This is a genomic window from Actinoplanes sp. NPDC026670, assembly GCF_040638175.1.
Lineage (GTDB): Bacteria > Actinomycetota > Actinomycetes > Mycobacteriales > Micromonosporaceae > Actinoplanes.
Genome location: NZ_JBEZXU010000030.1, coordinates 1 through 115343 on the forward strand (window position 1 = coordinate 1; position 115343 = coordinate 115343).

Genomic DNA, 115343 nt, shown 5'->3' on the forward strand with positions numbered 1-115343 from the left:
AACCGCCCCCGCGAAACCCTCAACTGGCGCACCCCCACCGAAAAACTCAACGAGTTCCTCACCAGCACCGATGCAACCACCCCTTGACTCCAAGCGGGCATGACTAAGAGTGCAAGATCCATTTAGCCGTGGCGATCTTGCAGCTCTTGTCACGGCGGGGCATGAAATGGACGGCAAGATCGGCTCTGAGCTGCAGAATCGTGCAAGATCTCCCGGTAGTCGAGGCCCGGAAAGTGGAGCAGACACGGGCGGGAGCCCAGATGCGAAGCAGACGCGGGTACAGCGCAAGATGCGAGGCAGACGCGGGACACGAACGCGGGGCAGGCACGAACGCGACGCAGACACGAACGCGACGCAGACACGAACGCGGCGCGGACACGAACGCGGGGCAGGCACGAACGCGGCGCGGACACGGGCGTTGGGTCGGAAGGCGGGTGGCGGGGTGGCTGCGAGGGGCCTTCGGGGGCGGGTTTCTTGGGGCCTACTCGTAGGGCAGGGCGCCTAGCAGGTCGGCCATCCAGGGCTGGGTGGGCACCGCGTCGGGGCCCAGCACCCGCATCGCCCCGAGGACGGTGATCAGCATGCCGGCGGCGAAGAAGTCCCGGGCCTCCTCGGCGGAAGCGCCGGTCAAGTCGCGGACCAGGGTGAACAAGTCTCCGTAGCACTGGCGGACGGCGTCGCCCAGGCCCGGGTCGGCGGCCGCGGCGAAACCGTGCAGCAGGACCACCAGCAGGTCGCGCTCGGCGAGCAACTGCTTGTAGGCCATGCCCAGGCCGCGCAAGCTCGGATCCTCGGCAGCTGCGGTGCGCCACATCTGCTGCACCCGGTCGCCGGCGTGGCGCATGGTGGCCAGGAACAGCTCCTGCTTCGAACCGAAGATGCGGATCACATACGGCTGGGACACGCCGGCGATCCGGGCCACCTGGTCGGTCGTCGTGCCTGCATAACCGCCCTGCGCGAACGCGGTGACGGCGGCCGCCACGAGTTGCGTGTGACGTTCCTGGGCGGTGAGACGCGTCCGAACCATGTTGACAGGTTATCAGTCGATGCATACCGTCGTTAGTTATCAGTCGATTACAACTACGGGGAGCATCGTGACCACCCTCGCCGCGAAACCCACGAGAACGCGCCCGTTCGGGCTGGTGATCGCCGCCGTCGGCATCCCGGCCTTCATGGGCGCACTGGACAACCTGGTCGTCAGTACCGCGCTGCCGGTCATCCGCACCGAGCTCGGGGCGTCGATCGCCGATCTTCAGTGGTTCGTCAACGCGTACACGCTGCCGTTTGCCGCTTTTCTTCTCACCGCAGCCGCGCTCGGTGACCGGATCGGCCGCCGCCGGATGTATCTGTTCGGCATCGCCGTGTTCACCGCGGCCTCGGCCGCGGCCGCCCTGGCCACCGAGCCGTGGCAGCTCACCGCGGCCCGCGCCGTGCAGGGCCTCGGCGGCGCGGCCATCGCCCCGCTGTCGCTGACGCTGCTGGCGGCCGCCGTCCCGGACCGGTTGCGCAACGCGGCGGTCGGCATCTGGGGTGGCATCACCGGCCTCGGCGTCGCGCTCGGCCCGGTGATCGGCGGCGCGGTCGTCGACGGCCTCACCTGGAACTGGATCTTCTGGGTCAACGTGCCGATCGGCGTCGGCGCGCTGATCCTGGCCGCGGTCGTGCTCGACGAGTCCCGCGGTGGGGCGCGCCGCCTCGACCCGCTGGGCCTGCTGCTGTCGTCGAGCGGAATGCTGCTGCTGATCTGGGGCATCGTCGACGGCCCGGACCGCGGGTGGACCTCCGGCCGGGTGCCGGTCATGCTCGCCGCCGGCGCCGGGCTGATCATCGCGTTCCTGGTCTGGCAGTCGCGCAACCGCACGCCGATGCTGCCGCTGACGCTGTTCCGGTCGCGGTCGTTCAGCCTGGTCAACGTGGTGACGCTGACCTTCTCGGCGGGCGCGTTCGGGTCGGTGTTCCTGCTCGCCCAGTTCTTCCAGGTGGTGCAGGGGCTGACCCCGCTGGAGTCGGGGCTGCGGACCCTGCCGTGGACGGCGGCGCCGATGGTCGTCGCCCCGCTGGCCGGCATCTTCGGCGCCCGGCTCGGGCTGCGCAACCTGGTCGTGGCCGGGCAGGTGTTCCTGGCCGCCGGCATCCTGTGGATCGGGCTGGCCACCTCGACCGACGCGACCTACGGCGACTTCGTGGGCGCGTTCCTGCTGGCCGGCGTCGGCATGGGGCTGACCTTCGCGCCGATCAGCACGATCACCCTGGCCAGCGTGGACGAGCAGCAGCGTGGGGTGGCGTCCGGCGCGAACAACACGATCCGGGAGTTCGGGGTGGCGGCCGGGGTGGCCGTGCTCTCCTCGATCTTCAGCAGCCACGGCGGGTTCACGAGCGGGCAGGACTTCGTGGACGGCGTGGTGCCCGCGGTGCTGACCGGGGCGGCGGTTCTCGCGGCCGGAGCTCTGGTGGCCACCAGGTTGCCCCGCAAGATTTGAAACATCCTGTTGCGCGTACGCAACATGGCTGCAACGATGACCTTCAATTCTGCGTCGCCCGGTCATCGCGTGATCCCCGGCACCGTCCTCGCCGGATCCGGTCACGCCTCGCTCTCCCCGGACCGGACGGGCAGGACCCGTGAAAGTGAGCAGCGTGTGCCGGCCCTCCGACCGGCACACGCCTCCCGCCCCGGCGGTCTGTCTGCCGTCCACAAACGACCGCCGGGGCTTACAAATGGCCGTCAAGCGATCTTCTTGACGGCCATTTGTAGCTTTTGCCGTTTAACTTAAATAAGCGCGGCCTCTACCCGATCTGCACCCACACGTCGTCGAGCGTGCCGTGGAACTGGTCGTTGTTCTGGCCGACGCCCTTGCCGCCGACGGTGAACGGATCGTGCGACTCCACCGACAGCCCGACCGGCACGGCGGTCACCGATTCGAGCCGGTCGTCGACCAGGATGGCCAGGCTGGGACCGGTGCGCCGGCACTCCAGGGAATGCCACTCACCGTCCGCCACCGAAGTACGGCTACGCGCCACGTACACCATGGTCCCGGTCTTGTCGCTCATCCCGCAGCTGGGCTTGCCGGAGAGCCCGTCGACCTGGAGCTTGTACTGCCCGCCACCCTTCGAGTAGCCCTTCTGCAGGATGTTCTCGCCCCGGCCGGTCTCCGCCGGTGACAACAGCACGCCTGCCCCGTACCGGATGGGCTTGTCCTTGGGGTTGAGGTCGTCGGTGTCGCCGGTCTGCAGGATGAGCCGGGGGCAGTCGCCGCCGGCGCAGGTGGCCGGGAAGGCCAGGGCCTGGCCGTTGCCGTTCGGGACCATCCGCGGCGCAGCGCCGTGCCGGGTGACCGTCCGCAGCAGGTGGCCGTGCCCCGATCCGTCGTCGAAGGTCCCGTCGGCGATCGTGGTGTCGAAGTTGTACGCGGCGACATGATCGGGCGCGAGGGTGGCCGACTCGGTGCGCGGCGCGACGCCGGAGAACTCGACGTAGCGTTTCCGGCTCACGCCGCCGACCAGGGTGAAGTCGCCGACCGCGCTGATCGAGCCGAGCCGCGGGCTGGCCGCCAGCTGCCGGGTGCCGGCGACGCCGTTGGCCTGTGGCGCCCATTCGAGCAGGTTGCCCTCGGGGTCGACGGCGGCCAGTTTGCCCCGGGTCACCGAACCGTCGGTGCAGATGCCGCGGGCGCCGTTGTTCGTGGTGGTGCAGGCCTTGTCGAAGTGCCCGCCCACGTAGACGGTGTCGTCGAGCAGGGTCACCGCCTGCGCGTCGCCGTCGAACACGCGGGTCCAGCGGGTCTCGCCGTCCCGGGTGTACGACACCGCCCGCCCACCCTGGCCGCCGAGCGCCGCGTACACCCCGTCGGTGTGTGCGGCCAGCGCGAACACCTGCGAGACCGGCTTCGGCAGGAACGACCTGTCGACCTCGCCGGTGGCCGGGTCGACGGCGGCGAGGCGCAGTGTCGAGCGCACGTCGTTGGTCTTGTGGAAGCTTCCCCCGAGGTAGACCCGGTCGTCGGTGACGGCGAGCGCGTTCACGGTGTCGTCGGTGGTCGGCGCCCACGCGTCGAGTTCCCCGGACTCGGCGGTGAACGCGGCCAGGTTGGCTCGTGGCCGCCCGTCCACCGCGGTGATCCGCCCGCCCAGGTAGATGCGCCCGTGGCCGGCGGCGATCGCGTTCGGCTGCCCGGCCACGCTGTGCTTCAGCGGTGTCACCCCGCCGTCGGACGCGTCGATGCCGGCGACCGCGTCGCGGGTCTCGCCGTTCACCGTGTCGAAGTCACCCGCCGCATAGACGACACCCTGGTCGATCGCGAGCGCCCGGACGTTGGCGTCGGCGACGGGGTTCCAGTCGCGCAGTTCGCCGGTGCGCGCGTCGAAGGCGGCCAGCCGGGTCCGGGACTGGGCCTTGCCGCCGGCCGAGGCGGTGGTGAAGTCGCCACCCACGTAGACGGTGTCCTCGGCGTAGGCGACGGCGTAGACGGGACCGTTGAACGACGGGGTGACGGAGGGCTGTGAGGAGACGATCTCCGCGAAGGCCGTGCCACCGGCTGCCACGAGAACCGTCGCGACGCCGATGACGAGTGCCCTTTTGCCACTTTTGGGGATATTTACCACGTAGGTAGCTAACTTCCGAGATCGGCAAAAGTCGCGGTGGGCACTATGCTCCGGCGTACGTCATCGAAGGAGGGGAATGCCGTGCCGCATCGTCGCCGCACCGCCGTCACCGCCGCCCTGGTCATGGCCTCGGCCGCGCTCGCGGCCGGATGTGACGGGATCGAGATCGAGATCCCGGCCGGATCCCTGCCGGCCCCGGTGAGCATCGCCCCGATCCCCTCGGCGTCGGCCGGCCAGCCGGAGTACGTGTGCACCGCCGTCTACAAGGTCCTCACCGAGGGCGCCGTCCGGCTCGCCGAGCACACCGTGAACGATGACGCCGAGGGCCTCAAGCGCACCTTCGCCGACATGGCCGCCGAGATCTCGGCGGCCGGCGGCCGCAGCGTCGACGCCGCCCAGCGTGCCGCCGCCGGCGAGATCGCCGACGCGCTCGCCGGCGCCTCCCGGCAGGGCGACCCGAAAGCTTTCCTGAACGGCGACTTCGCCACGATCGGACAAAAAATCGACGGCACCTGTACGTAGGGACGCGCGCAACCCGGTGATGGTGGCGAATGTTGCGGATCCGCCACCATCACGCTCGCGTTACTCGGTGTTGCAGCGCATCGTTACTTGGTGTTGCAGCGCATCCAGGAGAAGTGGTAGATCGTCTCGATGCTTCCGTCGGTCGAGTCCATCGTCAGGTAGCTGACGTCGGTCGACGTGCCCTTGGTGACCCGCAGCTCGGTGTTGATGTTGAGGTTGCGCTGCTCACCACAGGGCCGGAAGACCTGCGACGCGATCGGCACCGAGTCGGAGGCGATCCAGTTGTCGTCCAGCGGCGCGGCGATCGCGTGGTTGGCGTAGCTGCCGACCGTCATGCCCTGGAAGTAGTAGTTCGCCCGCTGCTGCGCGACGGCGCCGCGCTGGAGGTATCCGTAACCGCGGTAGTCCACCTTGGCGATCGCGAAGGTGAACCCGGCCGGCGCGTGGACCAGCACGTTGAGCTGGCAGTTCTTGCGGTTCTCGGTGACCGCGATGTTCGGGCCCGCCTGCGCCAGGTAGTTGCTGTAGATCGCGGTGAAGGCGGAGTTGTCAGGCGAGATGGCGACGTCGGCGGTGCCCGGCGCGCAGCCCGAGCCGGCCATCGCGACCAGTTCGATGGACATCTCACCGGCCGGCGGCGGGTCGACGATGACGATGATCGCCGACGCCGGCGTGGCGCCGAGCAGCGTGGACGCGAGAAGCGCCAGCGCCACCACGCCACGGGTTAACAATCTTTTCATTTTCACCCCTTCGGGGACGGGAACGGACGGGCCCAAGCTATTGATGCATGTCAATAGAAGTCAACAGCCGTACACCTCGCGGGAGCACCTATTGATGTCCATCGATAAAGAGGAGGGCAAGGCATCAACCTGGCAAAACCGCGCAAACTAGAACACGCTTTAAGCGAAATAAGCAGATTTGCCCGGCGACGAGCCCGGGGCCATTGCAACTTGCACGGTTTGCTGGAGATCAATAAGTAATTCATCCTTGTAAATGCGATAGGGCCACCACTACGGTGGTCGCGGATGCGATGACCGCCGTTCTGGAATGATTCCAGGTTTTCCATACTGTGGCACCCACCCGTTCCCCGGAAGGAAGTCCATGAAGAACAGCAATCGCGTGATGGCGGCCGTGCTGACCACGGCCCTCGCCATCCCGCTCGCCGCCGCCCCCGCACAGGCCGCCGCGGCCGCGCCGGCCATCACCGTCGAGGTGATCGCCAGCAACGGCTCGGGCTGCGCCCCCGGCACCGCCTCGGTCGTCAGCAACGGCGACAACACCGGATTCCGCGTCAGATACCGCGACTTCGTCGCCGAAGCCGGGGGCGGCGCCGCCGTCATCGACAGGCGCAAGAACTGCCAGCTCGGCGTCCTGGTGACCATCCCGGACGGCTGGACCATCGCGATCGCGTCGGCCAACTACCGCGGCAAGGCCTTCCTCCGCTCCGGCGCGAGCGCCCTCCAGCGCACCAGCTACTACTGGCAGGGCACGACCACGACCGAGCGCAAGGACGTGACGTTCACCGGCCCCCTGAACGGTCTCTGGACCACGTGGGACGTCGCGCCCGTGCTCACCTACGCCGAATGCGGCTCGCAGAGCGTGCTCAACGTCAACACCGAGCTGCGGGTCGACGCCGGCGCCTCCACCGGCACCAGCAGCATGTCGATGAACGTCACCGAGGGCGACGTCGACACGCTCTTCAACTTCAGCCTGGCCTCCTGCTGACCGCTGGCCACTCCGCCCGGCTGGCCGTCGACGCCAGCCGGGACCGGCTCCCGTACCGGAAAGCTGTCGTTTGAATGAATGCGGAGGCATGGGGGCGCGGGCACGTAGGCTCGGAAGCATGATCGATAGGCCGGTTCGCATCGGGCTGCAATTGCAGCCGCAACACATGGACTACGCCACCATCCGCCGCACCGCCTCCGAGGCCGAGGACCTCGGCCTCGACGTGCTGTTCAACTGGGACCACTTCTATCCGTTGAGTGGCGAACCGGACGGATTGCACTTCGAGTGCTGGACGATGCTGGCCGCCTGGGCCGAATCCACGTCGCGGGTGGAGATCGGCGCGCTGGTCGCCTGCAACAGTTACCGCAATCCGGAACTGCTCGCCGACATGGCCCGCACGGTCGACCACATCTCTTCCGGCCGCCTCATCCTCGGTATCGGCTCGGGCTGGTTCGAACGTGACTACACCGAATACGGCTACGAATTCGGCACCGCCGGCAGCCGCCTCGACGACCTGGCTGAGGCGCTCCCCCGCATCGAATCCCGCTGGGGTCGTTTGAATCCGCCGCCCACCCGCGACATCCCCGTCCTGATCGGCGGCGGCGGCGAGAAGAAGACCCTGCGCCTCACCGCGAAACACGCGAACATCTGGCACAGCTTCTCCGACACCGAAACCCTCGAACGCAAACTCGGCATCCTCGGACAACACTGCGCCGACATCGGCCGCGACCCCTCCGAGATCGAGATCTCGGTCATGGGCAAAACCGCCGACCGCGACAAAATGTACGAATTGGGCGCCCGCCTCTTCACCATCCACACCGGCGGCCCCAAACCCGACCTCACCGAACTCCGCGAGTTCCTCACCTGGCGCGACAAGCTGAACGCCTGATGATCGCGGGAGAGCGCGGCGATGGCTGGGCGGGTGCCATCGCCGCGTGATGCGGGGGCGTCGATGGATACGGCGAGTCGTCCTGTTCAGCGGTGCAGGCTTCCTATTGCTGGGCGGGTACTGGCTGTTCGGCATGACCCGCGCGCAAGCCAACGGGCAGGCGGGATGGACCGGCGGGTTCATCGCGGTGGCCGGGCTAGCGTTCGGCCTGGCTCAGGTTCTTCTCGGCGCCCTGGCTCTACGTAGAAAAGAGCCGGCCCGCCCTGCCGCACCATCGATGACGATGTCGCCCCCCGACCGGCAGGAACGAGGACCGCGACAAGCTCACCGGGTAACGCTCATGGCAGGGGCTGGATCGCCGCCATTTCCGCTGTTCAGCCCCTCTACACACGGATCATCGGCGCTCGTGTTCCGCTGCGCGCCGGCGCCGCGGTCGTTTGGCATGGACCGCTCGGCACGAGAGCAGGAATCAGAGCTGGCCGAGGTCGATCTCGACGGAGAAAGGTGCGGTCAACTTCACGATGCCGGTGAAGACATCGCCATCGCGGTAACGTCCCGTCGCCGGGTCGAGGATGTAGGTGTAGACCAGAGGCACACCGGTCACGGCCTGCTCGACGCGCCAATAGAACTGGATACCGGCTTTCGCGTACTGATCGGTCTTGACGATCCGGTCGGTCGTCTCCGAACCGGGCGAGACCACCTCGACCACGAGGAGCACGTGCTCGGGCCGGGTCGGGGTGACGTCGATGGTGTCCGCCCGGTAGACCGTCACGTCGGGTCGGCGGTTGTTCAACGGCACGTCCTGAAGCCGTACGTCGAAATCGGTGTCCGCGTTCCAATCCGGGCCGGCAGCAGCGTCCAGTGCGTTGGCCAGAAGTCTGGCCAGACGGTTGTGCCGCTTGGAGGCGCTCGGGATCACGAGGACCATCCCATCAACGATCTCGATACCGGCGCACTGCTCGTCTGACCACGTCGCATATCTCTCAGCCGTTACCTGCTCGTGCATCCAGGCCGGCGCGACCATCTCGGCAGTCATGAACACCTCCCGAAGGCTGCTCGGCTGTCGGCCCAAAGATACCGTGGCTCCATCCTCGCGTTGGCATGACGGCCGTCGGCGGGAGTGTCACCGGGTGGGTGCCGGCGGTTGTCTCCGGAGGTTTCGCCGCCTTCGTCGGCTGATTCCTCGTCACTCTGTTGCGCCTGGCTCCGGGCACCATCGCGCTGACGCCTTCCGGGCGCCTCCATTCCTTCGAGGGCGGTCTCCTGCCCTTCCTGGTGGCCCGTACCTCATGGCTCGGCGCCAATGCGGTACCGGCCTACAAGGCGATCAGGTTCTATTTCGACCACCCCGATCAGAGACCCCATCTCCGATCTCCTCGCTGAACTCCTCAGCGAGTTCCCCAAGACACAGAGGCTCAGACTGGTTCGAGCGCGGTGGGCACCGGTCAGCCGTGATGCTGGTTGTGTTCCCCAGCGGGAACGGAGTGGGACGGTCTGGGTTCGGGTGTGCCGTTCCCGGTACCGCCACGCAGCGCCGGGCCGATGACCAGTGTCGACCCGGCGAACACGGCCGCGAACAGCAGGATTGCGATGCCGGGCGCCCGCCAGGTGCCGAACCGGCGGCGCAGGCGCAGCGCCATCGGGATCATCATCGCCAGGCCCAGGACGGCGAACAGCACGGTACCGGTGAGGCCGGCCAGTAGAGCCGTGCCGGCGAGAATGCCGGCGTGGTGCAGCAGATGCGGAGCCAGGCCGGTCACCGCGCCGAGCACAGCGCCGGCGGTCCATCGCCCGGCCCGGCGGCGCTCGGCTCCCGGACCTGCCGGGTCCACGGTCACCTCGGACCAGCTCGGCCGGGTGCCGCCCCACTCACCTCGGCGGCCGGCTGCCCACCGGCCGCGTCGACCAGGGTGGTCAACGCGGCGATGACCGACGGCCGCTGATCAGCGGGAATGCTGCGAAGCAACTCGGCGAACCGGGTCGCACGAGCAACCGCGAGTTCCCCGGCGGCGCGGCGGCCGTCCGGGGTCAGCTCCAGCCACACCAGCCGGCCGTCACCACCACGGTCGGCCCGCTGGACCCAGCCCCGGGAGGTCAACTGCGACACCAGGCGGCTGACCGTGCTCTTCTCCAACCGCAGACGCTCGCCCAGCGCGCTCTGCGTCAACGGGCCGTCCCGATCCAGCTCGCCCACGGCGTGCGCCTCGGAGGCCGGCACCGGCGCCCCACACGGGGTGCGATCCGGCTGGTGCAGGCCGAATGCGCGTACGAAAGCGGTGATCCTGCTTTGCAGGGCGAGTGCCTGGTCGAGGTCATCGTCCGACATGGTTCGACCATACAACCAATTAGTTCGACGATACAACCATCGGATCCCGGCCGGGTCAGGCGGCCGTCCCGGCTTTCGGCCGTGCGCCGAACGCGACGAAGGGGATCACCGCGAGGGCCAGCACACCGCCGATGATCGAGAGCGCGGCGTAACTGGTGGCGGCCATGACCATGCCGCTGGCGATGCCGCCCCCGGCGCCGGCGAGCGCGACGCACACGTCGACGACGCCCTGGGTCTTCGCACGGGTGTCGGCAGCCACGTTGTCGGTGATCATGGCGGTGCCCGCGACGAGACCGAGGTTCCAGCCGAGCCCGAGGAGGGCGAGCGCGAGGGTGAGCAGGACGACGGAGTCCTCGGGTGAGGTGGCTGCCACGGTCCCGGCCGCCAGCAGCGTGCCGCCGGCCGCGATGGCGACGGGGATGCGCCCGATACGGTCGACGAGGATGCCGGTGATCGGTGACGGCAGGTACATGGCGCCGATGTGGACGGCGATGACCAGGCCGGTGGCGTGCAGGTCGTGGCCGTGGGCCTGCATGTGGACCGGGGTCATGGTCATCACCGCGACCATGACGAGCTGGGTGAGGACCATGGTGGCCGCGCCGGACACCCGGCTGTATGAACTCGACCGTCCCGAGCTGCTGGCCCTCAAGGACGAGCAACTGCAGGTGGCCGGCGCTACACCGAGGTGTGCCCGCATCGCGGTGAGCGTCGACTTGACCGCGGCGTGGTCGTCCTCGCTGCGCGACGCCGGATTCCGCCCTCAGTCGCCGACGCTCTGGCTCGTCGAGGGTCTTCTGTACTTCCTCGACGGCGACCAGCTCCACGCTCTGTTGCAGGAGATCAGCGACCTCTCCACCCCCGGCAGCTGGATCCTCGCCGACTTCGTCACCGCCTCGTCCCTCGCCAGTCCCAGCATGCGACCGTGGCTGGACCGGAATGGCCAGCAGCGGCCATGCCTGGCACTCGGGCAGCGACCAGCCGGAAGCCCTGTTCGGGAGTTTCGGCTGGCGGATGACCTGCACGGACTATGGTTCGTCGCGAGCTGACTTCGGACGCTGGGCGGCGAGCGATGTCGCCCCGGGCGTCTCGGGGACCCGGGGCCGCTACATCGTGATGGGTGACCGCATCAGCGGGTGAACCGCCGGTGCAGACGGACCACCGCCCCGGCCAGCGCGGCGCCCGTCACCCCGAGCAGCAGCACGACCAGCAGCCAGAACTGTCCGGCGCCGGCCTCCCACAGGCCGTCCTGGTACAACGGCGCCTGCCGGAACCTGTTGAAGTCGGCGTAGGAGGCTACCGCCCCCAGTCCCAGCCGGGCCGGGAACACCGCCGACACCACCCCGAAGGCGCCCTTCAGCTGGAACAGCGTGCCGCTCAGCGCCACCTGGAGGACCGCCAGCAGCGTGCTCCAGGTGACCGCCCGTTCCAAGCTCGGGGCGCGGGCCGAGATGAGCAGGCCCAGACCCATCGACGCGAGCATCGTCAGCAGCACGATCAGGTAGAGCATCGGCGCCGGCGGCAGTCCGTACGCGGCCGGCGGCAACTCACGCAAGCCGGCGAAGACCCCGGTGACCAGGGCGGCCAGGACCCCGCACAGCCCGGAGTAGACGATCGCCTTGGACAGCACCATCGGCGCCGCCTCGGTGCCGACCCGGAAGTCCCGGTGCAGCTTGTCGGCGTCGTTGACGATGTCCGGGTAGGTCAGCGCGGCGCCGGCCAGCGCCGCCACGGTGACCAGGATCGACAGCACCGGGCCCATCTCGGCGCCGGGCCGCAGGCCCTGCGCGGACGCGATGACGGCGAGCAGCGTGCACACCACCGGCATCGCCAGCAGCACGGCCAGTGACCCGGCGCCGCGCCGCGCGGTGAGGACGGCCTGCCGCCGGACCAGGGTGCCCAGTCCGGACGCCGTCCATCCGAGCGGCAGCACCGGGCGCGCCCGCCGTTCGCCCGCGGCCCGCTGCGCCGGCTGGGCGCCCGGTTCCCGGTCGAGATCGATCATCAGGTCGGCCCAGCTCGGCTGGCCGAGCTGGGCCAGCACACGATCGGGCGGCCCGGCGTCGTGGACCCGGCCGCCACGCCGCACCGTGAGGATCTTGTCCACGTAGCCGAGATGTTCGGTGGCATGCGTGACGATGACGACCGTGCACCGGTAGGTCTCGGCGATCTCCCGCAGCTCCTTCATGATCGCCCGGTCCTTGCCCGGGTCGAGGCCGCTGGTCGGCTCGTCCAGCAGGAGCAACTGCGGGTCGCCGACCAGCTCCGTCCCGATGGAGACCCGCCGTTTCTGGCCGCCCGAGGTGCCCTCGATCCGGTTGCCCTCCACGTATTCCAGACCGAGCCGGGTCAGCACCTGGTCGACTCGCTGGTCGAGTTCCCGCTGTGGAGTGCCGGCGGCGGCCCGCAACTTCGCCGCGTAGGTCAGCGTCTCGCGTACGGTCAAAGTCTTGAAGAGTCCGTCGTCGCCCTGCGGGACGTACCGGACCTGCCGGCGCCGCAGCTGAGGGTCGGTGGGTTTCCCGGTGTCCAGGCCGATCAGCACGGTTCCGGAATCCTCGAGGAGCTCACCGAGCAACACGTTGATCAGCGACGACTTACCGGCCCCGGAGGGTCCCACGACGGCGACCACCTCCATCGGCTTGATCTCCAGGGTGACGTCGTCGAGGCGCTTGTTGCCGTGGTCGCCGTACACGGTCACGTGGTCGAGGCGCACACCCAGGCCGGTCTCGGCGGAGGAGCGCCGGGCCGGGGCGATCACCCTACGGACACCGGGCCGTGTCCCGGTGGCCGCCGCCGCATCGGGCAACAGGGCGGCGCTGACGGTGAGCACGGTCTGCCCGATGATGAACGTGTCACCCTCCGTCAGCACCGCCGACATCCGCCGGGCGCCGTCCACCCACACCTCGCCGGAGATCCACCAGGCGCCCTGGCTGTCCAGCCGGACCGTGGCGTGCCCGGCCCGGACCAGCGGATCGTCGACCTCGATGTCGGCGTGGGTGCCGGTGCGCCCGATCGTGTAGCGGCGGGTGCCACGAGGCGGGCGCGGGCCGGGCCGCGACACGGTCGGCGGTTTGTTCCCCGGCGGGCCCGGCGGCCGGGGCCGGAGCGGGCCGGTGGACACGCCGCCGACGAGGTGGACCCGGACCGGGTCGGTCGCGGAGAGCCGCTGCCGGGCGTTGCGGACCGGGTGGCCGTCGATGCGCAGGACCCGCGCCGCCGGCACGTTCGCGGCGTGGAAGAACCAGTTGCCGAGCAGCTTGATGAAGTAGCCGAGCTGCCGGTCGCCGTCCTCGCCGGGGCTGACGTCGACCGTCAGCCGGTCCCCGTCGCGCCGCAGGTAGTGGACGTCGTCGGCGGGCAGGGTGCGCAGATCACCGCCGAGGTCCACGACCAGCGGCGTCTCGTTGTCGTCGTTCATCTCAGTACGACCTCCGCGGTCTCGGCGGCCGTAACGCGGCTCGCAGGGCGTCGAGCCGGTTCTCGTGACGCAGCCGCGCGGGAAGCACCGGCGGGCACGGGTCCGGCTGGTAGGCGTAGTCGGCAGGCAGCCAGGAACGACGCCGGTACGGCACGGCGGGCGCCGCGGGCAGCATCGGCCGCGCGGTGACCGGCGCCGTCACGGCCGACCACTGCCGCGCCAGCCGGTCCCAGGCGACGGCGTCACCGGGGCTGCCGAGCAGGTGGATCAGCAGGCCCGCCGAATCCGGCGGCACGGCCGCGGCGAGCAGGGCCCGGTCGCTCGGGCCGAGGCCGACCTGGGTGGGTTCCTCCAGCAGCACACGCACCACCGTCCACATCAGTTTGTGCAGGTCGGTGGCGATGGTCGGGTGCTGGGCGGTCGGCTGCACCTCGTTCATCAGGTCGGGTGCGGCCGGCGCGGCGACCTGTCCCCAGTGCCGGCCGGAGACCATCGAGTCGCAGTCGACCAGGTAGACCCCGGGCGACGGCGGCTCCGGCGCGCACAGCACGTTGTCCGGTTGCAGGTCGTTGACGACCACACCACGCTCGTGCAGGTCACGGACCACGGTGATCAGGTGGCCGAGGACCGCGATCGTCCCGGAGGGCGCCGGGCTGCCGGGCGCGGCGCCGTCCAGTTCGGTCAGGCCACGGGGCGTCCGCAGGTGGGACCGCGACATGGCGAAGAAGCCGGGCGGCGCCGGTGGCACCAGCACACCATCGACGCGGGCGCCGAGGCGGACGAGATACCGGGGCCAGGCGGCGACCGCGTCGAGGCCGGCGCGCTCGTCCGGGGCCAGGCCGGCCCGCCAGCGGATCAGCCGCAGCAGCGCGTGCTCGTCGACCTGGGCACGGTGCTCCTGGGTGAACCTCTTGAACAGGTACGGCGTACCGCGGTAGGTGCAGAACGTCAGGACGGCGTTGCCCCCGGCGTCGATGCGGATCCCGCGGGAGTCGAAGAACCCGAGGTCGCGGGCGTCGATCTCGTCACGCATCGGCCGGTCCCTCCCCGATCCAGACGGCGACCGCGGAACGGTCGTCGGACCAGTAGTCGTCGACGAAACTGACGTGGTTGAGGAACTCGAGCCAGGTCGGCCGGCGTCGCCACAACCGGGCCAGGCCGCGCGACAGCGGCGACACGGACTCGTCGAGCGCCCCGGTGAAGCCGTCGCTGCCGAGGACCAGCACAGCGCCGGGCGACAGGTCGTACCGCTGGGTGTGCGGTCGGACGTGTCCCGGCAGCTCTCTGGTCGCGTTGTCGCCACCACCGCGTTCGTGGTGCAACGGAATCCACGCGCCGGCGTACAGGGCCCAGGCCTCGGAGTCGCCGACGCCGTGCACCGTGACGTACGCGCCGTCGAAACGTGGCGCGATCTCCGCGACGATCAGCGTGCTCGCGCCGTCGATCCGGGCGTCGTCGCCGCCGAGCGACCGGACCAGGCCAGCCGCCACCGCTTCGAACAGCCGGGCGCCGGTGGCGTCGAAGGCGATGTCGTCGGGCCTGGTCAGGCACAGGTGCAGCACCGCGGTGATCGCCTCCTGGGCCACCCGGCCGGACCGCGGGAGGGAGCCCACACCGTCAGCGACGGCCACGTAGAGCACGCCGCGGCGGTCGTCCCAGGCCGCGCCGATCACGTCCTGGCCCTCGAGGTCCTGTTCGGCGTGGCCGACGCCGCGCAGGGTGACACCACGGACGTTGAGCCGGGCCGTCGGATGTGGACCCGAGGTGGTGCCGCACCACCCGTGGAAGAACGAGCCGTGCCGGGCGCTGCCGGCCACCACCTGCGCGGGCAGGCGGGGTTCGCGCTCCTGCCCGTCGAGGACGAGCCGGTGCACAGCCGGGCCGGGCGCCGCCGGGCGAGCGGGCTGCTCGGCGACCGCCGTCCGCGGCTGGCCACCGGCGTCTGTCTCTCGCCGCCGGCCATCGGCGTCTGTCTCACGCCGCCGGCCATCGGCGTCCTTCTCCCGTCGCCGGCCACCGGCGTCCTTCTCTCGTCGCCCGCGACGGGTCGGTGCGCCGGGTCCGCGGCGCAGCACCGAACGCAGCAGGGCGGCCTGCCGGTCCTGGGACTCCTGGGACAGGATCGCCCGCCGGCGCAACGCCACGACCGCGAGCGCCAGCACACCGGCCATCACCAGGAACAGGCCCAGGATCAGCTGCGACTCAGCCATGGACCCGGCGCATTCCGTGCGGTTCGTCGATGATCAGCTCACCGGCGCGCACCGACAGCCGGATGCTGCGCTCGATCATGGTGATCACGCTGGCGGCCAGGCTGTCCCCCGCGGCCTGGTCGCCGGGGTCGGCCAGGAAGGCGTTGCGCTCGCCACCCGGCCGGCCGGTGGCCAGGGCCCGCAGAGTGCCGCCGTGGGCGCCCTCCAGGCCGATTGCCGCGATCCGGGCCTCGACGGGCGCCGCCACGAGACGGTCGCGGGCCGGCCGCCACTCCTCCGGAGCCTGGTAGCGGCCGTGCGCGTACGGCGCCCCGTCGGTGATGAAGAAGATCAGCGGCCGGGCCACCCGGGTCCGGTAGTCCTGCCCCGCGCCGGCCGCCTCGATCGTCTCGCGGTCCGGTCCCACCCTGTCGGCCAGGAAGCCGAGCGCGGCCGCGTAGTCGGTGTGCCGCCCCGAATGCGGGCTCCGCACATGCGGCGGCCTGGTCAGCGAGGTCATCGGGCACAGCAGCTCGGCGTGGTCGCCGAAGGCGATGACACTGATCCAGGCCGCCTTGGCCAGCGAACGCGAATCCGCCAGCGTCATGATCAGGTCCGGGATCAGCTGCTGGAACCCATCGTGCGGGCTGCGGCCGCCAGGGCCGGCCCGGCGCATCGAGGCGGACACGTCGAGCAGGATGTAGATCGGATAGCTCTTGCGCTCGGACAGCGTCAGGGTCATCGGGTACGGCTCCCGTCCGCGCCGTCGGCGGGCGTCACCGGCAGGGGCATCGTGGACGCCTCACCGAGCAGGTAGGCGGCACGGGCGTCGGTGAGCTCCTCGCGGAGCACCTCCACGTCGACGTGCCGCATCCGGGCGTCGAACTCGACCTTGCCGACCGCCGAGGCGTGCTCGGCGTTCATCTGGACCCGGGCCAGCTGCTCGTGGAACACGCCACGCCGCCGCTCGGTCTCGCTGACCATCGTCTGCACCCGCCGCTGCGAGGCGACCCGATCGGCGACCACCCGGTCGTACGATGTGAAGCCGCTGAAGAATTTGAGCAGCACCGGCAGCGCGTCGACGGTGATGAAGAACAGCCGCAGCGCCCACTGCGCGGCGTGCATGTTCGAGTCGGCCTCGACCAGCGCGCCGAGTGCGCCGAACCGTTCGAGCAGGCCGATCGCCCGCTGGTTGCCGGTGTAGTCGTCGACCCGGTCCTTGATCTGCTCGTTGATCAGACGGCCCTCGGTCTCCTGCGCGGCGCCGAGCTCCCGGGTGAGGGTGCCCACCCGCTTCTGGTACCCGGCCAGCTGGTCCTGGTTCTGCTTCATGTTCTGGTTCTTGAAGTACTGGTCGGCCTCCTTGCGCAACCGCTTGCAGTTCGGGCCCTCGCCGATCCGCCCGGTCGTCTGCTCGGTCTTGGTGCCGTTGCACTCCTTGCGGGCCATCTCCTGCAGCCGCTCGAACTCCTTGTCATCAGGGTCCGTGGTCTTCTTGAGCGCCTCGATGTCGGCGTTCACGCCGGTGATCTCCTGCTCGATCGCGGGCACCCGGGTCTGCACGGTGATCCGCTTGTCCGAGCAGTCCGGGGTCCGCTTGCCACCGTCCGGCGGGGCCGGCGCGGGCTTGCCCGGAATCGGATTGCAGTACTTGAGATCGGCGTCGAGCTCGCCGACCTCGACGATCCGGTCGTCACGGACCTGCCTGTCGACGGCGGTGTGGAAGACGCCGAGCAGCAACGGCTCGGCGATCACGATGCCGAAGATGATCGACAGGCCCAGCCGTGGCAGCAACTTGCGGATCCGGGCGCCGGCCCGGGGCGCCGCCGAGTTCGCCATCAGCCACCTGTCCAGGGACAGGACGAACAGGCCCCAGAAGGGTACGAAGAACAGGATGCTGACGTGGAAGCCGTCGAACACCGCGAGCAGTGCCACGGCCAGCGAGAACATCGCCATCAGGGCGGTGCCGAGCACGACGCCGCCCATCGCGGTGTAGCGCGGGCGCTCGGTGGGCACGGTGTCGAGCAGCCGCTCGTCGACGCCGGTGAGGGTGCGCAGCGCGGCGGTGATCACGATTCCTCGCTCCAGGTGTAGTGGTCAGGCATGAAGGCGGGGTTGCCGTCGTGCAGCGGGACCCCCTCGGGGCCTCCGTCGTCACCCGGCGCCGGCGGGGGCGGCGACGGAGGGGCGGACTCGTAGCTGTCCCGGGCCCGCGGCACGGACGCCATCCGCTGCAGCTCCAGGGCGACGCCGCTGAGCCGCACGACCAGGCCGGGAACGATGAGCGGATGCAGGTCGTGGTAGGCCAGCAGCCGCGCCATCGCGTTGCGCTGGAAGGCCGGCCAATGCCGCAACCGCTCCGGTTCCTGCGCCATGAAGGGCAGCTGCGGGTCGCGGTTGAGATGAGCGGTCAGGATCGGGTACGCGTCCCAGCACCCCGCGTCGAGCACCAGCTGTGGATCGGTGACCTGGCAGAAGAAGCCGGCCCGGACCGTCACGCAGGTCCGGGGATCGGCGGTGGGCAGCCAGGTCACCGCCTCCAACTGGACCTGGCGCAACGAGACCACGGCGACCGCGACAGCGTCGACCACGATCTGGTCGTCCAGGCGCAGCCGTCCCTCGGGCAGCACCTCGTAGCTGTCGCCGTGCTGGAAGACCAGGACACTGCCCGGCGGCTGGTGCGGGATCTCGTGCAGCTCGCGCCGGGTGCGACGCCACCGGCGCCGGGCCGGTGGGCTGAGCTCGGCGGAGTCGAGCACCGGGTAGCCGCGGCCGGCGCCGTCGGTCGGCGTGGTCATGGGTTCGTCTCTCCTGACGGGCCGGGTGCTCAGATGAATCCGCGGGCCGGAGCGCGGTCGAGGGCGCCCAGGGTGGCGGCTTTCACGACCACCGCCGCCGCGTTGTCGGCGGCCAGCTTGTGGTGGTCGTCGTTCTTGTCGAAGCCCCAGTCGCAGATCCCCTTGACGACGATCCAGTCGACCTTGGCGTGCGCGGCGGCGGCGTACACGCCCGCGCCCTCCATCTCGCCGCCGAGCGCCTCGAGCTGATTCCGCGCCAGCTTGTCCCGGAAAGTTCGCGAGTTGACCAGTTTGTTGGCGGTCAGCATCGGCCCGAAGTGGACTCGGAACGGTCCGTCGAGCCGGCGTGCCGCCGTGCGCAGCGCGCTGAGCAGCTTCATTGAGGGGGTGACGCGGTCGCCGCGTTCGATCTCGTAGGGTTCGGCTGCGGCGTCCGCCTCGGTGGCCGCCGGGGCCTTCTCCTCCATCGGCCCGCCGGGCGGGTCGGTCACCTTCACCAGGTCGATGGCCCGCAACTGGGTGCAGACCAGCACGTCCCCGAGGGCCTGCTTGCCCGGCCGCAGGCCGTAACAGATCCCGGCCAGGATCATGAAGTCCAGGTCGAGCTGGGTGACCAGCGCGGCGGCCGCGATCGCGGCCCGGCCAGGCCCCACGGTTCCGGGTTCCACCTGGGCGAGCGAGATCCGGGTCTGTTCGATCGGGCCGAGATAGGTGTAGGCCTGGTTCTCCAGGAACTTCTCCTCCGGCTCCCGCCCGTTGACGGCGTGGACCGCGGCGCTGACCGCCCGGTACTCCTCGTCGGTGGCGACCATGATCATGGTGTGGCTCGGCATCCGGCGTCTCCCTCCTCGGATGTAGGCGTCGTGCCGGGCGCGGCGCGCACGCAGGTACTGCTGAAGGGCGGCCACCGCCACGAACAGGCCGACCACCGACATCAGGCTGGTCAGCCAGCCGATCGTCCAGGCCTCGTGAGTGGCGGGGCTGATCCCGTACGGATCGGACAGAAGCAGCCGTTGCAGCAGCCACTTCAGAGCCGTCCAGTAGTCGTCCGGGCGCTGCGCGCAGTCGGCGGCACAGGCCTTGCGTTCCCAGTCGGCGACGAACCTGGCGACCATGGCGAGGACCGCGAGGCCGCCGCCGACGTACCAGGCCAGGAACCCGCCGGCCTCGAAGATGCGGGCCGGTGCGGCGTCCGGACGGTGGTGCGCCAGGTGCAGCGCGATCGGGGATCCGGACTGCTCCTCCTCGGCCCAGATGCGCAGAGCCTCGCGCGTCGTCTCGGTCGTGCCGGCGTCGCGCAGCACCACCAGGGTCTCGGTGACCACGGCATGCCGTACCTCGACGCCGTCCTCGGCGGCTCGCTGGTGCAGCGCGCCGACCAGAACCTCTTCGAGGCGCCGCTCGACCCTGCCGAGCAGGAGGTTCGCGCCACGCTCGTCCAGGTGGTGGCAGAGCGCGAGGGTCCACCGCCGGCCCGGCTCCAGTTCGGCGGCGACCTGCTCGGACGTCGGCATCGGCCGGAACAGGCCCACGACCATCTGCACCACCGCGGTCACCACCAGGGCGACCATCAGCACGGCCACGTGCAGCATCGCCGCGAGCGCGAACACCAGCCCGAACAGCACAGCCACCGGTCCGCCGCCACCGGCCACCACCAGCGCGGCGACCCCACCGGCGGCGAGCAGCCCCAGCGCGGGCCCGGCGAACAACACGGTGTCCCATTTGCGCTCCAGCTGGCGCAGCACGCTCAGCCACGTGCCCGGCGCGGTCCGCGGTGAACGGCCCTCGGCCGGCGGCCGCAGCAGGGCCAGCGAGTCCGGCTCACGCCAGATCAACAGCTCGTCACGGGCCGCCACGTAGAGTTGCAGCGCGATCGGGCCACGCCGGCGGATCACACCGAACGGGCCGCGCGGCCGGAGCAGTGCCACGGCCTCCCGCCCGTACTCCGACAGCTCGATCGATTCGGCCGCCGACCGGCACTGGGCCCAGGTCGGTTCGCCGGTCAGCTCCGGCATCCGGACCCGCCGGTGTCCTCGCCGTACTTGACCACCGTCAACTCGATGACCGTGGACGGCTCCGGGCGGCTGCCCGGTTTGACCGACTGGCCGACCACGATCCAGTTCCGGTCGACGAGAGCGACCCGGTTCTGCCCGAGCCCGTCCTTGGCGATGACCAGGAAGAAGCCGGCGCCGCGCAACGCGTCCTGTGCCGACTGCAGGTCCTGGCAGACGACCTTGGGAATGACGCCGTCGGCGGTCTCCGGGGTGGACTGGCCGTCGGTCGGTTTACTCACCCCGAGCACCACGGTGGCCTGCGCCGGCGCGGTGCTGCCGGCTCCCGGGTCCTGGCTCTCGACCACCCAGTTGTCCTTCTGCAGGACGGGCCGGCCGTCGCCGGTGGCGTCGACCGCCCGGACCGACTGGTAGCCGGCTGCGGCGAGGATCTGTTCGGCGTCGGTCAACCGCTTTCCGGTCACGTCCGGGATCTCCGCCGGTGCGGCTTCGGTTTGCGGTACGGACGACGGCGCGCTCGACGTCAGCGGCGTGGCCGGCGTTGCTGGCGCGACCGGGGTGGCCGGGGTGGCCGGTGTGGGCGAACTGCATGCGGCGACCGCTGCGACGATCCACATCGTCGCCGCAAGGCACAGACCGCGTGAGGGATGGGGCACTGCTCACCTCGCCGGGTAAGGACGACCGACCACACTGTGTGGTCGGTCGTTCGTGACAGAGAGTAGAAGTTGGAGGAATAGATCGAGATCAGCCGAGGCGACCATCGTGGGTGCATACCGGACAGGTGACTGACGACGTTCCGACGCCGATCCCGACCGGAACACCGAACGCTTTCGGATGAACGCGGTCCGATGTGGCCCGATTGATCTCGCGACCCGTCAAGGGAACCGGTGTCGCCTACCGGTTTTCTACCGCGTGTCACTCCACGGTGGACGCGTTCCGCCTACGGCCGCCGTCATGCGAGAGCCCGTTCATGTCAGTTCGACGATAAGCAGGCGCCGAGTTATTGTCAAGAAGACATAATCGAGGGGCCGAAAGCGGCGCCGAGGGCCCGGTCAGCCGTGCCCGCGCCCCTCGGATCAGGCCCGGAGCGCCTCGGCGTAGGTCATCTGGAGTGGACCGGGCGTCAGGTTGAGAAGGTGGAGCAACTCGTGGTGCCGGTCCTCGGCCCGGGCCTCACCGCTCAGCACCGCGCCGAGCGCGGCCAGGTCGATCTCACCGAGCCCGAGCGGGGCGAACGCCGACGGATCGGCACCGTACGGACCGTGGACGACGTCGCCGAAGTCCCGGTGGACACGGCCGAGCCGGTCGACGAGAAGCTCCTCGCCGTCCTCGTCGAAGTCCTCGATCACGTACCCCTGGTCGGAGTGGTACTCGTGCCGGGCCTGCCCGCCGGAGTAGATCTCAGCGGTGAGGAAGTCCGAGTCGAACACCTCGAACCGTGCCGTCCACACCCCGGCCCCCAGACTCAGCCGCCGGGCCAGGCCCGCGGTCTCCGCATACCCGTGACGGCCACGAGGCACCACCGCCCACCGGCGCTCCCCGACCGGGAGAACCACAGCCGGCCGGAGACCCCACCACAGACCGCGCCGAACCTGCGCCCGCTCCCCCGCGACCAGCACAGTCTGATAGCTGCTCCCCATAGACGGCGATCATAGGCCGCATCGGTCGCCCCGGCCGCCTCGATGCCTTCTGTCCTGGTGGTAGACCCAGCACCACCATGAAGAGCAATGCTGGCGGGATGTCGCCGGTCCCGCCGCCGGACGAGCATCAGGGCATGCGAAATTTCCGGGAAGCGCCCGCCACGGTGCGGGTGGCATTCGTGAGCTGGCTCGTCGCCGTGGCCGCGGGCGTGCTGGAGACGCTGCTGGTCCTGACCGGTGGCGAGGTGCAGTCCGGCCTGGTCGCCGGCGTCACGATCCGGGCGGTGGTGTTCGTGACCGCCGTCGTGGTGGCCTGCCGGATGCTGGCCGGCCGCCGATGGGCACGACTGGCCCTGGCCGTCGGCCTCGGCGTCGTCGGCCTGTCCTCACTGGTCGCCGATCCGCTCACCTGGCTCGCCGAGGGCAACTCCGTCGCGTCGCTGCTGGCCGACAGCACCATGACCGACCTGCTCTTCGGCGCGGTCCGGGCGATCCACATCCTCGCGGTCCTGGCCGCGACCGCCCTGATGTTCACCCCACCGTCGAACGCCTGGTTCCGCCCCGGCCCCGCGTTCGGTCTCCACCCGGTCGTCTAGCGTTCAGGGCGAACGCTTCCCCCGAGGAGGGCATCCATGAGTGACCGCCTGACCAGCCTGCTCGGCATCGAGCATCCGATCGTGCAGGGCCCGTTCGGCGGGGGCATGTCCGCGGTGCCGCTCGCCGCCGCGGTCAGCGCGGCCGGTGGGCTCGGCTCGTTCGGGGCCAACCATCTGACGCCCGGCGACATCACCGCCCTGGTCGGCGAGCTTCGCGCGGCCGTTCCCGGCGGGCTCCCGTTCAACGTCAACCTGTGGGTGCCGCACCCCGGCGAGCAGGAGCTGCGCCCCACAGACGCCGACTTCGAACGGCTGCGACCCCTCTACGACCGTCTCGGTCTGCCGGTCCCCGAGGGCTATGCTCCCCCACCGCTGTTCGACGACCAGATCGACGCGCTGCTGGCGGCCGGGCCACCGGTGATCAGCTTCGTGATGGGCGTCCCGCCGGCCCGGGTGATCGCCGAGGCCCGCCGCCGCGGCATCGTCACCCTGGGCACCGCCACGACAGTCGACGAGGCGGTGGCTCTGGAGCAGGCGGGTGTGGACGTGGTGATCGCCTCCGGCAGCGACGCCGGCGGCCACCGTGGCGCGTTCCTGCGCCCGCTGGCCGAGTCGCTGGTGGGCACGTTCTCCCTGGTCCCGCAGGTGGCCGACGCGGTGCGGATCCCGGTGCTGGCGGCCGGCGGCATAGCCGACCGGCGCGGCGTGACCGCGGCCCTGGCCCTGGGCGCCGACGGTGTCCAGATCGGCACCGGCTTCCTGGCTGCCACCGAGTCCGCGGCGAGCCCCGTGCACCGAGCCGCCCTGGCCGGACCTGAGGCCGGCACAACCGTCCTGACCAGGATCTTCTCCGGCCGCCACGCCCGCGCGATCATCAATCCCCTGATCCGCGAGCTGGCTGCCGAGGAGGACACCGTCCCCGCCTACCCGGTCCAGAACACGTTGATGCGCCCCCTGCGTGCCGCTGGCGCAGCCCGAAACGACGCCACCTACGTGAATCTGTGGGCCGGCCAGGCCGCCCCACTGACCCGCCCGCTCCCAGCCGCCGACTACCTGAAGTCCCTCCTTTAGCAACGGCTGCCGGCAACGCTCCGGGCCGGACCGGACATCGACGTGACGTGATCTCTCCTGAGTTCCCCGCCGCACGGCTGCTCTCCCCGCCGCACGGCCGCTCTCTTCGCCTCACGGCCGCTCTCCCCGCCGCACGGCCGCTCTCCCCACCGCACGGCCACTCTCCCCGCCGCACGGCCGCTCTCCCCGCCTCACGGCCGCTCTCGGCGACGATCGGTCGCGAAGGCTGGGTGTCCGCGGCCTCGCTGTCGTGGCAGGTAGGAGGTCGTGGCGGGGTAGGAGTCTGCGCCTGTGGATGGTGGTGCGGGGCGTTCAGGGGCGGCGGGCCAAGAGAGTGAAGGCGTTGGGTAGGCGGCCGTTCCAGGCGGCGGCGGTCACTCCGCCCATCCGCCAGAACGGGTCGGGGTGTTCGGCCAGGTGGATCAGGTGCAGGCCGGCGGCGGTCACGGCGGTGACGATCTCGGCCAGGGTTCGCTGCCACTGGACGGCTCCGCCCGCCGGGAACGAGTCGTTGACGTGACTCGGGGCGAAATAGCTGCGGTCCGGGCGGATTCCCGGCTCGTCGGGGTCCCAGGTCCACAGCGGTGCGGCCGGATGTTCCTCATAGATGAACAGGTGACCGGACGGGCGCAGCAGACGCACGATGTCGGCGGCCCACGCCTGGAGATCGGGCATCCAGATGAGGGCGCCCTTGCCGGTGTAGACGAGGTCCGCGCAGCCGTCGGCCAGTGGGGCTCCGGGCAGAGCGGCGACCACGTAGCGGCAGGCGGCGCCGAGTTCGGTGGCCCGGCGCTGGGCGGCCCCGGCGGCGACCTCGCTGTAGTCCACGCCGATCACCGAGCGGGCGCCCGCCTGGAGGAGTGCGATGTCGTCGGCGCCGTGGCCGCTCTGCCAGTGGACGACGTCCGGCGCGGTGTCCAGCACGTCGCGGAGCAGGTCGCGTTCGAGTGGGATGAGCGAGGTGCCGGAAGCCGCTTTGGCGAGCAGTTCCGCATATTCGCGGATGTGCTTCTCGGAGGCCGCCTCCCAGGCGTCCCGGTTGGCCAGGGTCGTCGTGTCCATCCCCCGACCATTCATCACAGCCACTGCCCTGTCCAACGGAATAGCCGCCTCCAGGCGACGACGGCCGGCGCACACATCCCGGCAACCCGAACCCCACCACCCGCGTGGACACCCGCGGCTCGAATCGGACCACAAGTCACCACGCTGCCTAGGCCTGTCGCCCTGCGTGGCTGTTCCGAGGCGCCTGGGCCAGAGCTCCCGATCGACCGGAAGACGGCGTTCAGGCAGTCCGGGCCGGCCAGAAAAGGGCAGCGCGGGACGGGTGGGGCGGTGACCAACGGCTTCAGCCCGGCGGTCGCGTTTCGGCCTGGACTGGCAGCCGCCTCGCGGGGACAGGCACGGGACTCTTTGTAGCCGTACCAAATTTATATGAACAAGGAGAGAAGCATCACGCAAGCAAAACCGACCACCGAGATTATCGTCTCCATTATCGACCAGGTCTTGATGGTTTGACCGACGGTCATGCCGAAGTATTCTTTGACCATCCAGAATCCGGCGTCGTTCACGTGCGAGAAGAACAGCGAACCCGCGCCGATCGCCAAAGCCAGCAAGGAGACCTCGGGGCGGTCCAGGGTGGTGGCGAGTGGGGCTACGATTCCGGCCGCGGTGATCGTGGCGACCGTTGCGGAGCCGGTGGCGACCCGGATTCCGACGGCTACCAGGAAGCCCAGGAGCAGCGCGTTGATGTTGGCGTCGCGGGCGGCGTCGGCGATCACATTGCCTACGCCGGCGTCCACGAGCACCTGTTTGAAACCGCCTCCGGCGGCGACGATCAGCAGAATTCCGGCGATCGGCGGGAGCGCGCCGCCCAGGACGGCGTTTGTTTCGCGGCGGTCGAAACCGGCTCGGTGGCCGAGTGCCCACATTGCTACGAATACGCCGGCCAGAAGGGCGACCACCGGTTCGCCGATCACTTCGAGAATGTCGCGGACGCGGTCACCTTCGGGGAGCAGCAATTCGGCGGCGCCGCGGGCCAGCATCAACGCGACCGGCAATAGAACGGTGAGCACGGCCGCCCAGAAACCGGGATCGCGGCGCGGGCCGAGCTGTTCGTCGACAGTCCGCCCGGGAGCGACCGGATCGGCGATGTCGTCGCGGTCGACGAAGTCCTGACCACCGACGGGCCCGGCAGCCGGCCGATCAGCGCCGGCCGAAGAGGCGCCGGCAGGTGCGGTACCAGCAGAAGAGCCACCGGCAGCGGATCCGAAAGGAGAAGCGGCGGGGGAAAGCAGCCCCGGCACCGGCAGCGGAACCCGGTTGGCGATGAAGTTGCCGAAGATCGGGCCGGCGACGATCACCGTCGGGATCGCGCAGATCAGGCCAAGCATCAGGGTGAGGCCGAGGTCGGCCTGGAGGCTTTCGATGGCGACCAGCGGCCCCGGATGCGGCGGCACCAGACCGTGCAACACCGACAATCCGGCCAGCGCCGGGATTCCGAGGCGGAGCAGTCCCACATCGGTACGCCGTGCGACGAGCAACACGATCGGCACCAGCAACACGACACCGACCTCGAAGAACAACGGCAACCCGATGAGCGCCGCAACCCCGGCCATCGCCCATGGCAGGGCAGCCCCGGACACCCCGTTGACGATGCGGTTGACGATGCCGTCGGCCCCGCCGGATTCGGCGAGCAGCGCGCCGACCATCGAGCCGAGCGCGATCAGGACGCCGACACCGCCGGCTGTGGTGCCGAGTCCTTTGGTGAACGAGTCGACGGTGTCGGCCGGCGCGGCGCCCGCGGTGAGACCGAGGACGCCGGCGCCGGTGATCAACGCCAGGAACGGATGCCATTTGGCCCATGCGATGAGCAGGACTACCGCCGCGATGCCGAGCACCGCCGCGAGCACGAGCTGGGCGGTGCCGGCATCGGTGATGGTCTCCGTCATGCGGCGCGTTTACCCCGCGGAAACAGTCCTCAATCCCGGGGTGAGCGGGTTGCCGGGCGCGGACTTGAGGGTGACCGGCGACTCGGGGAAGACGGCCGGGCAGTGGGTGCCCTTGGCGGGCAGGCGACGGTCGACGAGGTAGCTGTCGATCGCGGCCCGGGCACAGGGGCTCAGCCAGTACGTGCCGTGGCCGACCCCGTCGTAGGTGAGGAACGTGGCGCTCGGCAGCTGGCCGGCGAGCGAAGTGCCCCACTGATACGGGGTGGCGACGTCGTACCGGCTGTTGGCGAGCAGGATCGGCGGCAGTTTCGGTGACGCCTTGAGCCGGTGCGGCGGGTTGGTGACCGGGTACGGCCAGTTCTGGCAGGACGTCAGGTCGGTCCACGCGATCGGGCTGAGCCGGGTGTGCGGGGCGAGCCGGTTCTGCGCCTTCTCCAGTTTCCGCAGGTTCTGGTAGTTGCCGACGTCGAAGCGGAAGTCGGAGCACATCACCGGCAGGTAGCCGTAGGGCGTGGGCTCACCACGACGGCGCGCCTCCGATCCGCTGCCGCTGCCGAAGTAGATCAGGTCTTCGGCGAGGTAGAACCAGTCGGCGGGGTCGAACATGTAGCTGAAGACGACCGAGACCAGGAACTCCGGGAAGATCTGGATGCCCTCGACGACCAGGTCGCCCGCTTCGGCCCGTGCGTACAGCTCGTCGAAGTAGGCGAGCGCACCCTGTTCGTGCAGCGCGCACGCGGGTGTCCGGTCACACCAGGCGGTGAACTGGAGGAACGAGTCCTCCATGGCGAGCGTCTCCCATTTCTGGTAGTCGGGGATGCTCTGCGCGTGGTCCATGTTCGAGTCCAGGGTCATGGCCCGGATCCGGTCCGGGAACAGCTCGGCGTACTGCTGGCCGATCATGGTCCCGTAGGAGACGCCGTAGTAGCTGATCTTGCGTTCGCCGAGCGCAGCCCGGATCGCGTCCATGTCGCGGACCACGCTCGCCGTGTCGACATACTTCACGAGCGGCCCGGACAGGTCCCGGCAGGTCTGGACCAGCGCCCGGTTGGCGGCCCGCAGCGCCGCGTAGTCGGAGGCGCTGTGCGGGTACAGGTAGTTCGCCTGCTCGCCGACCGCGTCGCTGTCGCAGTTGATCACGCTGCTGCGGGCCTGACCGCGCGGGTCGAACCCGATGACGTCGAACCGGTCGGTGATCGTGTCCGAGAACGCATCCCCGGCGGCGTAAGCGAAGCTCACCCCCGACCCGCCGGGGCCACCCGGGTTGATCAGCAGCGGGCCGATCCGGCGGGACGGATCCGACGCCGGCAGCTTGGCCAACGCGAGGGTGACCGTCGCGCCACCGGGCCGCGACCAGTCGACCGGAACCTCCAGTTCCGCGCAGACGACCCGCTCCGGAGCCTCGTCCTCCGGATCGCACGGACCCCAGACGATCGATCCGCCGGGTTGCGCGGCGTGGGCGACTCCCGGCATTGCCGGGACGAGCAGGGCGAACACCATCAGCGGTACGGCCAAACGAACACTTGAGCGACGCATGGGCAGACCTCACGTGTCGACGACAGAGTCGCGGCCCATTCAAGTCTGCCGATGCAACACCCAGATTTCAGCGGCTGGACAGCTGCGCCTTCACCCCTCGGGTCAGGTCGTCACCGAGGATCTCGGCGTCACCACGGGCGATCGCGTCGAGGGCGAGCGCAGCGACCTTGGCCGGATCGCTCTTCTGGTCGGCCGGGACCGCCGCGGCCATGTCGGTGTCCATGTAGGCGACGTGCAGCCCGGTCACCGTGATCCCGCGCGGAGCGAGCAGCTCACGGCTGGCGTTGGTGAGCGCCCAGGCCGCCGCCTTCGCCGCCGAGTAGGAACCGTATCCACCCGGGTGCAGCCAGGACAGCACGGACAGCACGTTGAGCACTGCTCCCCCGCCGTTGCCCTCGATGACCGGCGCGAACGCACGGGTGGTGGAGAGTGAGCCGAAGTAGTTGGTCTCCATGTCGAGCCGGATGCCGTCCAGGTCCCCGTCGAGGACCGGCTCACCGGCGGACACCCCGGCGTTGTTGATCAGCAGGGTGGCGTCGGCCGCGGTGGCGGCCGCCCTGGTCACCGACTCCGGGTCGGTGACGTCGAGCTGGAGCGGGATCGCTCCGGGAAGGTCGACGGACTCGGGAGTACGGGCCGCGGCGTAGACCTTGGCGCCACGTTCGAGCAGCTGGAGGGCGAGCTGGCGGCCGAACCCGCGGTTGGCTCCGGTGACGACGGCGACTGCGTTGGTGAGTTCCATGAGAATTAGATTATGGCCATCATCTAACGACCGCCAGGGCCGCCGGGGTAATAGATGACACACATAATCTATAGTTGCGGTCATGGGACGGGTGTCGCAGGCGCAGGCCGCCGAAAACCGGGAACGCATCGTGGCCACGGCCGCACGCCTCTTCCGCGAGCACGGGATCGCCGGCGTGAGCGTCGCCGACGTGACAGCCGAGGCGGGCCTGACCCACGGCGGCTTCTACAAACACTTCGCCTCGAAGGACGCCCTGGTCGCCGAGGCGGTGGCCAGGGCTTTCGCCGACCAGGCCGCCACCCTCCGCCCACCGGCAACCGTCCTACCGGCCGACGCTCTCGCACCGGCCACCGTCCTGCCGGCCGACGCTCTGCCACCGGCCGAGGCCCACCCGTCGGCCGACGCTCTCCCGCCGGGCGGGGCCGACCAGAAGCCCGGATCCGGTGACGCCACGGTGTCCGATCGACGGCGGGCGATGATCGACGCCTACCTGTCGCCGGCGCACCGCGACGATCCAGGCAGTGGATGCCCCTCGGCGGGGTTCGGCGGCGACGTGGCCCGCTCGACAGGCGGCGACGCGACAAGGTCGGCCTACGCGGCGGGGGTCGAGGGTTTCGCCCGCTTTCTCGGCGACGGCCCGGAGCCGGACCTAGCTGCCCTCAGCACCATGGTCGGCGCCCTGATCCTGTCCCGCGCGACAGCCGGCACCGACCTCTCCGACCGAATCCTCACCGCCGTCCACGAAAGCCTGACCACCCCACCCGAGCCGTAGACCAGGAGCCCGAGCCGTAGGCCGACCCGAGCCGTAGGCCGACCCGAGCCGTAGGCCGACCCGAGCCGTAGGCCGACCCGAGCCGTAGGCCGACCGGAGCCCGAGCCACAGGCCGGAGCCGACGGCGCCGCCAGGCGCAACGGCCGCCATGCCCGGAAGCAACGACCTCGCGCCCGCACGCCCGGAAACGGTGGGTCAGCCGAGGGGCAGGCCCTTCTGGAGCAGGGTCAGGGCCTTCTCCAGCCGGTGATAGTCGTGCAGGGTCATGCCGTCGGTCAGCACGCGGCTCGACGGCAGGACCGCGAGCATGGCGCCGACAGCGGCCCCCGCGGTGACCCGGGCCGAGAAGTCGTCGGCGGGCAGGCCCGCCCGCTCGGCGATCGCCGCGGCGACCAGGTCGATCGCGTCGGTCATCTGGTGCATGATGCGCGCCCTCAACTCGGGGACGCCGAGGGCCAGCGCCTGCCGCCGGCGCTCGAACTCCCACGTCTCCGGGCTCATGTTCGAGAAGACCTCGTGCACCGCCCGCAGAATGGCCTCGACCGCCTGGAACTCGGCCGGCTGGGCGCGGATCGCGTGGACCAGCACCGCGTCGACGTCGTCGACCAGGATCGCGGCCTCCTTCGTCGGGAAGTAGCGGAAGAACGTGCTCGGCGAAATCTCCGACGCCTCCGCGATCTGCTCCACCGTCGTCGCGGCGTAGCCCTGCTCCTCGATCAGCCGCATCGCCTGCTCGCGAATGGTGGCGCGGGTCTTCGCCTTCTTGCGGGCGCGCAGGCTGTCCGAGGGGGCGCTCATACTCCCGATTCTGCCAGGGCCTCCGCTGGTCGCCCGGTGCGCGCGCCGCGCGGCAGGATCACCAGGGCCAGCACCACACCAGCCGCCGCGACGCCGCCGGAGACGATCAGTGACAGATCCATGCCGTGCACGAACGCGTCCTGCACCGCGGCGAGCAGGCCGTCGTCGCCGAGCCGCTGGGCGACCGCGACCCCGGCGGTAGCGCTGTCACTCACCTGCTCCCGCGCCGCCTCGGACAGGTGCCCGAAAGAACCGGGCAGGATGGCATCAGGCGGAGCAGAACCCGGTAGGACGGAACCAGGCATGCCGGAACCAGGCACGACGGAATCAGGCGAGGCGGAACCCGACAGGGAGGAACCCGGCAAAGAGGAATCGGACCGGACGGAATCGGAGAGGGCGGAGCGGTAGCCCGCGTTCAGGACCATGCCGAGCACGGCGACCCCGATGGCGCTGCCGACCTGGCGGATCGCCTGGATCAGGGCGTTGCCGACGCCGGTGCGCTCCGCGCCGAGGGTGCTGATCGTGACGTTCATCGAGGTGGGCATGGTGAGGCCGAGACCCACACCGGCCACGCCGATCCAAGCGCCGACCACCCCGTAGCCCGCCGCCGCATCGGTGGCCGCGCCGGTGAACAGGGCGGCGGCCATCAACGCGAGACCGCCGGCGATCACCGCGCGCGGACCGAACCGGATCGCCAGCTTCTCACCCACGCGGGCGCCGACCATCAGGCCACCGATCACCGGGAGCAGCCGGACTCCGGTGCCAAACGCGTCGGCGCCACCGACCGCCTGGAACAGCTGCGGCAGCGCGAACAGCAGGCCGAAGAAGGCGAACCCGGCGATCGTGGCGAGCAGCGTGCCCCCGGCGAACGACCGGTTACGGAAGAGGGCGAGATCGATCAGCGGCGCGGCGGCCCGCCGCTGCCACCACACCAGCGCGGCGAGCGCGAACACACCGACCGCGATGATCACCGAGGCGCGCACGTCGCCCCAGCCGCGCTCGCCGGCCTCGATGATGCCGAACGTCACGGCGACCAGCCCCGTGGTCGACAGCAGGATGCCCGGCAGGTCGAACCGGCGGCCACGGTCACCGTGCGACTCGGGGACGAGGACCGCGACCGCGATCAGCCCGAGCACCACGATCGGCAGGTTGATCAGGAAGACCGAGCCCCAGTGGAAGTGGTCGAGCAGCCAGCCGCCGAGCAGCGGGCCGAGCGGGATGCCGAGCGCGTTGGCGGTGATCCAGATGGTGAGGGCCCGTGGGCGCTCCCGCTCGTCGAAGAGGACGGTGAGGACCGCGCCGATCAGCGACATGATCACGGCGGAGCCGAGGCCCAGGACCGCGCGGGCGGCGATGAGCTGCCCTGTCGTGTCGGCCAGGGCACAGGCGGCAGAGGCGGCGCCGAAGGCCACCAGCGCGATCAGCAGGAGGCGCTTGCGGCCGAACCGGTCGCCGAGCATGCCGGCCGGCAGCAGCGCCGCGGCCAGGACCAGCAGATAGGACGTGGTGAACCACTGGAGGTCGGCGGTGGTGGCGCCGAGATCACGGGCCAGCGTGGGCAGCGCGACGCTGAGCACAGTGCTGTCCAGCCCGATGACGACGGTGCACAGGGCGAGGGCGGCCAGGGCTGACCACCGGTGAGCTGTTCTGAGAGCGACCATGAAATGAAGGTAGCTCTCAAAAGACAGTCACTGCCATATTCGTGACGTGCCGGATCCGGGTCGGCGTGCCTCCTGCGGGCCTTGCGAGGTTGTGTCACGATCTTGGATGGGGTCATCCGGTTTCCCCAGGCCAGCGAGTGTGCGGAGGATCGATTTCCGATGAAGAAGGTGCTGGGCTGGATCCTGGTGTTCCTGCTCGTCTTCTGGATCGGCACCAATCCGGGCCCGGCCGCCGAGGTGGCCCGCAGCATCGGCGACGGCATCGGCGACATCTTCAGCAACATCGGCACGTTCTTCGTCGAGCTCGCGAACGGCAACTGACACCGGCATGCGGCTCCTCTTCGCCGGGCTGGCGACCGTCGACCTGGTGCAGCGGGTCGAGCGGTTCCCCGGTCCCGACGAGAAGGTGCAGTCCGCGTCGGTGGACGTCGCCGCGGGCGGACCGGCGGCCAACGCGGCGGTCACCGCGGCTGCGCTCGGGGCCACGGTCACCCTGGTCAGCGCAGTGGGTTCGCACCCGCTGGGCAACCTGGTCCGGGCCGATCTGGCAGCGCACGGGGTCACCCTGATCGACGTCGCCGCGGACTCCCCGGAGCCGCCGCCGGTCTCGGCGGTGACGGTTCTCGCGTCGACCGGCGAACGCACCATAGTCAGCCGCAACGCCGGCAACCGTGCGGTCGCGGCACCCGCGGAGGGCCTGCCCGACGCCGACCTCACCCTGGTCGACGGCCACCATCCGGCGCTCGCGATGGCCGCGGCCCGCAGCGCCCGCCGCCTGCTCGTCGACGCCGGAAGCTGGCGCCCGGTCTTCGCCGACATCTTCCCGTACGCCGAGGTGGTGGCCTGCTCCGGCGATTTCCGCCACCCGGCCGGTGCCCACGAAGCGGACTCGACCGCCACGGCCGGGACCGACGAGGCGGTCGCGGCCGCCATCAGGTCGACCAGCAGCACCGACGTCGTGATCACCCACGGCCCGGAGCCGGTCCGCTGGTTCCGTGCCGCCGGGAGCACGACGGCCGGGACGGTGGCGGTGCCGAAGGTCGTCGCGGTGGACACCGCCGGCGCCGGCGACGCCTTCCACGGCGCCCTCGCGGTCGCGCTGGCGCGCGGCGACCTGGATCTGCCGGCCGCGATCGGCTACGCCTCCCGGATCGCCGCCATCCGGGTCATGCACGCCGGTCCCCGAGCCTGGCTGTCCCACCTGCCCTGACCACCGGGCCACGGAAAGCAGACCGCCGACCCCGGAGAACCGGGGCCGGCGGCCGGAAACAGCAGGTCAGACCGTCTGCGCGAGACGATCCGCGAGCAGTTTGGCGAACCGGGCCGGATCCTCCAGGTCGCCGCCCTCGGCGAGCAGCGCCGTCCCGTACAGCAGCTCGGCCGTGTCCGGCAGGGCCGCGTCGCCGGCGCTGCGCTCGTGCGCCGCCCGCAGACCGGAGACCAGCGGGTGGTTGGGGTTGAGCTCGAGGATGCGCTTGACCCGCGGCCCCTCCTGCCCCATCGCCCGGTACATCTTCTCCAGCGCCGGGGTGATGTCGTCGGCGTCGCTGACCAGGCACGCCGCCGAGGTGGTCAGCCGGTGCGACAGCCGCACCTCCTTGACCTGCTCGGTCAGCTTCTCGGTGAGGAAACCGAGCAGCGGGCCGAAGTCACCCTCGGGCTCCGGCTTCTCCTCGTCCTTCGGCAGGTCGACCGAGCCACGGGCGATCGACCGCAGCTTCTTTCCGTCGAACTCGGGCACCACGTCGACCCAGATCTCGTCGACCGGGTCGGTGAGGATCAGCACCTCGTAGCCCTGCGCCTGGAAGGCTTCCATGTGCGGCGAGTTCTCCACCTGGGAGCGGCTCTCGCCGGTCAGGAAGTAGATCTCCTCCTGGCCCTCCTTCATCCGCTCCACGTAGGCGGCGAGGGTGGTCGGCTCGGCGCCCTCGGTGCTGGCGAACGACGCGATCTCCAGGATCGGCTTGTGGTTGTCGGGCTCGGCGAGCAGGCCCTCCTTGACCGCCCGTCCGAACTCGCGCCAGAACGTCGCGTACTTCTCCGGATTGCTGGTCTGCAGGTCCTTGATCGTCGACAGCACCTTCTTGACCAGGCGGCGCCGGATCATCTGGATGTGCCGGTCCTGCTGGAGGATCTCGCGGGAGATGTTCAGCGAGAGGTCGGCCGCGTCCACCACACCCTTGACGAAGCGCAGGTAGTCGGGGATCAGCTCCTTGCTGTCGTCCATGATGAAGACGCGTTTGACGTAGAGCTGGAGACCCCGGCGGGCGTCCCGCTGGAACAGGTCGTGCGGCGCCCGGGACGGGATGAAGAGGAGCGCCTCGTACTCGAAGGTGCCCTCCGCCTTCATGTTGATGATCTCGAGCGGGTCGGTCCAGTCGTGGCTGATGTGCTTGTAGAACTCGTGGTACTCCTCGTCGGTGACCTCGCTGCGCGGGCGGGCCCACAGCGCCTTCATCGAGTTGAGGGTCTCGACCTCGTCACCGTCGACCTTGCGGATCGGGAACGAGATGAAGTCCGAGTACCGCTTGACGATCTCCTTGAGCTTCCACGCGTCGGTGTAGTCGTAGAGGGCGTCGTCCTCGTCCTTGGGGCGCAGGTGCAGCGTCACCGTGGTGCCGACCGGCGCGTCCGGCGCGTCGTCGATCGTGAAGGTGCCCTCGCCGGCCGACTCCCAGCGGGTGCCGTGGCCCTCGGTGCCGGCCTTGCGGGTCACCAGCTCGACCTTGTCGGCGACCATGAACGTCGAGTAGAACCCGACACCGAACTGGCCGATCAGCTCGGGGGTCTCCTTGGCCTCCTTGAGCTTGCCCAGCAGCTCCGCGGTGCCGGATTTGGCGATCGTGCCGATCAGCGCCACGACCTCCTCGCGGGTCATGCCGATGCCGTTGTCACGAACGACAAGCGTACGAGCCTCGGCGTCGACCGCGATCTCGATGTGCAGGTCGGAGGTGTCCGCCTCGAGGCCGTCCTGCAGCTTCGCCAGGCGCAGCTTGTCCAGCGCGTCCGACGCGTTCGAGATCAGCTCGCGCAGGAAGATGTCCTTGTTCGAATAGATCGAGTGGACCATCAGTTGCAGCAGCTGGCGCGCCTCTGCCTGGAACTCCAACGTCTCCATCGTCACCCGTTTCCGTCATGTCCGGTGGTACGACCCGATCGTAGAGCGCGCCCCGACCCCACCGGTCATCCGGCGTCGAACCACTCCTCGATGTGCTGGTCAGGACACACGCTGGATGGATCCGGGCGGGGGCGGCGGGACCGCATCCGGATGCAGGATCGCGGCGATCGCCTCCACTCCGGCCACGAGTCGCGGCCCCGGGCGTACCACCAGGCCGTCGCCGTCGATCGCCCACACCGACGCGGCGGGGAAATGCGGGACCACCGCATCGGCCTGCCGGATCGCGCCCTCCAGGTGGTAACCGCATGGGGTGACCAGCACGATCTCCGGCCGCGGAGCGGCCAGTCCGGCCCAGGAGACCGGTACCGAACGGCGGCCCGGAAGGGCCGCGACGGGTTCGCCGCCGGCCGCCGTGATCAGGTCCGGAACCCAGTGCCCCGCGGTGAACGGCGGATCCACCCATTCCACCACGGCCACCCGGGGGCGAGGCCTCCCGGCCACCGCGGCGCTCACCGCGGCCAGCCTCTCCCGCAGACCAGTCACAAGATCAACACCCCGCTGCGGTACGCCCACCGCGTTCGCAACCACAACGAAGGTCTCCAGGACGTCGTCCAGGGTGTGCGGGTCGAGGGAGAGCACCTCACTACGGCAGCCCAGGTGCCCGAGCGCCTGATCGACGTGCCCCGACGGCAGCGCGCACACCCGGCACAGGTCCTGGGTGAGGATGAGATCCGGATCGAGGCCGGCGAGCGCCCCGGCGTGCAACGTGTAGAGGTCCCCACCGGCCGACATCTGGGTGCGCACGTAGTCGTCGATCTCACCGGGGGTCATCCGGCTGGTGTCGCGGCCGCCGACCACCACCGTCTTCTCCGAGCGGGCCGCAGCCGGCTCGTCGCACTCGAACGTGACTCCGACCAGGTCATCGCCGAGCCCGAGGGCGTACACGATCTCGGTCGCGGACGGAAGCAGGGACACCAGGCGCATACCCCCATACTCCCGGACTAAGACCGGAGGATGATGCCGCGCCGCGCAGTTACCACCTTGGACCGATGCGGCGGCGACGGTCCGGCGGGAATGCTGGTCGGCACCCGGAGGAAGGAATCTGATGACGACCGCACCGCCGGCCCACGACGACGTTCTCGTCACCCGGAGGGAAGGACTCCCATGACGACCGCACCGCCGGCCCACGACGACGTTCTCGTTCTCGACTATCTGGCCTCGCTGTGGGCGGCCGCCGGCGACCTGTCGGCGGAGACCCGCGACGAGCTGATGAACACGGTTGCCGGCTACATCGCGATGCGCCGCGACCTGGCCGACGATCCGTCCCGGGTGCTGGGCCGGTTAGGGCCGCCCGACCAGTTGGTGGCCGCGGTCCGCCGCAGCGGCACACCCACCCACCTGCGCTTGCCGGCCGTGCCGTCCGCCGTTCCCGGTCCGTCGCCGGGCGGTTCCGAGCGGGTGGCGGTCGCGCTGCTCACCGGCGGTTCGGTGGTGCTGCCGGGGGTCGCGCAGGCGGCCGGGCTGATGATGGCGACCGTCTCCCCCCGGTGGACCCCGGTGCAGAAAACCGCGGCCTGGCTGCTGGCCGCCGGGCCGGTCGCCGGCACACTGCTGCTGCTCGCGATGCTGGCCGGCGTCGGCCTGCTCACCGGCCTGGGCTTCCTGATGATGTATACGGCGGCGTGCGCCGGCTCGATCACCGCGGGACTCGCTCTGCACGGCGCCACCCGACCATGACCAGCGCGTCCACCGGCCGGAAGTGATCTCATGATCGGGGGCCGGCCGGTGCGCACGCGCCCATCCCGGGCCCGGCCGTCATCGTGGGCCGCTCACCGCCGCCTGAGGCGGCTCAGGACACCGATGACCACCCACCAGAACGAGCCCCAAGCACCCGCGCATCCCCGAACCCGAGGCTGTCCGGCCCCCAGCTTCCGATCTTGCTCGGCTGGCTCCGACCGCCGGGTTCGCGGTCCCGAGACAGCGGTAACGGCCAGCCGGATCTACTCGGCTGGCTCCGACCGCCGGGTTCGCGGTCCCGAGACAGCGGTGACGGCCAGCCAGGCTTGACCCCACCGCAGCTCCTTCACCGGCTACGGGACGGGGTAACCGGGGGTCAGTGGCGTAGGCGGGCGACGATCGGGATGTGGTCGCTGCCGGTCCGGGGCAGGGTCCGGACCGCGGTCACCGTCAGCGAGCGTGCCAGGACGTGGTCGATCCGGGCGATCGGCAGGGCCGCCGGGAAGGTGAACGCGAAGTCGGAACCGTCGGTGCCCAGGTGGGCGGTGACGGGGTCGAGGCCGGGGTCGGTGGCGGTGGCGTTCAGGTCACCGAGCAGGATCACCCGCTCGTGCGGTTCGGCCGTCAGCGCCGCGCCCAGTTTCCGGGCGCTGTCGTCGCGGCGGGCCGTGTCGAGGCCGGTCAGTCCGGGGCGCACCGATGACAGGTGGGCGACGTAGACGGCGATGTCGCCCTGTGGGGTCCGGGCGACCGCGCGGAGGCCACGGTTCCAGTCGTCGCCGAGACCGGCCGGGCGGATGTCCAGGGGCGCGGCCTCGGTGAGCGGGTGCCGGGACCAGAGCGCCACGGTCCCGTGGATCGTGTGGTGGGCGTATTCGGCGGGGAACGCGGCCGTGTAGGCGGGCACCGCCTCCGGGGTGATCTCCTCCAGGGCGACCAGGTCGGGGTCGTCCGCGATCAGGGTGCGGACGGTGGCGGCCGGGTCCGGGTTCTCGTCGCTGACGTTGTGCTGCACCACGACCAGGTCGTGCGGGACGTCACCGTCCGGCAGCAGATGCCCGCCGAAGACGGCGGACCAGGCAGCGAGCGGCAGGAGCCCGGCGAGCAGCGCAGGCCGGGAGCGGCGCCAGAGCAGGATCAACAGCAGCGGCGGTACGGCCAGCCCGAGCCACGGCCGCACGGTCGGGAGCAGGCTGCCGCCGGGCAGCACCAGGAGAACCGCGACCAGCACCCCGATCGGCAGCGCCACGAACCAGCCGAACCGGTCCCGGCGGGAGCTTCCGGACATCCGCGCCGGCTCAGGTATCCGCACGCGGCGATGCTCGCACAGCCGATCAAGGCCCACGACGACAGAACTCCCGTCCCCGGCACTCACGCCACCCGCGACACTTCTCACTGCACCCCGCGACGCTTCTCACGCCACCCCCGCGACACTCCTCAAATCGCACCCCGCGCGCGATCTTGTGGAGTTCCACAAGTCAGGAAACCTTCTTCAAGACTTTCGCCGCATCCGAGGTCAATCCCTCTGCTGTGCGAGGCCATCCCGCCGAGCCTTCGGGCTATCGCACCGGTCGCCCAGGCGGCTGAGACACCGACCCGAGGCCTGGAATGTCGCATTCGCGGAAAATTCACCCGCGACCAGCCCTGTAGATCTTGCACGGTTCCCCATGTTTTCAGCGATCTTGCACGTTTCTTCACGTGTGGGCATGCTTTGCCGTGCAAGGTCTACTGCGCCGGGGAGACCTTGCAGCTTTCTTCCTGCTGGGACGTGGAAAGGGCTGCAAGATCGGCGCGGGCGCGGAAAGTCGTGCAAGATCCGCGGGCGACAAGCGGCGGGCAGCAGGTCACGGGTGGCCGGCATCGGGCCGCGGCAGCGGGTTGCAGACGGCAAGCGAGCAACCGGTCACGGACGGCAAGCGAGCAACCGGTCACGGACGGCGGGGCGCGGGGCGCGGCAGTGGGGGTGGCCTCGGGATGAGGATGGGCTGGGAGGTCAGGCGGCCAGGTCGAGGATCTCGGTGAGGACCTGGTTCCAGACGGCGCGGGGTGGTGACTCGTGGCCGACCCCGTCGAGCCACACGAGGCGGGCGCCCGGGATGCAGCGAGCCAGTTCCTCGGGATGGCCGGTGGTGATGTGCCGGTCCAGGGTGCCGTGCAGCACCAGGGTCGGCGCCTCGATGCCGCACAGCAGGTCGCGGACCGGTGGCCCGTAGCCGGCCAGGCGATGGTTGACGCGGGTCGCGGCCAGGTCGGCGGATCTGTCGAAGACGCGTTCGGCGAAGCGGCGCAGCTGCGGCTCCTCGGGGGTGAACGGGCCGCCGCGGGCGCGTACCTCGTCGATCATGCGGGACACCGCGGCCTTCCGGTTCGACCAGTCGGTCTCGTCAGTGGCGGGCGGCGCTTCGACCGTACGCACAACCGCTGTGACCGTGCCCGCGGAAACCGTGACCGGACCGCCGTGGGTGACCGGCGCGTTGTCGGGGGCCTCGCCGTCGACGCTCGTCGACATGAGGGTGAGGCTGAGCACCCGGGACGGATGGTGGACGGCGATCCGCTGAGCGAGCGCGCCGCCCAGCGAGAAGCCGACCAGGTGCGCCGCCGGGACGCGGAGCGCGTCGAGCACACCTATCGCGTCATACATCAGGTCGGCCCCGGAGTACGCGGGACAGCCTGGCGGGTAGGAGGTCGACCGGCCGGTGTCCCGGTGGTCGTAGCGGATGACGAACCGTCGGCCGGCCGCCAGACGCCGGCAGAACTCGTCGTCCCACCAGTCCATCGAACTGGCGTCCGCGGCCAGGAGCAGCAGCGGGGGATCGTTGGGCTCGCCGAACGTCTCCACGCACATCTGGATGCCGTTGACCGGCAACATCGTCTCGGTCACCACGTGTTCATTGTGGCCAGGCTCACTGACAGCGAGGTTACGCAGACATCACATCGGATGACCGGGTCGCTGAGAGGACCCGGTCATCCGTTCGACCCTTACCGGGTTTGTGATACAGCGGCGGCGGCCCGTGCCTGGCCGCGCACCACCCGCAGCGATACCGCGGTCAGGCCGAGCGCGATGGCGAACAGGGTGAGGTGCAGGTAGGGGTCGGCGATCGGCACGAACCCGATGATCGCGACCGGGATCTGGACGATCCCGATCAGTGCGGCGAGCTGCCGGCGACTGCCGCCGCCCCACAGCAGGGCCGTCCACACCGGAGCGGAGACGACCAGCAGGGTGAGCCCGTCCAGCAGCATGTGCATGGCCGGGTTGTGGACCGCGTTGTGGGCGAACGCGCTCGCGGGCGAGGCGATCCAGAGCCCGGCGAGGACGAGGGTGAGAACGACAGCGGCACGACGCATGGGATCCTCCTGCGTTATCAGACCGTTGCTCCGAGTAATCAAGGTAGCACCGTCGTCGTGAGTCATGTCGATTCATTCGCCCGCCAGGACCTGTTACACAGCGTTGCCCTTGAGGCTGATGATCTCGGCCGTTCGGCCAGCTGACCACCGTGAGTGATCATGACTAACCTGCCCCAGTGCGTTTGATCGAGATAGCAATGGCCAGTGCGATTACGATGAGTATTGGTGGCGTTTCTTACGTTGCGTTGAACCCGGCGAAGCTTCAGTCCCGTGCGCAGGTGGTCGCCGACCAGGCTTCCTGCCGGACTGTGGACACCGCGATCGTCGGCTACCTGATGAACAACGGGACCGCCCCGACCTCGATCCGGCAGCTCAAGGACTACGTGCGCGGCGACATCTCGAAGTACCGCATCGTCGATGGGGCGGCCGCCGGCCCGGGCTGCGCCAAGGCATAGAGCCCGGGCTGCGCCGAGGCATAGAAGAAGTTCACCGCGATGCAACGCTAGGACCTCTGCCGTAAACATGGCGTGCCGAGAATCCGCGGAACCATTTCCAATTGGAAGGTTCCGTCATGAGCCAAGTGGTCGGGAGCAAGCACCCGGTCGACCAGATGCTGCCGGTCGGCCGCCTGGCGGTCCTGGGCCTCCAGCATGTCCTCGTCATGTACGCCGGCTGCGTCGCCGTGCCGCTGATCGTCGGCGGCGCGCTCAAACTGGACGCGACAACGATCGCGATCCTGGTCAACGCCGACCTGTTCGTCGCCGGCGTCATCACGATCATCCAGAGCCTCGGCGTGGGGAAGATCCTCGGCGTGCGCCTGCCGGTCGTCGCCGGCGCCACGTTCGCCGCGCTCAACCCGATGATCCTGATCGGCGCGAAGTACGGCCTGCCCGCGATCTACGGCGCGTTCCTCGCCGCCGGGGTCTTCGGCCTGCTCGTCGCCAAGCCGTTCGCGAAGATCATCCACCTGTTCCCGCCGCTGGTCACCGGCACGGTGATCACCGTGATCGGCCTGTCGCTGATCGACGCCGGGGCCGGGCTGATCGCCGGCAACAACGAGGAGGCGCCGGGTTACGGCGCTCTCGACAAACTGGCCCTGGCGGCCGCCATCATCCTGCTGATCGTGCTGGTCAACCGGTTCGCACGCGGATTCGTCGCCTCGCTGTCGGTGCTGATCGGCCTGATCTTCGGGGTGATCGTGGCCGCGTTCATGGGCCTGGTCGACTTCTCCGGCGTCGGCGAGGCGAGCTGGTTCGGCCTGGCCCGCCCGTTCTACTTCGGCCCGCCCGAGTTCCAGGCCGCCGCGATCGTCTCGATGTGCACGGTCATGCTGATCATCTACGTCGAGTCGACGGCCGACATGCTCGCCGTCGGTGAGGCGGTCGGCCGCCGCCCGTCCGAGAACGACATCGCCCGCGGCCTCGCCGCCGACGGCCTGTCCGGCGTCCTGGCCGGTGTGTTCAACTCGTTCCTGGACACCGCGTTCGCCCAGAACGTCGGCCTGGTCCAGGTCACCCGGGTGCGCAGCCGCTTCGTGGTCACCGCAGCCGGCGTCATCCTGGTGCTGCTCGGCCTCATCCCGAAGCTCGGCGAGATCATCGCCGCCGTCCCGGGCCCGGTCATCGGCGCGGCCGCCCTGGTCATGTTCGCGACGGTCACCGCGGTCGGCATCCGAAGCCTGCGCCGCGTCGAATTCGACGGCACCAACAACCTGCTGATCATCGCCGTCTCGATCGGCGTCGGCATGATCCCGGTGGTGGCGCCGGCCTTCTACACCCGGATGCCCGACGAGCTGGAGATCATCTTCGGCAGCTCGATCACCACCACGGTGATCGTCGTCTTCCTCCTGAACCTCCTGTTCAACGGCTGGTCCCGCCCGAATCCGGCCCCCACCTCACCGGACACCACCGCCCCCGGCCCCGCCTCACCGGACACCACCTCACCGGCACCCGCCGAAACCACCGACCAGGCCGATCCCGTCCCGGACACCCCGGCGGCAACCGAGCCACCGGCCAAACCCTGACCCTTCAAAGATCAACGGCCCGCGGGGGTACGCTCCGCGGGCCCCGCCGTCACCTGAGGCCCGTTCCCGGCCCCGAGACGAAGCACAGGCACCGCCACCCACCCCGCGAGCCGTCGCTCACCTACCTTTCGGCGACCGGATTACCGCGCTAAGCGACGGCCGACGGTCCAGGCAGCCTTTCGAGGCCAGGGCGTGACGTCGTTCCGGGTGACCTCGCCGGCACCGGAAACCGCGGGCCGTCGCTCACCCGCCCTTCGGCAGCCGGATGATCACGCTCAACGACGGCCGACGGCCTCAGCCGTCGCTCAGCGTCCCTTCGGCGGCCGGAATACCGCGCTGGGCGACGGCTGGCGGTCTTGATAGGCAACTTGTTGCATAGGTGATTTGTTGTCTATGCTGCGGCGGAATGGTGGCTGCGAGGAGGCAGACGACATGGCCGGTGCGTTTCCGACGCTGCTCAGCCCGCTCGATCTCGGGCACACGACTCTGCGCAACCGGGTCGTCATGGGTTCGATGCACACCAAGCTCGAGGACCGGAAACGGGACCTGCCGAAGCTCGCCGCCTTCTTCGCGGAGCGGGCCAAGGGCGGCACCGCGCTGATCGTCACCGGTGGTTATGCGCCGACGTGGCGGGGGTGGCTGCTGCCGTTCGGGAGTCAGATGACCACCACCGGGCAGGCGAAGGCGCACCGGGTGGTAACCGACGCGGTGCACGAGCACGACGGCAAGATCCTGTTGCAGGTGCTGCACGCGGGGCGGTATGCCTACCACCCGTTCAGCACGGGGGCGTCCGGGCGGAAGTCGCCGATCACGCCGTTCAAGCCGAGGGCGATGAGCTCCCGGGAGGTGGACCGGACGGCGACGTCGTTCGCGCGGGCGGCGGCGCTGGCGAAGCGGGCCGGCTACGACGGCGTGGAGATCATGGGCTCCGAGGGCTACCTGATCAACCAGTTCCTGGCGGCGCGCACGAACACCCGTACCGATGCATGGGGTGGATCTGCCGCGAAGCGGATGCGGTTTCCGCTGGAGATCATGAAGCGGACCCGGGAGCTGACCGGCGACGGCTTCATCGTGCAGTACCGGATCAGCCTGCTGGATCTCGTCGACGACGCCCAGTCCTGGGAGGAGACCGTCGAGCTGGCGCGCGGCCTCCAGGAGCGCGGCGTGTCGATCCTGAACACCGGCATCGGCTGGCACGAGGCCCGGGTGCCGACGATCGTGACGTCGGTGCCGCCGGCCGCGTTCGCGTGGGTGACCGGCAAACTGCGCCGCGAGGTGGACGTGCCGGTGATCGCGTCGAACCGGATCAACCGCCCGGAGATCGCCGAGGAGATCCTGGCCGCCGGGGACGCCGACCTGGTGTCGATGGCGCGCCCGCTGCTGGCCGACGCCGAGTTCGTGAACAAGGCGGCGAGCGGCCGGGAAGCCGAGATCATCACGTGTATCGCGTGCAATCAGGCCTGCCTGGACCACACGTTCGGCAACAAGCGCGCGACGTGCATGCTGAACCCACGGGCCGCGTACGAGACCGAACTCGTGCTGCTGCCCACCCGTACCAGAAAGAGGATCGCGGTCGTCGGGGCAGGCCCGGCCGGCCTCGCGGCGGCCGTGGAGCTGGCCGGCCGCGGTCATGGGGTTGATCTGTTCGAGGCCGCCGACCGGATCGGCGGGCAGTTCAAGCTGGCGGCGCGGATCCCCGGCAAGGAGGATTTCGCGCACACGCTGGCCTACTACCAGCACATGATCGAGACACGCGGGGTCACGCTGCACCTCGGCAAGCGGGCGACAGCCGACGACCTGGCCGATTTCGATCACGTGATCGTGGCGACCGGCGTGGTCCCGCGGGTGCCGCCGATCCCTGGAATCGACCATCCGAAGGTGCTGACCTACCAGCAGGTCATCAACAAGACCGGCGAAATCGCGGAGAAGGTAGCGGTGATCGGGGCGGGCGGGATCGGCTTCGACGTCGCCGAGTTCCTGCTGCACGAGCCTGGTGAATCCGCCGAACACTGGATGCAGCGCTGGGGTGTGACCGACCCGGATCAGCAGCGTGGCGGCCTGTCGACCAAGGTGAAGGCGCCGCCGCGACGTGAGGTGCACCTGCTCCAGCGCAAGGCGAGCGCTCTCGGCAAGGGGCTCGGCAAGACGACCGGCTGGGTGCACCGGGCGACTCTCCAGGATTCCGGCGTGACCATGCTGGGCGGGGTGGAGTATGTCCGGGTCGACGACGAGGGCCTGCACATCACCGTGCCGGTGAACCCGAAGGACCCGAAGTCGCCACGCGAGGCCCGCGTGCTGGCCGTCGGCACGATCGTCGTGTGCGCCGGCCAGGAGTCGGTGAACGACCTGGTCGTGCCACTGACCGCGCGGGGTGTGGACGTGCACGTGATCGGCGGCGCCGACGTGGCCGCCGAACTCGACGCGAAACGAGCGATCAAACAGGCGACCGAGCTCGCCGCCAAGCTGTGAGGGAACCTCGAATGCCTCTTGTGACCACGCGGATCGAGGACGGGATCGCGCAGGTGCGCCTGGCCCGCCCGGAGAAACTGAACGCGCTCACCCTCGACACGCTCACCGAGCTGGTCGCCGCCGCCCGCACGCTGCGCCGGGACCGGTCCATCCGGGCCGTGGTGATCGCCGGGGACGGCCCGTCGTTCTGCTCCGGGCTGGACATCCCGGGCACGATGAAGAACCCGCGCAGGATCGTCGGCGCGTTCATCCCGGCGCCGTGGCGGGGCACCAACCTGTTCCAGGAGGCGTGCTGGGCGTGGCGGCGGGTGCCGGTCCCGGTGATCGCGGCCGTGCACGGGCACTGCTACGGCGGTGGCCTGCAGATCGCGCTGTCGGCTGACTTCCGGTTCGCCACCGCCGACTCCAAATGGTCGGTGCTGGAGGGCAAGTGGGGCATCATCCCGGACATGACCGGGGTGCGCAGTCTCATCGAGGTCGTCGGGCTGGACGTCGCGAAGCGGCTCACCATGACCGCCGAGCAGATCCCCGGCAGCGAGGCCGCCCGGATCGGCCTGGTCTCCGAGGTGCACGACGACCCGATCGAGGCGGCGACCGCTTTCGCCCAGCGGCTCGCGTCCCGTTCCCCGGACGCGGTGGCCGCCGCGAAGAAGCTGTTCGACGGCGCGGTCACGTCCAGCGCCCGCCGCACGTTCGCCCGCGAACGCCGGGAACAGCTGCGTCTGCTGCTTCTGCGCCGCAACACGAAGATCCTGCAGAAGGCCGCGATGACGAAGACGGCTCCCGAGTTCGCGCCGCGCGGCTCGTAACCTGGGTCCCGTGTCGCTACGCAACGCCGTCCTGGCCGCCCTGATCAACCGGGAGGCCTCCGGATACGAGCTCGCCAAGCAGTTCCACGTGTCGGTCGCCAACTTCTGGACCGCCACGTCGCAGCAGCTCTACCGCGAGCTGGACAAGATGGAGACCGATGGGCTGCTCGCCGCCCGGGTGGTGGCCCAGGAGAAACGGCCGGACAAGCGTCTCTTCTCGCTCACCGCGGCGGGACAGGCGGCCTTGACGGCCTTCACCAGGCAGGATCCAAAGCCCACGACGGTACGCGACGAGCTGCTCGTACAGATCGAGGCGCTGGCACACGCCGACGTGGCCAGCGTCAGGTCGTCGATCGAGTCACGTCTGGAGTCGAGCGCCCGCCGTCTCGGCTCCTACGAGCAGCGCCTGGCCGAGATCCTGGGCGGCCGCAGCGAGGACGAGTTCCTGGCCACCGGCAACCGGATCGGCCCCTATCTGACGTTGCAGCGGGGCATCATCTTCGAGCGGGAGAACCTGACGTGGGGCCGTCTCGCCCTCACCGTCCTGTCCCGGCGCTACCCGGCCGGCGCCTGAAGCTCCGGTCAGACCAGGGCGTGTTCGCGGTGCGGGGCGGACCAGCGGCTGCGGGCCGCCTCGCGGACCCGGGACGCCTGGTACAGGCAGGCGATGTCGCGCCCGAACGACCAGGTCAGCGAGCCCAGCGCGACGGCCAGGGCGAACACCGCGAGCCAGGTCGGCAGCAGGCCGCTGGCGACGACGGCGAGCATCACACCCTGCTGGGCGGCGACCACCTTGCGGCCGAACCGCGGCGGCAGCGGGGCGTTCAGCCAGGGCAGCGCCCACGACGCGGCGACGAACACGTAGCGGAAGGCGCCGATCGCGAGGGCCCACCAGCCGTACTCGGCGGCGGTGAAGATGCTCAGCACCAGGATCAGGAACGCGTCGACCTCCATGTCGAAGCGCGCGCCGAGCGCCGTGGTGGTGCCGGTGCGGCGGGCCACCTGGCCGTCGACGCCGTCCATGGCCAGGGCGACCGCGGCGACCGTGACGAGCAGGGCGGCCGGCGCACCAGGGGTGAACACCATCGCGGTGACCCCGCCGGTGAGGATCGCGCGGGCGAACGTGACCGAATTCGCCCATCCGAGCCGGGTCATCCCGGCACGCTGTAACGCGTAGCCGAGCAGACCGCACAAAACTGCTCCGTAGACGACTGCGGCGATCAGACCCCACGTGCCGACCCCCACGGTCGCGAGGAGCGCGGCGAGCAGGAGGAGCTGGGCGGCGAACCCGGCCAGCGGAGCCCGGAACGGACTCGTCGTGGTCGTGGCGGTACTGAAGGTCACCGTTCCTCCTGGACGTAGGGTTTAGCCGCTGTCCCCGATCAACACGCTCAACGGGGAGTTTTGGTTCAGTGTCGAAAGGAACCGCTTTGCAGGCGCGTGCTTTCTGGATGACTTGCCCAGGAACCGGGGAGATACGCCCCGAGCGGGTGCCGGATCCCGGTCCGGGTGACGTGGTGGTGCGCACACTGCACTCCGGGGTGAGCCGCGGCACCGAGACGCTGGTGTTCCAGGGCCGGGTGCCGGAGAGCCAGTGGGCGTCGATGCGCGCGCCGTTCCAGGACGGCGATTTCCCGGCGCCGGTGAAGTACGGCTACCTGAACGTGGGAGTCGTCGAGGCGGGTGTGCCGGAGCTGATCGGGAAGACGGTCTTCTGCCTGTACCCGCACCAGACCCGGTACACGGTTCCGGCCGAGGCGGTCACCGTGATCCCGGACGAGGTGCCGGCCGCCCGCGCGGTGCTGGCCGGGACGGTGGAGACCGCGGTGAACGCGGTGTGGGACGCGGCGCCGCAGATCGGCGACCGGATCACCGTGATCGGCGGCGGCATGGTCGGCGCGTCGGTGGCGGCGGTCCTGGCCGGCCTGCCGGCCACCGACGTCGAGCTGATCGACATCGACCCCGGCCGGGAGAATCTCGCCAAGTCACTGAACATCCGTTTTGCGCAGCCGGACGACGCGCGCGGGGAACGCGACATCGTCATCCACGCCAGCGCCACCGAGGCCGGCCTGCACCGGGGCCTGGAACTGCTCCGCACCGAGGGCACCCTCGTCGAGCTGAGCTGGTTCGGTGACCGGCGGATCTCGGTACCCCTCGGGGAGAACTTCCACAGCCGTCGCCTGACCATCCGCAGCAGCCAGGTCGGCGGCATCACCCCCACCCGCCATCGCGGTTACCCGGAACGGTTCCAGGTAGCGCTGGAACTGCTCAAGGACCCCAGGTTCGACGCGCTGATCACCGGGCACAGCGGCTTCGACGACCTCCCCCGGGTGCTCCCGCAGCTGGCCGACGGCACCCTCAAGGCGCTCTGCCACGTCATCGACCACCCGATTTGATCTTTCCGGATCGGGTACCCGTAGTACCGCACCGAACCACACCTGAGGAGCAGCCCTTGTTCAGCGTCACCGTCCGCGACCACATCATGATCGCGCACAGCTTCAGCGGCGAGGTCTTCGGACCGGCGCAGCGCCTGCACGGCGCCACCTTCGTGGTGGATGCGACGTTCCGCCGCCCCGAGCTGGACGACGACAACATCGTGGTCGACATCGGCCGGGCGAGCGAGCAGCTGCACACCATCTGCTCCGGGCTCTCCTACCGCAACCTCGACGACGACCCGGAGTTCACCGGCGTCAACACGTCCACCGAGTTCCTGGCCAAGGTCATCGCCGACCGCCTGGCCGTCCGCGCGCAGGCCGGCGAACTCGGCCCCGGCGCCACCGGCCTGACCGGCATCTCGGTCACCCTCCACGAGTCACACATCGCCTGGGCGACGTACGAGCGAGACCTGTGACCCTCCCGCTGTTCGCGGTGCTGCCGGCGTCGATCGACGACCCGGCAGCACCGAGCGGCGGAAATCGCTACGACCGGGAGGTCCTCCGGCGCCTCCGGAACCACCCCCCACCAGAGGTGTCCGAGCATCTGATCGGCGGAAGCTGGCCCCGGCCCGCCGAACCGGAGCGCCGCGCTCTGGCCGCGCTGCTCGGCGGGCTCCCCGACGGGGCGCTGGTGCTGCTCGACGGGCTGATCGCCTGCGGAGTGCCGGAGTTGCTCGAACCGCACGCCGGCCGACTTCGCCTGGCCGTCCTGGTGCACCTGCCGCTCGGTGACGAGACCGGCCTGACCGACCACGAAGCCGCCCAGCTGCGCGCCCTGGAGTCCCGGGCCCTGCGCCTGGCCACCACGGTGATCGCGACGAGCGCCCCGGCTGCCCGCCGGGTCGAGGAGCTGCACGGACTCACCGGCGTGCACGCGATCGCCCCGGGCGTGGATCCGGCCCCGCTCGCCGTCCCCTCCCCCACCGGCCACCGCCTGCTGAATGTGGCGTCGCTGACCCCGCGCAAGGGCCAGGACCTCCTGCTGACCGCCCTGCAGCAGCTACCGGACCTGCCCTGGACCTGCACCGTGGCCGGCGCCGGCCGGGTCCCGTCGCTGGACGTCCCACCCCCGGCAACCCTCGCCCTCGACAGGGCCGGACCGCTCACTCCCGCCTGGTCGACGCGCCCGGGTCCGGGATCGGACGAACACGCCGTCCGGTTCGTCGGCGCGTTGACCGGCGGGGCGCTCGACGACGCGTACGCGAACGCTGATCTGTTCGTGTTGCCCTCGCGGGCCGAGACGTACGGCATGGTGGTGACGGAGGCCCTGGCCCGCGGCCTGCCGGTGGTGGCCGCGGACGTCGGCGGGGTCCCGGAGGCGCTCGGCGCCGCGCCCGGCGGCGGGATTCCCGGCCGGCTGATCCCGCCGGACGACCGGGACGCCCTGGCCACCGCCCTCCGCGACTGGCTCACCGACGCCGAGCTGCGCGACGAGTGGCGCACGCACGCCCGGGCCCGCCGCGACACCCTGACCGGCTGGGACGAGACCGCCGGCCGCCTGGCCAAGGCGCTGACCAGCATCTGAACCGGTGAGAACGACGATGCCGAGGAGGCACCCATGACTGAAGTGCACGGCAAGATCGAAGGTGTGACTCCGCTGGTCACCGGCACCGGGCGGCTCGGCGCTCCGCTGGCCGGGGCCGGGCCGCAGGTGGGAACGTTCAGTGAGAGCGGGCCGGACCGGCACGCCGAAGCCGGTGGCGCCGAGGGCGGGACTCTCAGTGACTCCGACGGCGAGTTCAGCGCCGCCTGGCTGTCGCTGCGGGAACCCGCGGACGCCGCTGCACGCGCGCTCGACCTGGTGGATCTACTGCCCGGCGAGGTGCGGACGGTGCGGGACCTGGGCTGCGGGACGGGCTCGCTGGGCCGGTGGCTGTCGCCCCGGCTCGGCGCCGGCCAGCACTGGATCATGACGGACCGGGATCCGGCGCTTTTACTGCGCGCCGCCGCGGGCATGCCGGACGGAGTCACGGTCAGCACCCAGCGCCTGGACGTCGCCGATCTCACCCCGGCGGACCTGGCGGGCACCGACCTGGTGACCTGTTCGGCGCTGCTCGACCTGCTCACCGTGGCGGAGGTGGAACGGCTGGCCGCGGTGTGCGCCGAGGCGCGGGTGTCGGTGCTGTTCACTCTTTCGGTGACCGGGGAGGTGCAACTGGCCCCGCACGATCCGCTCGATGCCGAGATCGAGGCGGCGTTCAACGCGCACCAGCGGCGGGTGGTCGACGGCCGGCGGCTGCTCGGGCCGGACGCCCCGGAGGTGTCGGCGGACGCGTTCACCAAGGTGGGAGCGGCTGTCACGGTCCGGCCGAGTCCGTGGCGGCTGGGTCCGGCGATGCCCGCGCTGACCGCCGAATGGCTGCGCGGCTGGGTCGGCGCGGCCGCCGAGGAGCGCCCTGACCTGCCCGTCGGCGACTACCTGGAACGCCGTCTGGCAGCCCTTCCGCATGCTTCCGTGGGTCACAAGGATGTTTTAGCGATCTTCGAGTGAACCCTGGGGCGTAGGCCGGGCGTACTAGTCCTCGGAAGCTACGAGGGGACGATGGACGTGAACCGATCGATCTGGGCCTGGCTGCGCCTGATGGGTGGCGCCGGCATTCTGGCTCTGGTGATGTGGCGGCTCGGGACCGGCGCGTTCCTGGACGGGCTGCGGGTTCTCGACGTGGGCACGCTGCTGGCGGCGCTGGGGATCGGCGCCGCCACCACGCTGCTCAGCGCGTGGCGGTGGTGCCTGGTGGCCCGCGGCCTCGGGATGCGGCTGACGCTGAAGGACGCGACCGCCGACTACTACCAGGCGCTGTTCCTGAACGCCGCGCTGCCGGGCGGGATCCTCGGCGACGTCGGCCGGGCGGTGCGGCACGGCAAGGGCGAGGGCGACCTGGGCCGCGGGGTCCGGGCGGTGGTCCTGGAGCGTACGGCGGGACAGGTCGTGCTCCTCCTGGTGGGTGTGGCGGTGCTGGTCTCCGTACCGTCGCCGGTCTTTGATCTCCTGGCCACGCACGGGCCGCTGGTGGCCGCAGCCGCCGGTGCCGCCGCGATGGCCGCCGCTCTGATCGTTTTCGGTCTCCGTCGGCTGCGGGCCGGGCGTTCGAAGGCCGCCGGAGTGGCCCGGACCGGGATGAGCGAGATCCGCGCGGGTCTGCTGTCCCGCCGCAACGGGCCCGGTGTGCTGGTCGCTTCGGCGGCGGTGCTGGCCGGGCATCTGGCGACGTTCCTGGTCGCGGCGCGGGCCGCGGGCAGCGCCGCGTCGCTGCTGGAGCTGGCGCCGCTGCTGCTGCTGGCGCTGATCGCGATGGGCCTGCCGATCAACATCGGCGGCTGGGGCCCGCGCGAAGGCGTGATGGCCTGGGCGTTCGGCGCGGCCGGCCTGAGCGCGGCGCAGGGTCTGACGATCGCGGTGGCCTACGGCATCCTGGCCTTCGTGGCGGCCGCTCCGGGCGCCGCGGTGCTGGTGGTGCGGCTGCTCGCCCGCCGCGCCGAGCAGGCTGCTCCGCAGCCGTCCGCTCCGCAGACGCCGGCGCCGGCCATGGCGGCGGTCCCGGTGGTCGTGCCACTTCCGGTCACCCGCAAGATTCCCGCGATGGTACGTGTGGGCGCACGGCAGCCCGCCTACTCCGGTGGTGTCGCGGCTTGACCGAAGCGTCAGCAGTCATCGGGCCGGCCCGTACGTCAGGGCCGGCCCTCTGCACAGCCGTGTCAGCCGCGCCCGAACCGCTCGGAGAGCGCATACCGCAGCAGCACGACGTCACCGATCTGGCGGACCTCGGCGAGCGCCGCCCGGTTGTCCGGGCCCCAGGGGAACACGCCGTCGTGGACGAACCGTGGGGCCCGCGAGTCGCCGACGAAGAACGGGGCCACCACCAGCTGCAGCTCGTCGGCGAGCCCGGCGGTCAGGAACTGGGTGTGCATGTGGCCGCCGCCCTCGACCATGAGCCTGCGGATGCCGCGCTCGCCGAGGTCGGCGGCGACCACCCGGACGTCCACCGGGTCACCGCCGGCGATGACCGTGGCGTGCTCGCCGAGCAGCTTGCGAGCGTCGTCCACCGACGACGTCGCACAGTAGACCAGCTTGCCGGCATCGCCGGTGGTGAAGAACAACGCACCCGGATCGAGATCGCAGCTGCCGGTGACGGTGACCTTCACCGGGTCGGCGTCCTCGCCGCGGGCCACCCGGTCGGCACGGCGGGCCGCCGACCGGACCAGCAGGCGCGGATTGTCCTGACGGATCGTCCCGGCGCCGACCAGGATCGCGTCGCAGCCGGCCCGCTCCGCGTCGACCCGGTCGAAGTCGGCGTCGTTGGACAGCAGCAGCCGGGCGTCTGTCGCATCGTCCAGATAGCCGTCGATCGACATGCCACAACTCAGCAAGGTGTAAGGACGCTCAGCCACCGATGACGCCTCCAGGTATCGGCCCTCACCATAATCCCCGTGTGCGGAGGCCGGACTCTGGGCAGAGGATCACCGGTGTGCCGAGTTCGGCGGGAACCACACGAGGAGGACCGATGTTCGAAGCCACGACCATTACCAAGGCCAGCATCAGGCGGCAGGTGACCGTGCCGTTGCGGTTCCCCGACGGATACGCCACCACCGCCCGGGTGATGACCTTCGACGGGCTGGCCGACGGCAAGGAGCATCTCGCGCTCGGTCTCGGTGACTGGCAACGGGCCCTGACCAAGTCCGCGGCCGGCGGGCGGGCCCCACTGGTCCGGCCGCACAGCGAATGCCTGACCGGTGACGTGTTCGGCAGCCAGCGCTGCGACTGCGGGCCGCAGCTGCGTGAGGCGGTGGAACGGATCGCCGAGCAGGGCGGGTTCCTGCTCTACCTGCGGCAGGAAGGGCGCGGCATCGGCCTGTACGCGAAACTCGACGCCTACGCGCTCCAGGACGACGGCCTCGACACCTATCAGGCGAACGTGGCGCTGGGCCGGGGCGAGGACGAGCGGGACTACACGGCGGCCGCGCAGATGCTGCTCGGGCTGGGCGCCACCCGGATCCGGCTGCTCTCCAACAACCCGGACAAGGCCGGTCAGCTCGCCGACCTGGGCATCGACGTGACCCAGCGGATCCCGACCGGGGTGCACCTGTCGGCGGCCAACGTCCGCTACCTGTCGGTGAAGGCGTCGCACACCGCTCACACCATCGAGCTGCCCCTGGCCGAGTGACGTTCGGCGCCATCGGCCCGTAGGTCCGGCAGGATGGCAGGGTGACGGGCTTGGACATTCCGGAGGCGGGCGATCTCGGGGCGATGATCGCCGCCGTGGATCAGTTGCCGTTCATCGTCATCGTGGCCGAAGGGCCGGACCTGACGGTGGTCGGCAGCAACGCGGCGACCAGGGCTGTCCTGCCCGGACGGACGGTGGTCGGCCGGACCATCCGGGACGTGCTCAGCGACCTGTCCGGGCAGCAGTTCCTGGACGCGTTCTACGAGGTGTACCGGACCGGGCGGACGATCAGCGGCAAGCAGTGGCGGGTCCACCTGGACCAGCCGGACGGCTCGGTCGGCGAGATGTTCGCGACGTTCGCGCTGGTCCCGTGGCGGCACCCGGACGGCGCCATGCGCGGGGTGATCGGGGCCGCCTTCGACGTGACCGAGCTCGCCCGGGAACGGCAGGCCGCCGAGGCCGAGGCGGACCGGCAGCGCCGCCGCTACGAGCAGACCCGCGACGTGATCAACGCGCTCCAGCGGGAGCTGCTGCCGGCCGGGCTCCCGGTGCTGCCCGGGCTCCAGGTGGCGGCCGCCTATCTGCTCGCCGACGCCGACTCCCGGGCCGGCGGCGACTGGTTCGACGCGGTCACCACCCCCGACGGGCGGATCGCGCTGGTGGCCGGGGACGTCGTCGGGCACGGGGTGACCGCCTCCGGGGTGATGGGGCAGTTGCGGGCGGTGCTCCAGGAACGGCTCGACGCCGGGGCGAGCATCACCGAGGCGCTGGCCGCGGCGGACCGGCTGGCCGGGCGGGTGCGTGCGGCCTACGCGGCCACGGTCAGCCTGGTCGTCCTCGACCCGGGCAGCGGGGAGCTGTCGTACTGCACGGCCGGGCATCCGGCGCCGCTGGTCATCCCGGCCGCCGGGCCGGCCCGCTATCTGACCGGCACCCGGGGCGCCCCGCTCGGCACGGGTGGCTCCTTCCCGGTCCGCGGCGACCGGCTCGGGCCCGGGGAGACGCTGCTGCTCTACACCGACGGGGTCCTCGAACGGCCGGGCGCGGCGGCCGACCCGGACGGTGAGCTCGCCCACGTGGCCACCGACGCGGCGGCCGGGCGGGCCCTGCACGATCCGTCGGCGACCGCGGCCGAACGGGTCTGCACCCAGACGCTCGAACTGCTGGTCCGCTCGGGTGGGCACGCCGACGACATCACTCTGCTGGCGGCTCAGCGCGTTCCGCCCGTACCGGCGCTGGCTCTTGATCTGCCGGCGCAGCCGGAATCCCTCGGTGGATCCCGGCGGGGCATCGGCGCCTGGCTGGCCGCCGTGGGCGCCGCCGACGAGGACGTGTTCGTGTTGCAGCACGCGCTCGGTGAGCTGGCGACCAACGCGATCGAGCACGCGATCGGCGGTGACGCCGTCGAGATCAGCGCGCGGCTGCTGACCTCCGGGATGGTCGAGGCGACCGTCACCGATCACGGCGGGTGGCGTGCGCCGGAGCGGCAGCCGACCCGCGGGCGCGGCCTGGCGCTCACCGCGCAGCTGGTGCAGAGCCTGCGGGTGGAACCCGGCGTCGACGGGACGGTCGCCACCGTGCGGCATCCGCTGCTGCGCCCGGCCCGGCTGATGACCAGTTTCGACCATCGCTCGGAGAGCGCCTCCGCGGCGACCGTTCTCGCGATCACCGAGCTTCCCGGCGGCGACGAGGCGCGGGTCCGGATCGATGGGCCTCTCGATGCCTCAACCGCCTTCGAGGTACGGGCGGAGCTGTTCCGCCGCAGCCGTGGCGGAACCGTGCCGATGACCGTCGACCTGTCCGGCCTCAGCCTGCTGGCCAGTGCCGGGGTGTCGGCGCTGCACGAGATCGCCGCCCAGCACCTGGCCGAGAAGGCGCCACTGACCCTGGTGGCGGCGCCCGGCTGCCCGGCCCGGCGCATTCTCGAGCTGGTCGGGCTCGCGCCGTCCACAGGCTTCTAGTTCATCCACAGGGCGTACGGCGGTCGTCCGTTCGGCTCTCTAGACTTCGCGGGGTGACTGAGGCCCCTCTGCTCTCCGTGTCCAGTGCCACCGACGCTCTCAACCGTGTGTTCGGCTACCCATCGTTCCGTGGGGAGCAGGGCGACATCGTCGAGCACGTGATCGCCGGTGGCGACGCGCTGGTGCTGATGCCCACAGGTGGCGGCAAGTCGCTGTGCTACCAGATCCCGGCCCTGGTCCGGCCGGGCACCGGCGTGGTGATCTCGCCGCTGATCGCGCTCATGCAGGACCAGGTCGACGCGCTGCGCACCCTCGGCGTGCGGGCGAACTTCCTCAACTCCTCGCAGGATCTCGACGAGCGCCGCCTGGTCGAGGCCGAGTTCGTGGCCGGTGAGCTCGACCTGCTCTACGTCGCTCCGGAAGGCCTCGGCACCGCCGCCGTGCAGCGGCTGCTCGACCGGGGCAAGATCTCGCTGTTCGCCATCGACGAGGCGCACTGTGTGTCGCAGTGGGGGCACGACTTCCGGCCCGACTACCTCGCCCTGTCGATGCTGCACGAGCGTTGGCCCGACGTGCCGCGGATCGCGCTGACCGCCACCGCCACCCCGGCCACCCGCGACGAGATCGCCGCCCGGCTCCAGCTCACCGATGCCCGGCACTTCACGGCCAGCTTCGACCGGCCCAACATCCAGTACCGGATCGTGGCCAAGAGCAGCCCGGCCCGCCAGCTGCTCGACCTGCTGCGCACCGAGCACGCCGGCGACTCCGGGATCGTCTACTGCCTGTCCCGCGCCTCGGTGGAGAAACACGCGGAGTTCCTCTCGTCGAACGGGATTCCGGCTCTGCCGTACCACGCCGGGCTCGACTCGCGGACGCGCGCGGTCAATCAGGGGCGCTTCCTGCGGGAGGACGGGCTGGTCATGGTCGCGACCATCGCCTTCGGCATGGGCATCGACAAACCTGACGTGCGGTTCGTGGCCCATCTCGACCTGCCGAAATCCCTCGAGGGGTACTACCAGGAGACCGGGCGCGCCGGGCGGGACGGGCTGCCGTCGACGGCCTGGCTGGCGTACGGGCTACAGGACGTCATGCAGCAGCGCCGCATGATCGACAGCTCCGAGGGGGATGCGGCGTACCGTCGTAACGCCGCCCGCCACCTCGACGCCATGCTGGCCCTGTGCGAGAGCGTCACCTGCCGGCGGGCCCAGATCCTGCAGTACTTCGGGCAGGAGGCGCCGGCCGCCTGCGGCAACTGCGACTCGTGCCTCGCCCCGCCGGAGTCCTGGGACGCGACGGTGCCCGCGCAGAAACTGCTGTCCACCGTGTTCCGGCTGCACAAGGAGCGCAACCAGCGGTTCGGGTCGCAGCACTCGATCGACATCCTGCTCGGCAAGCGCACCGACAAGGTGAGCCGGTTCCGGCACGACGAGCTGTCGGTCTTCGGGATCGGCAGCGACCTCAGCGAGGTCGAGTGGCGCAACGTGGTCCGGCAGCTGCTCGCCGGCGACTTCCTGGCGGTCGAGCCCAACCATCAGACGCTGGCGCTGACCGCCCGCAGTGGTGAGGTGCTGCGCGGGGAGCGGAAACTGTTGATGCGGCGGGAGGCGCCGCGGAGCTCTCGCAGTTCGTCGCGTTCCGCCGCCTCTTCCGGATCATCCGGCTCGGCTTCCGGGAAGGCGGCTCCGGTGGAACTGACCGGGGAGGCGGCAGCGCTCTTCGAACGCCTGCGGAACTGGCGTGGGGCCACCGCCAAGGAGCAGTCCGTTCCCGCCTACGTGATCTTCCACGACGCCACTCTGCGGGCCATCGCGGCGCTTGCGCCGGCCACCCTCGCCCAGCTGGGGACCGTCAGTGGGGTCGGGCAGAGCAAGCTGACCAAGTTCGGCGACGCGGTCCTGGCCACCGTTCGTGGGGAGGAGGTCGCGGGCGCTGCTCCGGCTGTTCCCGCGCCGTCGGCTTCGGTGCCGCCTGGCACGCCGGCCGGCTTCTCCGCCGATGCCCCGGACTCCCTCTTCCCGATGACGTCGTCGTCCGCCGCCAGCTCTCCGGCCGCGGCGCCCCGGGCCGCAGTTCCCCCGGCTGCGGCGCCCGCCCCGACCCGCGCTCCCGCCGCCGGGCCGTCCCGCGCCTCCGGGCCTTCCCGTGGTGGATACGCCCGGACCGTGACGCCTGACGACACGGACCTTCCGCCGCTCCCGCCGGAGCCTGACGAGGACTACGACCCCTACTACGAGGGCTGACCGCCACGCAGCGATGCCGGCCCGCGATGCGTCTGCGCCGGCATCGCTGCGTGGCGACCTACGGCCCGATCCACACCACCCATCGCGTGGTGACCTACGGCCCGATCCACACCACCAATCACCCCACTGCGAACCACCAACCACGGCGTGGTGACCTACGGTCCGATCCACACCACCGGTCACCACACCGCGAACCGCTACCCATCGCGTGGTGCCCTATGGCGCGCCGCTGGTCGCCACGTGTGCTGCTCAGGCGTTTCGGATCGCTTCGCCGGCCAACTCGATCCGGATCTTCTTGCCGACCAGGACTCCGCCGGACTCCAGGGCCACGTTCCACAGGAGGCCGTAGTCCTCACGGTCGAGCTCGGCAGCGGCACTGAACCCGAAGATCTCCCGGCCGTAGGGGTCACGACGGGCGCCGCCGAACTCCATGTGCATGTCGATCGGCCTGGTCACCGTCTTGACCGTCAGATAGCCCCGGATGACGAACCGGCCGGAGGCACGGGTGGCCGCGGGCGGCAGGTCGGCGACGGTGCCCCGGCGGCCGAGCGGGTTGTTGCGCAGCCGGGCCCAGTTGAAGATCGGGTCGCTGTCGGATTCCCAGGCGATGCCGGTGCTGCGGTATTCGATCGTCGGATAGCGCGCGACGTCGAGGAAGTCCGGACTGGACAGGTGCGTGTCCCGCTCCGGGTTGTGGGTGTTGATGCTGTCGGTACGGATGGACGCGCTCACCGATGACCGCAGTGGATCAGTGGTCACCACGATCGTCGCCGTCCCCTGCGCGAACTCCCCCCGAATCGGGCTGACCATCATGTGCTGCGCCACGAAGCCGATTCGTTTGTGCGCCTCGTCCAGTGTGTAGACCCCTGGATCCGGTATGACCAGGCCGTTCCAGTCGCGGACCGGTCGTTCGACCGTCACGTAGCTCTCCCCCTCGGCAGCATCGCTGCCGCACGGCGGCGCACGAGCCCCCCGGCCCGCCCGATGCTGAATTCGCGAGGATTCTAAGCACCACAATATTCAGACAGTTAACCCCCCGATTGCGTTACGTGGTCATCGCCACAGTGGATCGAGTCGCCCCACAACGGACCTTCCCTTACCAAGGGTGCACATTCTGAGGTACCAAAACGCGACCAGTGAAACAATTCGGGGCGATCCATCGCGGTCAGCGGAGCGTGTCGGAAGAGCGACACGGAGCGTTAGCGCTGCCGGCGTGGACACACAGCGTGAGGCCGCGCGCCGCGGTGGGAGCAAGCCGGCCGGTGTGTGATCATTCCCCGGTGCGGCCGACCGGATCGGACCACTGACCGATCGAGTGTCACCCGATCAGGAATCAAACCGCGTCGAGGCGGCCGGACGGCGTGCGGCACAAAAGCGCCGACAAATCGGAATTCGACCGAGGAACCACCGGAGGAATTGTCATGGGCACGTGGGACTTCGGACCTTTCGACAACGACGACGCCGCCGACTGGAGCGGAGATCTGCAGGACGCCGAACCGGCCCGGCGCGCCGCCCTGATCCGGGAGACGCTGGGCGAGGTGCTGCACGACGGCGAATACGTCGAGGCGGACGTCGCCAACCAGGCCATCGCGGCGGCTGCCGTGATCGCCTCGCAGCTGCCCTCGGGCACGCCGCTGACCACCGCTTACGCGCCGGATTTCCTGACCGGCGGCGAGACCCTGGACCTGCCGGACGACCTGCCGGCGCTGGCGCTGCGCGCGCTGGACCGGATCGCCGGCGACGACTCGGAGTGGAGCGAACTGTGGGAGGACGGCCTGCCGAAGGCCCTCGCCGCGCTGCGCCCGATCCGTGCGGCGCTGGAGTCCGCAGTCTGACCGGTGCCGGGGGCGGCCACCGCCCCCGGCCGGACCTCACTGGGTGATGTTGACCATCCATGGGATGCCGAACCGGTCGACGAGCTGGCCGAACTCGTCGCCCCACATCTGCTTCTCCAGGGGCACCCGGACCTCACCGCCGGCCGACAACTTCTCCCATGCGTTGCGCAGCGTGGCGCCGTCGGGCCCGCTCAGGCTGACCGTGATGTTCTCGCCGGGCTTGTACTCCATACCGGGCGGACAGTCGGACGCCATCAGCGTGTAGCCCTGCGGCGTCTCCAGCTGGGCGTGCATGACCAGATCGGCCGACGCCGGGTCGGGCGCGCCGAACTCGCCGAACGTGTTGACCTTGAGCTCTCCACCGAAGATCGAGTGGTAGAACTCGACGGCCTCGCGAGCCTTGCCGTCGAACGTCAGATACGGGTTGAGCGTGGACGTCGTCATGGGGTCGCTCCGTAGTCGTCGTTGACACCGTCCCCACGGACGCTAGACCCGGCCACCGACATTTTCCTCCGGATCCGGCCACCTCCACCCGGCCGGGGCACGACGGGCACGTTCGATGTCGTACCCCGCCGGTAGCATCCGCCCCAGTGAACTGAATCGATGGGGAGGCGCGATGGCGACGACCAGTGACCCCGACGTCACCGTGCCCGACCGGCGGCTCCGGCTGGCTCTGCTCGACCGCACCGGGTCCGACCGCCGCTTCACCGAGCTCGTCGACCAGGCCCTGACCGAGGCCCTGACCAGCGCCGCAGACCTGCCCCAGGTGCTCTATCTGGCGTTGCTGCGCGCCGGGCTGGAGGGCGCTCCCCCACCCCGCCCGTTGCCGTTCGCGCCGGAGGGCGCACCCGCGCCGGCGGACGAGCAGGAGACCTGCCTGCGGGAGATCCGGGCCCGGTGGGGCACGCACACCCGCCGGCATCTGTTTCCGACACCGGCCGCGTGGCTGCGGGCTCTGCTCCCAGCCGCGCCGCTGGCCGGCAACCCGTATTCGCTGGCCCGGCTGCTGCGGGTGTTCGCCGGGCACCTAGCGCCGAGCGACTGCGGCGCCGCCGCCTCGCTGGCCGCCCTGATCGAGGACCCGGGTGAGGCCGCCGTCGCCCAGTGCGCGCTGGTCGGGGCGGGTCTGGCCGCCCACGACCTGGACCGGGAGGCGCAGTCCTGGGCGCGGCAGCGGCACCTGCTGACCCGGATGCCGTCGTGGTCCTGGCCAGGTGGACGGGCCGACCACGACTCGGATGCCGTGGCCTACCTGCGACCTGATCACCGGGCCCGGTTCGACACCGCGATCGGCATGTTGCCGTTCTCTGCGGCGCTCGGGTTCGCCCTGCTCACCGACCTTCCGGAGCTGGCCGCCGCACATCAGGGGGCCTACGCGTGTCACGGTTCGGCGGTCTACACCGAGCAGCGCCTCCGCGGCCGCCGCCCGGACCCGGAGGCCGCCGCAGTGCACGACGAGGTCAGGCGTGATCCGGCGGCGGCCGGCGCGGTCGTCGTCGCCGTCGTGTCGGCGAACGAGCAGGTTCTCGGCGGCGCGGAGCTGCCGGTGGGCGATCCGGTGTACCGGTTGTCGGCCCGGATCACCGCGCGCACCACCCGGGCCCATCGGCTCGGCGCCGACGACCTGACCCCGGAGCCGGTGCCCGACGGGTTCGATCCGCGGCGGCTGCCGGCTTACGCCGAGATCGTCAGGCAGAACGCGGACACCCCGATCGTCGCCGCCCTGGCCGCCCGGGTCCGCGCCGAGGCGTCCGCCCGCGACGACCGAGAGGCGCTGCTGATCCTCGCCGACGCCGGCTACACCGACCCCGACCCGCTGCTGGACGGCCCGGACCCGCTGCGCGGCGGCCGAAAACGTTCCAGCAGGGAAAAACCAGACCACCACCAGGACAGCAACGACCATTCCAGACCGCAAAAAAGGCAGACAAAACCCCCTCGGCGGTACGAGAAGACGCCGCCCCCACCGGAATTGTCGATCCTGCTGTTCCGGCACCGCCCGGCCGAGGCCGTCCGCAGATTGGCCGCCGCCGCCCGCACCGACTGGCCGACGGCAGCCGCCATGCTGGAACACGCCGCCCCCGAAATCCTGGCCACCGCCGGCCCCCGAATAGCCCACGCCCTGCACGAGGCAGTAGTCCAAGCCGCAACGTGCACCGCCCCACCAGGCGCCACCCCACCACCAGTCGTCGACGGCACCTACCCGGACGCCACCCCACCCTGGACCACCCCACCCACCGACGCGCCACCCCCAGAGCCACGCACGTAACCACCCCCACCCTCGCCCGTCCGCCGCTGCTCCCGCTCCTAATCCCGCTCCCGCCCTGATCCCGCCCCGCTCCCGCTCCCGCTCCCGCTCCCGCTCCCGCTCCCGACCACCTTCGAGCACCTCACCCGGTCGCAGCCAATTACCCAGCGTGAAGCGCACCCCCGAGCAGACCTGGCATTGAAGTGCACCCCGAGCGGACCTGGGACTGTCCGATCCCGGGCGGCCGGCGCTGCCGCCGATCGTCGCCCGGCGCTGGCCGCCGCCCGGCGCTGATCGCTCGGTGCCCGCCGCTCGGCGCTGGCCGCCCGGCGCTGGTCGCTGGTCGCTCGGTGCCCGCCGCTCGGCGCTGGCCGCCCCGCGCTGGTCGCCCCGCGCTGGTCGCCCGTCGCCCGTCGCTGGTCGCTGGTCGCTCGGTGCCCGGCATCCGTCGCCCGTCGCCCGTCGCCCGTCGCCCGTCGCCCGTCGCCCGTCGCCCGTCGCCCGTCGCCCGCGGATCTTGCACGACTTTCCACGCTCGCACCGATCTTGCAGCCCTTTCCACACCCCAACGGGAAGAAAGCTGCAAGGTCTCCCCGGCGCAGTAGACCTTGCACGATAAACCGCACCCAGACGCACCCAGACATGAAAGAACGTGCAAGATCGCCGCAAAGGTGGAGAATCGTGCAAGATCTACTGGACTGGACGGCACTTAATCCTCGCGAATCGGCGCTGGTGGCCCGGCGCCCGCCGTCCGACGCCCGTCGCCCGTCGCCCGTCGCCCGCCGCCCGCCGCCCGCGGATCTTGCACGACTTTTCACTCTCGCGCCGATCTTGCAGCCCTTTCCACGCCCCAACGGGAAGAAGGCTGCAAGGTCTCCCCGGCGCAGTGGATCTTGCACGATAAACCATGCCCAGACATGAAAGAGCGTGCAAGATCGCCGCAAAGGTGGGGAATCGTGCAAGATCTATTGGACTGGGCGGCACCTAATCCTCGCGAATAGGATATTCCCGGCCTCGGGTCGGCGCCTCAGTCGCATGCGTGACCGGCGCGGCAGTTCGAAAGCTGGGCGGGAGAACGTCGCACGGCAGCGGGATTGACCACGGACACGGCGAAAGTCTCGAAGAGGCTTTCCTGTCTCGCGGAACTCCACAAGATCAACAGCGGCTTTCGGACCCAGGCTTCGGAGGTTCTGACGGCCAAGGCTGTGGCTGCGGTCAGGGCGGCCGCGACCGGGGCGTCCTGCGGATACGCCCGTTGGTCGCGTTGCGGTCCGGAGCCCCCGGGACGTCGCGGTGTAGTCCGGTAGGGGTAGTTCGGCGAGGGAGTGCCTGGCCGTACCCGCGAAGGGTGTTGATCTTGTGAGAACTCCTGCCGGGAGAGATCCGCGGCGAGTGACACAAGGCGCCGAGGACCGCGTCCGGTGGCAGAGAGCCGCTCGGAGTGGCGGGTACACGGCGAACCGCTGCGCCCGCCACCCGGCTGAGGCGGGCCGGCTCAAGCAGGCCGGCTTGGGATGTAAGACGATGGGGTCAGCGGTGGTCGGAGCCCTCGGCGGTCACGGCGGCCCGGCCGGCTTCGAGGCGGGCGATCGGGACGCGGAACGGGGAGCAGGAGACGTAGTCGAGGCCGACCTCGTGGAAGAAGTGGACCGAGTCCGGGTCGCCGCCGTGTTCGCCGCAGACGCCGAGTTTGAGGCCGGGGCGGGCGGCCCGGCCCTCCTCGGCGGCGATGCGAACCAGGCGGCCCACTCCGTCGGCGTCGATCGACTCGAACGGGGAGATGCCGAAGATGCCCAGTTCGAGGTAGCGCCAGAAGAACGCGCCCTCGACGTCGTCGCGGGAGAAACCCCAGGCCATCTGGGTCAGGTCGTTGGTGCCGAAGGAGAAGAACTCGGCAGCCTCGGCGATCTGGCCGGCGGTGAGCGCCGCCCGGGGGACCTCGATCATGGTGCCGATCAGGATGTCGACGTTCGCGTCGCCGACGATCGTGGCGATGATCTTCTCGGCTTCGGTGCGGACGGTTTCGAGTTCCTGGACGGCGCCGACCAGCGGGACCATGATCTCCGGGCGCGGTTTGCCGCCCTCGGCGGCGAGCGCGACGGCCGCCTCGGCGATCGCCCGGACCTGCATCGCGAACAGGCCGGGAATGACCAGGCCCAGGCGTACGCCGCGCAGGCCCAGCATCGGGTTCTGCTCGTGCATCCGCCGGACCGCGGCGAGCAGCTGTTCGTCGTGTTCGACGTTGCGGCCGTGCTCGTGCGCGACCGCCACCTTGACGGCCAGCTCCTCCAGGGACGGCAGGAACTCGTGCAACGGCGGGTCGATCAGCCGCACGGTGACGGGCAGGCCGTTCATCTCCCGGAAGATCTCCAGGAAGTCGGCCCGCTGGAGGGGCTGGAGCGCCGCGAGAGCCTCGTTGCGTTCGCTCTCGTTGCGGGCCAGGATGAGCCGTTCGACCAGTTCACGGCGGTCGCCGAGGAACATGTGCTCGGTCCGGCAGAGTCCGATGCCCTGCGCCCCGAACCGTCGCGCCCGGGCGGCGTCGGCGCCGGTGTCGGCGTTGGTGCGCACGTTGAGCCGGCGCTTGTCGTCAGCGTGCGTGATGATCCGGTGCACGGCCGCGACCAGGGGGTCGTTGGCCTGGGCGGGTTCCAGGTCGCCTTCGAAGTACTGCACCACCTCGCTGGGCCGGACCGGGATCTCGCCGAGGTAGACCCGGCCGGTGGTGCCGTCGATGGAGATGGTGTCGCCCTCCCGGACGGTCTCCGAGCCGATGGTGAACGAGTCGCGGCCGACCTCCATCTCGTCGGCGCCGCAGACGCAGGTCTTGCCCATGCCGCGGGCGACGACGGCGGCGTGTGACGTCTTGCCGCCGCGGCTGGTGAGGATGCCGTTGGCGGCGATCATGCCGGGCAGGTCGTCGGGGTTGGTCTCGCGCCGGACCAGGATCACCGGCGCGCCGGTGGCGGCCATCTCGACCGCGCGGGCCGAGGTGAAGACGACCTGGCCGTACGCCGCGCCCGGCGAGGCGCCGACCCCACGCGTCAGCGACGCCGGGCCGGAGGACAGGTCGAACCGCGGGAACATCAGCTGCCCGAGCTGAGCGCCGGTGACCCGGTGCAGCGCCTCGTCGAGGTCGATGACCCCCTCGTCGACGAGTTGGGCGGCGATGGTGAACGCGGCGGCCGCGGTGCGTTTGCCGACCCGGGTCTGCAACATCCACAGTTTGCCGCGTTCGATGGTGAACTCGATGTCGCACAGATCCCGGTAGTGGCCCTCCAGGGTGGCCATGATCCGCATCAGCTCGTCGTAGGAACGCTTGTCGAGCCGTTCCAGGTCGGCCAGCGGCAGCGTGTTGCGGATGCCGGCGACCACGTCCTCGCCCTGCGCGTTCGACAGGTAGTCGCCGTAGACGCCCTGCTCGCCGGTGGCCGGGTCGCGGGTGAAGGCGACGCCGGTGCCGGAGTCGGCGCCCAGGTTGCCGAAGACCATCGCGACCACGTTGACGGCGGTGCCCAGTTCGGCCGGGATGCGCTCCTGGCGGCGGTAGAGGACGGCACGGTCGGCGTTCCACGAGCGGAACACCGCCTCGGTGGCGAGGTCCAGCTGCTCGCGCGGGTCCTGCGGGAAGTCGTGGCCGGTGTGCTTGGCGAACACCTTCTTGTACGCGGCGACCAGCGCCCGCAGGTCCCCGGCGTCCAGTTGCACGTCGTCGCGGACGCCCTTGGCCGCCTTCGCCTCGTCGAGGGCCTGCTCGAACTCGTGGCCGGGCACCTCGCACACCGTCTTGCCGAACATCTGGATGAGCCGCCGGTACGAGTCCCAGGCGAACCTGTCGTTGCCGCCGGCCTGCCGGGACAGCCCGTCCACGGACTCGTCGTTGAGCCCCACGTTGAGGACGGTCTCCATCATCCCGGGCATGGAGAACTTCGCGCCGGACCGCACCGACACGAGCAGCGGATCGGCCGGGTCGCCGAGACGCCGGCCCATCTTCTCCTCGAGCGCGGCGAGGTGCGCGTCGATCTCGGCGGCCAGGCCCTCGACGTGGGTGCCGTGGTGCAGGTACTGCTGGCACGCCTCGGTGGTGATGGTGAAGCCGGGAGGCACGGGCAGACCCAGGTTGGTCATCTCCGCGAGATTGGCGCCCTTGCCACCCAGAAGGTCCTTGAGGTCCTTGTTGCCCTCGGCGAAGTCGTAGACGAACTTCATGCCTCTACCTCCCGGTTAAGAATCCGCGGCGGATAACAACTCCTGCCCTGGGATTCGTAAGGCTAAGCACGACCGGGGTGAATAGTTAACAGTCCCGTGGCTTTTTCCACACCGGTGCGGCCATCACTGAGCGGTACACGCTCTCTCCGCGCAGTAACGAGCAGCGACGTTGTCCAGCGACAAGGATGCGACTGCTGATCGCGTGGTGGAGAAGGGGGCGCCGGCACGGTTCACGGCAGAAAATAAGGGCGCCGCTGCGAATTCCACGGGGGAAGAACTCGCAACGGCGCACCGCGAACATTAGACGACGATCGTCTCCGTGTCTATCCCACGCGCTGAACGACCGATCCGACGAGCTTCTTCCAGTCCGCCTCGAAGTTGGGCGCCGGGCTCGAGTTGTTCAACTGGTAGATGGCGTAGCTGTCGACGAGCACCACGTTGCGGGTGCGCAGCACGGCCACCGCGACGTCGGCGGTGCCGGGGTGAGCGGCCTCATACAGCTTGTGGCGCACGATCACGAACCCGGTCCAGGCGCCCTCGCTCATGTCCCGGATCTCGACGGTCTCGGTGTAGGCCGGCTCGTTGCGGTCGGCGGTCACCGCGGCCGGCACCTCGGACGTCTTCTCGCACTGGTCGGCCACCGCCCGCAGCAGTCCCAGACCGGACGTGGCGCTCGCCTCGTCGCCGTAGACCAGGGCGGACTGCTGCAGCGTCTGCGCGCCCTTCTCCCCCTCGTCGGCGGCGTTCGACGAGACCGTCTCGGCGCCCGGCGGCAGCTGCGGCGGGGTGCTGCCGCCACCACAGAAGCTGACGAGCGTCGTCGGCGCGGCACTCTCCTCCGGGGCGGCCCACGCCGGGCCGATCTCGGCCGGCTGCAGGAACGAGCCCCGCATGGTGGTCACGGTGATCAGCCCGGCATCCGGCTCATCGTCGTCGGAGGAGCTGCACCCGGCGGCCGTCATCACCAGGGCACAGGCGGCGCCCAGGGCGGCACGGACGGGTCTGGCGGTCAGGAACATCCGGCCATCTTGGCAGACGTCACGACCGGGCGGAAAAGTATCCACAGGCGGTGACACCCCGGCCACCACCCGCTTATCCACAGGTTCGATTCCGCCCGTCGCGCGGGACGGCGATCACGGTTAGCGTGGCGGTGGGCAGTGTTGCCGAGGAGGTTCGGATGACCCTTTTGTCACGGCTGCGTGCCGAGCTGGCGCCGGACCAGCTGATCACCGACCGGCAACGGCTGCGGACGTACGAGTGCGACGGCCTCTCCCACTACCGGGTCGTGCCCGCGGTGGTCGTCCTCCCCCGGACCGCCGCGCAGGTCGCCGCCGTGGTCCGGGCGTGCGCCGAGGAGCGGGTGCCGTTCGTGGCCCGCGGCTCCGGCACCGGGCTGTCCGGCGGGGCACTGCCGCACGCCGACGGTGTCCTCATCGTCACCTCGCAGCTGCGCGACATCCTTGAGGTGCGGCCGCAGGACGAGCGGGCCGTGGTCCAGCCCGGCGTGATCAATCTCCAGGTCACGCAGGCGGCGGCGCCGCACGGCTACTACTACGCACCCGACCCGTCCAGCCAGCAGATCTGCTCGATCGGCGGCAACGTGGCGGAGAACTCGGGTGGCGCGCACTGCCTCAAGTACGGGTTCACCACCAACCACGTGACAGGCCTGCAGGTCGTCACTCCCGACGGTGATCTGGTCCGGCTGGGCGGGGCCGCGCCCGACACTCCGGGGTACGACCTGCTCGGCGCTTTCGTCGGCTCGGAGGGCACCCTGGGCGTCGCCACCGAGGTGACCGTGAAACTGACCAGGCTGCCGGAGACGGTCCGCACCCTGCTGGCCGCGTTCACCGGCACCGACCAGGCCGGGGCGGCCACCTCGGCGATCATCGCGGCCGGGGTGGTGCCGGCCGCGATCGAGATGATGGACGCGCTCTCCATCGAGGCCGCCGAGGCCGCCGTGAGCTGTGGTTATCCGGCCGGCGCGGGCGCGGTCCTGATCGTCGAGCTGGACGGGCCGGCCGCCGAGGTGGACGCCCAGTTCGACGAGGTGAGCCGGCTCTGCGAGCAGAACGGCGCCTTCGAGACCCGGGTCGCCGCCGACGACATCGAGCGGCAGCTGATCTGGCGGGGCCGCAAGTCGGCGTTCGCAGCGGTCGGCCGGATCAGCCCCGACTACATCGTGCAGGACGGGGTGATCCCCCGGACCGCGCTGCCGGCCGTCCTGCGCCGGATCAACGAGGTCGCCGCCGAGCACGGGGTCCGGGTCGCCAACGTCTTCCACGCCGGTGACGGCAACCTGCATCCGCTGGTCCTCTTCGACGACGGCGTGCCGGGTGAGGCCGGGCGGGCCGAGACCGTCTCCGGGGCGATCCTCGACCTGTGCATCGAGCACGGCGGCTCGATCACCGGGGAGCACGGGGTCGGGGTCGACAAGGCGCGCTACATGCCGCGGATGTTCACCGACGACGATCTGGACACCATGCAGCTGGTGCGGTGCGCGTTCGACCCGGACGGGATCGCCAACCCGGGCAAGGTCTTCCCGACGCCACGGTTGTGCGGGGAGCGGCCCGGCCACCATCACGGCGCCCACCCGTTGCAGGAGGCCGGCGTGGCGGAGGTCTTCTGATGACGGCTCCTGTTTCCGCGGCTCTCGCCTCCGGGCCGGCGCTCGTCGCCGGGCCGGTTCTTGCCTCCGGGCCGGCTCTCGTCTCCGGGCCGGCTCTCGTCTCCGGAGGCCGGCGGTGAGCGCCTTGGACGATCTCGCGGTCAAGGCCGGGGACGACGATGTCGTCGCCGGGGTTCCGGCTCGCCTCGTCGCCGCCCCCTCGACCACCGAGGAGGCGGCGGCGTTGATCGCCGCCAGCCGCGATCTCAGCGTGGTGATCCGCGGCGGCGGCACGAAGATCCAGCAGGGCCCGCCGCCGCGCGAGCTCGACCTGATCATCGACACGCGACGGCTGGCCGGCGTCGTCGAGCACGCCGCCGGCGACCTGATCACCGTGGTCCGGGCCGGCACCCCGATGGCCGACCTGCACGGACTGCCCGGCCAGCAACTCGCCCTGGACGCGCCCGCGACGGCGACGGCCGGCGGCACCGTCGCCGCGAACGCCAGCGGACCGCGGCGCCTGCGCTACGGCACCGCCCGCGACCTGCTGATCGGCATCACCGTCGTCCGGCCGGACGGCCGGATCACCAAATCCGGCGGCAAGGTGGTCAAGAACGTCGCCGGATACGACCTGGGCAAGCTCTACACCGGATCGCAGGGCACGCTCGGGCTCATCACCGAATGCGTCTTCCGGTTGCATCCGGTCCCGCTCTTCACTCTTTTCGTACGGGCGACCGCCCCGCCCACCCACGCGGCGAACGTCCTGGCCGCCCAGTCCGCAGCGAGCGCCCTGGAGATCAACGCCGCCCCCGGCGCCGAACCGGAGATCGCCGTGCTCCTGGAAGGCACCGAGACCGGTGTGCGTGACCGGGCCACCGCCCTGGCCCGCCTCCTCGGCGGCGAGGTGACCGGCACACCACCACCGTGGTGGGACACGCCGCCCTGGCCGTCCGGCGATGCCCTCGCGCTGAAGCTGACCGGCACCCTGTCCGGCGTGCCCACCCTGGTCAACGCCGCCGTCGAGGCGGGCCTGACGATCCGCGGCTCCGCCGGAACCGGGGTCCTGTACGCGGGCGCCCCCGTCGAGCCCGAGTCGGCGGCCAACATTGTGGATGTGCTGCGGCCGGCCGCTGCCGCGGTCGGCGGGCACGCGGTGGTCCTGAGCGTGCCGCCGTCGGTGCGGGACGGGATCGACATGTGGGGGCCGGTGCCGGGCCTCGATCTGATGCGCCGGGTGAAGGACCAGTTCGACCCGGATCACCGGTTCGCTCCCGGCCGTTTCGTGGGAGGCATCTGATGACCGAGCCCATCCCCGTGGACGCGCTGCGGGCCGCCGAGAACGGGACGGCCTTCGACGGCCACCACCCACCCAGCGCTGATCTTGTGTCCGATTGTGTTCACTGCGGGTTCTGCCTGACGACGTGTCCCACCTATGTGCTGTGGGGCGAGGAGATGGACTCGCCGCGCGGGCGGATCCACCTCATCGGGCAGGGGCTCTCCGGTGAGCCGCTCAGCGATTCGATGGTCGGGCACTTCGACAACTGCCTCGGCTGCATGGCGTGCGTCACGGCGTGCCCGTCGGGGGTGCGCTACGACCGGCTGATCGAGGACACCCGCGCCCAGGTGGAGCGCCGCCACCAGCGCGGAACCCGGGACCGCGCCCTGCGGGCGGCGATCTTCGCGCTGTTCCCGTACCCGGGACGGCTCCGGCTGCTGCGGGGGCCGCTCCGGGCGTACCAGAGTCTGGGTCTGCAAAAGCTCGCCGAACGCACCGGACTCCTGCGACGGCTCGCGCCCACGCTGGCCACCCTCGATTCGCTCGCGCCGCGGCTGCGCGGCGTGCCGCGCCCGCCGGCGCGCGTCCGGGCGCGCGGCGAACAGCGCGCGGTCGTCGGCATGCTGACCGGTTGTGTTCAGTCGGCGTTCTTTCCGGACGTCAATTCGGCGACGGTACGGGTGCTGGCCGCCGAAGGCTGTGAGGTGCTGATTCCGCCTGGTCAGGGCTGTTGCGGCGCGCTGAGCATGCACAACGGGCGCCGGGAGGAGGCGCGGCGGTTCGCGCGGGAGCTGATCGACACGTTCGAGCGGACCGGGATGGACTATTTCGTGGTCAACGCGGCCGGTTGTGGATCGTCGCTGAAGGAGTACGGCGAACTGCTCGCCGACGACCCGGAGTGGGCCGGGAAGGCCGCCGCGTTCACCGCGAAGGTCCGTGACCTGTCCGAACTGCTCGTCGAGCTCGGCCCGGTGGCCCGCCGGCATCCGCTGCCGATGTCGGTCGCCTACCACGACGCCTGTCATCTCGGGCATGCTCAGGGGGTTCGCGCCCAGCCGCGGGCGCTGCTCGGCGGCATTCCGGAGCTCGAGGTGCGGCCGATCGCGGAGGCGGAGATCTGCTGCGGTTCGGCCGGGGTGTGGAACGTGCTCAACCCCGGGCCGGCCGCCGAGCTCGGTGACCGCAAGGCCGGCGTGGTGCTCGCCACCGGCGCGGAACTGCTGGTCACCGCCAATCCGGGCTGCCTGATGCAGGTCGCCGCCGCGGTCCGCCGCCGGGGTGGAACGATCGCGCTGGCGCACACCGCCCACGTGCTGGACGCCTCGATCCGAAACCTGGGCCCCGACGCTCTGCTCTCCTGAGCCCGCCCACCCGATCTCGGCCAGCCGATCTCGGCCGGGTGGCCTTGACCGGGTGCCAGTAGCCGGGCGGCAGTGGCCGGGCGGCCTTGACCGGGTGGCTTGGCCGGGCGGCAGTGGCCGGGCGGCAGTGGCCGGGTGGCTTGGCCGGGTGGCTTGGCCGGGCGGCAGTGGCCGGGCGGCAGTGGCCGGGTGGCTTGGCCGGGTGGCCTTGGCCGGGTGGCTTGGCCGGGTGGGATCGGGTGCGGAACGCGGGGAGCCGGGCCCCGTAGCCGCCCGCCTCCCCGCTCTCCCGGTGGGCGACCGCCGTGTGATCGTGGCGCCCCCGCGCCGACGACCCCACTCCACCACAGCCGCCCACCCATGCGGCACCCATCCCATTCGCGCCGCACGTCTCGCCCAGCACCAGCGCCTCTCCTTGCGCTTCCACTGCCCCGGGCGGCCCTCTCGAACTGCCCTTTTGTGCGCGACGACGAATCGACGGATAGCCGTTCTCCCGATGCCCATTGATGTGCGTTAATTGGGAGCGCTCCCAGCGTGCTCCGTCCCCGCACGCCCGTCAAGCACATCCCCGGAGGCTTCCCGTGCAAAGACGAAAATGGACTGTCCTCAGTCTCGTCACGGCCCTGCTGACCCTCGGCGGTTTCGCCGTCGCCACCAGCGCGAGCGCGGCCGCCGGCTGCGCCGTCAAGTACACGGTCAGCAGCCAGTGGCCGGGCGGCTTCGGCGCCGCCGTCGACGTCACCAACCTCGGCGATCCGGTCGCCGGCTGGTCGCTGGTGTTCACGTTCTCGTCCGGGCAGACCATCACCCAGCTGTGGAACGGATCGGTCACCCAGTCCGGGTCCACGGTCACCGTCCGCAACGCCGGCTGGAACGGCTCGCTGGCCACCAACGGCAAGGCGTCGTTCGGCTTCAACGGATCGTGGACCGGCAGCAACCCGGTGCCCGCGAGCTTCACCCTCAACGGTGTGACCTGCACAGGAGGCGTCGTGGTCGAACCCAGCGGGAGCAGCGGCTCACCCAGCCCGTCGTCGAGCACCGGCGCCGCGACCCGGATCATGGCGCTCGGCGACTCGATCACCGGCTCACCCGGCTGCTGGCGTGCCCTGCTCTGGCAGCAGCTCCCGGCGGCCCGGGTCGACTTCGTCGGCACCCTGCCCGGCGACGGCTGCGGCTTCGCCTATGACGGCGAGCACGAGGGCCACGGCGGGTTCCTGGTCACCAACGTCGCCAGCCAGAACCAGCTGCCGGCCTGGCTCTCCGCCAGCCGGCCGGACGTGGTGCTGATGCACTTCGGGACCAACGACGCGTGGAGCAACATCCCGGCCGCCACGATCCTGAACGCCTACACCACCCTGGTCGGCCAGATGCGCGCGGCAAACCCGAGGATGAAGATCATCGTCGCGCAGATCATCCCGCTGAACCCGTCCACCTGCACCGACTGCGGTCAGCGCGTCGTCACCCTCAACGCCGCCATCCCGGCCTGGGCCGCGTCGCTGAGCACCGCCGCCTCCCCGGTCACCGTGGTCGACCAGTGGACCGGCTTCAACACCGCCACCGACACGTACGACGGCGTCCACCCGAACGACGCCGGCAACGTGAAGATCGCCGCCCGCTGGCTTCCGGCCGTCCAGTCCGCGATCGGCTGACCCCGGATCACCTCGCCGAGGTGGGCGTGCTCGCCCATCTCGGCGCAGGCCGGACGGCCAGACCGGAAGCAGACCCAGCAGCAGCACCTGCGCCGGCAGGTCGCAGGGATGTCAGCCGAGTTGATCAACTAGGCCGGTCGACGGCCATCTCGCCCAGCTCGGACCAGTCGGACTGGTCGACGGACTGGCTGATGATCCGCGGGGTGGCGGCCAGATACGGCGGCAGGTCCTGCTGGGCCTGCTTGAAATGGTCGGACCCCACGTGCGCGGCGCCCGCCGCACCGTCCCGGAACGCCTCGACCAGCACATACTCGGCCGGGTTGTCGAGGCTGCGGGACCAGTCGAACCACAGGCAGCCGGGTTCCGCGCGGGTGGCCGCCGTGAACGGCGCGGCGATGCCCGGCCAGTCCTCGGCATGCTCCGGCTTGATCAGGAACTTCGCGGTAATGAAGATCATCGGACCTCCCTCGGAAGCCCTATTCCACCACGGACGACGACGGCCGTCCCGGATCCGGCAGTTCGCTCACCCGCCGGAAAGCCCTACGCTGCTTCCATGGCCGAGCCGAAGACCACACGCAACGACGGGGACGTGCCCGCCTTCCTGGCCGCCGTCGCCGACCCGAAACGACGGGCCGACGCGGAGGCGGCGTGCGCACTGATGGCCGAGGCGACCGGCGCCGAGCCGGTCATGTGGGGCAGTTCGATCATCGGGTTCGGGCAGTACCACTACCGCTACTACACCGGCCGGACCGGCGACTGGCCCGCCGTGGGCCTGTCACCGCGCAAGCAGGCGCTGACGCTCTACATCTCGGCCGGCTTCGACGGCTATCAGGAACTGCTGAACCGGCTCGGCCCGCACAGCACCGGTAAATCGTGCCTCTACCTGAAACGACTCGCCGACGTCGATCACGAGGTCCTGAAAGCGCTGGTGGCGGCCGGTTTCCGGCATCTGGACGGACAGACGCTCACTACCGAACAGCAATAGGTCCAATCGGGCGGCATAATCATCGGCGTGGACAACTGGGAATTCGCGCGCCTCGAATACCGCGCGGCGGGCACGCTCGGCGCCGACCGATTCATGGACTGGACGGCGACATTCCACCATCCGGGTGGCGTGCTGCGCTGGGGCACCGACGAGCGCTTCGACGACCTGCGGCATCTGAACCGGGCCGGGCAGGCCGGCTGGCAGGCGTACGACCGGGCGGTCATCCACGTGAAGGACGAGCCACACCGGCTGAGCAGCGTCACCTACTCGATGCGCCGGCCGATCCCGGAGGACCTCAACGGAGCCGACCCGGATGCCTAGGGAGACCGGCGTCAAACTGATCGCGTCGAACAAGAAGGCGCGGCACGACTACGCCATCCTGCGGACCTACGAGGCGGGGCTGGTGCTGGCCGGCACCGAGGTCAAGTCGCTGCGCCTGGGCCGGGCGTCGCTTGTCGACACGTTCGCGCAGGAGCACGAAGGCGAGATCATGCTCTACGGGCTGCACATCGCCGAGTACGGGTTCGGGTCGTGGACCAACCACGCGCCGCGCCGCACCCGCAAACTGCTCCTCCACAAGGTCGAGATCATCAAGATCCTCAACCAGCTGAAGGAGGGGTCCGGCCTCACCCTGGTGCCACTGTCGCTGTACTTCAAGGACGGGTGGGCCAAGATCGAGCTGGGTCTGGCACGGGGCCTCAAGTCGTACGACAAAAGGCAGGTCATGGCCGAGCGGGACGCCAAGAAGGAGATCGCGAAGGAGATGGGCCGGCGACTGAAAGGCCGCCGGTAGGATCTTGGCGGTGGAATTCGGTCTCGACACCTTCGGTGACGTCAACGGCAAACCCTACGCCCAGGTCATCCGGGACGTCGTCGAGCAGGGTGTGCTCGCCGACCGGCTCGGCCTCGACTTCTTCGGCGTCGGCGAGCACCACCGCGACGACTATGCGATCTCCTCGCCGGAGATCGTTCTCGCGGCGATCGCCGCGAGAACCGAGCGGATCAAGCTGGGCACGGCGGTCACGGTTCTGAGTTCCGATGATCCGGTACGGGTCTTCGAGCGCTTCGCCACACTCGACGCGGTGTCCGGCGGTCGCGCCGAGATCATGCTCGGCCGTGGGTCGTTCACCGAGTCGTTCCCGCTGTTCGGCTACGACCTGGCCGACTACGAGCGCCTGTTCGCCGAAAAGCTCGACCTGATGTCGGCACTGCTCGACGAAGGCCCGGTCACGTGGGAGGGCTCGATCCGGCCGCCGCTGCGCGACCAGCAGGTGTACCCGAAAACCGAGTCCGGCCGCATCCGCACCTGGATCGGCGTCGGCGGCAGCCCCGAGTCGGTGGTGCGCGCCGCCCAGTACGGCCTGCCCCTCGTCCTGGCGATCATCGGCGGGGCGCCGGCCCGGTTCGCGCCCTACACCGACCTGTACCGGCGCGCGCTCAAGGAACTCGAACAGCAACCGCAGCCGATCGCCGTGCACTGCCCCGGATTCGTCGCCGCCACCGACCAGGAAGCCGTCGACATCTTGTGGCCGCACGCCCGCCGCAACCTCGACCGGATTGGCCGGGAACGCGGCTGGCCCCCGGCGACCCGCTCCCGTTTCGAGGCCGACGTCAACGAGGGCGCGTGGCACGTCGGTTCCCCGGAGACGGTGGCCCAGAAGATCGCCGCGACGGTCAAGGCGCTCGACGTCGACCGTTTCGACCTGAAGTACTCCCACGGCCCCCTCCCCACCGAACACCTGACGACATGCATCACCCTGTACGCCACCGAGGTGATCCCCCGGGTCCGGGAGCTGCTCGCCTGACAGACCCCAACAGCCGCCCAGCCAACCGGCCCTTCCCGGCCGGCAAACCGCCCCCACGCCCAGCCAACCGCCCCACGTCCGGCAAACCGGCCCCACGTCCGGCAAACCGGCCCCACGTCCGGCAAACCGGCCCCACGTCCGGCAAACCGGCCCCACGTTCGGCTAGCCGGACCCACGTCCGGCATACCGGCCCCCCACGTCCGGCTAGCCGGACGTCAGCCATGGAATAACGTCCGCATAACCTGCCTGATGTCCGGCTCGGGCCGCCCAGCCGTACGTCAGGCCGGTTATGCACCCCTCATTACCTGCCTGACGTACGGCTAGCCGGAGGTCAGGCGGGTTGGGGGTTGTGGGTGAGGGCTGGCGCGGGGGTGGGTTGTGGGGCCGCATTTGCCCGGCGGGCGCGTTTTGGTCTGGGGTGTCGCCTGCGTCGCGGGGTGGTTTGGGGCGGCGTGGGTGTGGTTGTGGGAGCGGTGGCCGTACTCCTAGCGGGGTTTTCTTGTTGTCATCGCTACCAGCATCGTCGCCGCGCCGGCGCAGGCTATCGCGGTGGCCGGGGTGGTCAGTTCGGCGAGGGCGCCGGAGAGCAGCGGTCCTACCCCCTGTAGGGCCATCAGACCGGTCGAGAGCAGGGCGAACAGTTGGCCTACCCGGTGTTCGGGGGCGGCTTCCAGGAAGGCTCGTTGCAGGCCGAGGCTGTAGGCGAAGCCGGTTCCGGACAGGACCAGCAGGGCGGCTGTCACCGGCAACGGTGGGTTGGCCGGGAGTAGCAACAGCGGGGCGCCCAGGAGGAGTACCAGGGGGCCGGACAGGCGTTCCCGCCAGATCGGGCGGACAAAGCGGCCGACGATCAGGTCTCCGAGGAGCATGCCGACCGCTGGGCCGGCCATCAGCACCGCGCCGGCGCCCGGCGGGAGGCCTCGGTCGGCGCTGTAGGCGATGAGCAGGGCTTCGGCACCTACCACCAGGGCGGATGGCAGCCATTGCGCCAGCAGCAGGCGGCGGATCGCAGGGTCGGCCAGCATGGCCGTGGCGCCGGTCCAGCTGTCCCGGACGGCGTTCCTGCTGCCGGCCGCGCGGATGGGGGCGCCGGGTGGGGTGGGGGTTGCCGGGAGGAAGAACTGGACGATGACTGCGGCGGCCAGGAACAACGCGGCGGCCAGGAGCAAGGCGTGGCGGGGGCCGAGGGCGGCCACCGCGACGCCGCCGCCGGCCAGGCCCAGGAGCTGGGCGAACGAGGACGACATGCTGGAGACGGCGCGGCCCAGGACGTAGGCGTCGCCGGTCAGGCGTTCGGCGATCACCTTCGCGGCCGCGCCGTTGAAGACCGGGGTGAAGCAGGCGATCGCCGCGACCAGGGCCAGTGTGACGCCGACCGGCAGGTCGGCGAGGCCCAGAACCACCGAGAGCACCGCCTCCACGGCGTATCCGGTGACGATCAGTGGGCGGGGGCGGAGACGGTCGGTCAGGGAACCGAGCAGCAGGCCGCCGGCGAACTGCGGGAGGAATCCGGCGCCGAACGCCACCGCGCTGAGCAGCGGTGACTCCGTGGTCGTGTAGACGAGCACGGAGAGCGCGAAGATCTGTAGCGAGGTGGCGCTGATGGCGAACGTGCGGGCGGCGAACAGGGTGCGGAAACTCGGCTCCGCGAACACCTCGCGGTAGGTGGCCGGGCGGGCGGCGACGGTCATGCCGGTGAGCGTGCCGGGGCCGGGCCGTGGCCGCGAATGTTTCGCCCTGAGACGTAAGCTCAGGGCGTGAGCTCCGGGACATCGTGAGCTCCGGGACTCAGGGGCGGGGCATGCGGTTCGAGGTGGGCGCGGAGGATCTGTTGCGGACCCGGTTCGCGCTGTCGCCGGTCTTCGAGCTGCAGAACGTGATGCGGGCGCTGTCCGGGCCGCACAACCGGGGCATTCCGGAGGCCTGGCTGGGGCGGCTGCGCGGGCCGTTTGCGGAGTTGCGGGCGGCTGATCCGGCCGTGGACGCCGTCGACGCGCTGCACACGCCGACAGCGGGGGCGACGTTCCTGTGCCCGCCTCCGGAACGGATCGGGCAGACCATCGCCGACGATCTGGCGGCGCTGCGGGCGGCGCCGGCCGCGGCGGCCCGGGCCGAGATCGAGTTCTACCTGGGTCGGCGGCCGGACACCGGGGACGCGGCGCGGGCCGTGCTGACCGGGGCGGACGTGCTGGAGCGGCTGGCCGGGGCGTTCGCGGCGGCGTGGTCGGCGCTGCTGGCCGCCGACTGGCCGAGGATGCGGCTGCTGTGTGAGCGCGACGTCGTGTACCGGGCCGCCGAGCTGGGGCGGGACGGGTGGGCGGCGGCGCTGGCCGGGCTGCATCCGAAGGTGCGATGGCGGGACGGCGGCATCGACACGTCCGGGCGGACCACCGAGTCGATTCCGCTGGGCGGGGACGGGCTGCTGCTGATCCCGTCGGTGTTCATCTGGCCGGAGATCGCCGTCTACGGAGACGAGCCGTGGCCGAAGGCGATCGTCTACCCGGCCCGCGGGGTGGCGACGCTGCTGGAGACCGAGCCGGTGGCCGCGCCGGAGCATCTGGCGGCCCTGCTCGGACGGTCGCGGGCACTGCTGCTGGACTCGCTGGCCGACGCGGCGAGCACGAGTCAGCTGGCGCGGGCGTTCGGGATGGCGGTGGGCGCGGTCGGTGACCATCTCGCGGTCCTGCACCGGTCGGGGCTGGTGGAGCGGGCCCGGTCGGGGCGGTCGGTGCTCTACCGGCGGACGGCCCTCGGTGATTCACTGATGGCCGCGGGCACGAAGTGAGCCGGTGGCCGGGATAGGCCATGGGCATGAAAAAAGGCGGTCCGCCTCCTCCGCCACTTCTAACCTATAGCACACGGGGGGTCTTGCCGCAAGACCCGGTACCCGGCGCAGAATCGCTGCTCAAGCACAAACTCTGCGGGAACGGGGACACCGTGACTCTCTCCACCACCAGCGCCTTCGCCCTGCCCGAGCGGCTCGCCGCCAAGGCCGTGCCGGCGCTGATCGCCGCGGACGAGGACCACTTCACCGGCATGGCGGCGAGCCTGGCCCGGTCGATCGCCGAGGTGACCGAACAGCTGGAGGCCGAGCGGCGGGCGCCGGCCGGCAAGGGACGGCAGGCGGTCGACCGGGACGACGCGGTCCATCGGCTGAGCTCCCGGCTGCGGGCGTTGCGGCGGTTCAGCCTGGACCTGTGCCTGGGCCGGATGGTGTACGCGAACGGCGACACCGTCTACGTGGGCCGGTTCGGACTGACCGACGGCGAGGGCAACCGGCTGCTGGTCGACTGGCGGTCCCCGGCGGCCGAGCCGTTCTTCGGGGCCACCCACGCCAACCCGATGGGCCTGGAGTCCCGCCGCCGGTACCGGTGGGCGGACGGCCGGGTGAGCGACTACTGGGACGAGGTGTTCTCCGCCGGGGACTTCGCGGGGCATGCGGCGGCGCTCGACGACCAGTCGGCGTTCATCGCGAGCCTGGGCGGCAGCCGGTCGCCGCGGATGCGGGACGTGCTCGGCACCATCCAGGCCGACCAGGACGCGATCATCCGGGCCGGGTCGGCCGGGGTGCTGGTGGTCGACGGCGGGCCGGGCACCGGCAAGACGGTGGTGGCCCTGCACCGTACGGCGTACCTGCGCTATGCCGACCCGGGGCTGGCCCGCGGCCGGGGCGGGGTGCTGTTCGTCGGCCCGCACGAGCCCTATCTGGCGTACGTGTCGGACGTGCTGCCCAACCTGGGCGAGGAGGACGTCCAGACGTGCACGCTGCGTGACCTGGTTCCGGAGGGCGCGGGCGCGGCGGCGGAGACCGATCCGGAGGTGGCCCGGCTGAAGTCGTCGGCGCAGCTGGTCGGGGCGATGGAGGCGGCGGTGCGGTTCTACCAGGAGCCGCCGGACACGGTGCTGACCGTCGAGGACGTCACGGTGACCGCGGCCGACTGGGCGGAGGCGTTCGCCGTGCCGGATCCGGGCACCCCGCACCACGAGGCACGTGACCAGGTGTGGGCCGAGCTGCTGGCCATCCTGGGTGACAGGTCCGAGGTGAGCGAGGCGGAGCTGGCCCGGGACCCGGATCTGCGGGCCGCCTTCGGCCGGGCGTGGCCGGTGCTCCAGGCGGCCGACCTGGTGGCTGACCTGTGGTCGGTGCCGGCCTACCTGCGCCGGTGTGCGCCCTGGCTGAGCCGGGAGGAGATCCGTGCGCTCCAGCGGCCGTACCCGCGGGCGTGGACGGTGGAGGATCTGCCGCTGCTGGACGCGGCGCGCCGTCTGCTCGGTGACCCGCGGGCGGCCGGGGCGGAACGCCGGCGGGCCGCAGCCGTCGCCGCCGGGCGCGCCGGGATGGACCGGGTGGTGGAGGACCTGATCGCGTCGAACGAGTACGACGACGGCGAGGGCCTGATGACCATGCTGCGGCAGCAGGATCTGCGGGAGGTGCTGGACGAGGGCCGCGCGCTGCCGGACGGCGACGTGGATCCGCTGGCCGGGCCGTTCGCGCACATCGTGGTGGACGAGGCGCAGGAGCTGACCGACGCGGAGTGGCGGATGCTGCTGGCCCGCTGCCCGTCCCGCAGTCTCACCGTGGTCGGTGACCGGGCGCAGGCCCGGCACGGGTTCAGCGGGACGTGGACCGAACGGCTGGAACGGGCCGGGCTGGACCGGATCACCCTCGCGTCGCTGACCGTCAACTACCGCACCCCGGCCGAGGTGATGGCCGAGGCGGAGCCGGTGATCCGGGCGGTGCTGCCGGACGCCAACGTGCCCACGTCGATCCGGTCCAGTGGCATCCCGGTGCACCACGGCCGGGTCGCCGAGCTGGACCCGATCCTGGAGTCGTGGCTGGCCGGGAACGCCGAGGGGATCGCGTGCGTGATCGGGCACCGGCCGGTCCGGGCGCGGGAGCGGATCCGGTCACTGACTCCGGAGCTGGCCAAGGGGCTGGAGTTCGACCTGGTCGTGCTGATCGACCCGGACTCGTTCGGGGACGGTGTGGAGGGGGCGGTCGACAGGTATGTGGCGATGACACGCGCAACGCGCCGGTTGGTGGTTCTGACCGATTAGAGTTCGGTTTCGTGACCGAACGCCTGGACTGGAGCGATCCGACCGTACGCGAATGGGACTGCGCCGTGGTGTGGTCCGACCCGGCCGATCCGGAGGCGGGCATCGTGCTCGACCGGTCCGCCTTCTACCCGGGCGGGGGCGGGCAGCCGCCGGACCACGGGGTGCTGCTCTGGGAGGGTGTGCGCACCCGCATCGTCGACACGCGCAAAGGCGACGAGCAGTACCTGATCCCGGCGCCCGGTGATCCGGTGCCGGTGGCCGGGACCACGGTGCGGGGCGCGATCGACGACGAGCGGCGGAGCAGCCTCATGCGTACCCACTCGGGTCTGCACATCCTCTGTGGCACCGTGTTCCGTGACTTCGGCGCGCTGGTGACCGGCGGAAACATGCAGCCGGGCGAAGCCCGGATGGACTTCAACCTGCCCGAAGTGCCGCCGGGGTTCAAACAGGCGCTGGAGGACGCGGTGAACACGGAGATCAGCGCCGACCGCAAGATCGTGGCGCGGGTGCTGCCGCGGGCCGAGGCGCTGGAGATCCCGACGCTGGTCCGTACGCAGGACGCGCTGCCGCCGCTCGATCATCCGGAGATCCGGGTGATCGACATCGTGGGGCTGGACGTGCAGGCCGACGGCGGCACCCACGTGGCGTCGACCGCGCAGGTCGGCCGGGTCGAGGTGGTCAAGGTGGAAAGCAAGGGCCGGCAGAACCGCCGGGTCCGGATCAGGATCGCGGACTGAGGGCGGCCTGCCGGCCACGAGCCGTCGTCACTTGATGATCTTGGCGTCCTTGCAGGCCGCCTTGAACTTCGCGGTGCACAGGGTGTTGGCGTCGACGAACCCGTTGTCGACGACCGCCTTCACGTTGGACTTGGTGATGGCCTGCGGCTCCAGCTTCACGAACGGGATGTAGAGGCCGGACTCCGGGTCCTTCAGCTTGGCCGCGACCGGCACCTTCACGTTCTTGTACAGGTTGACGGCCAGGTCGGCAGCCGCGTCGGCCTCCAGCTTCGTGTCCTTGAAGATGGTCACGCACTGGTCACCGGCGAGGACGTTCTGCAGGCCCTCGACCGTGGCGTCCTGGCCGGTCACCGGGACCCGGCCGTTCATGCCCTTCTCCTTGAGCACCTCGATGGCCGCGTTGCCGAGACCGTCGTTGGCGGCGAGCACCCCACCGATGTTCGGGTACTGCTTGAGCATCAGGGCGAACATCTCACGGCCCTCGTCGTTGTCCCACTCGGGAACGAACTGGTCCGGGCCCTTGGAGAAGGTGCCGTTGTCGTACAGCAGGTTCAGCACGCCGTCGTAGCCGTCCTTGAACAGGTGCGCGTTGTTGTCCGTGGGCGAGCCGTTGAGCTCGGCGATCACCGGGGTGCCGGCCGCCGTCGGGCTGTCCGCCAGGCACTTCTGGAGCGCCTTGGCCTGGAGCTCGCCGACCTTCTCGTTGTCGAAGCTGACGTAGTAGTCGGCGTTGCCGTTCAGCGTCAGCCGGTCGTAGTCGATCACCGGGACGTTGCGCGACTTCGCGTTGTCGATGACCGCCTTGCCGCTGGCCGCGTCCAGGTTCGCGATGATCAGAACCTTGGCGCCGTTGTCCAGAAGGTTGTCGGCGAGCTGCTTGAACCTCTCCTTGTCGCCCTCGGCGTTGACGATCTGCGCCGAGATGTTCGCCTTCTTGAAGGCCGCCTGGAGGTACGCCGGGTCGGACGTGCTCCAGCGGGCAGAGCTCTTGGTGTCGGGCAGGATCACCCCGATACCGGCGTCGCCGGTGATCTCACTGCCACCGTTCGACGTCGTCGCACTTTCGCTACCGGTCTCCGCGGTGTCGCCCCCGTCATCACAGGCCGTGAGCGTGGCCGTCGTCAGCAGGCCGGCGGCGACCAGGGCGAGCAAAGACTTGCGCATGGCGATAGATGTCCTCTCAGGGTGACCCGAGCTGCGGTAGGCGCTGAACGGTCCGCCAAGTATCGGTCAACGCACAACGTGATCATCATCGGGTGGGGGGCCGGAGAACAAGATTATTCATTTCCCTGCGGTGACTGCCAACAATCACCGTCCGTGATCGGTTGGTTTCATTTCCGTTTCGGGCACCGGTTTCCGGCCGTCCGTCCCCGCAGGACGACCGTTCGGCCGCGGAAAAGATGATCGGAATCGGCCATCAGGACCGACTTGGCCGACCGACGCCGCCGGACGGCCGCGGGAGTCCCACGGAAACCGCCCGGTCGGCCCGGCGCCACGTCACCAGTTGACGGCGATGTACTTCGACTCCAGGTACTCCAGCAGGCCGTCGTGGCCGCCCTCCCGGCCGATGCCGCTCTGCTTCACCCCGCCGAACGGGGCCGCCGGGTCACTGACCAGGCCACGGTTGATGCCGACCATGCCGGCCTCGATCGCCTCGCTGACCCGCATGCCGCGGGCCAGATCACCGGTGTAGACGTACGCGACCAGGCCGTACTCGGTGTCGTTGGCCAGCCGGACCGCCTCCGCCTCGCCGGTGAACGTGACGATCGGCGCGACCGGGCCGAAGATCTCCTGACGCAGGATCGGAGCGTCCGCGGCCACCCCGGTCAGCACCGTCGGCGGGTAGTAGAAGCCCGGACCGTCCGGCCGGCGGCCACCCGTCACCGCCTCCGCGCCGCCGTCCAGGGCGCCCTTGACCAGGTCGTCGACCTTCGCCACGGTGTCCTCGTTGACGAGCGGGCCGACCTGCGTCTTCTCGTCCGTGCCCGGGCCCACCACCAGCGCCGACATGCGCTGCGCCAGCCGGCCGGCGAACTCCGCCGCCACCGGCGCCTCGACGAAGAACCGGTTCGCCGCGGTGCACGCCTCGCCGCCGTTGCGCATCTTCGCGATCATCGCGCCGTCCACCGCGGCATCCAGGTCGGCGTCGGCGAACACCACGAACGGGGCGTTGCCGCCCAGCTCCATCGACGTGTTCACGACGTTCTCGGCGGCCTGGGCCAGCAGGATCCGGCCCACCTCGGTCGAACCGGTGAACGACAGCTTGCGCACCCGGGCGTCGCGCAGCATCGCCGACACCACCTTGCCCGAGCTGCGCGACGGCACCACGTTAACCACGCCCTCGGGAACCCCGGCCTCGGCCAGGATCGCCGCCATCGCCAGGGCCGTGAGCGGGGTGTCGCTGGCCGGTTTCAGGATCACCGTGCAACCGGCCGCCAGCGCGGGACCGATCTTGCGGGTGGCCATCGCGGCCGGGAAGTTCCACGGCGTCACCAGCACGCACACGCCGACCGGCTGGCGGACGACCAGGATCCGGTTCGCGCCGGACGGGGCGGTCGCGATCGCGCCCTCACCACGGACCGCCTCCTCGGCGAACCAGCGGAAGAACTCGGCGGCGTACGTCACCTCGCCCTTCGCATCGGTCAGGGCCTTGCCGTTCTCCAGGCTGATCAGTCTCGCCAGCTCCGAGGCGCGTCCGGTCATCAGCTCGAACGCTTTGCGGAGCACCTCCGACCGTACCCGCGGAGGGGTCGACGCCCACCCCGGACCCGCCGCGGCCGCCGCCTCCACCGCGGCGATCGCATCGATCTCGCCGCCGTCGGCGACCGAGGCGATCGTGTCGCCGGTCGCCGGGTCGAGCACGTCGAACCGGCCGCCCGCCGACGCGGGCACCCACTTCCCGGCGATGAAAAGGTCGGTCTCCACAACGGCTCCCTCACGTTCGCGGCTCTGCCACACCCCAGCATTCCCCGGAACGGCACACGCCGCCATGATTCCGCCGCGGCCCGGCTGGGCACACTGGAGGCATGGCTACCATCACGCAGCGCATCCAGGCCTTCCTCAACAGCCCGCGCGGCCGGCAGCTCGCCGACCAGGGCCGCCGGCAGCTCGCCAAACCGGAGAACCAGCAGCGGCTGCGCAACCTGCTCGCCCGCTTCCGCCGCTGACCCCGCACCCGCCGCCTCCGCAGCACACCCCACGTCGATCTTGTGGAGTTCGGCGGGACAGGTGTGCCCCTCGAGTTTCGCCATTTGGGGATCGCTTGCGTCGGTCGCGCCGGCCTTGTGGACGCCGCCGCCCACCGCGACAGCGCACCGGGGTCGCCGACCCTCGGCCAGGCCCGGTCGCCGGTGTTCAGCAAGCCCCGGTCGCAGACCTTCCGCCAGTCACGGTGGCCATCGCTTGGCCCGACGCGGTCGCCGGATTTTCCGCCAGACGCGGTCGCCGGCGCTCGGCCCGGCGTGGTCGCCGGCGTGCGACGACCAGCGCACACAATGCGGCAACGTGCGATTCCATCCTCGCCGGAGCGATGACAGGCGCACACGGATGGCACAACGTGTGCGCCCGTCCCCGTCAGAGCGAAGCAGGCGCACACGATCGGCGAACGTGTGCGCTGACCACCGCTGCGCCCAGGCAAACGTGTGCGCCGACCATCGCTGCGACCGGCGAGCCCGCCCTCGGCGGCCCGCGCCCGGCACCCCCTCCCGACGGCCGCCCAAGGTCATCAGACCTCACGATGATCTTGCGAAGGTCGCTGAGGATGGCGCTGAACAGGACGAATGCAAGATTCACTTCAGCGTCGCCCCTGACCCGCGATGTCGCTGCGCCAAAATGGCGAAACTCGAGGGCGAGACAGGTGTGCCCGAAGTCAGCAAGATCGTGGATGGGAACGGTGAGCGGACGCCGCGGCGGGTGGGAACGGGCTGCGGCCGGGGGCGGGACGGTGAGTAGGGTGTCGCCCGTGGCTGTGATCATCGATGTTCCGGCGTTTCGTGGCTCGCTTCCGGCGGAGGTCGCCGACGCGGCCGAGCGGCTGCTCAGCGAAGGTGACGTCACTGAGCTGGAACAGGTCGGCGGAGGCGCCCGCGCCGTGGTGACCGATGGCGGGGACCGGTTCGAGCCGTGGGTGGGCGTGGTCGACCGGGCGTTCACCGGCGACTGCGACTGCCCGGCGGAACCAGGGGACGACGGCCTCTGCGCCCATGCTGTCGCGGTGGCCCTGGCCGCCTTCGAGGATGGCGTCAAGTTCGCCGCGGCCGGCGTCCCGCACGGCGACGAGGACGGCTACGAAGGTGGCGACGAAGACGAGGCCGAAGACGGTGACGCCCCGGAGCGAACGGAGCTCCGGCTGGCGGCCGAAGCCCTCGACGAGCGCGAGCTGATCGACCTGGTGGTCGAGCAGGCGCTGCGGGATCCGGCGTTCGCAACCCGCCTGCTCGGACAAGAGGGCTGAGCACCCCGCACGTCAGGACTGGGGCGAGAGGGCTGAGCACCCCGCAGGTCAGGACTCGAACGAGAGGGCTGAGCAACCCGCGAGTCAGGACCAGGCGCGGAACTCCGGCAGCAGCGCCGGCAGGGACGGTGGCTCCAGCGGGTCCGGGAGTGCGGACAGGTCGGCCGGAAGGACCCAGGCGTGGGTGAGAAGTTCGCTCTGCTCGTACGGCAGAAGGCCCTCCCGGACCACAAGCGGCCGTGAGCCGGCGAACGACGCGGTGAAGAACTGCTCCGGGCCCACGAAGTGGGTCCCCTTCCAGACCGTGTCGCGCTGCACCTCCAGGAAGCGCGCCCCGATCGCGGCGGGGTCGAGGCCGGTCTCCTCGGCGAGCTCGCGCCGGGCCGCTTCGAGCGGGGTCTCGCCGGGGTCGATGCCGCCGCCGGGCGGCTCCCAGAGGCGCCCGCCGGACACCGGATCGGCCCAGTTCATCAGCAGCACCCGGCCGTCGGCGTCGAAACAGATCACCCGTACCGCCGGGCGGTGAACACTCCCCATCGCCGAAGCCTAAGCTGTCGGGAGTGGCCAAGTACTTCGACGTGCACCCGGACAATCCGCAGGCGCGCAGCATCCATCAGATCGTCGAGCTGATCCGCTCCGACGGGCTGGTCGCCTACCCGACCGACTCGTGTTTCGCGCTCGGATGCCGGATGGGCAGCAAGGACGCGCTGGACCGGATCCGGGCGATCCGTCACCTCGACGATCGGCACCATTTCACGCTGATGTGTCACGATTTCGCCCAGCTGGGCCAGTTCGTGACGATCAACAACGCGTTGTTCCGGGCGGTGAAGGCCTCGACGCCGGGGCCGTACACCTTCATCCTCCCGGCGACCAAGGAGGTGCCGCGGCGGCTCCTTCACCCCAAGAAGAAGACGGTGGGGGTACGGATCACCGCGCACACCACCGCACAGGCGATCCTGGCCGAGCTCGGCGAGCCGCTGGTCTCGTCGACACTGCTGCTGCCGGGTGAGACCGAGGCGATGACGCAGGGCTGGGAGATCAAGGAGACGCTCGACCACTCGATCGACGCGGTGATCGACTCCGGCGACTGCGGCACCGAACCGACCACGGTGATCGACCTGTCCGAGGGCGAGCCGGAGATCCTGCGCGTCGGCGCCGGCGATCCGGGCCGGTTCAGTTCCGGCGCGATCTGACGCTGGGCAGAGGCCGGTTCAGTTCAGCCGCAATTTGACGCGCAGCCCGGCGGTGCCCGGGTGGTCGAGTTTCTCCAGCAGCGTGAGCGCCTGCCGCCACTGTCCGGCGGCGGCCGCGGGGTCACCGGCGGCCGCGTAGGTGTCGCCGAGGTGGTCCCGGATGTCTGCCTCGTTGGCGAGGTCCCCGGCCGACCGGTAGAGGTCGAGCGACCGCTGGTACGCACTCACGGCCAGGTCGTGGTCGCCGAGGTGGTGGTGCGCCCAGCCGATGCTGTCCCAGGTGGCGGCCTGCCCGTGCCGGTCGCCGAGTTCGTCGTGCAGCGCGAGGGCCTCCCGGCAGTAACGCAGGGTGAGATCGTGGTGGCCGTCGCGGCCCAGGGACCAGCCGAGCGCACTCAGGGCACGCGCCTCGCCGACCACGTCGCCGGCGGCCCGGTAGAGCGGCCGGGCCTGCCGGACCAGTTCCTGGCAGTCGGCGTTGCGGCCCTGCTGGTCACGCATCCAGGCGATCCCGAACAGGATGTTGGCCCGGCCGCCCGGGTCGTCCAGCCGCTCGTAGAGCCGGACCGCCTCGGCGTAGTGGGGTTCGGCCTCGTCGTACCGGCCGACCTGCACGTAACCGCGGGCCAGCGACTGGTGGGCGCGGGCTTCGGCGCGGGCCTCGCCGCACCGGGCGGCGGCGGCCACGGCGATCCGCTCGGCGGCGGCCCAGTCGTCCCAGTGGCCCTGCCGGTCCAGGAAGTCGTCGAGCGCCCACGGCAGCTGCCAGCCGAAGTCGTCCAGGTCGGCGGCCTGCCGCAGCGCCGCCATCAGCACGGCGTGCTCGGCGGTGAACCAGCGCAGCGCCTCGGCCTCGCCGTCGAGCGGCTCGGGCCGGACGCCCGCCGCCGGCGGCGGAAGGGCCAGCGGCCGCCGTTTCGGGTCCAGGTTGAGCGCGGCGGTCCGGGCGGTGTGCAGCAGGTGGTCCAGCAGGCGGCGCAGGGCCGGGCCGCGTTCGGTTTCGGAGAGCAGATCGGCGGCGTACGCGCGGAGCAGATCGTGCATCACGAAACGTCCCGGCCGGTGCTCGCTGATCAGGCTGGCCCGCACGAGTTCGGCGAGGGCGTCCCCGACGTGCTCCCCGGCGGCAGAACCGGTGACGGCAGCAAAGGTCGCGGAGGAAGCGACGGCAGCGGCAGAACCGGTGACGGGCGCGGAATCGGTGGCCGCGGTGGGAGCGACGTCAGTGGCGGTAGCGACGGCGGAATCGGTGGCGGCGAGGGAGGTCGCGGCGGCGGAATCGGTGGCCGCGAGGGAGGCCGCCGCGGCGGCGGAGAGGTCCGGGCCGGGGTTGGCGCCGAGCAGCCGGAACAGCCGGGCCGCGGCCGGGCTCAGTGACCGGTAGGACCAGGAGAACACGGTCCGCGGGTCGGTCTCGTCGTCGTCGCCGAGGCCGTCGAGGCGGGAGCCGGCGAGTTCGGCGGCCAGATCGCCGAGCGCCGCCCCGGACCTGATGGCGGCCCGCGCGGCGACCGTGACCAGGGCGAGCGGCAGCCCGGCGGTGGCGGTGACCAGGGCGGCGACGGTGCACGGCTCGGCGGCGAGGCGGGCCGCGCCGAGCCGCCCGGCCAGCAGCTCACCGGCGGCGCCGGGGTCGAGGGCGTCCAGCGGCACCGGCGCCGCGCCGTGCGAGGCGATCAGGCCGGTGAGCCGGTCCCGGCTGGTGACCACGGCGACCGTCTCGCCGGCGCCGGGCAGCAGCGGCCGGACGTGGGCGGCGTCGCGCACGTTGTCGAGCACCAGCAGCAGCCGGCGCCCGGCGAGCAGGCCGCGCAGCAGGCCGGTGCGGGCGTCCAGGCCGTGCGGCACCGGCCGGCCCGGGTCGAGGGCGGTGAGCAGATTGCGGGCCGCCTCGTCGGCGCTCATCACCTCGTCGCTGCGGTCGAAGCCGCGCAGGTTGAGGTAGAGCTGCCCGTCCGGGAACCGGTGCCGGGCCCGGTGGCCCCAGTGCACGGCGAGCGCGGTCTTGCCGACGCCGGGCGGGCCGGTGACGACGGCGACGCGCAGGCCGGCGGCCACGGCCCGGTCGAGTTCGCCGAGTTCGGCGCGGCGGCCGGTGAAGGCGATGGCGTCGGCGGGCAGCTGCGACAGTTCGGCGCGGCGCGGGGCCGCCACCGGCGGCGGCGGATCGCCGCGCAGGATCCGGGTGTGCAGGGCGGTCAGTTCGGGTCCGGGTTCGCTGCCCAAGCGGTCGGCGATGGCATCTCTGGTACGGGCGAACGTCTCCAGTGCCTGTGCCGGCCGCCCGGCCGCGACCAGGGCGCTCATCTGCACTGCGATCAGACCCTCGACGGTGGGGTGCTCGGTGGCGAACGGGGCCAGCCGTTCCGCGGTCTCCTCGGCCCGGCCCAGGCGCAGGGCGCTGCGGCCGAGGCGGGTGAGCACGTCGAGCCGCTCCCGGCCGAGGGCGTCGCGGACCCGGGCCGCCCAGTCCCCGGGCACTCCGGCGAGCGCCTCGTCGCCCCAGCCGTCGAGGGCGTCGAGCAGCAGCCGCCCGGCGTGCTCGTCGTCGCCCGTCTCCTCGGCGGCGCGGGCCTCGAAGACCTGGCGGCGGGCCCGGTGCAGGTCGACCAGGCCGGGATCGCAGTCGATCAGGTAGCCGCCGGACGCGAACCGGAGACTGCCGGGCCCGAGGACCGGGTCGAGCGCGCGCCGGAGCCGGGTCGCGTAGGGCGCGAGCGGGGTGGCCGAGCGCGGTGGCGCGTCACCCCAGATCCGGTCGATCAGGGTGCTCGCCGGCACCGCCTGGCGCGGGGTGAGCAGCAGGGCGGCGAGCAGGCAGCGCTGTTTGCCGGGTCCGAGATCGACCTCGTGCCCGTCGTGTGACAGCCCGACCGGTCCCAGCAGCCGCCAGCGCATCTCGGTTGTTCTCCCGGTGGTTCCCCGTCACGGGCGGTGATCCCCGCCACGAGCCTAGAACAATTGCCGACGTGCAAGCGTTTTGCAAACCGAGATCGGCACCATGGTCCGGCGTCCACGGGCCACGGGGGGTCGTGGGCGCCCCAGCACGTCCATCATGGACATCTGCCGGGGGTGGCCTGAGGGCTCCCCCGGCTGTCCGTTTCCGGTCACGATCAGGTCTGGACGACGTCGAAGAGGTCCAGCGGGACGGCTGCCGCCAGCGCCGCGGTGCCCAGGTCGTTCGGGTGCAGGCCGTCGCCGCAGTCGTAGCGGGACCGCATCCGGTGCGGGGCTCGCGGCTCACGCACCGCGGCGTCGAAGTCGATCACCGCGTCGTAGGCGCCGGCGGTCCGGATCCAGTGGTTGAGCTCCTGCCGCGTGGTCTCGTTGGCCGGGTTGTCGTAGCGGCGTACCGCGCCACCGAACGGGAGCAGCGTTCCCCCGTACACCCGCAGGCCGTTGATCCTCGCCTTGTCGATGAGCTCCCGGTGCCCGGCGATCAGCCGGCCGGCGGTGAGGCCGGTGTTGTTGCCGAGATCGTTGACGCCGATCAGGGTGACCAGGTGCCGGACGCCGGGCTGGCCGAGCACGTCGCGGTTGAAGCGGCGCAGCGCGGCCGGGCCGATCGACGCCTTGACGTGGGCCTGGCCGGTGCGGTCCTCGTATCCGAAGAGCAGCCGGTTGCCGCTGAGGCCGGCGTTGAGCAGGCCGCGCGGCCGGCGATCGACGCGGAGCCGACCGGCCAGCAGGTCGGGCCAGCGGTGGTTGGCGCTGTCGGTGGTCTGGGTGCCGCAGGTGATCGAGTCGCCGAGCGCGACGATCGCGGTGGCGTCGCCGACCGCGCGGACGCTGACCCCGGTGAGCCACAGGTAGCGGGTGGTGCGCCGGCCGCCGCGCGGGCTGTCGGCGGCGGTGGCGTCGCCGTCGGTGATCAGGTTGGACTGCTTGGCGCGCGGGCTGACCGTGCCGGCCCGGACCTTGTCCGGCAGGTAGAGGCTGATCACCAGGTCGGCGCCGGGCTCGACGATCAGGTCGGCCATGTCGCTGACCAGCACGCTGCCGGGGCTCAGGACGGCCTCCTCGGCGCCGCCGAAGGTGAGCGGGCGGAGGCTGCCGGGGACCGTGTCGCAGGAGGCGCCGCTGCCGGCGCGCACGCCGATCGTGGCCCGGCCGATCCGCACCGGCTCGGCGCCGAACTCGTTGGACAGGGTGACCCGCGGAAGATCACCGCCGACGCTGGTGTGCACCACCTGCCGCACCGTCCGGCCGGTGAGCGTGAGAACCTTTCGGGCCGGGACCGCGGTGAGCGCGGCGGCCCAGGTCCCGACGCGGGCCGGGCGGTGGTAGATCGGATCGCCCTCGCCGGCGCGGCCGGGGGTGCCCATCACCACGGTCGCCCCGGCGCCGGCCAGCAGCAGGCCACGGCGGGTCACGGCCCGGTGGAACGCCGGCCGGCGGACGGTATCGGACAGGCCGATAAGAGAGCTTTTCGTGGATATGCGGTTAAAGTAGGTATCCGCGTGGTTCGCCGTCAAGCCACCCTCCGGTGTACAGCGCCCCCGACAGCGCGACATCAGTCACACTGCCGGGGGAACCGTCACCTGGGCGTCAATTTCCGGACTGCGTCACGCCGTGGTGCACGCCAGGTTCTGCACCGTCGGCGCCGAGGTGCCCGACGCCAGGAATCCGAACGTGACGTGGCCGTTGGCCGGCACGCTCGAGTTCCAGCTCTCCGGTGTCACCGTGACCAGCGACCCGCTGCTCGTGGCCTTGCCGCTCCAGAGCTGCGCGAGCTGCTGCCCGCCGGGCCAGGTCCAGGTGATCTTCCAGTTGTTCACCGCGGACGTGCCGGCGTGCACCATGACCTCGCCCTGGAAGCCGCCGGACCACGCCGACACGATGTTGTACATCGCGGTGCAGCCGCCCGGGTTGGTCGACGTGCTCGGCTGCGGGTTGCTCGGCGACGGGCTGCCCGGAACGCTCGGCGACGGGCTGCCGGGCGTGCTCGGCGACGGGCTGGTGCTGCCGCCGATCCCGGTGACCTCGCCGTTGCCGCCGTCGAAGACGACGTCGGAGCAGCCGTAGAAGGTCTCCGTGCTGTCCGAGCGCGACCACACCGAGTAGATCAGGTGCTTGCCGGTCTTACCGGCCGGCAGGTTGCCGTTCCAGTAGTAGTGCCCGTCATCGGTGCCCGGCCCGCCGTTCGCCGGCGGGTTGGTCACCTGGTCGAACGGCGTCGGCTCGAGGTCGCTCCAGGCGAGCGGCTTGGTCGGGTCGTAGCCGTCCTTGGTGATGTACAGGTAGAACGTGCCGGGGTGCTTGGCCCAGTCGTTGTACTTGAACTGGATGTTCGCCCCGGCTGTCAGGTGCGTGGTCGGCCAGTCGGTCCGGGCCAGGTTGAAACCGGTGAAGTTGTACGGCCCACCGGTGCCACCACTGCACAGCTGGCCGTCCGGGAGGAAGCCGTTGACCCGCCCGGCCCCGTCCGAACGGAGCACCGCGAACCAGTTGTAGAGCGCGTTGACGCCGCTGGTCGCGACCGCCGCGGCACACGCCGCGTTCTTCGGCTCGATCGCGCCGGTGGACGGATTACGGCCGTCCTGGTAGCAGAACCAGGTGCGGCTGCCGGGCACCTGGATGGCGCCGTGGGCCTGAGCCGGGGAACTGGGCAGGGCCAGGATCCCGGCCGCGGCGGCGAACAGGGCCACCGCGACCATACGTAGGCGTTTCATCGTCACCCCTGGGGGAAGAGGCGGGCGTATTCGGCGTAGCCGGTGGCCACGTCGACCTGCGCCCAGAACCGGTGGTAGTTGAACGTCGGCGCGGCGCCGCCGTTCAGGTAGGCCTGGACCTTGGGGAAGTCCGGGTCGTTGCGGTAGAAGCTGCGGATGTCCAGGAACGAGACACCCGGCTGGATCACGTCGCCGTTCGGCATCTTCCCGGTCCAGCCCTGGGGGATGTAGATGCCCTGACCGGTGGACGCGTTGTAGACGTCGTCGAACCGGTTGTAGTCGGCCCGGGTCTCGGTCACCGAGACACCCTTGCCGTCCTTGTGCGTCCAGATCGCGTCGAGCAGGTTCTTCGCCGCCGTCTTCGCCGCCGCGTTGCCGGACTTGGCGGCGTAGAAGGTCAGCAGCTTCGCGAACGAGCCGGCGACACCCAGGTCGTTGCTCTTGGACTTGACCGTGACGTGCAGGCCGGTGTTGGCCGCCGGGCTCGACGGGTTCCACGTGGCCGGCGCGCCGGACCAGGTCAGCTCGGACGGGATCTCGTAGCTGGTGGCGGTGATGGTGGAGTTGGCCAGCGCCCAAGTGACCCACTTGTCGAGGATCGTCTTGGCCTTGGCGTCACCGGTCGTGTAGTAGTACTCGGCCAGCCGCTCCAGCGACCAGGTCTGCATGCCGAACCACTGGTTGGACGGCGGGTCGGAGTAGACCGGGGCCTCGACGTAGGCCAGGCCGTAGAAGGTCGGCGTGCCGGTCGGCCGCGCCGAGTAGTTGCCGTTCCAGCTGTTCGTCGCGCCGCCGGCGATCGCGCCCTCGGACGACTGCAGCCACTGGTAGAACTCCAGCTGACGGGTCAGGCTGGCCTGCCAGTCCGCCTTCGCGGTCGGCGACTTCGGGTTGAAGGCGCTGACGTTGGACATGATGTACGCGGCCATCGGGTTCTGGTAGCCGAAGTGGCTGGTGCTGGAGCCGATGCGCCACGCCCAGCCGGCGCTGGTGTCGTAGGCCCCGCCCCAGGCGTAGTACCACGACATCAGGTTGCTGGAGGCGTTCTTGCCGGTGCCCGCGGCACACGAGGTGGACGCGCAGCCGGGCTGCTTGAAGTACTTGTCGTAGAACGAGTACCGCAGGTAGTCGCCCATCTTGGCGGCGTTCGCGACGGTCGTCGAGATCTGCGACTGCTTGCCCTGCTCGGTGGCCCACTGCAGAGCCCAGTAGGCGACCTGCACGGCACGGGCGTCGGCGTCCGGGGCGTTGGTGTACTTCCACTGCTTGGCGTAGGACGCGTCCTTGGTGAACAGGTCCAGGTAGCCGTTCGGGCCACCGTGCTTGAACGTGTCGCAGGACGGCTGCGGCACGGTCTCCCAGGTCGACTCCTGCGTGCCACGCTGGAAGGTGTTGATGTACGCGACCCGGGTGGTGCCGTCACCGCAGTGGCCGAAGCCGTACGTGTTGTCGACGTCCAGCAGCCAGTGCATGCCGTAGATGTCGTCGGTGCCGTACGCGCTCTTCAGCTCGGCGGCCAGCGGGTCGGTGCCGACCGAGACGCTGGTGTCGAGCTGCGACGGGTACTGCGACGGCAGCGGGTACTCGGCCGCGTACGTGGCCGGCTTGGACGCGTTGTAGTTCGCGTTCGTCGGCTGGTCGGCGTGCGACGGGATGATGTACTTCTCCATCGTGGTCCAGGCGCTGTTGAACGGCGCCCAGTCGCCGGTGATCCGCGAGTTGGCGGCCTCCAGCCACAGCCAGTAGGAGAACGCCTCGCTCGTGGTCTCGTGACCGTGGTCGGGCGCCTCGTCGATCAGCGTCTCGATCGAGTGGTAGGGCACGCCCTCCGGGCTGAAGTAGCCGTTGGCCGGGTTCTTCAGGTCGTTGTAGAGCTGCGTGAACCGGGTGTCCACCGAGCCGGGCTCGGTGACCGTGACGCCCAGCTGGGCCGACGTGTAGCCGGTCGAGCTGGCGGTGATCGTCGCGGTGGAGCCGGCCGTCGCCGTGCTGGCGGCCGCGACCGTGACGGACTGTCCGGTGCTCCAGTTCGACGTGGTGAAGGTGAGCGTCGCCGGGGTCACGGTGACCGCGGTGGAGCCGGCCGAACGGGCCACGGCCACGGTGACGTTCGCGGTCGGCGCCTTGCTCAGCGCGAGCTTGAACGTGCCGCTGGCGCCCGGGTTGATCGCCAGCGAGGTGGCGTCGGCGACGATCGCCGGGGTGGTCGCCGCGTCCACGTAGACCGGCACGTCGGCGGTGCTGCTCTTGGTGCCGGCGTTGTCGTACGCGATCGCCTGCACGTGGTACGCGGCGGTCTGCGCCGGCACCCCGTCCCAGGAGTACGTGTACGGCGCCGCGGTGTCGGTGCCCAGCAGCAGGCCGTCGTGGTAGAACTCGACCTTGCTGATGGTCTGCCCGCTGGCCGCGGTGGCGGTCGCCGCGATCGGGATGGACGCCGGCGCGGTGTAGCGGGTGTTGGCGGCCGGGCTGGTGATCGCCACGGTCGGCGCGTTCGCGGCCTGGTTGCAGGCGGTGCCGTTGAGCGTGAACGCGGTGGGGACCGGGTTGGCCGTCCCGAACGTGCCGTTGAAGCCGGTGCCGACCGTCGCGTTGGTGCCCAGCGACCCGTTCCAGGCCGCGTTGTTGACGGTGACGTGCTGGCCGCTCTGGCTGTAGACGCCGCTCCAGCCCTGGCCGGCCTTCTGCGCCGCGTCCGGGAAGTCGAACTCGAGTTTCCACGTGGTCAGCGGGTCACCGGTGTTCTTGATCTGGATGTCGCCGGTGAACCCGCCGGGCCACTGGCTCTGCACCTTGTACACGACGGTGCAGCCGGCCGCGGCATAGGCCGGGGCGCCGGCCGCGAGCACTGCGCCGGCGCCGAGGACGGCGACGCCGGCGAGCGCGACTTTGCGCCGGAGTCCTCCGGCGCTTCTGGGGGATGGGGTCACGGGGATTTCCTCTCCGCCGGGTGGTGGCGGCGCCCGGTAAGGCTCCGGGCGCCGCCTGGTACCCGGACTACGGGGTGGTGGAGCAGGTGATCGGGGACGGAACGGGGTTGGTGGTGCCGGTGTTGCTGCCGAGGAATCCGAAGGTGGTGGAAGCCCCGGACGACAGCACGCCGTTGTAGCCGGCGTTCACGACGGACACGGCCGACCCGGACTGGGTGGCGGTGCCGCCCCAGCTCTGGGTGACGACCTGCCCGGCGGTGTAGGACCAGCCGGCCTTCCAGCCGGTGGTGGCGGTGGTCCCGGTGTTCTTGACGGTGACCTCGCCCTGGAAGCCGCCGCCCCACTGGCCGGTCACCCGGTAGGTGGCGGTGCAGCCGGTCGAGGTGCCGGTCGAGGTGCTCGGCGAGACCGTGACCGACGGCGGGACCGAGATCGACACGGAGACCGACGGGTTCGGGCTCGCCGACGAGGACGCCGACACCGACGGGGTCGGGCTGGCCGGGCCGCCCTGCCGGTCGGCGTAGAGGATGCCCCGGCCGTTGGTGCCGAGGTAGACCCGGCCGTAGATCCGGGGGTCGCCGGCCAGGGCGTCGCCGGCGTTGCCGTACTGGTGCTTGTCGTCGTTGATCCGCACCCAGTAGGCGCCGGTGTTGTCGGACCGGAAGACACCGTCGACGCCGTCGACCGTGCCGACCAGGAAGACCGCGGGACGGGTGGCCCCCGGCGCGGCCTTGCCGAACGCCACGTTGACGCCCTCGGAGACGCCGCCGCCGATGGTGGTGAACGTCTGGCCGGAGTTCGTGGAGCGCAGCAGCCCGGTCTTGCCGGCCAGCCACACCTCGCCGGCCACGCCCGGCACCGCCTTCAGGTTGACCCGGCCGTCGGCGGGCATCGCGGCGGCCGACGCGGTGAACGTCGCGCCGCCGTCCGTGCTCGTGTAGAACTTGCCGGCGGCGTACCCGTAGAAGGTCTTGGGGTTGACCCGGTCGCTCTCCACCTTGGCTCCGGCGGGGATGCCGGTGGCGGCGCTCCACGTGCTGCCCCGCGTGGTGGAGTAGTGCACGCCGACGCCGGCCGGCGACCAGACCACGGCGTTCGCGTCGGCGCCGACCGCGACGGTGCCGCCGCCGGTCACGCCGGACGGCTCCTGGCCCTGGTACCAGCTCTTGCCGCCGTCGTTGGAGATGCCGATGTGCGGGGCCGCGTCGGCGTTGCCGACCCGGACGAAGAACGACGGGCTGAGCTCGGCGAAGTCCAGGCCGGTGTTGCTGCCCAGGGCCGGGGTGTCGTGGAAGCCGGCCTGCACCGTGTCGAGGTCGGCGTGGTGGAAGCCGCCGACGTCGTAGAGGGCGCTGACCAGTGGGGCGCCGGTCGGTGGGCTGGCCAGGTCCTGGACCGCGGTCTCCTCGATGCCCTTGGCGAACGGCTTGATGGTGAACGTGGTGTTGCTGTCCCAGTTGGTCAGCTGCGTGGTGCCGTAGAGGGTGGCGCCGGTGCCGTAGAACAGCCGGTTGGAGTCGAACGGGTCGATCGCCAGGGACTCGTTCATCCAGCCGAGCTTCGGGCTCTCCTCGGGCGCCTGGGCGGTGCTGTTGAAGTCCAGCCACGGGTTGGCCGAGATGTCCATGGTGTAGCGCTTGGTCCGGCTCGGGTAGCCGTTCCAGTCCCAGGCGCGGGTCCAGGTGGCCCCGTAGTCGGTGGAGCGGAAGAAGATCGCATCCGGCCACCAGGAGATCTGGGTGGCGACCATCAGGGTGCCCGGTTTCTGGGCGTCCACGGTCAGGCCCGAGTAGCCGTAGTAGCGGTCGGCGACCGGGGTCGGCGAGATGTCGGTCCAGACGCCGGTGGTGGTGTCCAGGCGGGCGACCTGACCGGCCGCGCCGTCGTACGGCCCCCCGGTGTCACTGGTCGCGATGAAGAGGTATTTGCCCTGGATGACACCCTTGTGCGCGAGATATCCGGTGGGCTGGCCGGCGACCCGCTCCCAGGTGGCGCCGGAGTCCAGCGACCGGTAGACCGGGTTCTCCTTGTCGGCTACTCCGACGTATACAGCCGGTGACGCTGGGTCAAAGGTGACCCATGTCAGACCTTGGTTCTGATTCAGATAGCCGTTCGTATCGGTCGGGTCGGCGACGTAGTTACCGGCGTTCGGGAAGTTGGCCACTTTTCCCCACGTCGCGCCGTAGTCGGTGCTGCGCCAGAGCCCGTTTCCGCCCTCGGCGGCGAAATAGACGTTCCGGTTGTTCCGCGGGTCCACGGCGAGCCGTTCACCCATCCCGCGGCCAGGCATGTTGCCGCCGACCTTGAACGGCAGATACGTCCGTGACCAGGTGTTTCCCTTGTCCGTGGAGCGCAGGATCGCGCCGTTGTTGGGGTCCCAGGAGTTCGTGTACATGCCGACGGCGGCGTAAACCCGGGTGGTGTCGACCGGGTCGGCGGCGATGCTGAGAACGCCGTTGTGGCCCCAGTCGTCCTGTCCGACCCAGTCCAGAAGCGGGGTCCAGCTCTGCGCCGACTGGCTCCAGCGGTAGGCCCCGCCGATGTCGGTGCGGGCGTAGATGAGGTCCTTCTCGCCCGGGTTGAAGACGACGCCGGGCACGAACCCGCCACCGTCAATGCGAACGTTTTTCCAGGTGTAGGGCTCTGCGGGGGCGGCGGCGGCACCCTGTGGACCGGAGGCTACGACGACCGCCGTCGCTGCCGCCACGAGGGCGGCGACGATGGCGAAGCCGGGGGACCTTCGCATGGGGGATGACCCTTTCATTGAAAGGCATGAGTGGGAGCGCTCCCAGAAGCGTCGGTCGCTGTCATCTTCATGTCAAGAGCCGGAAACTTCTCGGAGATGTTCGGGCGACCGTTCACCTCGTCGGAACCAAAGCGACATTCAGTGACATTTGACTGCTGGAAGGGCTGTGTATCATTCGGCCGGAACACGCAGGTCGGCACCATCCGAGGCGCCGGCCGGCCGGCCCGGCGAGAGGCCGGTTGGGCCACTTTCCGAATACGTGGCGTAACCGCGGGTACGGCATAGCGGTGGAGGAGATTGCATGAAGGTTTGCGTTATCGGTACCGGCTATGTCGGCCTGACCACGGGCGTCAGCCTGGCCTTCCTCGGTCACGAGGTGACCTGTGTCGACCTCGACCAGGCCAAGGTCGACATGCTGCGCGGCGGCAAGTGCCCGATCTACGAGCCCGGGATGGAGGACCTGCTCGCCGAGGCGGCGCAGAATCTCACCTTCACCACCTCGTACTCCGAGGCGGTCCCCGGCGCGGACGTCGTGTTCGTAGCGGTGCAGACCCCGTCGGCCGAGGACGGCAGCCCCGATCTGCGTTACCTCCGCAGCGCCGCCGAGACCGTCGCCCAGAACCTGGACCACGACTTCACCGTCGTGGTCAACAAGTCCACCGTGCCGATCGGCAGTGGCAACTGGGTCGACGCCATCCTGCGCGACTCGTTCGAGCAGCGCGAGGACCGGCCCGAGGGCGTCGAGTTCGCCGTCGCGTCGAACCCGGAGTTCCTCCGTGAGGGCAACGCCATCGCCGACACCCTCTACCCGGACCGGATCGTCATCGGCTCGGACAACTCGCGCAGCCTCGAGGTGCTCAACCGCCTCTACCGGCCGATCATCAACCAGACGTTCACCGCGCCGACCTTCCTGCCCCGGCCGGAGGACGCCAACGCGGTCCCGCTGGTCTCCACCGACCTGGCGTCGGCCGAGCTGATCAAGTACGCGGCGAACGCGTTCCTGGCCTTGAAGATCAGCTACGCGAACGAGATCGGCCAGCTCGCCGCCAAGGTGGGCGCCGACATCACCGAGGTCGCCCGGGGCATGGGCCTGGACCAGCGGATCGGCTCCCGGTTCCTGCAGCCCGGCGTGGGCTGGGGCGGCTCCTGCTTCGGCAAGGACACCAAGGCGCTGATCGCGACCGCCTCGGAGTACAACCTCGACATGCCGATCGTGAAGGCCGCGCGCGAGGTCAACAGCCGGCAGCGGGCCATCGCCGTCGAGCGCCTCCAGGACGAGCTGCGCATCCTCAAGGGCCGCAAGATCGGCCTGCTCGGCCTGGCGTTCAAGCCGAACACCGACGACCTGCGCGACGCGCCCGCCCTGGACATCGCGAACTCGCTGATCGCCCGGGGCGCCCGGGTCAAGCTGCACGACCCGGTGGCCACCGGCCGGTTCCGGATCGAGCAGCCGGAGCTGTCGGCGTACCTGAGCGAGACCATCGACGACGTGTTCGCCGACTGCGACGCGGTCGTGCTGGTCACCGAGTGGGCGCAGTACCTGGAGCTGGACTGGTCGAAGTTCGTCGGCCTGATGCGCACCCCGATCCTGCTGGACGGCCGGCACGTGCTGGACGCCGACCGGATGCGCCGGCTCGGCTACCGCTACGTGGCGGTATCCGGATAAAACGCACGTAGACGTACGTCAACCGCCGCGGTGGCCACTGGCCGCCGCGGCGGTTTCTTTTCGCGGGCTTTGACAGAGGGGTTAGCCCGAACCCAGCAAAACCGGCTCACACCATACGCGATTGCCGTTTAGTCCGGACAAATACGGGTAAAAACCCACTCCCGAAGTCGGGTAACGGTAGGCTCTTCCGCCAATCTCCTTAACCGGTTAAGGTGCCGGTGGGTCGCAGCGATATCGTTACCGACTCGATCGCGCTGAAATCATTGCGCAACTTGCTGGTTACCTCTTGACTGTTGGTCAAGAAGCGCTTCGGACGGCGGCGTCGCAAGACGCCGGAGGCGCTACATGACATAGGGAGCGGTATGTTCGTTCAACGTGGGAGTTCGCGATCGCGGATCGCGCTCGCCGGTGCCCTCAGCGCGGGCCTGGTTCTCGGCCTGAGCGCCTGCGCGGACAGTAAGGAAGAAGGAGGCACGGGCACGGTCCCGGCCTCCTCTCTCGGAGCCATCGACTGCTCGCCCTACACCGCCTTCGGTGACCTCAAGGGCAAGGAAGTCTCGATCTACACGGGCATCGTGACCCCGGAGGACGCTCCGCAGAAGCAGTCCTACAAGCCCTTCGAGGACTGCACCGGCGTCACCATCAAGTACGAGGGCGACAAGGCCTTCGAGACCCAGGTCCTGATCCGCGCCGAGGCCGGCAACCCGCCGGACGTCGCCTACGTGCCGCAGCCGGGCCTGCTCCAGCGCCTGGTCGCCACCGGCAAGGCCAAGGAAGCCCCGGCCGAGACGGCCGCGCTCGTCGACAAGAACTTCGGCGCCGACTGGAAGGCGTACGGGACTGTCGACGGCAAGTTCTACGCCGCCCCGCTGGGCGCCAACGTGAAGTCGCTGGTCTGGTACTCCCCCAAGGAGTTCACCGACAACGGCTACACCGTCCCCACCACGCTCGCCGAGCTCAAGACCCTGAGCGACAAGATCGCCGCCACCGGCAAGAAGCCGTGGTGCGCGGGCATCTCCTCCGGTGAGGCGACCGGCTGGCCGCTGACCGACTGGATGGAGGACTTCTACCTCCGGCTCAACGGTGTCGAGGCCTACGACAAGTGGGTCAAGCACGAGCTGCCGTTCAACAGCGCCGAGTCGACCAAGGCGCTTGACGCGGTCGGCGAGTACCTGAAGAACGACAAGTACGTCAACGGCGGTCTCGGCGACGTCAAGAGCATCGCCAGCACCACGTTCCAGGACGCCGGCCTGCAGATCATCGAGGGCAACTGCTCGCTGCACCGCCAGGCCAGCTTCTACGCGGCGAACTTCGACAAGAACACCAAGGTGGCCGAGGACGGCGACGTCTACGCCTTCTACCTGCCGGGTGAGACCGCCGACAAGAAGCCGGTTCTCGGTGGTGGCGAGTTCGTTCTCGCGTTCGCGGACCGTCCCGAGGTCAAGGCCTTCCAGACCTACCTCGCGACCGACGTGTGGGCCAACGCCAAGGCGAAGGTCTCCTCCGGCTGGGTCAGCGCCAACAAGGGCCTCCAGATCTCCAACCTGGTGAACCCGATCGACCAGCTGTCCGCCAAGATCCTCCAGGACCCGAACGCCCAGTTCCGCTTCGACGGCTCGGACATGATGCCCGCCGCGGTCGGCTCCAACGCGTTCTGGAAGCAGAGCACCAACTGGATCACCGGTCAGGACACCAAGAAGACCCTCGACGCCATCGAGGCCGCGTGGCCCAAGTGATCGGATAGCTGCACCGGGGCCGGTCGGGATTTCGCCCGACCGGCCCTAGCAGTCTGATCACTTCTGTTCTTCACTTAAGACCTCTCATCCCTCCGTACGCACTGAGGAGGAACGGGCCGCGTGTTCACCACCGCCACCACTACATCTCAGAAGATCCTGCAGATGGGCGCGGCGATCCTTCTGTTCGCCGCTGTCATCGGCCTGATCCTGTTCATCGCCGGCCGGTTCACCGGCAAGCGTGACCGCGCGGTCGCCGCGCTCTACCTCGCCCCGACCGTGCTGATGCTCAGCGTCGGGCTGCTCTACCCCGGTCTGCGGACCATCTACCAGTCGTTCTTCGACGCCTCGCTGAAGAACTTCATCGGGTTCGAGAACTACGCGACGATCCTGAGCGACCCGGAGCAGCTGACCGTGCTGCGCAACACGGCGTTCTGGGTGCTCGTCACCCCGTTCGTCGCGACCGGCGTGGGCCTGCTCTACGCCATCCTGGTCGACAAGGCCCGGATGGAGTCGTTCGCCAAGGCGCTGATCTTCCTGCCCATGTCGATCTCGTTCGTCGCGGCCGGCGTGATCTGGAAGTTCATGTACGAGTACCGGCCCAACCAGGGCACGGTGAAGCAGATCGGCTTCGTCAACCAGATCATCGTCTGGCTCGGCGGGGAACCGGTCCAGCTGCTCATCGAGTCGCCGCTGAACACGTTCCTGCTGATCGCCGTGATGGTGTGGATCCAGGCCGGCTTCGCGATGACCGTGCTGTCGGCGGCCATCAAGGCGATCCCGGACGACATCATCGAGGCGGCCCGCCTCGACGGCGTCGGCCCGTGGGGCATGTTCCGGTTCGTCACCCTCCCGGCGATCCGTCCGGCGGTCATCGTGGTGGTCACGACCATCGCGATCGGCACCCTGAAGGTCTTCGACGTCGTCCAGACCATGACCGGTGGCCGGTTCGACACCAGCGTCATCGCGAACGAGTTCTACAGCCAGACCTTCCGCAGCGACAACCGGGGCCTCGGCGCCGCGCTCGCGGTGGTGCTGTTCGTCCTCGTCATCCCGATCGTCGTCTACAACATCCGCCAGCTTCGCCGATCGGAGGCGTGATGACCACCGCAGCACCGCTCACCACCACGCCGGCCACGAAGACCGAGACCAAGAAGCTGTCCGCAGCCGCCACCGCGAAGGCGAAACTGACCTCGCCGTGGGCGTCACTGGCCGCGGTCGTCCTGGCCGTGCTCTGGACGCTCCCGACGTTCGGGCTGCTCATCACGTCCTTCCGGACGACCGAGGACATCCGGCGCAGCGGCTGGTGGACGACGTTCACCAACCCGCTGTTCACGCTGGACAACTACAAAGCGGTTCTCGACCCGGAACAGGCCGGCGCGAACCTGCCCGACTCGTTCCTGAACTCGCTGGTCATGACGATCCCGTCGGTGCTCATCCCGCTGTGCCTGGCGTCGCTCGCGGCGTACGCGTTCGCGTGGATGAACTTCCCCGGCAAGAACTTCCTGTTCATCGCGATCTTCGCGTTGCAGATCGTCCCGCTGCAGGTCACCCTGCTGCCGCTGCTCCAGCTCTTCGTGTCCTGGGACATCGACGGCACGTTCTGGACCGTCTGGCTGTCGCACTCGACGTTCGCGCTGCCACTGGCGATCTACCTGCTGCACAACTTCATCAAAGAGGTGCCGTCCAGCCTGATCGAGGCGGCCCGGATCGACGGCGCGGGCCACGTGTCGATCTTCTTCCGGGTCCTGCTGCCGCTGCTCACCCCGGCGCTGGCGGCGTTCGGCATCTTCCAGTTCCTCTGGGTGTGGAACGACCTGCTGGTCTCGCTGACGTTCGCCGGATCGCCGGCGATCTCCCCGCTGACCGTGCAGCTGTCCAACCTCAGCGGCACCCGGGGCACCGCCTGGTACCTGCTGTCCGCCGGCGCGTTCGTCTCGATCATCGTGCCGGTCACGGTGTTCCTGCTGCTCCAGCGTTACTTCGTCCGGGGCCTGCTGGCCGGCAGCGTCAAGGGCTGACCCTCCGCATCACGCAAGGCCGCATCCTCCGACCGGGGGATGCGGCCTTTCTTCTTGTACGCGCCACAACCGCCCCAACCGCGCCCACCCCGTCCCGCCATCCCGGCCCTGCCCCACCGCCCCGCCCGCCCACAAGCCCCGCCGCCCGGCTCACCGCCAGCCCGCCAGCCGTCGCTCACCACCGGAATCCGCACCCCGAAACCGCCGTCAGCGACGGCTCACGGTCCGCCGGGCCGCCAGCCGTCGCTCACCGCGGGAATCCGCACCCGAAACCACCGTCAACGACGGCTCACGGTCCGCCAGACCGCCAGCCGTCGCTCACCACCGGAATCCGCTCGGCATTACCGCCGTCAGCGACGGCTGGCGGGCTGGTCCGGGCGTAGCGCGCGGTAGGTGATCAGCCAGCTTCCGGCCAGCAGGACGACCGGGAGCAGGTAGGCGGCGGCGACCGCGGCGGCCAGGTCCGGGCGCATCGCGGCGCGGGCCGTCTCGTCGAGGGCGAGCATGGCCGGCACTCCCCCGTTCGTCGCCGGCATCGCCCGGGCCACCAGAACGCTGAGCGTCACCGCGGTGACTGCGCCGGCCAGCGCGTTGGACAGCTGGACCACGAGCGCGAGCAGGGTGGTGCCGCGGGGTGTCTCGGCGTGGTCGAGGTCCCGCAGCGCGACCGTCATCGCCGGCATCAGGGTCGCTCCCGAACCGGCGCTGAGCAGCACGGTCGCCGCGATGATCCACGGGTAGCCGGCGTTCGTGCCGGCGGACACCAGCAGGGCCGCACCGCCGACGGTGCCGAGGGCGGTGCCGGTGAGCACGATCCGCCGGGCCGGGAACCTGTCGACGAGCCGGGTCGCGACCTGCGCCACCAGGCCGACCACGATCGCCTGCGGGATCCCGATCACGCCGATCAGGGACGCCGGATCGCCCCGCACCCCCTGGACGAACAGCGGCAGCACCGCCATCGACCCGAAGTAGGCGGCCGCGAAACAGATCAGCACCCCGGCGCCGGCCCGGACCGGCCGGTGCCGCAGCAGTCGCAGGTCGACGATCGGTTCGGGGATCCGCCGGGCCCGCCACGCGAACCCGCCGAGCATCCCGAGCCCGGCCAGGATCAGCGCGAGCCCGGCGCTCGCCAGGGTAGCCCCGAGCACGATCATCACCGCCCCACCGGAGAGCAGCACGAGCCCACCCCAGTCCGGCCGCCCACCCGGATCCGGCTGGCTGCCACCGCTGTCATCGGGCCGCCGGGACAGCGGTGAGAGCCAGCTGGGCTTGGAGGTGGGTGACGCGTCGGGCGGGAGGACGCGGGCACAGACCAGGGTGGCGAGCAGGCCCAGGGGGATGTTCAGCAGGAAGATCCAGCGCCAGGACGCCGTGTCGATCAGCCAGCCGGCCAGCAGCGGGCCCAGCACCGGGCCGACGACCAACGGCAGTACCAGCAGGCTCATCAGGCGGCCGCGGGCCTCGCGTGGGGCGGCCCGCAGTCCGATGGCCTGGCCGACCGGGTTCAGCAGGCCGCCGCCCAGGCCCTGGAGCACCCGGAAGACGGCGAGTGACGTCACGTCCCAGGCCAGCCCGGTCAGGGCGGAGAACAGGGTGAACACGAGCAACGCGGTGAGGTAGACCCGGCGGGCGCCGTAGCGGCCGGACAGCCAGCCGGCCAGTGGGATCACCGCGACCAGGCCGAGCAGGTAACCGGCGGTCGCCCATTGCGCGGCCGGCAGGGAGGCGTCCAGGCCGGACACGATCGCGGGTACGGCCACCGTCGTCACCGTCGTGTCGATCACGACCATCAGGCCGCCGAGTGCGAGGGACAGGCCGATCGCCCGTACCCGCCGGTCCAGCGGCGCCCGGCGGACGTGCCCGGTCGAGGTCATCGGGCGGGGCGGCTGGTGAGCGGGCGGGCGGTGAACACGTGCGGGGCGGGCCGGAAGTCGGTCATGGGATCAGGCTCGGCCCTCAACAACGGTTGAAGTCAAGGCGCCGTAGTCACGGTCCGTTCCGGCCTTCACCAGTCGCGCGCCGGGAAACGTCTTTGTGGAAGGTGGGCGCGACAGCCGTACCGAAGAAGAAAGAAGCCGGTCCCGGCGCGAACCGGGACCGGCCGGAGGGGGTCAGGGCTGGCTGCGGGGGCTGTCCGGAGCCAGGGTGTCGATGAACTCGTGCGGGCTGTGCAGTTCGGTGGTGCGGCGGGACTGGTCGGCCTCGGCCTTGAGCGTGGCGGCGAAGCCGGCCGCGTCGACGCCGGGGATGGCGGCGACCGTGCCGTAGGCCTTCTCGGCCAGGGCGTAGGCGGCCCGGTAGTTGTGCGCGGCGAACGCCTTCGACGCGCCGCCGAGCAGCACGTCGGCGGTCTTCAGGGCGTACTTGCCCTTGCCGGCCGGGACGTTGGCGGCCAGCCGGTTCGCGGCCTCCCAGTAGGCGGCCGTGAGGAACCGGTCGCTGTTGTCCCGGTCGAACTGGCTGAAGTCCCAGTTGACGTCGATGTAGCTCATCATCGAGTTGTTCTCGTCACCGGCGTTGACGTAGTAGAACTCGTTCGCCGGGCCGTAGTCGACACCCGTGGCGCTGTCGTAGCCGTCGTGCGGGTGGCTCATGCCCAGGTGGTGGCCGACCTCGTGGATCTGCGTGGTGGTCAGGCCGTAACCGGCGGCGACCACGTCCGGCGAGACGAACGAGAACACGTAGCTCTGGTCACCGTCGACGTAGTTGTCGTCGGCGAACCCGAGACCCGGCGTCGGGACGCCCTCGCCCACGGCGTAGTTGAACAGCGGGATCTCGTAGTCGACCTTGCCCTGGTCGTCGAGGGCCCGGTCCAGGTTCTCCTTGTTGTACAGGTACAGGTTGGCGATCGACGGGTAGCCGGTCTCCGGGTAGCAGGACTCGTCGGTGATGACGACGCCCAGGTAGCACTCCTCGGCCTTGGCGTCGTACGGCAGGTCCTGCGCGTCGTACGACAGCTTGTTGCGCCACCGCAGCTCGGCCAGTTCCTGCTTGAGCAGCGCCGGGGTGACGTACTCCTCGGACGCGTCGACGCCGGGCCAGCCCTCGTACGTGTTGTCGTCGATGTTCAGCGTCTTCGGCGGCTCGGCCGTCGGCAGCTCGACCGGGTACAGCGGCGACGTGGTGAACAGCAGGTTCAGCGCCACATAGCGGGTGATCTTGCCGAGGTCGCCGGCGAGGGCCGACGGAGCACGGTAGCCGCCCGCCTTGTACTCCCAGGTCGGCGGCATCCGGTAGTCCTCGACGCCGTCGCCGTCGAGGTCCTTGTTGTCGACGTCGTAGTTGCTGGTCCACGACTCGGGACCGGCCGACAGGTCGTGGAACCAGACCCGGCGGGTGCTGCCGAGACCGGTCTCCTCGTCGTCGGCGGTCGTGCCGCCCCAGGCGATCACCTTGCGGCTGGCCCGGTTGGCGCCGAAGTCGTAGCCGGTGTCCGGGTCCGGCTCGCCGATCTTCGTGTACACGTGGTGCTTGAAGTCGGACCGGCCGAACCAGTTGATGAAGAAGACGGTGTTACGGCGCGTGTCGACACCGGCCGGCGCGTTGTATGCCAGCCACTTCTCCACGCTCGGCGCGTCGATGAAGTTGTTGTTCGCGATGTCCAGGACGTTGTTCGCCTGGTCGTTGTACGCCTGCTGGAAGGTCGTGAGGTCAGCCGGCTTCGCGAGCTTGCTGAGCTGGCCGAAGAACTTGTCCTCGTACTTCCGGTCGGCGTAGGTGAGCTTGTAGTCGTACTTGTAGGTGATGCCGAGCTTCTCGGTGACGCCGTAGTTGAGGCGCGACCGGACCACCGGCTCGTATCCGCCGGCCAGCTCGCCCAGGAACGCCTTCTTCCCGACCTGCTGCGGCTCGTAGCCGATGAACACCACGTTGACCGGCACCTTCTCGACGAGGCGCGGCTGTCCACCGGGCTTCAGGTAGCCGTACTTCCCGGCGGCCGCGGCGGGCCCGGCGGGTCCCACCGACGCACCGACGAGGACCGCTATCGCGGCCACGGTGAAAGATCTTCTCCATCCCATGTGGTGACACGCTGCCATCAACGCAGGCCGATGGGAACCCCCGTCGATGCGTCTTTGACTATCCTGTCGCGCATGTCATCGCCTGCACTCCGGATTCGAGGACTCTGCAAGACCTTCGGAACGTTCCAGGCGGTGGATCACGTCGACCTGACCGTGGCGCCCGGCACCTTCCACGGCATCGTCGGGCCCAACGGCGCCGGCAAGTCCACCACCATCGGCATGGCCGTCGGCCTGGTCGTTCCGGACGCCGGCGAGATCAGCGTCCTGGGCCACGACGCGATCGCCGACCGGGCCGCGGCACGGGCCGTCACCGGTGTCCTGCCCGACGGCCTCGACCTGCCGGAACGGCTCACCGGCGCGGAACTCCTCAGATACAGCGCGGGGCTGCGCGGGCTGTCCCGGGCCGCCGCGGCCGAACGCGCGGGTGAGCTCATCGAGGTCCTCGGCATCACCAAGGCGGCCGCCACCCCGCTCGCCGACTGCTCGACCGGCAACCGCAAGAAGGTCGGCCTGGCTCAGGCGCTGCTGCACGCGCCCCGGCTGCTGGTCCTCGACGAGCCGTTCGAAGCCGTCGACCCGGTGTCGGCGGCGAGCATCCGGCGGGTGCTGCGCCGGTTCGCCGACAGCGGCGGCACGGTCGTGCTGTCCACCCATTCGATGCTGCTGGTCGAGCAGATGTGCGACGACGTCACCGTCATCCACCAGGGCCGGGTCGTCGCCGCCGGCCCGGTCGCCGACGTCGCCGGGGGCATCCCGCTCGAGGACCGGTTCGTCGAACTCGTCGGCGCCGAGACCGGCGGCGCCGACGGCCTGGCCTGGCTGGTCCGGTGACCGCCGTCGGCACGCCCGCACGGATGCGGGCGACCATGTTCCAGCGCTCGCTGCGCGAGCATCCAGGTCCGATCGTGGCTGCGATCGCCGGTCTCCTCACCGCCTCCTGGTTGATCAAATTCGGTTGGTACGGGAACCCGCACACCCTTTCCATCCTGGCCGGAACGTGGGTGCTCGGCTGGATCGTGCTGCCACTGATGCTCGGCGGCGGGCGCGGACGGGTCCGCCCGTCGCATCTGCGCCTGGAACCGGTCGGCAGCCTCTCCGCCGCGGCCGGGCTGCTCCTGGCGTCGGCGGTCGGGATCGGGCCGCTGGTGTCACTGATCGCGCTCGCGTCCCTGCCCGTCCACGCCTCCCGGTACGGGGTGCGTGCCGTGCTGGTCGCCGGGTTCGGGGCCCTGCTGCTGTGGCTGATCGGGTTGATCGGGTCGGCGTTCGCCCTCGAATCGATAGGTCACGCGGGCGGTCCGGTCGGCGCCGTCCTCACCGGAGTCTTCACCGGAACCGTGATGGGCGTGCTCGGCTCGGTGTGGGCGGTGGCGCCGTGGATCACCGCCCTGCTCGACGGGGCACCGGCCGGCGTCGTGCGCTGGTTGCCGTGGTTCCCGGGAAGCTGGCCGCTGTCCGCGGCCACCGGTTCAGCGGCCCGCGCGGTCTGGATGATCGCCGGGCTGGCCGGGCTGGTCCTGATGTTCGCCCTGGGCTACCTGCTGCTGGTTCGCCGGGCCCTGGTCGCCGGGAGCAGTTGGCGGCCACGCCGCTCCCCCGGCTCCGCTCCTCCCTCGCCGGCACCGGTCGCGTCTTCCTCGCCCACGCCTGCCGCCTCCGCCACCAGTCCGGCCTTCTCCCCGGCCGCGCCGAGGGCCGCGTCTGCTGGATCGGCGGCGGGGCGGGGGCCTTCCTGGGGCTGGTGGGGGCCGGGTCCGGTGTGGGCGGTCGCCGGCCGTGAGCTGCGCACCTGGGTGCGGCATCCGCTGCGGGTGCAGTACCTGGCGTTCGCCGTCGTCTACGGCGCTCTGCTGGCCGCGCTGCCGATGATCGCGAGCGTGGATGTGCTCGTGCCGTGGGCCGGTGTCTTCGCCGCGCTGTGGGCCGCCGCCATGTCCGCCGGACTGGTCGGGCTGGACGGCACCGCGCTGTGGATCCCGTTCACCACACCCGGCGGCGAACGGGCCGAGGTCCGCGGACGGGCGGCGGCCTGGCTGGTGCTGGTCACACCGATCGCGCTGGTCCTGACCGTCGCCGGGATCCTGCTCGCGCCGGGCGTCGACCCGCTGCCCGCGCTCGCGGTGCTGCCGGCGGTGCTGGGGGCGGGTGCGACCGTACCCGTGTGGGTGTCGCTGTTGCGGGTCCGCCCGGTGCCGGACCCGCGGCATCCGACGTCGGCCGACAACCCGACCGACATCATCAGCGTGCTGGTGGCCTCCGGCGCCGGCCTGATCGCTGCGGCCGCGCCCATGTCCATGATCATCTGGGGCCCGGAGTCCCTGCGCTGGCTCGCCCCGCTGCTCGGTCTCGCCGCCGGCGCCGCAGCCTGGGCCGGCGGAGCGTGGCTGGCCGACGACCGTCTCGCCACCCGCAGCGCCGAGGTGCTGACCGCCGCCGGCCAGCGAACCCGCCCACCGGAGACGCCGATCCCGCTGACCTGGGACGCCGACTGGTACCGCGCGAACCGCGCCACCGCCTGGGCGCTGATCCTGCTGACGGTGGGCTGGATCCCGGTCGTTCCGCAGGGCCTGATGGTGCTGATCTTCAACATCAGCGGCGGCTGGATCGCGGCATCCCACTTCACCGGCGACACCCGGACCGGCACAGCCGTGGCGATGGTCGCCCTCGGCGGCGCCCTGCTGCTGACCGGCCTGGTCCTGTGGGGCCGCCGTCCTCGCCCGTAACCCCCACCCGACGTGCCGGCCTACGGTCCGATCCGCACCACAGGCCACCACGCCGGGTGGTGGTCAGGCCGGTCGGCGGGCCGCCAGGATTTCGGCGCCGGGGCCGGTGAGCTGTGACAACGCCACGAAACGGCCGGTGGCGATCAACAGGAGCGCGGCGATCGGGCCACGGGCCTCGGGACCGTCCCCGAACGACCACGACATGTCGGTCGCGGTCAGGCGGATGCCGGCCATCAGGCGTACCGATGGAAGGGGCGGCGGAAAGAACCGCATGGTGAGCGTGCGATGGGTGGCCGCAGCGGCCGCCTCGGACGGCACCGGATGATCGACACCCAGCGGCACGGCGATGTCCTGCCCATGGACCAGCAGGTCGGTGAGCGTCTCCATCGGAGTGACCCCGAGGTTCCGGCGGCGCAGGGCGGCCGTCTCACGGATGTCCGCCACGAGCTGGGCCGGGGTCCAGGCGGTGGCCCGGCGGCGGGCGGCATCCTGAATGGTCGGGTTCATCCCGCCCTTCCAGTGCCGCAGCATGTCCCCCAGGTCCCGGACGCCGAGCTGCTGCAACGTGAGATGCCCGGCCACATCCCGGACGGTCCACCCCGCACACAACGACGGCTCGTCCCACTGATCGTCACGGAGTCCGTCGAGCAGATCGGCGACGGCGATCCGCTGCCGGTGGATCTCGGGCCAGGGGTCCATGTCGTTCCCTCCAGCTGATCAACAGACGGTCAGCTCTTGCGCTGTCCGTGACCACCGTAGTTGTCGCCACCTGAGGCGTGGCCGTCGTTCCAGTGCTTGTTGCCGTGGTTGTAGTTCCAGCCGTAGTAGACCTTCAGCGCCCAATCCCCGCTGTGGAAACCACGGTAGACCTTGAAGCAGCTGTAGCGCTGCCACTGGTTCTTCCACTGGCCCATCCGCCCGATCTTGTGGCAGGTCCGCGGGCTGTTGTAGAAGCCGAAGATCCGGTCGCGGCGCTGGAAGCTCGGCTTCGGTGGCGCGGCCGGCCTGGCGCTCACAGTGGCCACGGCGGCCACCGGACCGGCGGCGGGGGCTGCGGCGACGGGCCCGGCGGTCATCGAGACACCGGCGGCGACGGCAGCGCCGGTCATGGCGATGGCACGGGTCATCTTGTTCATACGATCACCGATTCCAGGAGAAAGGGTAATTTCTGGACAAGACGGATCGTAGGATTCGCCGGGGCTCATGCCGCAGGGCAACCCGCCCCCAAAAGAATGAACTCCCGCAGTCACCCCGCGGGAGCTCATACTTTCAGCCGGTAAGCTGATCGGCCGAAAAGGCCAGCACAACCGAGAAGATCAAACCGCGATCTTGGTACGCGCCCCCGGCCGCAGGTAGACCGCCCAGGTGATCAGAACACAGAGCGCGTAGAACGCGATGAACGCCATGTACGCCGCGTCCGCGTCCTTGTAGGTCAGGAACGACTGCCGGAAGGCCAGGTTCACCAGCACACCGCCGACCGCGCCGATCGCTCCGGCGATGCCGATGACCGCTCCGGAGATCCGCCGGGCCCGGTGCTCGTCCCCCGCGTACTTCTGCTTGAAGATCGCCGGAATCATCTTGTAGGTCGAGCCGTTGCCCAGTCCGCTGAGGATGAACAGGGTGATGAACCCGACCAGGTAGAGCGGCAGCGACCGCTGCTGCGCCGCGAAGAGCACGATCGACGCGCCGGCGGCCATCGCGATGAAGTTGATGAAGGTGACCTTCGAGCCGCCGAACCGGTCGGCCAGCGCGCCGCCGAACGGCCTGATCAGCGAGCCCAGCAGCGGGCCGATGAAGGTCAGGTAGGCGGCCTTGACCGGGGTGTTGAAGATGTCCGCGAACTGCACCTGGAGCACCTGGCCGAAGGCGAACCCGAAGCCGATGAAGGAGCCGAAGGTGCCGATGTAGAGCACCGACATCACCCAGGTGTGCCCCTCCTTGGTCGCGTCGCGCATGCCGCGCTTCTCGTTGCGGGCCTGCGTGAGGTTGTCCATGTACAACGCCGAGCCGACCGCCGCGATCACGATCAGCGGGATGTAGACGCCGGCCACCAGGCCGGGGCTGCCGGCGCCGACGGTGGCGAGCACGAGCAGGCCGACCAGCTGCACCGCGGGGACGCCGATGTTGCCGCCGCCGGCGTTGATGCCGAGCGCCCAGCCCTTGAGGCGGTCCGGGTAGAACGCGTTGATGTTGGCCATCGAGGAGGCGAAGTTGCCGCCGCCGACGCCGGCCAGCGCGGCCAGGATCAGCAGGGTCGAGTATTCGACGCCCGGCTTGATCATGAAGGCTGCCGTGATCGACGGGATCAGGAGCAGCGATGCGCTGATGATGGTCCAGTTACGGCCGCCGAACCGGGCGACGGCGAAGGTGTACGGGATCCGCAGCGCCGCCCCGACCAGCGTCGGCACGGCGGTGAGCAGGAACTTCTGTGCCGGGTCGAAGCCGTAGGCGGGACCGAGGAACAGCACCATGACCGACCAGAGCGACCACACCGAGAAACCGATGTGCTCGGAGAAGATCGAGAAGATCAGGTTGCGCTTGGCGATCTGCTTGCCACCGTTGTCCCAGAACGTCGGGTCCTCGGGCCGCCAGTCGTCGATCCAGTGACCCTTCAGCGTCTTCGCCGCGGGCCTTTCGGGAGAAATCGTAGGAAGTGTCGCAGTCATTGTCAGTCTCCCAAAATGATGTGACCGTCATCGACCCGGACCGGGTAGACGCTGATCGGGGGCTGTCCGGACTGGGAACACCCGGTGGCGAGGTCCCATGCGTAGAGGTGCAAGGGGCAGACGACAACCTTGTTGTCGATCTGTCCGTCCGCGAGCGGGCCGCCCTTGTGGGGGCAGACCGCCGACACCGCGCGAAGGGAGCCGTCGCGGAGGCGGAAGACTGCGATCATTTCGGACCCGACGGCGTAGGTGCGTCCTTCGCCGAAGGGGATCTCGTCGAGGGGGCCGAGAACGGTCTCGGCGATGGGGGCGATGGTCATGAGCGCACCGGAACCTGGGGGAGAACGGTCAGGGGAAGGGAGGTACGGAACTGGCCGGGCGTGGCCGGGACGGCCCGCTCCTTCCAGGGGTCCTTGTACGACTGGACGGCCTCTTCGACCGCGGCGTCCAGGGCCTCGGCGATGCCGTCGGCGTCCTCGACGACGATCTCGCGGATCCGCTCGATGCCGATCCGGGGCACGAACGAGTAGGTGCGCTCCAGCCAGTTCGCGTTCTCGCGGTAGTACTGCAGGAAGCGGCCGGTCATCCGGATGACCTCCTCCGCCGTGTCCAGCGTGCAGAGCAGGTCACCCTTGCGGATGTGAGCGCCCGCGGCACCACCGACGTAGATCTCCCACTTGCCGCCGTCGATCGCCACGACACCGAGGTCCTTGACGTACGCCTCGGCGCAGTTACGCGGGCAGCCGGTCACTGCGAGCTTCATCTTGCCGGGCCCCTCGAGGCCCTGGTAACGCTCCTCGATCGCGATGCCCAGCGCCGTCGAGTCACCGACACCGAATCGGCAGAAGTCGGAGCCGACGCAGGTCTTCACCGTGCGGAAACTCTTCGCGTAGGCGTACCCGGAAGGGATGTCGAGGTCCGCCCAGATCGCCGGCAGCTGCTCCTTCGGGATCCCGAGCAGGTCGATGCGCTGGCCGCCGGTGAGCTTGACCATCGGCACCTGGTACTTCTCGGCGACCTCGGCGATCCGCTTGAGCTCGGCCGGGGTGGTGACGCCGCCCTTCATCTGCGGGACCACCGAGAAGGTGCCGTCCTTCTGGATGTTGCCGTGCACCCGGTCGTTGATGAAGCGGGCGTCGCGCTCGTCCTCGTACTGGTCGGCCCACATCATCTTGAGTAGCGAGGCGAGGCCCATCTTGCTCTTGGCGTCGTGCTCGCCGCCCGGCACCAGTTTCTCGAAGACCGACGACACGCTCTTCAGCTCGTACTTGCGGATCGCGGCCATCAGTTCCGGCTTCGGCATCGGCACGCCCGGGACGTACCAGGAGGCGGCCGGGTCCTCCTCGGCCTCGCCACCGGCCGCCCATTCGACGATCCGCTGGACCAGCGGCTTGCAGGTGCCACAGCCCTTGCCGGCCCGGGTCTTGTCCATCACGCCGGAGACGGTCTTGCAGCCGGCGTTGACGACACCGCAGATGGCGCCCTTGCTGACGCCGTTGCAGTTGCAGACCTGGGCGTCATCGGGCATTTCAGAAGGCGACACCTCGCCTGTCGGGCCGCCGATGTCGAAGAGCATCTCGGCCCGTTCCTCGGGCAGGGCCTGGGCGCGGTCGAACGACTGGATCAGGCTGGCGGCCTTGCTGTTGTCGCCGACCAGGATCGCGCCGGCCAGCGCGCCGTCGCGGATGATGAGCTGCTTGTAGACGCCCTTCTTGGGCTCGCTGTAGATGATCACCTCGTCGTCGTCGGTCTCCGGGGCGATCAGGCCCATCGAGGCGACGTCGATGCCGGCCACCTTCAGCTTGGTGGAGAGCTTCGAGCCGGTGTACGCGGCCTCGACGTTGCGGCCGGTGAGGTGATCGGCGAGCACCTTCGCCTGGTCCCACAGCGGCGCGACCAGGCCGTACAGGTTGCCGCGGTGCTGGGCGCACTCCCCGACCGAGTAGATGTCGTCCTCGTCCTGCACCCGCATCTGGTCGTCGACCACGATGCCGCGCTCGACGGTCAGCCCGCTGTCCGCGGCAACCTGGGTGTTCGGCCGGATGCCGGCGGCGATCACCACGACGTCGCAGGGGATGACCGTGCCGTCGGACAGCTTGACGCCGGTGACCTTGTCCTTGCCGAGGATCTCGGTGGTCATCGCGTTGGTGATGACCTTGATGCCGAGCTTGTTCTCGACGCTGGCCTGCAGCATGTGACCGGCCTTCTCGTCGAG

At 70.4% G+C, this 115343-nt stretch carries 96 protein-coding genes (1 of these 96 running past the window's edge); 46 read left to right on the forward strand and 50 right to left on the reverse strand.

The genetic code is table 11. From position 1 onward, the window contains the following. Positions 1–481: 481 nt before the first annotated feature. Positions 482–1027, reverse strand: a complete 546-nt coding sequence (locus tag AB0E94_RS27275; protein ID WP_360331309.1) for a TetR/AcrR family transcriptional regulator — start codon at positions 1025–1027, stop codon at positions 482–484. A gap of 67 nt (positions 1028–1094) precedes the next feature. Between AB0E94_RS27275 and AB0E94_RS27280 the strand changes: the two genes are divergently transcribed. After that, complete coding sequence (locus tag AB0E94_RS27280; protein WP_360331312.1) at positions 1095–2480, forward strand: MFS transporter; 1386 nt, start codon at positions 1095–1097, stop codon at positions 2478–2480. A 304-nt stretch (positions 2481–2784) separates the two neighbouring features. Here the strand turns inward: AB0E94_RS27280 and AB0E94_RS27285 are convergent, their stop codons facing one another. Further along, the gene (locus AB0E94_RS27285) at positions 2785–4539 is read right to left on the reverse strand and encodes a LamG domain-containing protein (RefSeq protein ID WP_360331315.1); all 1755 of its coding nucleotides are present in this window, start codon (positions 4537–4539) and stop codon (positions 2785–2787) included. Positions 4540–4680: 141 nt separating this feature from the next. Here AB0E94_RS27285 and AB0E94_RS27290 point away from each other — a divergent pair, with 141 nt between their 5' ends. Further along, complete coding sequence (locus AB0E94_RS27290; protein WP_360331318.1) at positions 4681–5121, forward strand: hypothetical protein; 441 nt, start codon at positions 4681–4683, stop codon at positions 5119–5121. Between the two features lie 83 nt (positions 5122–5204). Here the strand turns inward: AB0E94_RS27290 and AB0E94_RS27295 are convergent, their stop codons facing one another. Next, entirely contained in the window at positions 5205–5861 is a 657-nt protein-coding gene (locus AB0E94_RS27295; protein ID WP_360331321.1) for a DUF4360 domain-containing protein, read from the reverse strand. A 361-nt stretch (positions 5862–6222) separates the two neighbouring features. On the opposite strand from AB0E94_RS27295, the gene AB0E94_RS27300 reads away from it, so the two are divergent. Together AB0E94_RS27300 and AB0E94_RS27305 are read left to right on the forward strand one after the other, a co-directional pair. After that, on the forward strand, positions 6223–6846 hold the full coding sequence (locus tag AB0E94_RS27300) for a DUF4360 domain-containing protein (protein ID WP_360331324.1): 624 nt from the start codon (positions 6223–6225) through the stop codon (positions 6844–6846). 118 nt (positions 6847–6964) lie between these two features. Next, on the forward strand, positions 6965–7735 hold the full coding sequence (locus AB0E94_RS27305) for an LLM class F420-dependent oxidoreductase (protein WP_360331327.1): 771 nt from the start codon (positions 6965–6967) through the stop codon (positions 7733–7735). Positions 7736–8204: 469 nt separating this feature from the next. On the opposite strand, the gene AB0E94_RS27310 is transcribed toward AB0E94_RS27305, so the two are convergent. From AB0E94_RS27310 to AB0E94_RS27325, 4 genes are all read right to left on the reverse strand, one after another. Then, positions 8205–8771 carry a Uma2 family endonuclease gene (locus tag AB0E94_RS27310; protein WP_360331330.1) on the reverse strand — a complete coding sequence of 189 codons (567 nt, stop codon included), beginning with the start codon at positions 8769–8771 and terminating at the stop codon, positions 8205–8207. A gap of 409 nt (positions 8772–9180) precedes the next feature. Continuing rightward, a complete protein-coding gene (locus AB0E94_RS27315; RefSeq protein WP_360331333.1) occupies positions 9181–9573 on the reverse strand; it encodes a hypothetical protein in 393 nt (130 codons plus the stop codon). Next, a complete protein-coding gene (locus tag AB0E94_RS27320; RefSeq protein ID WP_360331336.1) occupies positions 9570–10061 on the reverse strand; it encodes a MarR family transcriptional regulator in 492 nt (163 codons plus the stop codon). Before AB0E94_RS27320 ends, AB0E94_RS27315 begins: the two co-directional genes overlap by 4 nt. Positions 10062–10116: 55 nt before the next feature. Further along, positions 10117–10617 carry an MFS transporter gene (locus AB0E94_RS27325; RefSeq protein WP_360331339.1) on the reverse strand — a complete coding sequence of 167 codons (501 nt, stop codon included), beginning with the start codon at positions 10615–10617 and terminating at the stop codon, positions 10117–10119. On the opposite strand from AB0E94_RS27325, the gene AB0E94_RS27330 reads away from it, so the two are divergent. After that, positions 10610–11107 carry an SAM-dependent methyltransferase gene (locus tag AB0E94_RS27330; protein WP_360331342.1) on the forward strand — a complete coding sequence of 166 codons (498 nt, stop codon included), beginning with the start codon at positions 10610–10612 and terminating at the stop codon, positions 11105–11107. The genes AB0E94_RS27325 and AB0E94_RS27330 overlap by 8 nt on opposite strands. An 80-nt stretch (positions 11108–11187) precedes the next feature. On the opposite strand, the gene AB0E94_RS27335 is transcribed toward AB0E94_RS27330, so the two are convergent. The 9 genes from AB0E94_RS27335 to AB0E94_RS27375 form a co-directional block, all read right to left on the reverse strand. Continuing rightward, a complete protein-coding gene (locus AB0E94_RS27335) occupies positions 11188–13479 on the reverse strand; it encodes an ATP-binding cassette domain-containing protein (RefSeq protein ID WP_360331345.1) in 2292 nt (763 codons plus the stop codon). A gap of 1 nt (position 13480) precedes the next feature. Further along, a complete protein-coding gene (locus AB0E94_RS27340) occupies positions 13481–14512 on the reverse strand; it encodes a hypothetical protein (protein ID WP_360331347.1) in 1032 nt (343 codons plus the stop codon). Next, positions 14505–15689, reverse strand: a complete 1185-nt coding sequence (locus AB0E94_RS27345) for a protein phosphatase 2C domain-containing protein (RefSeq protein WP_360331350.1) — start codon at positions 15687–15689, stop codon at positions 14505–14507. Before AB0E94_RS27345 ends, AB0E94_RS27340 begins: the two co-directional genes overlap by 8 nt. Next, positions 15682–16410, reverse strand: coding sequence for a VWA domain-containing protein (locus AB0E94_RS27350; protein ID WP_360331353.1), 729 nt, complete (start codon positions 16408–16410; stop codon positions 15682–15684). The genes AB0E94_RS27345 and AB0E94_RS27350 overlap by 8 nt, the downstream gene beginning before the upstream one ends. Then, positions 16407–17741 (reverse strand): DUF4407 domain-containing protein, encoded by a 1335-nt coding sequence (locus tag AB0E94_RS27355; protein ID WP_360331356.1) that lies wholly within the window; start codon positions 17739–17741, stop codon positions 16407–16409. Before AB0E94_RS27355 ends, AB0E94_RS27350 begins: the two co-directional genes overlap by 4 nt. Further along, positions 17738–18466: a hypothetical protein gene (locus AB0E94_RS27360; RefSeq protein WP_360331359.1), complete on the reverse strand. Its 729-nt coding sequence runs from the start codon at positions 18464–18466 to the stop codon at positions 17738–17740. The genes AB0E94_RS27355 and AB0E94_RS27360 overlap by 4 nt, the downstream gene beginning before the upstream one ends. A gap of 29 nt (positions 18467–18495) precedes the next feature. Then, complete coding sequence (locus AB0E94_RS27365) at positions 18496–20481, reverse strand: hypothetical protein (RefSeq protein WP_360331362.1); 1986 nt, start codon at positions 20479–20481, stop codon at positions 18496–18498. Further along, a complete protein-coding gene (locus AB0E94_RS27370) occupies positions 20469–21095 on the reverse strand; it encodes a PASTA domain-containing protein (RefSeq protein WP_360331365.1) in 627 nt (208 codons plus the stop codon). Before AB0E94_RS27370 ends, AB0E94_RS27365 begins: the two co-directional genes overlap by 13 nt. 459 nt (positions 21096–21554) lie before the next feature. Continuing rightward, complete coding sequence (locus AB0E94_RS27375; RefSeq protein ID WP_360331368.1) at positions 21555–22118, reverse strand: hypothetical protein; 564 nt, start codon at positions 22116–22118, stop codon at positions 21555–21557. A 134-nt stretch (positions 22119–22252) separates the two neighbouring features. Between AB0E94_RS27375 and AB0E94_RS27380 the strand changes: the two genes are divergently transcribed. Together AB0E94_RS27380 and AB0E94_RS27385 are read left to right on the forward strand one after the other, a co-directional pair. Beyond that, entirely contained in the window at positions 22253–22714 is a 462-nt protein-coding gene (locus tag AB0E94_RS27380; protein WP_360331371.1) for a hypothetical protein, read from the forward strand. A 36-nt stretch (positions 22715–22750) separates the two neighbouring features. Continuing rightward, complete coding sequence (locus AB0E94_RS27385; protein WP_360331374.1) at positions 22751–23785, forward strand: nitronate monooxygenase; 1035 nt, start codon at positions 22751–22753, stop codon at positions 23783–23785. 312 nt (positions 23786–24097) lie between these two features. On the opposite strand, the gene AB0E94_RS27390 is transcribed toward AB0E94_RS27385, so the two are convergent. The 4 genes from AB0E94_RS27390 to AB0E94_RS27405 all read right to left on the reverse strand — a co-directional run bounded on the left by AB0E94_RS27390 (position 24098) and on the right by AB0E94_RS27405 (position 29011). Next, positions 24098–24847, reverse strand: a complete 750-nt coding sequence (locus tag AB0E94_RS27390) for a class I SAM-dependent methyltransferase (protein WP_360331377.1) — start codon at positions 24845–24847, stop codon at positions 24098–24100. A 365-nt stretch (positions 24848–25212) separates the two neighbouring features. After that, complete coding sequence (locus AB0E94_RS27395) at positions 25213–26733, reverse strand: SLC13 family permease (protein ID WP_360331379.1); 1521 nt, start codon at positions 26731–26733, stop codon at positions 25213–25215. Between the two features lie 9 nt (positions 26734–26742). Then, entirely contained in the window at positions 26743–28248 is a 1506-nt protein-coding gene (locus tag AB0E94_RS27400) for an alpha/beta hydrolase (RefSeq protein ID WP_360331382.1), read from the reverse strand. Positions 28249–28336: 88 nt separating this feature from the next. Continuing rightward, complete coding sequence (locus tag AB0E94_RS27405) at positions 28337–29011, reverse strand: SDR family oxidoreductase (RefSeq protein ID WP_360331385.1); 675 nt, start codon at positions 29009–29011, stop codon at positions 28337–28339. 82 nt (positions 29012–29093) lie between these two features. On the opposite strand from AB0E94_RS27405, the gene AB0E94_RS27410 reads away from it, so the two are divergent. Beyond that, positions 29094–29783 carry a TetR/AcrR family transcriptional regulator gene (locus AB0E94_RS27410; RefSeq protein WP_360331387.1) on the forward strand — a complete coding sequence of 230 codons (690 nt, stop codon included), beginning with the start codon at positions 29094–29096 and terminating at the stop codon, positions 29781–29783. A gap of 195 nt (positions 29784–29978) precedes the next feature. On the opposite strand, the gene AB0E94_RS27415 is transcribed toward AB0E94_RS27410, so the two are convergent. Further along, on the reverse strand, positions 29979–30581 hold the full coding sequence (locus AB0E94_RS27415; RefSeq protein ID WP_360331390.1) for a TetR family transcriptional regulator: 603 nt from the start codon (positions 30579–30581) through the stop codon (positions 29979–29981). Continuing rightward, positions 30578–32242, reverse strand: coding sequence for a DHA2 family efflux MFS transporter permease subunit (locus AB0E94_RS27420; protein WP_360331392.1), 1665 nt, complete (start codon positions 32240–32242; stop codon positions 30578–30580). The genes AB0E94_RS27415 and AB0E94_RS27420 overlap by 4 nt, the downstream gene beginning before the upstream one ends. Before the next feature lie 159 nt (positions 32243–32401). Between AB0E94_RS27420 and AB0E94_RS27425 the strand changes: the two genes are divergently transcribed. Continuing rightward, positions 32402–32563: a hypothetical protein gene (locus AB0E94_RS27425; RefSeq protein WP_360331395.1), complete on the forward strand. Its 162-nt coding sequence runs from the start codon at positions 32402–32404 to the stop codon at positions 32561–32563. 7 nt (positions 32564–32570) lie between these two features. Further along, positions 32571–33452 carry a PfkB family carbohydrate kinase gene (locus AB0E94_RS27430; RefSeq protein ID WP_360331398.1) on the forward strand — a complete coding sequence of 294 codons (882 nt, stop codon included), beginning with the start codon at positions 32571–32573 and terminating at the stop codon, positions 33450–33452. 66 nt (positions 33453–33518) lie between these two features. Here AB0E94_RS27430 and htpG read toward each other — a convergent pair whose 3' ends face one another. After that, the gene (htpG, locus tag AB0E94_RS27435; protein WP_360331401.1) at positions 33519–35366 is read right to left on the reverse strand and encodes a molecular chaperone HtpG; all 1848 of its coding nucleotides are present in this window, start codon (positions 35364–35366) and stop codon (positions 33519–33521) included. Between the two features lie 93 nt (positions 35367–35459). Next, positions 35460–36344 (reverse strand): ABC transporter substrate-binding protein, encoded by an 885-nt coding sequence (locus AB0E94_RS27440; protein ID WP_360331404.1) that lies wholly within the window; start codon positions 36342–36344, stop codon positions 35460–35462. Between the two features lie 180 nt (positions 36345–36524). Here AB0E94_RS27440 and AB0E94_RS27445 point away from each other — a divergent pair, with 180 nt between their 5' ends. Beyond that, positions 36525–37097: a hypothetical protein gene (locus tag AB0E94_RS27445; RefSeq protein WP_360331407.1), complete on the forward strand. Its 573-nt coding sequence runs from the start codon at positions 36525–36527 to the stop codon at positions 37095–37097. Positions 37098–37473: 376 nt separating this feature from the next. Here AB0E94_RS27445 and AB0E94_RS27450 read toward each other — a convergent pair whose 3' ends face one another. The 3 genes from AB0E94_RS27450 to AB0E94_RS27460 all read right to left on the reverse strand — a co-directional run bounded on the left by AB0E94_RS27450 (position 37474) and on the right by AB0E94_RS27460 (position 40442). Continuing rightward, entirely contained in the window at positions 37474–38409 is a 936-nt protein-coding gene (locus AB0E94_RS27450) for an endonuclease/exonuclease/phosphatase family protein (RefSeq protein WP_360331410.1), read from the reverse strand. A 681-nt stretch (positions 38410–39090) separates the two neighbouring features. After that, positions 39091–39981, reverse strand: coding sequence for an alpha/beta hydrolase (locus AB0E94_RS27455; RefSeq protein WP_360331413.1), 891 nt, complete (start codon positions 39979–39981; stop codon positions 39091–39093). Positions 39982–40076: 95 nt separating this feature from the next. Beyond that, on the reverse strand, positions 40077–40442 hold the full coding sequence (locus AB0E94_RS27460) for a hypothetical protein (protein WP_360331416.1): 366 nt from the start codon (positions 40440–40442) through the stop codon (positions 40077–40079). A gap of 176 nt (positions 40443–40618) precedes the next feature. On the opposite strand from AB0E94_RS27460, the gene AB0E94_RS27465 reads away from it, so the two are divergent. The 5 genes from AB0E94_RS27465 to AB0E94_RS27485 all read left to right on the forward strand — a co-directional run bounded on the left by AB0E94_RS27465 (position 40619) and on the right by AB0E94_RS27485 (position 46317). Continuing rightward, complete coding sequence (locus AB0E94_RS27465) at positions 40619–40897, forward strand: hypothetical protein (RefSeq protein ID WP_360331419.1); 279 nt, start codon at positions 40619–40621, stop codon at positions 40895–40897. A gap of 116 nt (positions 40898–41013) precedes the next feature. Further along, positions 41014–42465, forward strand: coding sequence for a solute carrier family 23 protein (locus tag AB0E94_RS27470; protein ID WP_360331421.1), 1452 nt, complete (start codon positions 41014–41016; stop codon positions 42463–42465). A 432-nt stretch (positions 42466–42897) separates the two neighbouring features. After that, the gene (locus AB0E94_RS27475) at positions 42898–44934 is read left to right on the forward strand and encodes an NADPH-dependent 2,4-dienoyl-CoA reductase (RefSeq protein ID WP_360331424.1); all 2037 of its coding nucleotides are present in this window, start codon (positions 42898–42900) and stop codon (positions 44932–44934) included. An 11-nt stretch (positions 44935–44945) separates the two neighbouring features. Continuing rightward, positions 44946–45743, forward strand: a complete 798-nt coding sequence (locus AB0E94_RS27480) for a crotonase/enoyl-CoA hydratase family protein (RefSeq protein ID WP_360331427.1) — start codon at positions 44946–44948, stop codon at positions 45741–45743. Between the two features lie 10 nt (positions 45744–45753). Continuing rightward, complete coding sequence (locus AB0E94_RS27485; protein ID WP_360331430.1) at positions 45754–46317, forward strand: PadR family transcriptional regulator; 564 nt, start codon at positions 45754–45756, stop codon at positions 46315–46317. Between the two features lie 8 nt (positions 46318–46325). Here AB0E94_RS27485 and AB0E94_RS27490 read toward each other — a convergent pair whose 3' ends face one another. Next, entirely contained in the window at positions 46326–47087 is a 762-nt protein-coding gene (locus tag AB0E94_RS27490) for a CDP-alcohol phosphatidyltransferase family protein (RefSeq protein ID WP_360331433.1), read from the reverse strand. 107 nt (positions 47088–47194) lie between these two features. Between AB0E94_RS27490 and AB0E94_RS27495 the strand changes: the two genes are divergently transcribed. Genes AB0E94_RS27495 through AB0E94_RS27515 form a run of 5 tightly spaced genes read left to right on the forward strand, consistent with a single transcriptional unit; the run spans position 47195 to position 51812 of the window. Then, positions 47195–48139, forward strand: a complete 945-nt coding sequence (locus AB0E94_RS27495) for a zinc-binding alcohol dehydrogenase (RefSeq protein WP_360331436.1) — start codon at positions 47195–47197, stop codon at positions 48137–48139. A 56-nt stretch (positions 48140–48195) separates the two neighbouring features. Continuing rightward, positions 48196–48594, forward strand: a complete 399-nt coding sequence (locus AB0E94_RS27500) for a 6-carboxytetrahydropterin synthase (protein WP_360331439.1) — start codon at positions 48196–48198, stop codon at positions 48592–48594. Beyond that, on the forward strand, positions 48591–49703 hold the full coding sequence (locus AB0E94_RS27505) for a glycosyltransferase family 4 protein (protein WP_360331442.1): 1113 nt from the start codon (positions 48591–48593) through the stop codon (positions 49701–49703). Before AB0E94_RS27500 ends, AB0E94_RS27505 begins: the two co-directional genes overlap by 4 nt. 33 nt (positions 49704–49736) lie before the next feature. Then, the gene (locus tag AB0E94_RS27510; RefSeq protein WP_360331445.1) at positions 49737–50669 is read left to right on the forward strand and encodes a class I SAM-dependent methyltransferase; all 933 of its coding nucleotides are present in this window, start codon (positions 49737–49739) and stop codon (positions 50667–50669) included. A gap of 51 nt (positions 50670–50720) precedes the next feature. Continuing rightward, positions 50721–51812 carry a lysylphosphatidylglycerol synthase transmembrane domain-containing protein gene (locus tag AB0E94_RS27515; protein ID WP_360331448.1) on the forward strand — a complete coding sequence of 364 codons (1092 nt, stop codon included), beginning with the start codon at positions 50721–50723 and terminating at the stop codon, positions 51810–51812. 62 nt (positions 51813–51874) lie between these two features. On the opposite strand, the gene AB0E94_RS27520 is transcribed toward AB0E94_RS27515, so the two are convergent. Further along, the gene (locus AB0E94_RS27520) at positions 51875–52567 is read right to left on the reverse strand and encodes a dihydrofolate reductase family protein (RefSeq protein WP_360331451.1); all 693 of its coding nucleotides are present in this window, start codon (positions 52565–52567) and stop codon (positions 51875–51877) included. A gap of 113 nt (positions 52568–52680) precedes the next feature. On the opposite strand from AB0E94_RS27520, the gene ribA reads away from it, so the two are divergent. From ribA to recQ, 3 genes are read left to right on the forward strand one after another with little or no spacing between them, the layout of a single operon-like run. Next, positions 52681–53340 carry a GTP cyclohydrolase II gene (ribA, locus tag AB0E94_RS27525; RefSeq protein ID WP_360331454.1) on the forward strand — a complete coding sequence of 220 codons (660 nt, stop codon included), beginning with the start codon at positions 52681–52683 and terminating at the stop codon, positions 53338–53340. 41 nt (positions 53341–53381) lie between these two features. Further along, positions 53382–55301, forward strand: a complete 1920-nt coding sequence (locus AB0E94_RS27530; RefSeq protein ID WP_360331457.1) for a SpoIIE family protein phosphatase — start codon at positions 53382–53384, stop codon at positions 55299–55301. A 53-nt stretch (positions 55302–55354) separates the two neighbouring features. Continuing rightward, entirely contained in the window at positions 55355–57541 is a 2187-nt protein-coding gene (gene recQ / locus AB0E94_RS27535; RefSeq protein WP_360331460.1) for a DNA helicase RecQ, read from the forward strand. Between the two features lie 249 nt (positions 57542–57790). Here the strand turns inward: recQ and AB0E94_RS27540 are convergent, their stop codons facing one another. Then, the gene (locus tag AB0E94_RS27540) at positions 57791–58462 is read right to left on the reverse strand and encodes a YceI family protein (RefSeq protein WP_360331463.1); all 672 of its coding nucleotides are present in this window, start codon (positions 58460–58462) and stop codon (positions 57791–57793) included. 500 nt (positions 58463–58962) lie between these two features. Between AB0E94_RS27540 and AB0E94_RS27545 the strand changes: the two genes are divergently transcribed. Beyond that, positions 58963–59376, forward strand: a complete 414-nt coding sequence (locus tag AB0E94_RS27545; RefSeq protein WP_360331466.1) for a DUF4259 domain-containing protein — start codon at positions 58963–58965, stop codon at positions 59374–59376. A gap of 36 nt (positions 59377–59412) precedes the next feature. Here AB0E94_RS27545 and AB0E94_RS27550 read toward each other — a convergent pair whose 3' ends face one another. Further along, complete coding sequence (locus AB0E94_RS27550) at positions 59413–59820, reverse strand: VOC family protein (protein ID WP_360331469.1); 408 nt, start codon at positions 59818–59820, stop codon at positions 59413–59415. Between the two features lie 172 nt (positions 59821–59992). Between AB0E94_RS27550 and AB0E94_RS27555 the strand changes: the two genes are divergently transcribed. Next, positions 59993–61642 carry a hypothetical protein gene (locus tag AB0E94_RS27555; protein ID WP_360331472.1) on the forward strand — a complete coding sequence of 550 codons (1650 nt, stop codon included), beginning with the start codon at positions 59993–59995 and terminating at the stop codon, positions 61640–61642. Between the two features lie 1509 nt (positions 61643–63151). On the opposite strand, the gene ppdK is transcribed toward AB0E94_RS27555, so the two are convergent. After that, complete coding sequence (gene ppdK / locus AB0E94_RS27560; RefSeq protein WP_360331475.1) at positions 63152–65830, reverse strand: pyruvate, phosphate dikinase; 2679 nt, start codon at positions 65828–65830, stop codon at positions 63152–63154. Positions 65831–66153: 323 nt separating this feature from the next. After that, positions 66154–66849 carry a hypothetical protein gene (locus tag AB0E94_RS27565; protein WP_360331478.1) on the reverse strand — a complete coding sequence of 232 codons (696 nt, stop codon included), beginning with the start codon at positions 66847–66849 and terminating at the stop codon, positions 66154–66156. 158 nt (positions 66850–67007) lie between these two features. Between AB0E94_RS27565 and AB0E94_RS27570 the strand changes: the two genes are divergently transcribed. The 4 genes from AB0E94_RS27570 to AB0E94_RS27585 all read left to right on the forward strand — a co-directional run bounded on the left by AB0E94_RS27570 (position 67008) and on the right by AB0E94_RS27585 (position 72721). After that, a complete protein-coding gene (locus AB0E94_RS27570; protein WP_360331481.1) occupies positions 67008–68456 on the forward strand; it encodes an FAD-linked oxidase C-terminal domain-containing protein in 1449 nt (482 codons plus the stop codon). A gap of 115 nt (positions 68457–68571) precedes the next feature. Next, positions 68572–69732, forward strand: coding sequence for an FAD-binding oxidoreductase (locus tag AB0E94_RS27575; RefSeq protein ID WP_360331484.1), 1161 nt, complete (start codon positions 68572–68574; stop codon positions 69730–69732). Beyond that, positions 69732–71072 carry a heterodisulfide reductase-related iron-sulfur binding cluster gene (locus tag AB0E94_RS27580; RefSeq protein WP_360331486.1) on the forward strand — a complete coding sequence of 447 codons (1341 nt, stop codon included), beginning with the start codon at positions 69732–69734 and terminating at the stop codon, positions 71070–71072. Before AB0E94_RS27575 ends, AB0E94_RS27580 begins: the two co-directional genes overlap by 1 nt. A gap of 581 nt (positions 71073–71653) precedes the next feature. Further along, on the forward strand, positions 71654–72721 hold the full coding sequence (locus AB0E94_RS27585; protein WP_360331489.1) for a cellulose binding domain-containing protein: 1068 nt from the start codon (positions 71654–71656) through the stop codon (positions 72719–72721). A gap of 124 nt (positions 72722–72845) precedes the next feature. On the opposite strand, the gene AB0E94_RS27590 is transcribed toward AB0E94_RS27585, so the two are convergent. Next, entirely contained in the window at positions 72846–73178 is a 333-nt protein-coding gene (locus tag AB0E94_RS27590) for a putative quinol monooxygenase (protein ID WP_360331492.1), read from the reverse strand. Positions 73179–73274: 96 nt separating this feature from the next. On the opposite strand from AB0E94_RS27590, the gene AB0E94_RS27595 reads away from it, so the two are divergent. The 4 genes from AB0E94_RS27595 to AB0E94_RS27610 are packed head-to-tail and all read left to right on the forward strand — an operon-like array spanning position 73275 to position 75511. Next, positions 73275–73706, forward strand: a complete 432-nt coding sequence (locus AB0E94_RS27595; RefSeq protein WP_360331495.1) for a DUF1801 domain-containing protein — start codon at positions 73275–73277, stop codon at positions 73704–73706. 27 nt (positions 73707–73733) lie between these two features. Then, positions 73734–74027, forward strand: coding sequence for a hypothetical protein (locus AB0E94_RS27600; RefSeq protein ID WP_360331498.1), 294 nt, complete (start codon positions 73734–73736; stop codon positions 74025–74027). Then, positions 74020–74499 (forward strand): SsrA-binding protein SmpB, encoded by a 480-nt coding sequence (smpB, locus tag AB0E94_RS27605; protein WP_360331501.1) that lies wholly within the window; start codon positions 74020–74022, stop codon positions 74497–74499. The genes AB0E94_RS27600 and smpB overlap by 8 nt, the downstream gene beginning before the upstream one ends. 1 nt (position 74500) lies before the next feature. Further along, entirely contained in the window at positions 74501–75511 is a 1011-nt protein-coding gene (locus AB0E94_RS27610; RefSeq protein WP_360331626.1) for an LLM class flavin-dependent oxidoreductase, read from the forward strand. Between the two features lie 485 nt (positions 75512–75996). Here the strand turns inward: AB0E94_RS27610 and AB0E94_RS27615 are convergent, their stop codons facing one another. Beyond that, on the reverse strand, positions 75997–77202 hold the full coding sequence (locus AB0E94_RS27615) for an MFS transporter (protein WP_360331504.1): 1206 nt from the start codon (positions 77200–77202) through the stop codon (positions 75997–75999). 110 nt (positions 77203–77312) lie between these two features. Between AB0E94_RS27615 and AB0E94_RS27620 the strand changes: the two genes are divergently transcribed. The 3 genes from AB0E94_RS27620 (at position 77313) to AB0E94_RS27630 (ending at position 81306) form a co-directional block, all read left to right on the forward strand. Beyond that, positions 77313–78296, forward strand: a complete 984-nt coding sequence (locus AB0E94_RS27620; RefSeq protein ID WP_360331507.1) for a DUF5937 family protein — start codon at positions 77313–77315, stop codon at positions 78294–78296. A gap of 152 nt (positions 78297–78448) precedes the next feature. After that, entirely contained in the window at positions 78449–80569 is a 2121-nt protein-coding gene (helR, locus tag AB0E94_RS27625) for an RNA polymerase recycling motor ATPase HelR (RefSeq protein WP_360331510.1), read from the forward strand. 11 nt (positions 80570–80580) lie between these two features. After that, positions 80581–81306 (forward strand): alanyl-tRNA editing protein, encoded by a 726-nt coding sequence (locus AB0E94_RS27630; protein ID WP_360331513.1) that lies wholly within the window; start codon positions 80581–80583, stop codon positions 81304–81306. 27 nt (positions 81307–81333) lie between these two features. Here AB0E94_RS27630 and AB0E94_RS27635 read toward each other — a convergent pair whose 3' ends face one another. Together AB0E94_RS27635 and AB0E94_RS27640 are read right to left on the reverse strand one after the other, a co-directional pair. Beyond that, a complete protein-coding gene (locus AB0E94_RS27635) occupies positions 81334–82470 on the reverse strand; it encodes a substrate-binding domain-containing protein (protein ID WP_360331516.1) in 1137 nt (378 codons plus the stop codon). A gap of 333 nt (positions 82471–82803) precedes the next feature. Further along, on the reverse strand, positions 82804–84231 hold the full coding sequence (locus AB0E94_RS27640; RefSeq protein ID WP_360331519.1) for an NAD-dependent succinate-semialdehyde dehydrogenase: 1428 nt from the start codon (positions 84229–84231) through the stop codon (positions 82804–82806). A 101-nt stretch (positions 84232–84332) separates the two neighbouring features. Between AB0E94_RS27640 and AB0E94_RS27645 the strand changes: the two genes are divergently transcribed. After that, positions 84333–84473, forward strand: a complete 141-nt coding sequence (locus AB0E94_RS27645; RefSeq protein WP_360331522.1) for a hypothetical protein — start codon at positions 84333–84335, stop codon at positions 84471–84473. Positions 84474–85267: 794 nt separating this feature from the next. Continuing rightward, positions 85268–85759, forward strand: coding sequence for a hypothetical protein (locus AB0E94_RS27650; RefSeq protein WP_360331525.1), 492 nt, complete (start codon positions 85268–85270; stop codon positions 85757–85759). A gap of 84 nt (positions 85760–85843) precedes the next feature. Here the strand turns inward: AB0E94_RS27650 and AB0E94_RS27655 are convergent, their stop codons facing one another. After that, positions 85844–86296: an NUDIX domain-containing protein gene (locus AB0E94_RS27655; RefSeq protein WP_360331528.1), complete on the reverse strand. Its 453-nt coding sequence runs from the start codon at positions 86294–86296 to the stop codon at positions 85844–85846. A gap of 23 nt (positions 86297–86319) precedes the next feature. Here AB0E94_RS27655 and AB0E94_RS27660 point away from each other — a divergent pair, with 23 nt between their 5' ends. Next, the gene (locus AB0E94_RS27660) at positions 86320–86952 is read left to right on the forward strand and encodes an L-threonylcarbamoyladenylate synthase (RefSeq protein WP_360331531.1); all 633 of its coding nucleotides are present in this window, start codon (positions 86320–86322) and stop codon (positions 86950–86952) included. Positions 86953–86970: 18 nt separating this feature from the next. On the opposite strand, the gene AB0E94_RS27665 is transcribed toward AB0E94_RS27660, so the two are convergent. The 5 genes from AB0E94_RS27665 to AB0E94_RS27685 all read right to left on the reverse strand — a co-directional run bounded on the left by AB0E94_RS27665 (position 86971) and on the right by AB0E94_RS27685 (position 98300). Beyond that, positions 86971–89850, reverse strand: coding sequence for a BTAD domain-containing putative transcriptional regulator (locus AB0E94_RS27665; protein WP_360331534.1), 2880 nt, complete (start codon positions 89848–89850; stop codon positions 86971–86973). Between the two features lie 215 nt (positions 89851–90065). After that, the gene (locus AB0E94_RS27670) at positions 90066–91325 is read right to left on the reverse strand and encodes an SGNH/GDSL hydrolase family protein (protein ID WP_360331537.1); all 1260 of its coding nucleotides are present in this window, start codon (positions 91323–91325) and stop codon (positions 90066–90068) included. A 192-nt stretch (positions 91326–91517) separates the two neighbouring features. Then, positions 91518–92609, reverse strand: coding sequence for a lytic polysaccharide monooxygenase (locus AB0E94_RS27675; RefSeq protein WP_360331629.1), 1092 nt, complete (start codon positions 92607–92609; stop codon positions 91518–91520). Between the two features lie 17 nt (positions 92610–92626). After that, on the reverse strand, positions 92627–95554 hold the full coding sequence (locus AB0E94_RS27680; RefSeq protein ID WP_360331540.1) for a glycoside hydrolase family 48 protein: 2928 nt from the start codon (positions 95552–95554) through the stop codon (positions 92627–92629). Positions 95555–95621: 67 nt separating this feature from the next. Next, positions 95622–98300, reverse strand: a complete 2679-nt coding sequence (locus AB0E94_RS27685; RefSeq protein ID WP_360331543.1) for a cellulose binding domain-containing protein — start codon at positions 98298–98300, stop codon at positions 95622–95624. Positions 98301–98601: 301 nt separating this feature from the next. Here AB0E94_RS27685 and AB0E94_RS27690 point away from each other — a divergent pair, with 301 nt between their 5' ends. The 4 genes from AB0E94_RS27690 (at position 98602) to AB0E94_RS27705 (ending at position 103720) form a co-directional block, all read left to right on the forward strand. Continuing rightward, positions 98602–99966: a UDP-glucose/GDP-mannose dehydrogenase family protein gene (locus AB0E94_RS27690; RefSeq protein ID WP_360331546.1), complete on the forward strand. Its 1365-nt coding sequence runs from the start codon at positions 98602–98604 to the stop codon at positions 99964–99966. 362 nt (positions 99967–100328) lie between these two features. Next, complete coding sequence (locus tag AB0E94_RS27695) at positions 100329–101702, forward strand: ABC transporter substrate-binding protein (RefSeq protein ID WP_360331549.1); 1374 nt, start codon at positions 100329–100331, stop codon at positions 101700–101702. Positions 101703–101864: 162 nt separating this feature from the next. Continuing rightward, positions 101865–102800, forward strand: a complete 936-nt coding sequence (locus tag AB0E94_RS27700; protein ID WP_360331632.1) for a sugar ABC transporter permease — start codon at positions 101865–101867, stop codon at positions 102798–102800. Then, positions 102800–103720, forward strand: coding sequence for a carbohydrate ABC transporter permease (locus AB0E94_RS27705; protein ID WP_360331551.1), 921 nt, complete (start codon positions 102800–102802; stop codon positions 103718–103720). Before AB0E94_RS27700 ends, AB0E94_RS27705 begins: the two co-directional genes overlap by 1 nt. A gap of 350 nt (positions 103721–104070) precedes the next feature. On the opposite strand, the gene AB0E94_RS27710 is transcribed toward AB0E94_RS27705, so the two are convergent. Continuing rightward, positions 104071–105594, reverse strand: a complete 1524-nt coding sequence (locus tag AB0E94_RS27710; RefSeq protein ID WP_360331554.1) for an MFS transporter — start codon at positions 105592–105594, stop codon at positions 104071–104073. A gap of 237 nt (positions 105595–105831) precedes the next feature. Next, positions 105832–107715 (reverse strand): hypothetical protein, encoded by a 1884-nt coding sequence (locus tag AB0E94_RS27715; RefSeq protein ID WP_360331557.1) that lies wholly within the window; start codon positions 107713–107715, stop codon positions 105832–105834. Between the two features lie 96 nt (positions 107716–107811). Here AB0E94_RS27715 and AB0E94_RS27720 point away from each other — a divergent pair, with 96 nt between their 5' ends. Continuing rightward, on the forward strand, positions 107812–108570 hold the full coding sequence (locus AB0E94_RS27720) for an ABC transporter ATP-binding protein (protein ID WP_360331560.1): 759 nt from the start codon (positions 107812–107814) through the stop codon (positions 108568–108570). After that, complete coding sequence (locus tag AB0E94_RS27725) at positions 108567–110462, forward strand: hypothetical protein (RefSeq protein WP_360331563.1); 1896 nt, start codon at positions 108567–108569, stop codon at positions 110460–110462. Before AB0E94_RS27720 ends, AB0E94_RS27725 begins: the two co-directional genes overlap by 4 nt. A gap of 63 nt (positions 110463–110525) precedes the next feature. Here AB0E94_RS27725 and AB0E94_RS27730 read toward each other — a convergent pair whose 3' ends face one another. The 5 genes from AB0E94_RS27730 to nirB all read right to left on the reverse strand — a co-directional run. Continuing rightward, positions 110526–111161, reverse strand: a complete 636-nt coding sequence (locus AB0E94_RS27730; protein WP_360331565.1) for a maleylpyruvate isomerase family mycothiol-dependent enzyme — start codon at positions 111159–111161, stop codon at positions 110526–110528. Between the two features lie 29 nt (positions 111162–111190). After that, the gene (locus tag AB0E94_RS27735; RefSeq protein ID WP_360331568.1) at positions 111191–111598 is read right to left on the reverse strand and encodes a hypothetical protein; all 408 of its coding nucleotides are present in this window, start codon (positions 111596–111598) and stop codon (positions 111191–111193) included. Positions 111599–111778: 180 nt separating this feature from the next. Further along, positions 111779–113128: a nitrate/nitrite transporter gene (locus AB0E94_RS27740; RefSeq protein ID WP_360331571.1), complete on the reverse strand. Its 1350-nt coding sequence runs from the start codon at positions 113126–113128 to the stop codon at positions 111779–111781. A gap of 2 nt (positions 113129–113130) precedes the next feature. Then, positions 113131–113448: a Rieske 2Fe-2S domain-containing protein gene (locus AB0E94_RS27745; protein ID WP_360331574.1), complete on the reverse strand. Its 318-nt coding sequence runs from the start codon at positions 113446–113448 to the stop codon at positions 113131–113133. After that, a protein-coding gene (gene nirB, locus AB0E94_RS27750; RefSeq protein WP_360331577.1) for a nitrite reductase large subunit NirB crosses the window boundary here: on the reverse strand, positions 113445–115343 show its 3' portion. 564 nt of this gene lie beyond the right edge of the window; 1899 of the gene's 2463 nt are visible here — the last part of the coding sequence; its start codon lies off the right edge, out of view; its stop codon occupies positions 113445–113447. Before nirB ends, AB0E94_RS27745 begins: the two co-directional genes overlap by 4 nt.

Bases quoted from the DNA above. Each gene is read 5' to 3' on its own strand.
- AB0E94_RS27580 (WP_360331486.1), top strand. From the start codon at position 69,732: ATGACCGAGCCCATCCCCGTGGACGCGCTGCGGGCCGCCGAGAACGGG.
- AB0E94_RS27735 (WP_360331568.1), bottom strand. From the start codon at position 111,598: ATGAACAAGATGACCCGTGCCATCGCCATGACCGGCGCTGCCGTCGCC.
- AB0E94_RS27305 (WP_360331327.1), top strand. From the start codon at position 6,965: ATGATCGATAGGCCGGTTCGCATCGGGCTGCAATTGCAGCCGCAACAC.
- AB0E94_RS27745 (WP_360331574.1), bottom strand. From the start codon at position 113,448: ATGACCATCGCCCCCATCGCCGAGACCGTTCTCGGCCCCCTCGACGAG.
- AB0E94_RS27480 (WP_360331427.1), top strand. From the start codon at position 44,946: ATGCCTCTTGTGACCACGCGGATCGAGGACGGGATCGCGCAGGTGCGC.
- AB0E94_RS27375 (WP_360331368.1), bottom strand. From the start codon at position 22,118: ATGGGGAGCAGCTATCAGACTGTGCTGGTCGCGGGGGAGCGGGCGCAG.
- AB0E94_RS27320 (WP_360331336.1), bottom strand. From the start codon at position 10,061: ATGTCGGACGATGACCTCGACCAGGCACTCGCCCTGCAAAGCAGGATC.
- AB0E94_RS27275 (WP_360331309.1), bottom strand. From the start codon at position 1,027: ATGGTTCGGACGCGTCTCACCGCCCAGGAACGTCACACGCAACTCGTG.
- AB0E94_RS27340 (WP_360331347.1), bottom strand. From the start codon at position 14,512: ATGCGTGACGAGATCGACGCCCGCGACCTCGGGTTCTTCGACTCCCGC.
- AB0E94_RS27420 (WP_360331392.1), bottom strand. From the start codon at position 32,242: ATGGTCGCTCTCAGAACAGCTCACCGGTGGTCAGCCCTGGCCGCCCTC.
- AB0E94_RS27645 (WP_360331522.1), top strand. From the start codon at position 84,333: ATGGCTACCATCACGCAGCGCATCCAGGCCTTCCTCAACAGCCCGCGC.
- AB0E94_RS27395 (WP_360331379.1), bottom strand. From the start codon at position 26,733: ATGACGGAGACCATCACCGATGCCGGCACCGCCCAGCTCGTGCTCGCG.
- AB0E94_RS27590 (WP_360331492.1), bottom strand. From the start codon at position 73,178: ATGATCTTCATTACCGCGAAGTTCCTGATCAAGCCGGAGCATGCCGAG.
- AB0E94_RS27695 (WP_360331549.1), top strand. From the start codon at position 100,329: ATGTTCGTTCAACGTGGGAGTTCGCGATCGCGGATCGCGCTCGCCGGT.
- AB0E94_RS27360 (WP_360331359.1), bottom strand. From the start codon at position 18,466: ATGACCACGCCGACCGACGGCGCCGGCCGCGGCTACCCGGTGCTCGAC.
- AB0E94_RS27295 (WP_360331321.1), bottom strand. From the start codon at position 5,861: ATGAAAAGATTGTTAACCCGTGGCGTGGTGGCGCTGGCGCTTCTCGCG.
- AB0E94_RS27550 (WP_360331469.1), bottom strand. From the start codon at position 59,820: ATGACGACGTCCACGCTCAACCCGTATCTGACGTTCGACGGCAAGGCT.
- AB0E94_RS27675 (WP_360331629.1), bottom strand. From the start codon at position 92,609: ATGGTCGCGGTGGCCCTGTTCGCCGCCGCGGCCGGGATCCTGGCCCTG.
- AB0E94_RS27335 (WP_360331345.1), bottom strand. From the start codon at position 13,479: ATGAACGACGACAACGAGACGCCGCTGGTCGTGGACCTCGGCGGTGAT.
- AB0E94_RS27690 (WP_360331546.1), top strand. From the start codon at position 98,602: ATGAAGGTTTGCGTTATCGGTACCGGCTATGTCGGCCTGACCACGGGC.
- AB0E94_RS27565 (WP_360331478.1), bottom strand. From the start codon at position 66,849: ATGTTCCTGACCGCCAGACCCGTCCGTGCCGCCCTGGGCGCCGCCTGT.
- AB0E94_RS27330 (WP_360331342.1), top strand. From the start codon at position 10,610: ATGGTCATCACCGCGACCATGACGAGCTGGGTGAGGACCATGGTGGCC.
- ribA (WP_360331454.1), top strand. From the start codon at position 52,681: ATGTTCGAAGCCACGACCATTACCAAGGCCAGCATCAGGCGGCAGGTG.
- AB0E94_RS27740 (WP_360331571.1), bottom strand. From the start codon at position 113,128: ATGACTGCGACACTTCCTACGATTTCTCCCGAAAGGCCCGCGGCGAAG.
- AB0E94_RS27445 (WP_360331407.1), top strand. From the start codon at position 36,525: ATGACGACCGCACCGCCGGCCCACGACGACGTTCTCGTTCTCGACTAT.
- AB0E94_RS27390 (WP_360331377.1), bottom strand. From the start codon at position 24,847: ATGGACACGACGACCCTGGCCAACCGGGACGCCTGGGAGGCGGCCTCC.
- AB0E94_RS27350 (WP_360331353.1), bottom strand. From the start codon at position 16,410: ATGACCCTGACGCTGTCCGAGCGCAAGAGCTATCCGATCTACATCCTG.
- AB0E94_RS27325 (WP_360331339.1), bottom strand. From the start codon at position 10,617: ATGACCATGACCCCGGTCCACATGCAGGCCCACGGCCACGACCTGCAC.
- AB0E94_RS27615 (WP_360331504.1), bottom strand. From the start codon at position 77,202: ATGACCGTCGCCGCCCGCCCGGCCACCTACCGCGAGGTGTTCGCGGAG.
- smpB (WP_360331501.1), top strand. From the start codon at position 74,020: ATGCCTAGGGAGACCGGCGTCAAACTGATCGCGTCGAACAAGAAGGCG.
- AB0E94_RS27545 (WP_360331466.1), top strand. From the start codon at position 58,963: ATGGGCACGTGGGACTTCGGACCTTTCGACAACGACGACGCCGCCGAC.
- ppdK (WP_360331475.1), bottom strand. From the start codon at position 65,830: ATGAAGTTCGTCTACGACTTCGCCGAGGGCAACAAGGACCTCAAGGAC.
- AB0E94_RS27370 (WP_360331365.1), bottom strand. From the start codon at position 21,095: ATGTGGATCGTCGCAGCGGTCGCCGCATGCAGTTCGCCCACACCGGCC.
- AB0E94_RS27515 (WP_360331448.1), top strand. From the start codon at position 50,721: ATGGACGTGAACCGATCGATCTGGGCCTGGCTGCGCCTGATGGGTGGC.
- AB0E94_RS27310 (WP_360331330.1), bottom strand. From the start codon at position 8,771: ATGACTGCCGAGATGGTCGCGCCGGCCTGGATGCACGAGCAGGTAACG.
- AB0E94_RS27620 (WP_360331507.1), top strand. From the start codon at position 77,313: ATGCGGTTCGAGGTGGGCGCGGAGGATCTGTTGCGGACCCGGTTCGCG.
- AB0E94_RS27685 (WP_360331543.1), bottom strand. From the start codon at position 98,300: ATGCGAAGGTCCCCCGGCTTCGCCATCGTCGCCGCCCTCGTGGCGGCA.
- AB0E94_RS27710 (WP_360331554.1), bottom strand. From the start codon at position 105,594: ATGACCTCGACCGGGCACGTCCGCCGGGCGCCGCTGGACCGGCGGGTA.
- AB0E94_RS27655 (WP_360331528.1), bottom strand. From the start codon at position 86,296: ATGGGGAGTGTTCACCGCCCGGCGGTACGGGTGATCTGTTTCGACGCC.
- AB0E94_RS27470 (WP_360331421.1), top strand. From the start codon at position 41,014: ATGAGCCAAGTGGTCGGGAGCAAGCACCCGGTCGACCAGATGCTGCCG.
- AB0E94_RS27425 (WP_360331395.1), top strand. From the start codon at position 32,402: ATGAAGAAGGTGCTGGGCTGGATCCTGGTGTTCCTGCTCGTCTTCTGG.
- AB0E94_RS27410 (WP_360331387.1), top strand. From the start codon at position 29,094: ATGGGACGGGTGTCGCAGGCGCAGGCCGCCGAAAACCGGGAACGCATC.
- AB0E94_RS27385 (WP_360331374.1), top strand. From the start codon at position 22,751: ATGAGTGACCGCCTGACCAGCCTGCTCGGCATCGAGCATCCGATCGTG.
- AB0E94_RS27705 (WP_360331551.1), top strand. From the start codon at position 102,800: ATGACCACCGCAGCACCGCTCACCACCACGCCGGCCACGAAGACCGAG.
- AB0E94_RS27365 (WP_360331362.1), bottom strand. From the start codon at position 20,481: ATGCCGGAGCTGACCGGCGAACCGACCTGGGCCCAGTGCCGGTCGGCG.
- AB0E94_RS27665 (WP_360331534.1), bottom strand. From the start codon at position 89,850: ATGCGCTGGCGGCTGCTGGGACCGGTCGGGCTGTCACACGACGGGCAC.
- AB0E94_RS27475 (WP_360331424.1), top strand. From the start codon at position 42,898: ATGGCCGGTGCGTTTCCGACGCTGCTCAGCCCGCTCGATCTCGGGCAC.
- AB0E94_RS27635 (WP_360331516.1), bottom strand. From the start codon at position 82,470: ATGCGCAAGTCTTTGCTCGCCCTGGTCGCCGCCGGCCTGCTGACGACG.
- AB0E94_RS27510 (WP_360331445.1), top strand. From the start codon at position 49,737: ATGACTGAAGTGCACGGCAAGATCGAAGGTGTGACTCCGCTGGTCACC.
- AB0E94_RS27415 (WP_360331390.1), bottom strand. From the start codon at position 30,581: ATGAGCGCCCCCTCGGACAGCCTGCGCGCCCGCAAGAAGGCGAAGACC.
- AB0E94_RS27405 (WP_360331385.1), bottom strand. From the start codon at position 29,011: ATGGAACTCACCAACGCAGTCGCCGTCGTCACCGGAGCCAACCGCGGG.
- AB0E94_RS27595 (WP_360331495.1), top strand. From the start codon at position 73,275: ATGGCCGAGCCGAAGACCACACGCAACGACGGGGACGTGCCCGCCTTC.
- AB0E94_RS27460 (WP_360331416.1), bottom strand. From the start codon at position 40,442: ATGCGTCGTGCCGCTGTCGTTCTCACCCTCGTCCTCGCCGGGCTCTGG.
- AB0E94_RS27730 (WP_360331565.1), bottom strand. From the start codon at position 111,161: ATGGACCCCTGGCCCGAGATCCACCGGCAGCGGATCGCCGTCGCCGAT.
- AB0E94_RS27440 (WP_360331404.1), bottom strand. From the start codon at position 36,344: ATGCGCCTGGTGTCCCTGCTTCCGTCCGCGACCGAGATCGTGTACGCC.
- AB0E94_RS27430 (WP_360331398.1), top strand. From the start codon at position 32,571: ATGCGGCTCCTCTTCGCCGGGCTGGCGACCGTCGACCTGGTGCAGCGG.
- AB0E94_RS27380 (WP_360331371.1), top strand. From the start codon at position 22,253: ATGCGAAATTTCCGGGAAGCGCCCGCCACGGTGCGGGTGGCATTCGTG.
- AB0E94_RS27555 (WP_360331472.1), top strand. From the start codon at position 59,993: ATGGCGACGACCAGTGACCCCGACGTCACCGTGCCCGACCGGCGGCTC.
- AB0E94_RS27570 (WP_360331481.1), top strand. From the start codon at position 67,008: ATGACCCTTTTGTCACGGCTGCGTGCCGAGCTGGCGCCGGACCAGCTG.
- AB0E94_RS27720 (WP_360331560.1), top strand. From the start codon at position 107,812: ATGTCATCGCCTGCACTCCGGATTCGAGGACTCTGCAAGACCTTCGGA.
- AB0E94_RS27495 (WP_360331436.1), top strand. From the start codon at position 47,195: ATGACTTGCCCAGGAACCGGGGAGATACGCCCCGAGCGGGTGCCGGAT.
- AB0E94_RS27345 (WP_360331350.1), bottom strand. From the start codon at position 15,689: ATGGCTGAGTCGCAGCTGATCCTGGGCCTGTTCCTGGTGATGGCCGGT.
- AB0E94_RS27300 (WP_360331324.1), top strand. From the start codon at position 6,223: ATGAAGAACAGCAATCGCGTGATGGCGGCCGTGCTGACCACGGCCCTC.
- AB0E94_RS27700 (WP_360331632.1), top strand. From the start codon at position 101,865: ATGGGCGCGGCGATCCTTCTGTTCGCCGCTGTCATCGGCCTGATCCTG.